The 115,343-nt window shown below is 55.0% G+C and carries 101 protein-coding genes, 2 tRNA genes and 2 pseudogenes (2 of these 105 cut by a window edge); 46 read left to right on the top strand and 59 right to left on the bottom strand.

The window, feature by feature from the left end:
- Positions 1 to 766, bottom strand: the 5' portion of a protein-coding gene (locus H7A51_08170; protein MCP5536194.1) for a hypothetical protein. Its footprint begins 8 nt before the window's first position; 766 of the gene's 774 nt are visible here — the first part of the coding sequence; its start codon is at positions 764 to 766; the stop codon falls past the left edge of the window.
- A gap of 162 nt (positions 767 to 928) precedes the next feature.
- On the opposite strand from H7A51_08170, the gene H7A51_08175 reads away from it, so the two are divergent.
- Positions 929 to 1,399, top strand: coding sequence for a 50S ribosomal protein L9 (locus tag H7A51_08175; protein MCP5536195.1), 471 nt, complete (start codon positions 929 to 931; stop codon positions 1,397 to 1,399).
- 78 nt (positions 1,400 to 1,477) lie between these two features.
- On the opposite strand, the gene H7A51_08180 is transcribed toward H7A51_08175, so the two are convergent.
- The 7 genes from H7A51_08180 to H7A51_08210 all read right to left on the bottom strand — a co-directional run bounded on the left by H7A51_08180 (position 1,478) and on the right by H7A51_08210 (position 9,945).
- The gene (locus H7A51_08180; GenBank protein MCP5536196.1) at positions 1,478 to 2,377 is read right to left on the bottom strand and encodes an alpha/beta fold hydrolase; all 900 of its coding nucleotides are present in this window, start codon (positions 2,375 to 2,377) and stop codon (positions 1,478 to 1,480) included.
- A complete protein-coding gene (locus H7A51_08185) occupies positions 2,374 to 3,249 on the bottom strand; it encodes a hypothetical protein (GenBank protein MCP5536197.1) in 876 nt (291 codons plus the stop codon). Before H7A51_08185 ends, H7A51_08180 begins: the two co-directional genes overlap by 4 nt.
- A 113-nt stretch (positions 3,250 to 3,362) precedes the next feature.
- On the bottom strand, positions 3,363 to 4,373 hold the full coding sequence (locus H7A51_08190; protein ID MCP5536198.1) for a PDZ domain-containing protein: 1,011 nt from the start codon (positions 4,371 to 4,373) through the stop codon (positions 3,363 to 3,365).
- Between the two features lie 190 nt (positions 4,374 to 4,563).
- Complete coding sequence (locus H7A51_08195; GenBank protein ID MCP5536199.1) at positions 4,564 to 5,274, bottom strand: hypothetical protein; 711 nt, start codon at positions 5,272 to 5,274, stop codon at positions 4,564 to 4,566.
- A gap of 70 nt (positions 5,275 to 5,344) precedes the next feature.
- Positions 5,345 to 5,926: a sigma-70 family RNA polymerase sigma factor gene (locus H7A51_08200; GenBank protein MCP5536200.1), complete on the bottom strand. Its 582-nt coding sequence runs from the start codon at positions 5,924 to 5,926 to the stop codon at positions 5,345 to 5,347.
- 423 nt (positions 5,927 to 6,349) lie between these two features.
- On the bottom strand, positions 6,350 to 6,667 hold the full coding sequence (locus H7A51_08205) for a hypothetical protein (protein MCP5536201.1): 318 nt from the start codon (positions 6,665 to 6,667) through the stop codon (positions 6,350 to 6,352).
- A gap of 581 nt (positions 6,668 to 7,248) precedes the next feature.
- Positions 7,249 to 9,945 carry a glycoside hydrolase family 92 protein gene (locus H7A51_08210; GenBank protein MCP5536202.1) on the bottom strand — a complete coding sequence of 899 codons (2,697 nt, stop codon included), beginning with the start codon at positions 9,943 to 9,945 and terminating at the stop codon, positions 7,249 to 7,251.
- Positions 9,946 to 10,149: 204 nt separating this feature from the next.
- Here H7A51_08210 and H7A51_08215 point away from each other — a divergent pair, with 204 nt between their 5' ends.
- Entirely contained in the window at positions 10,150 to 10,878 is a 729-nt protein-coding gene (locus H7A51_08215) for a PEP-CTERM sorting domain-containing protein (GenBank protein MCP5536203.1), read from the top strand.
- Positions 10,879 to 11,041: 163 nt separating this feature from the next.
- On the opposite strand, the gene H7A51_08220 is transcribed toward H7A51_08215, so the two are convergent.
- The 5 genes from H7A51_08220 to uvrA form a co-directional block, all read right to left on the bottom strand.
- Positions 11,042 to 11,413 (bottom strand): hypothetical protein, encoded by a 372-nt coding sequence (locus tag H7A51_08220; protein ID MCP5536204.1) that lies wholly within the window; start codon positions 11,411 to 11,413, stop codon positions 11,042 to 11,044.
- Between the two features lie 5 nt (positions 11,414 to 11,418).
- Complete coding sequence (locus tag H7A51_08225) at positions 11,419 to 11,919, bottom strand: RNA polymerase sigma factor (GenBank protein MCP5536205.1); 501 nt, start codon at positions 11,917 to 11,919, stop codon at positions 11,419 to 11,421.
- Between the two features lie 78 nt (positions 11,920 to 11,997).
- Complete coding sequence (locus H7A51_08230; protein ID MCP5536206.1) at positions 11,998 to 12,672, bottom strand: hypothetical protein; 675 nt, start codon at positions 12,670 to 12,672, stop codon at positions 11,998 to 12,000.
- 7 nt (positions 12,673 to 12,679) lie between these two features.
- Positions 12,680 to 14,185 (bottom strand): metallophosphoesterase family protein, encoded by a 1,506-nt coding sequence (locus H7A51_08235; GenBank protein MCP5536207.1) that lies wholly within the window; start codon positions 14,183 to 14,185, stop codon positions 12,680 to 12,682.
- Positions 14,186 to 14,389: 204 nt separating this feature from the next.
- Complete coding sequence (gene uvrA / locus H7A51_08240) at positions 14,390 to 17,290, bottom strand: excinuclease ABC subunit UvrA (GenBank protein MCP5536208.1); 2,901 nt, start codon at positions 17,288 to 17,290, stop codon at positions 14,390 to 14,392.
- 45 nt (positions 17,291 to 17,335) lie between these two features.
- Here uvrA and H7A51_08245 point away from each other — a divergent pair, with 45 nt between their 5' ends.
- From H7A51_08245 to H7A51_08275, 7 genes are all read left to right on the top strand, one after another.
- Positions 17,336 to 18,616 (top strand): cardiolipin synthase B, encoded by a 1,281-nt coding sequence (locus H7A51_08245; GenBank protein MCP5536209.1) that lies wholly within the window; start codon positions 17,336 to 17,338, stop codon positions 18,614 to 18,616.
- A gap of 78 nt (positions 18,617 to 18,694) precedes the next feature.
- The gene (locus H7A51_08250; protein ID MCP5536210.1) at positions 18,695 to 19,381 is read left to right on the top strand and encodes a peptidoglycan peptidase; all 687 of its coding nucleotides are present in this window, start codon (positions 18,695 to 18,697) and stop codon (positions 19,379 to 19,381) included.
- Between the two features lie 57 nt (positions 19,382 to 19,438).
- Complete coding sequence (locus tag H7A51_08255) at positions 19,439 to 20,782, top strand: AI-2E family transporter (GenBank protein MCP5536211.1); 1,344 nt, start codon at positions 19,439 to 19,441, stop codon at positions 20,780 to 20,782.
- 73 nt (positions 20,783 to 20,855) lie between these two features.
- Positions 20,856 to 22,985, top strand: a complete 2,130-nt coding sequence (locus H7A51_08260) for a thioredoxin family protein (GenBank protein ID MCP5536212.1) — start codon at positions 20,856 to 20,858, stop codon at positions 22,983 to 22,985.
- A gap of 138 nt (positions 22,986 to 23,123) precedes the next feature.
- Positions 23,124 to 23,200 (top strand) — tRNA-Met (locus tag H7A51_08265).
- Positions 23,201 to 23,345: 145 nt separating this feature from the next.
- A complete protein-coding gene (locus H7A51_08270; protein MCP5536213.1) occupies positions 23,346 to 24,344 on the top strand; it encodes a discoidin domain-containing protein in 999 nt (332 codons plus the stop codon).
- Positions 24,345 to 24,658: 314 nt separating this feature from the next.
- On the top strand, positions 24,659 to 25,066 hold the full coding sequence (locus tag H7A51_08275; protein ID MCP5536214.1) for a hypothetical protein: 408 nt from the start codon (positions 24,659 to 24,661) through the stop codon (positions 25,064 to 25,066).
- Between the two features lie 317 nt (positions 25,067 to 25,383).
- Here the strand turns inward: H7A51_08275 and H7A51_08280 are convergent, their stop codons facing one another.
- Entirely contained in the window at positions 25,384 to 29,940 is a 4,557-nt protein-coding gene (locus tag H7A51_08280; protein ID MCP5536215.1) for a right-handed parallel beta-helix repeat-containing protein, read from the bottom strand.
- 371 nt (positions 29,941 to 30,311) lie between these two features.
- Between H7A51_08280 and H7A51_08285 the strand changes: the two genes are divergently transcribed.
- Genes H7A51_08285 through H7A51_08295 form a run of 3 tightly spaced genes read left to right on the top strand, consistent with a single transcriptional unit; the run spans position 30,312 to position 32,929 of the window.
- Positions 30,312 to 31,157 (top strand): hypothetical protein, encoded by an 846-nt coding sequence (locus H7A51_08285; protein ID MCP5536216.1) that lies wholly within the window; start codon positions 30,312 to 30,314, stop codon positions 31,155 to 31,157.
- Positions 31,144 to 32,232, top strand: coding sequence for a hypothetical protein (locus H7A51_08290; GenBank protein ID MCP5536217.1), 1,089 nt, complete (start codon positions 31,144 to 31,146; stop codon positions 32,230 to 32,232). Before H7A51_08285 ends, H7A51_08290 begins: the two co-directional genes overlap by 14 nt.
- Positions 32,233 to 32,257: 25 nt before the next feature.
- Entirely contained in the window at positions 32,258 to 32,929 is a 672-nt protein-coding gene (locus H7A51_08295; GenBank protein ID MCP5536218.1) for a response regulator transcription factor, read from the top strand.
- An 18-nt stretch (positions 32,930 to 32,947) separates the two neighbouring features.
- Here H7A51_08295 and H7A51_08300 read toward each other — a convergent pair whose 3' ends face one another.
- The 17 genes and pseudogenes from H7A51_08300 to H7A51_08380 form a co-directional block, all read right to left on the bottom strand.
- On the bottom strand, positions 32,948 to 34,477 hold the full coding sequence (locus H7A51_08300; protein ID MCP5536219.1) for an arylsulfatase: 1,530 nt from the start codon (positions 34,475 to 34,477) through the stop codon (positions 32,948 to 32,950).
- Positions 34,478 to 34,499: 22 nt separating this feature from the next.
- Positions 34,500 to 36,362: a sulfatase gene (locus tag H7A51_08305; GenBank protein MCP5536220.1), complete on the bottom strand. Its 1,863-nt coding sequence runs from the start codon at positions 36,360 to 36,362 to the stop codon at positions 34,500 to 34,502.
- Positions 36,363 to 36,599: 237 nt separating this feature from the next.
- Positions 36,600 to 36,683: pseudogene (locus H7A51_08310) on the bottom strand (PEP-CTERM sorting domain-containing protein).
- Positions 36,682 to 37,215 (bottom strand): hypothetical protein, encoded by a 534-nt coding sequence (locus tag H7A51_08315; protein ID MCP5536221.1) that lies wholly within the window; start codon positions 37,213 to 37,215, stop codon positions 36,682 to 36,684. The pseudogene H7A51_08310 and the gene H7A51_08315 overlap by 2 nt, the downstream one beginning before the upstream one ends.
- A 194-nt stretch (positions 37,216 to 37,409) precedes the next feature.
- Positions 37,410 to 38,102, bottom strand: a complete 693-nt coding sequence (locus H7A51_08320; GenBank protein MCP5536222.1) for a prepilin-type N-terminal cleavage/methylation domain-containing protein — start codon at positions 38,100 to 38,102, stop codon at positions 37,410 to 37,412.
- 149 nt (positions 38,103 to 38,251) lie between these two features.
- The gene (locus H7A51_08325; GenBank protein ID MCP5536223.1) at positions 38,252 to 39,298 is read right to left on the bottom strand and encodes a hypothetical protein; all 1,047 of its coding nucleotides are present in this window, start codon (positions 39,296 to 39,298) and stop codon (positions 38,252 to 38,254) included.
- 279 nt (positions 39,299 to 39,577) lie between these two features.
- The gene (gene groL, locus H7A51_08330) at positions 39,578 to 41,224 is read right to left on the bottom strand and encodes a chaperonin GroEL (protein ID MCP5536224.1); all 1,647 of its coding nucleotides are present in this window, start codon (positions 41,222 to 41,224) and stop codon (positions 39,578 to 39,580) included.
- 125 nt (positions 41,225 to 41,349) lie between these two features.
- The gene (locus H7A51_08335; GenBank protein ID MCP5536225.1) at positions 41,350 to 41,640 is read right to left on the bottom strand and encodes a co-chaperone GroES; all 291 of its coding nucleotides are present in this window, start codon (positions 41,638 to 41,640) and stop codon (positions 41,350 to 41,352) included.
- Between the two features lie 89 nt (positions 41,641 to 41,729).
- A complete protein-coding gene (gene dnaK / locus H7A51_08340) occupies positions 41,730 to 43,667 on the bottom strand; it encodes a molecular chaperone DnaK (protein MCP5536226.1) in 1,938 nt (645 codons plus the stop codon).
- 365 nt (positions 43,668 to 44,032) lie between these two features.
- Positions 44,033 to 44,254, bottom strand: coding sequence for a hypothetical protein (locus tag H7A51_08345; GenBank protein MCP5536227.1), 222 nt, complete (start codon positions 44,252 to 44,254; stop codon positions 44,033 to 44,035).
- Positions 44,255 to 44,514: 260 nt separating this feature from the next.
- Positions 44,515 to 44,673, bottom strand: a complete 159-nt coding sequence (locus H7A51_08350) for a hypothetical protein (protein ID MCP5536228.1) — start codon at positions 44,671 to 44,673, stop codon at positions 44,515 to 44,517.
- 535 nt (positions 44,674 to 45,208) lie between these two features.
- Entirely contained in the window at positions 45,209 to 46,651 is a 1,443-nt protein-coding gene (locus tag H7A51_08355; protein MCP5536229.1) for a SpoIIE family protein phosphatase, read from the bottom strand.
- 60 nt (positions 46,652 to 46,711) lie between these two features.
- The gene (locus H7A51_08360) at positions 46,712 to 47,149 is read right to left on the bottom strand and encodes an STAS domain-containing protein (GenBank protein ID MCP5536230.1); all 438 of its coding nucleotides are present in this window, start codon (positions 47,147 to 47,149) and stop codon (positions 46,712 to 46,714) included.
- A gap of 215 nt (positions 47,150 to 47,364) precedes the next feature.
- The gene (gene proB / locus H7A51_08365) at positions 47,365 to 48,120 is read right to left on the bottom strand and encodes a glutamate 5-kinase (protein MCP5536231.1); all 756 of its coding nucleotides are present in this window, start codon (positions 48,118 to 48,120) and stop codon (positions 47,365 to 47,367) included.
- A gap of 24 nt (positions 48,121 to 48,144) precedes the next feature.
- Complete coding sequence (locus tag H7A51_08370; GenBank protein MCP5536232.1) at positions 48,145 to 49,833, bottom strand: putative manganese-dependent inorganic diphosphatase; 1,689 nt, start codon at positions 49,831 to 49,833, stop codon at positions 48,145 to 48,147.
- Positions 49,834 to 49,928: 95 nt separating this feature from the next.
- Complete coding sequence (locus H7A51_08375) at positions 49,929 to 50,291, bottom strand: YraN family protein (GenBank protein MCP5536233.1); 363 nt, start codon at positions 50,289 to 50,291, stop codon at positions 49,929 to 49,931.
- A gap of 133 nt (positions 50,292 to 50,424) precedes the next feature.
- Entirely contained in the window at positions 50,425 to 50,865 is a 441-nt protein-coding gene (locus H7A51_08380) for a hypothetical protein (protein ID MCP5536234.1), read from the bottom strand.
- A 168-nt stretch (positions 50,866 to 51,033) separates the two neighbouring features.
- On the opposite strand from H7A51_08380, the gene mutS reads away from it, so the two are divergent.
- The 6 genes and pseudogenes from mutS (at position 51,034) to H7A51_08410 (ending at position 58,108) form a co-directional block, all read left to right on the top strand.
- Complete coding sequence (gene mutS / locus H7A51_08385; protein MCP5536235.1) at positions 51,034 to 53,508, top strand: DNA mismatch repair protein MutS; 2,475 nt, start codon at positions 51,034 to 51,036, stop codon at positions 53,506 to 53,508.
- 124 nt (positions 53,509 to 53,632) lie between these two features.
- Positions 53,633 to 54,085 (top strand): IS200/IS605 family transposase, encoded by a 453-nt coding sequence (gene tnpA, locus H7A51_08390; GenBank protein MCP5536236.1) that lies wholly within the window; start codon positions 53,633 to 53,635, stop codon positions 54,083 to 54,085.
- A 299-nt stretch (positions 54,086 to 54,384) separates the two neighbouring features.
- A complete protein-coding gene (locus tag H7A51_08395) occupies positions 54,385 to 55,458 on the top strand; it encodes a Fic family protein (GenBank protein MCP5536237.1) in 1,074 nt (357 codons plus the stop codon).
- Positions 55,455 to 56,410 (top strand): annotated as a pseudogene (locus H7A51_08400) (type I restriction-modification system subunit M N-terminal domain-containing protein). Before H7A51_08395 ends, H7A51_08400 begins: the two are co-directional and overlap by 4 nt.
- Before the next feature lie 35 nt (positions 56,411 to 56,445).
- Positions 56,446 to 57,225 (top strand): glutamate racemase, encoded by a 780-nt coding sequence (murI, locus tag H7A51_08405; protein ID MCP5536238.1) that lies wholly within the window; start codon positions 56,446 to 56,448, stop codon positions 57,223 to 57,225.
- A complete protein-coding gene (locus H7A51_08410) occupies positions 57,212 to 58,108 on the top strand; it encodes a 3-methyladenine DNA glycosylase (GenBank protein MCP5536239.1) in 897 nt (298 codons plus the stop codon). The genes murI and H7A51_08410 overlap by 14 nt, the downstream gene beginning before the upstream one ends.
- On the opposite strand, the gene H7A51_08415 is transcribed toward H7A51_08410, so the two are convergent.
- Positions 58,105 to 59,496, bottom strand: a complete 1,392-nt coding sequence (locus tag H7A51_08415; protein MCP5536240.1) for a hypothetical protein — start codon at positions 59,494 to 59,496, stop codon at positions 58,105 to 58,107. The genes H7A51_08410 and H7A51_08415 overlap by 4 nt on opposite strands.
- Positions 59,497 to 59,561: 65 nt before the next feature.
- A complete protein-coding gene (locus H7A51_08420) occupies positions 59,562 to 61,094 on the bottom strand; it encodes a mechanosensitive ion channel family protein (GenBank protein ID MCP5536241.1) in 1,533 nt (510 codons plus the stop codon).
- Positions 61,095 to 61,257: 163 nt separating this feature from the next.
- Between H7A51_08420 and H7A51_08425 the strand changes: the two genes are divergently transcribed.
- Complete coding sequence (locus tag H7A51_08425) at positions 61,258 to 61,968, top strand: NYN domain-containing protein (GenBank protein ID MCP5536242.1); 711 nt, start codon at positions 61,258 to 61,260, stop codon at positions 61,966 to 61,968.
- Between the two features lie 107 nt (positions 61,969 to 62,075).
- On the opposite strand, the gene H7A51_08430 is transcribed toward H7A51_08425, so the two are convergent.
- The 12 genes from H7A51_08430 to ndhC form a co-directional block, all read right to left on the bottom strand.
- Entirely contained in the window at positions 62,076 to 63,575 is a 1,500-nt protein-coding gene (locus H7A51_08430; protein ID MCP5536243.1) for an NADH-quinone oxidoreductase subunit N, read from the bottom strand.
- Positions 63,572 to 65,053, bottom strand: a complete 1,482-nt coding sequence (locus H7A51_08435; GenBank protein MCP5536244.1) for an NADH-quinone oxidoreductase subunit M — start codon at positions 65,051 to 65,053, stop codon at positions 63,572 to 63,574. The genes H7A51_08430 and H7A51_08435 overlap by 4 nt, the downstream gene beginning before the upstream one ends.
- A gap of 2 nt (positions 65,054 to 65,055) precedes the next feature.
- Complete coding sequence (locus H7A51_08440; protein MCP5536245.1) at positions 65,056 to 66,600, bottom strand: NADH-quinone oxidoreductase subunit M; 1,545 nt, start codon at positions 66,598 to 66,600, stop codon at positions 65,056 to 65,058.
- A gap of 7 nt (positions 66,601 to 66,607) precedes the next feature.
- On the bottom strand, positions 66,608 to 68,641 hold the full coding sequence (gene nuoL / locus H7A51_08445) for an NADH-quinone oxidoreductase subunit L (GenBank protein MCP5536246.1): 2,034 nt from the start codon (positions 68,639 to 68,641) through the stop codon (positions 66,608 to 66,610).
- Entirely contained in the window at positions 68,634 to 68,954 is a 321-nt protein-coding gene (gene nuoK, locus H7A51_08450; GenBank protein ID MCP5536247.1) for an NADH-quinone oxidoreductase subunit NuoK, read from the bottom strand. The genes nuoL and nuoK overlap by 8 nt, the downstream gene beginning before the upstream one ends.
- Complete coding sequence (locus H7A51_08455; protein MCP5536248.1) at positions 68,951 to 69,475, bottom strand: NADH-quinone oxidoreductase subunit J; 525 nt, start codon at positions 69,473 to 69,475, stop codon at positions 68,951 to 68,953. Before H7A51_08455 ends, nuoK begins: the two co-directional genes overlap by 4 nt.
- Positions 69,472 to 70,686, bottom strand: coding sequence for an NADH-quinone oxidoreductase subunit NuoH (gene nuoH / locus H7A51_08460; protein ID MCP5536249.1), 1,215 nt, complete (start codon positions 70,684 to 70,686; stop codon positions 69,472 to 69,474). The genes H7A51_08455 and nuoH overlap by 4 nt, the downstream gene beginning before the upstream one ends.
- Complete coding sequence (locus H7A51_08465) at positions 70,683 to 71,375, bottom strand: NADH-quinone oxidoreductase subunit I (GenBank protein MCP5536250.1); 693 nt, start codon at positions 71,373 to 71,375, stop codon at positions 70,683 to 70,685. Before H7A51_08465 ends, nuoH begins: the two co-directional genes overlap by 4 nt.
- 75 nt (positions 71,376 to 71,450) lie before the next feature.
- The gene (locus H7A51_08470; protein ID MCP5536251.1) at positions 71,451 to 72,608 is read right to left on the bottom strand and encodes an NADH-quinone oxidoreductase subunit D; all 1,158 of its coding nucleotides are present in this window, start codon (positions 72,606 to 72,608) and stop codon (positions 71,451 to 71,453) included.
- A complete protein-coding gene (locus H7A51_08475; protein MCP5536252.1) occupies positions 72,605 to 73,216 on the bottom strand; it encodes an NADH-quinone oxidoreductase subunit C in 612 nt (203 codons plus the stop codon). The genes H7A51_08470 and H7A51_08475 overlap by 4 nt, the downstream gene beginning before the upstream one ends.
- A gap of 2 nt (positions 73,217 to 73,218) precedes the next feature.
- Positions 73,219 to 73,848, bottom strand: a complete 630-nt coding sequence (locus H7A51_08480) for an NADH-quinone oxidoreductase subunit B (protein MCP5536253.1) — start codon at positions 73,846 to 73,848, stop codon at positions 73,219 to 73,221.
- Positions 73,838 to 74,254, bottom strand: coding sequence for an NADH-quinone oxidoreductase subunit A (ndhC, locus tag H7A51_08485; GenBank protein MCP5536254.1), 417 nt, complete (start codon positions 74,252 to 74,254; stop codon positions 73,838 to 73,840). Before ndhC ends, H7A51_08480 begins: the two co-directional genes overlap by 11 nt.
- Positions 74,255 to 74,786: 532 nt before the next feature.
- Between ndhC and H7A51_08490 the strand changes: the two genes are divergently transcribed.
- The 6 genes from H7A51_08490 to H7A51_08515 all read left to right on the top strand — a co-directional run bounded on the left by H7A51_08490 (position 74,787) and on the right by H7A51_08515 (position 81,756).
- The gene (locus H7A51_08490) at positions 74,787 to 75,548 is read left to right on the top strand and encodes a PEP-CTERM sorting domain-containing protein (GenBank protein ID MCP5536255.1); all 762 of its coding nucleotides are present in this window, start codon (positions 74,787 to 74,789) and stop codon (positions 75,546 to 75,548) included.
- A gap of 789 nt (positions 75,549 to 76,337) precedes the next feature.
- Positions 76,338 to 77,756: an adenylosuccinate lyase gene (locus tag H7A51_08495; GenBank protein ID MCP5536256.1), complete on the top strand. Its 1,419-nt coding sequence runs from the start codon at positions 76,338 to 76,340 to the stop codon at positions 77,754 to 77,756.
- A gap of 395 nt (positions 77,757 to 78,151) precedes the next feature.
- Positions 78,152 to 79,393, top strand: coding sequence for an ATP-dependent Clp protease proteolytic subunit (locus H7A51_08500; GenBank protein ID MCP5536257.1), 1,242 nt, complete (start codon positions 78,152 to 78,154; stop codon positions 79,391 to 79,393).
- 21 nt (positions 79,394 to 79,414) lie between these two features.
- Entirely contained in the window at positions 79,415 to 80,311 is an 897-nt protein-coding gene (locus tag H7A51_08505) for a TIM barrel protein (protein ID MCP5536258.1), read from the top strand.
- Between the two features lie 18 nt (positions 80,312 to 80,329).
- Entirely contained in the window at positions 80,330 to 81,502 is a 1,173-nt protein-coding gene (locus tag H7A51_08510) for a redoxin domain-containing protein (GenBank protein ID MCP5536259.1), read from the top strand.
- 23 nt (positions 81,503 to 81,525) lie between these two features.
- Positions 81,526 to 81,756 (top strand): matrixin family metalloprotease, encoded by a 231-nt coding sequence (locus H7A51_08515; GenBank protein ID MCP5536260.1) that lies wholly within the window; start codon positions 81,526 to 81,528, stop codon positions 81,754 to 81,756.
- Between the two features lie 27 nt (positions 81,757 to 81,783).
- On the opposite strand, the gene H7A51_08520 is transcribed toward H7A51_08515, so the two are convergent.
- Complete coding sequence (locus H7A51_08520) at positions 81,784 to 82,110, bottom strand: DUF3820 family protein (protein ID MCP5536261.1); 327 nt, start codon at positions 82,108 to 82,110, stop codon at positions 81,784 to 81,786.
- A gap of 219 nt (positions 82,111 to 82,329) precedes the next feature.
- On the opposite strand from H7A51_08520, the gene H7A51_08525 reads away from it, so the two are divergent.
- From H7A51_08525 to ispD, 10 genes are all read left to right on the top strand, one after another.
- Entirely contained in the window at positions 82,330 to 82,554 is a 225-nt protein-coding gene (locus tag H7A51_08525; protein ID MCP5536262.1) for a PEP-CTERM sorting domain-containing protein, read from the top strand.
- A 177-nt stretch (positions 82,555 to 82,731) separates the two neighbouring features.
- Positions 82,732 to 82,980, top strand: coding sequence for a hypothetical protein (locus tag H7A51_08530; protein MCP5536263.1), 249 nt, complete (start codon positions 82,732 to 82,734; stop codon positions 82,978 to 82,980).
- Positions 82,981 to 83,275: 295 nt separating this feature from the next.
- A complete protein-coding gene (locus tag H7A51_08535; GenBank protein MCP5536264.1) occupies positions 83,276 to 84,787 on the top strand; it encodes a glycosyltransferase in 1,512 nt (503 codons plus the stop codon).
- A gap of 55 nt (positions 84,788 to 84,842) precedes the next feature.
- Positions 84,843 to 85,463 (top strand): L,D-transpeptidase, encoded by a 621-nt coding sequence (locus tag H7A51_08540; protein ID MCP5536265.1) that lies wholly within the window; start codon positions 84,843 to 84,845, stop codon positions 85,461 to 85,463.
- 160 nt (positions 85,464 to 85,623) lie between these two features.
- Complete coding sequence (gene rpsT / locus H7A51_08545) at positions 85,624 to 85,881, top strand: 30S ribosomal protein S20 (GenBank protein MCP5536266.1); 258 nt, start codon at positions 85,624 to 85,626, stop codon at positions 85,879 to 85,881.
- A gap of 188 nt (positions 85,882 to 86,069) precedes the next feature.
- Positions 86,070 to 86,303 carry a hypothetical protein gene (locus H7A51_08550; protein ID MCP5536267.1) on the top strand — a complete coding sequence of 78 codons (234 nt, stop codon included), beginning with the start codon at positions 86,070 to 86,072 and terminating at the stop codon, positions 86,301 to 86,303.
- Between the two features lie 33 nt (positions 86,304 to 86,336).
- A complete protein-coding gene (locus H7A51_08555) occupies positions 86,337 to 86,798 on the top strand; it encodes a hypothetical protein (protein ID MCP5536268.1) in 462 nt (153 codons plus the stop codon).
- 59 nt (positions 86,799 to 86,857) lie between these two features.
- Complete coding sequence (locus H7A51_08560) at positions 86,858 to 87,976, top strand: hypothetical protein (protein ID MCP5536269.1); 1,119 nt, start codon at positions 86,858 to 86,860, stop codon at positions 87,974 to 87,976.
- A 24-nt stretch (positions 87,977 to 88,000) separates the two neighbouring features.
- The gene (locus H7A51_08565; GenBank protein ID MCP5536270.1) at positions 88,001 to 88,456 is read left to right on the top strand and encodes a GatB/YqeY domain-containing protein; all 456 of its coding nucleotides are present in this window, start codon (positions 88,001 to 88,003) and stop codon (positions 88,454 to 88,456) included.
- Between the two features lie 175 nt (positions 88,457 to 88,631).
- A complete protein-coding gene (ispD, locus tag H7A51_08570; GenBank protein ID MCP5536271.1) occupies positions 88,632 to 89,288 on the top strand; it encodes a 2-C-methyl-D-erythritol 4-phosphate cytidylyltransferase in 657 nt (218 codons plus the stop codon).
- 17 nt (positions 89,289 to 89,305) lie between these two features.
- Here ispD and H7A51_08575 read toward each other — a convergent pair whose 3' ends face one another.
- The 5 genes from H7A51_08575 to H7A51_08595 all read right to left on the bottom strand — a co-directional run bounded on the left by H7A51_08575 (position 89,306) and on the right by H7A51_08595 (position 92,751).
- Positions 89,306 to 89,632, bottom strand: coding sequence for an ApaG domain-containing protein (locus H7A51_08575; protein ID MCP5536272.1), 327 nt, complete (start codon positions 89,630 to 89,632; stop codon positions 89,306 to 89,308).
- 110 nt (positions 89,633 to 89,742) lie between these two features.
- The gene (gene def, locus H7A51_08580) at positions 89,743 to 90,288 is read right to left on the bottom strand and encodes a peptide deformylase (protein MCP5536273.1); all 546 of its coding nucleotides are present in this window, start codon (positions 90,286 to 90,288) and stop codon (positions 89,743 to 89,745) included.
- Between the two features lie 14 nt (positions 90,289 to 90,302).
- Entirely contained in the window at positions 90,303 to 90,740 is a 438-nt protein-coding gene (locus H7A51_08585) for a biopolymer transporter ExbD (protein MCP5536274.1), read from the bottom strand.
- Positions 90,741 to 90,768: 28 nt separating this feature from the next.
- The gene (locus H7A51_08590; protein ID MCP5536275.1) at positions 90,769 to 91,428 is read right to left on the bottom strand and encodes a MotA/TolQ/ExbB proton channel family protein; all 660 of its coding nucleotides are present in this window, start codon (positions 91,426 to 91,428) and stop codon (positions 90,769 to 90,771) included.
- 93 nt (positions 91,429 to 91,521) lie between these two features.
- Positions 91,522 to 92,751, bottom strand: coding sequence for a hypothetical protein (locus H7A51_08595; protein MCP5536276.1), 1,230 nt, complete (start codon positions 92,749 to 92,751; stop codon positions 91,522 to 91,524).
- Positions 92,752 to 92,941: 190 nt separating this feature from the next.
- Between H7A51_08595 and H7A51_08600 the strand changes: the two genes are divergently transcribed.
- Together H7A51_08600 and H7A51_08605 are read left to right on the top strand one after the other, a co-directional pair.
- The gene (locus tag H7A51_08600; protein ID MCP5536277.1) at positions 92,942 to 93,874 is read left to right on the top strand and encodes an RluA family pseudouridine synthase; all 933 of its coding nucleotides are present in this window, start codon (positions 92,942 to 92,944) and stop codon (positions 93,872 to 93,874) included.
- Positions 93,875 to 93,925: 51 nt separating this feature from the next.
- On the top strand, positions 93,926 to 94,186 hold the full coding sequence (locus tag H7A51_08605; protein MCP5536278.1) for a hypothetical protein: 261 nt from the start codon (positions 93,926 to 93,928) through the stop codon (positions 94,184 to 94,186).
- Positions 94,187 to 94,225: 39 nt separating this feature from the next.
- Here the strand turns inward: H7A51_08605 and rbfA are convergent, their stop codons facing one another.
- The 3 genes from rbfA to nusA form a co-directional block, all read right to left on the bottom strand.
- Positions 94,226 to 94,591, bottom strand: a complete 366-nt coding sequence (gene rbfA / locus H7A51_08610) for a 30S ribosome-binding factor RbfA (GenBank protein MCP5536279.1) — start codon at positions 94,589 to 94,591, stop codon at positions 94,226 to 94,228.
- A gap of 36 nt (positions 94,592 to 94,627) precedes the next feature.
- On the bottom strand, positions 94,628 to 96,769 hold the full coding sequence (infB, locus tag H7A51_08615; GenBank protein MCP5536280.1) for a translation initiation factor IF-2: 2,142 nt from the start codon (positions 96,767 to 96,769) through the stop codon (positions 94,628 to 94,630).
- A gap of 79 nt (positions 96,770 to 96,848) precedes the next feature.
- Positions 96,849 to 98,192, bottom strand: coding sequence for a transcription termination/antitermination protein NusA (gene nusA, locus H7A51_08620; GenBank protein ID MCP5536281.1), 1,344 nt, complete (start codon positions 98,190 to 98,192; stop codon positions 96,849 to 96,851).
- Between the two features lie 380 nt (positions 98,193 to 98,572).
- On the opposite strand from nusA, the gene H7A51_08625 reads away from it, so the two are divergent.
- Positions 98,573 to 98,648 (top strand) — tRNA-Lys (locus tag H7A51_08625).
- A 43-nt stretch (positions 98,649 to 98,691) separates the two neighbouring features.
- Here H7A51_08625 and H7A51_08630 read toward each other — a convergent pair.
- Positions 98,692 to 100,116, bottom strand: a complete 1,425-nt coding sequence (locus H7A51_08630; protein ID MCP5536282.1) for an L-fucose/L-arabinose isomerase family protein — start codon at positions 100,114 to 100,116, stop codon at positions 98,692 to 98,694.
- A 270-nt stretch (positions 100,117 to 100,386) separates the two neighbouring features.
- Between H7A51_08630 and H7A51_08635 the strand changes: the two genes are divergently transcribed.
- Complete coding sequence (locus H7A51_08635; protein MCP5536283.1) at positions 100,387 to 101,289, top strand: AraC family transcriptional regulator; 903 nt, start codon at positions 100,387 to 100,389, stop codon at positions 101,287 to 101,289.
- 25 nt (positions 101,290 to 101,314) lie between these two features.
- On the opposite strand, the gene H7A51_08640 is transcribed toward H7A51_08635, so the two are convergent.
- Positions 101,315 to 104,395, bottom strand: coding sequence for a LamG domain-containing protein (locus H7A51_08640; protein ID MCP5536284.1), 3,081 nt, complete (start codon positions 104,393 to 104,395; stop codon positions 101,315 to 101,317).
- Positions 104,396 to 104,628: 233 nt separating this feature from the next.
- Between H7A51_08640 and H7A51_08645 the strand changes: the two genes are divergently transcribed.
- The 4 genes from H7A51_08645 (at position 104,629) to clpX (ending at position 110,080) form a co-directional block, all read left to right on the top strand.
- Positions 104,629 to 106,443 (top strand): hypothetical protein, encoded by a 1,815-nt coding sequence (locus H7A51_08645; GenBank protein ID MCP5536285.1) that lies wholly within the window; start codon positions 104,629 to 104,631, stop codon positions 106,441 to 106,443.
- A 206-nt stretch (positions 106,444 to 106,649) separates the two neighbouring features.
- Positions 106,650 to 107,990, top strand: coding sequence for a trigger factor (gene tig, locus H7A51_08650; GenBank protein ID MCP5536286.1), 1,341 nt, complete (start codon positions 106,650 to 106,652; stop codon positions 107,988 to 107,990).
- A 42-nt stretch (positions 107,991 to 108,032) separates the two neighbouring features.
- A complete protein-coding gene (locus tag H7A51_08655; GenBank protein ID MCP5536287.1) occupies positions 108,033 to 108,686 on the top strand; it encodes an ATP-dependent Clp protease proteolytic subunit in 654 nt (217 codons plus the stop codon).
- Between the two features lie 119 nt (positions 108,687 to 108,805).
- A complete protein-coding gene (gene clpX, locus H7A51_08660; protein MCP5536288.1) occupies positions 108,806 to 110,080 on the top strand; it encodes an ATP-dependent Clp protease ATP-binding subunit ClpX in 1,275 nt (424 codons plus the stop codon).
- Positions 110,081 to 110,186: 106 nt separating this feature from the next.
- Here the strand turns inward: clpX and H7A51_08665 are convergent, their stop codons facing one another.
- Positions 110,187 to 110,351 (bottom strand): hypothetical protein, encoded by a 165-nt coding sequence (locus tag H7A51_08665; protein ID MCP5536289.1) that lies wholly within the window; start codon positions 110,349 to 110,351, stop codon positions 110,187 to 110,189.
- 48 nt (positions 110,352 to 110,399) lie between these two features.
- Positions 110,400 to 111,008, bottom strand: coding sequence for a hypothetical protein (locus tag H7A51_08670; protein ID MCP5536290.1), 609 nt, complete (start codon positions 111,006 to 111,008; stop codon positions 110,400 to 110,402).
- Between the two features lie 328 nt (positions 111,009 to 111,336).
- Here H7A51_08670 and tal point away from each other — a divergent pair, with 328 nt between their 5' ends.
- The 3 genes from tal to ilvN all read left to right on the top strand — a co-directional run bounded on the left by tal (position 111,337) and on the right by ilvN (position 114,772).
- Positions 111,337 to 112,308 carry a transaldolase gene (gene tal, locus H7A51_08675; GenBank protein ID MCP5536291.1) on the top strand — a complete coding sequence of 324 codons (972 nt, stop codon included), beginning with the start codon at positions 111,337 to 111,339 and terminating at the stop codon, positions 112,306 to 112,308.
- Positions 112,309 to 112,450: 142 nt separating this feature from the next.
- A complete protein-coding gene (gene ilvB / locus H7A51_08680) occupies positions 112,451 to 114,178 on the top strand; it encodes a biosynthetic-type acetolactate synthase large subunit (protein ID MCP5536292.1) in 1,728 nt (575 codons plus the stop codon).
- Between the two features lie 54 nt (positions 114,179 to 114,232).
- The gene (gene ilvN, locus H7A51_08685; protein MCP5536293.1) at positions 114,233 to 114,772 is read left to right on the top strand and encodes an acetolactate synthase small subunit; all 540 of its coding nucleotides are present in this window, start codon (positions 114,233 to 114,235) and stop codon (positions 114,770 to 114,772) included.
- Positions 114,773 to 114,847: 75 nt separating this feature from the next.
- On the opposite strand, the gene H7A51_08690 is transcribed toward ilvN, so the two are convergent.
- Positions 114,848 to 115,343 carry the end of a type IIA DNA topoisomerase subunit B gene (locus tag H7A51_08690; protein MCP5536294.1) on the bottom strand. 1,346 nt of this gene lie beyond the right edge of the window, so 496 of the gene's 1,842 nt are visible here — the last part of the coding sequence; its start codon lies beyond the right edge, outside the window; the stop codon is at positions 114,848 to 114,850.

Consider the following 115,343-nt stretch of genomic DNA (forward strand, 5'->3'; position numbering starts at 1 on the left):
TGCCTCCGGCACCCATGGTTAGGTCGACGGGAACAGTGACCGTCTCGGCATCCGACCAGAGATCCATCTCGATTTTCAAGACGTCCGACTTCTTTTTGAGTTTGTATGACCTGGTCACGGTGTATTTGCCGAGCATGCCCATGCTGGACGAACCGCCGTCGGAGGATTCGATCAGCTTCCCGTCCCCATCATAGAACCGGACGGCTGCCAGCTCCGGGATCTTGCGCTTCCATTTGAAAGTGACCTCCAGTGGCTCGTCACCCCATTTGGGTTTGCCGATGGATTCGACTTCAAACTTGAACATCTCGGTCAGCTCAATGTTGTCTCCCTTTTTAAAGGTCCGGGATTCACTGGCTTTGGTTTCTGTTTTGGATGCCATCACCATCGACAGCTCCCCTTTCAGAGTGAATTTGGAAGTATCCGGTGAGGGCAGGTTGTCGGAGGACACCTCGACGCGCATCGTTTTGCCGTCCTTGCTGATTTTATTCCACATACCGAACTTACCACCAAGATCCTTGGTACCGTCGGACAGTGAAATACTGGACTGCTTGTCATCAAAGCTAATGATATCCTTGTCCCCTCCTGTCACAGCAAGGGTGATGTAGGTTCCTTCCGGCGAATTATAGGTTTGGAAGCCATCAAATTCATCCTTGAGGGATTTCCAGACGATTTTCATACCTGCCGGCTCCACGGAAACGTCAGCATTGCTCATTGTCGGCAACACCACCGAGGTGGCTAGAATCATGGGGAAAAGTAGTTTTTTCATCGTTATCAGCCTAGACTGGACAGGCTTCGGGGGCAATCTTGAAATGACATCTTGGCAATGTTGATAAAACTATGGGAAATCCTGCTTGACTCACCGCCTCTGCGGCACTATTCCCTGCCCTCCGCAACACCCCCTGCAACCCAAAAAGTAAACCTTTTTCCCATGGCCACTACAGAAGTTATTCTCCGCGAAAAAATCGAAAACCTCGGCTCCGAGGCTGACGTCGTCACCGTTAAGGCTGGCTACGCCCGCAACTACCTCGTCCCCGAAGGCAAAGCCTACGAAGCTAACAAAGCGAACCTCAAGCACCTTGAGTCCCTCAACGCCCTGCGCATCAAACGCGAAGCCGAGGAACACCAGACAGCCCAGGACCTCGCAGCCAAGATCAACAAGCTCAAACTCGACTTTACCCTCGAGACGGGCCAGGGCGGCAAGGCATTCGGCTCCATCACCACCATTGATATTCACAAGGAACTCGCCGATAAAGGCATTGAGGTGGACCGTCATGCCATCCAGCTTGACTCCCCCATCAAGACATCCGGCAAGCAAAACCTAGAGATCAAGCTGCACTCCGATGTGACAGCGACCTTGAAGATCAACGTCAAGGCTGAAGGCGACGACACAGCTGAATAACAGCCGTAACATTTAACTCGAGACCCCTCTTCGACGCCCAATGGCGGGATACGGAGAGGGGTCTTTTGCGTATGATGATCACGCTTCCGGCCTCGTGGGGCAAAGTCTGGGATTGAGGCTCAGGGATTCCAGCCAAGCGCCGAGGACGGCAAAGAATGACTCGCTACCATCGCCTCTGAACGGCTCATGAAGCAAACCTTTCATTTCATCATACCGTTTTGAGCGATTGGGGAATTGCGCATACATTTCGCGCGCCAACTCCGGTCGACATACGGGGTCATCACCACCCTGCGTGTAGAGCAAGGGGATGTCCTGGGGAATGTCCTTGAGTCCATCGTAGACCAGCTTTTCAATATCCAGTAATGCAGCTCCCCAACCGAGGGAGATCCGGCTGTGCCATAGCTGGTGGCGCGCACGCGCCTGCTGGTCGCCAGGTTCCGGATCGGTCACAGCTTGTTCTGGTTTTATCCGGCACATCTCTGGTTTCACACCGGTGGACACGGTCAGGGAGGGTACCAGCGGGGCCAGCAAGCGGAGTATCCGGATAAAAAGCGCCGACCTGTTGAGGCTGGGTTTGAACAAGGGTGAGGAAAGCCAGGCAAAGGCCGGAGCAGGCAAGCCACCTCGTCCCGAAAGCACCAGATGCCGGGCTGCCAGCAGCCCTCCCATGGAATGTCCCATCACCCCATAGGGAAGCCCAGCGAAGGAGCTGAGCGTATCTTGAATCACAGCATCCAAAAGTGGCGTATCTCCGCAGTGCCCGCGCCTCCCCGGGCTATAGCCATGTCCGGGCAGTTCCGTGATGGTACAACGGATACCGTGTTCTGTGAACGGATACAGCACCTCGAGGTAGCGTTCTGCGTAATCCCCCTGTCCGTGGTAAAAAACAGCCTCTGCCCTTACCTCGCCGTCGGGGTGCATGACCATGCGATTCAGAAGGTGTCCTTCCACACATACCCGCAGTTGCTCTCCGGTCATGATTCCAATGTTTTGGCCAGAGACTTGAACAGCTCGGCATCCTCCTTACGCCCCACTTTAATAAGCGTGTAATGAAGCTCGGTAACGTAGCGACGTAAAATAACACCGAGGTGACAGTTGTCGTTGACTGCTGCTCGGGCCTGCCCGGATAGCTCGGGATGCGCCTCAAGCAGGGCCTCAATATTAAAATGACGTCCCGCATGGTAACAATCAATCAAATGAGGGGAACCATCGATCTGAATACGGGCAAGGAAATGTCCGGGATAGTTACAGCCATCGACCTGTACACCCACCCGACGGCCTATGAGGATAAACAAAAACGCCAGGCTGGTGGGATTGCCCTGACGGCTGTCCATGACGTGGCACAGGTCAAAATTGCTTAACGCATCGGCTCGCTTGGCCACGCCGCTGAACCGGCCTTCAACAAAAAGCCATTGCCGCAGCTCCTCGGCTGTGGGGACTGGTATCTCCTCCGTGATTTCATCAACCAGCAAGTCGAGACTATCAGACAGCGAAGGTCGTAACGTAATCCCGTCATGGAGGAAATCAGATATCTGCCTGAGAATGTTCTCGAAGTTTTCCCAGTCGTCTTCCAAGGCCATCAATCCCCCCGATGGCACTAACCATTCGTTTCTCAGCGTCTCCCGTCTCCCCGGTGCCAGCAGTCGGGTGAGCTGCTTTTTTCCCTTGGTGTTAATCTCTATTCCCAAGGCGGCCAGGTCGTGGCTGATATCACCTCCCATTTCCGAAATACGTTCACGGACAATAGGTCGCACAGCAGGATCCTTATCATCGAGAAGCCGGATGAGAAAAGGCAGCTCGCTTGCTGTATCGCTGACAAGATCGTCTGGGTTCTTTGGTGCGCTGGCCATACGGAAACCTACCTCAAGTGAGTTCTATCAACAAACGATATTCGCATGAAAAAACCTCCACAGGTTTCTGTGGAGGCTAACATGATAATGGGATTGGCTTGAATTGGCCGGACTTATTCAGCCGCCCCGTTCTCGTCCGGTTGTACTGGTGGAGGCACCATACCGCCAGGGAGGATTTGAAGACGGAATCCATTTTTACCATCTTCACCAAAGTTGAGCCGGTCAAGGCGGTCACGCACGTCGTCAGGCACGGCGGCTTTATCCTGTTCCGTCTCGTAGGGGCCTTCAAACTGAATATTGCCAGCTTTATCCTTCACAATAACCTCGCGTTTGCCATCAATGGTCTTCATGGTGACGGACCCATCGTTGTCCATCATGGTGATGGATGCGGCCGCATTGAAGTTGAACTTCTTTAACTGCTTGCCGGCTTTAGGCTTATCTCCTCCATTGGGAGCGGCCTTACCAGGAACGGCACCATCAAGGAGTCCACCGAGGTCAAATTGCATCCCCCCGTTTTTCTCTAACTGCTTACGCATTTCCTCGATGTGCTTTTGCATTTGTTCCTGCATCCGCTTGCGGTCGGCTTCTGGGATATCTCCCATTCCTTGCAGCCAGGGGTTGCCGGCACCGGGAATCATTTGTGGCATGTCGGTACGTTCACCGAGAGCTACTTTTTTCTCCTCGGCTTTGCCTTTGTGAATGTATTTGAGGGTGACCTCATCACCAGGCTGCCTGGCGGAAACGGCATCACGCAGGTCCTGCTGTGAGCCAATTTTTTTTCCGTCAAACTCGGTTAGAACATCGTGCGATTCGATGCCGGCCTTTGCCGCAGCCGAACCCGGGACAACATGATAAATGGTCAGGCCATTTCCTTCCTCAAGACCGAGGTGAAGCGACAGTGTCTCCGAAGCCGGGGCACCGCCGAGTCCAATCATAGCGAGTTTCTTCGCTGCTTTTTTGTTTTCCTTGGGCGCTTCTTCGGCAGCCGCTTCCGGGTTGCCTTTTGCCTTGGGCGCTTCTTCGGGCGCAGGGTTCTCAATCGCAGCAACTGGGAGTGCCAGTGCGACGAACGCAATACCTGCGAGCCCTTTCACGCAAGTGATCAAGTTAGTGGTGGTTTTCATATTGATTGATTGTGTTAGTTGTATTTGTTTGTAAATCGATCAGTGGTCCTCAGAGATTCATTTTGCGAAAATCAATTCTTCAAACAACTGGTTCCGATCCATTCATCGTAAGCCTGTTAGCTCGTAAATTCACCAACTGTGCAGACTCTGGTGATGGAGCGATCAAGTGAAGAATTTTTGTCTTAAAAAATTAATTCGTTTCGACCGGAAGCAGCATGTACCTGACACCAGGGCGCTTGATTTCGAATTCACGTCCCTGGTCATCCTGCACTTTTACGCGATCAATATAATCAACCCGGATGCAGCGATGCGGAGTATTGTCACCGGCGATGATCACGCCGTTGTCGCTTGTGTTGGTCACATTGTGACTCAGCGAGTCAGGTATGAGCCAGGCATCATGCGGCTCCACATGCCCCACCATGGATAGCGCCGAATTGTCAGGCCGGTTAACCCCGGCAACTGGCGTGGACTCCTGGGAGGATGAGTCGTTGAGGAAGTGGGGTGACACAAGAGCCATGGCCGCACCCAGCATGGCAACCGCAGCGGCAGCGGCTAACATTCCTCCACTGGATTTTTTCCCGGCCGATGTCCGGTCGCCGCCACTTTCGCCGAAGGGAACGACTTTTTCTTCCACGGGTACCTGTTCATGCCACCGGTCCATCGCCCGGACCATGCGGTTGAGCATATCCGTCGGCATGGTCGCCGGTGCCATGTGCCCTAGGTGGACTTCCAACTCATCAAAGCCGTGTGAAGCTGAAGAAGCGTTGGTATCTGTCACAGACATGGATTGCTCCATGCTGCCTAGCAGGCTCTGTGGTACGGAGCTAGGCACAAGGCTGGACAGCTGTTGCTCAAGCTCACGCAATTCAGGGGTGAGTTCATGTTCTGGTGTTATTGACATGACAGTTTAATGGTTGGTTGACTGACTGATTGGAAATGGGAAATGGGAAATGGGATAATCTTGGTCGGGCTTAGATGTCATCTTGACAGCGGGAGGGCTCGAGGCTTTTTCTAAGGCGTTCAAGCCCATAGCGATACCGGGACGCCACCGTGTTTAGGGAAACCCCTAAAATTTCGCCGATTTCGGCAAAGGTACGCTCCCCCCATATTTTCATCACGATGACTTCGGAGAATTTATCGGGTAGCTTTTTGAGACCGTTTTCGAGAAGGTTGCGCATTTCATCGCTGGATGCCCCGCTTTCAAACCAGGGGTCGGACAGGCCTCCGGTTTCGCCCCTGCGATCGGCTTCTGCTTTTTCTTCGCGCTTGGAGCGGCGGTCGTTTTTTCGGCCAAGATCAATGGCCAATCTCCGGATGGCTGTGTAGAGGTAGGGTTTCCATGATTCCTGGCCACCGTCGAAGGTTCCCTCATCGACTTTGCGGGCCAGCTTGACGAGGGCGTCCTGCAGGACATCCTCGGCATCTTCTGCGGTCCGCGTTTGCTGTCGTGCGAAAAGCAGCATCCGTGAACCGTTCTCGGCAAGCCATTGCCCCCATGCATAGCCAGATGAAGCTGCGGGGTTTGATGCCGTCCCCCTCCCGCTGGCTTGCATGCTGATCGTATTTTCCGACTCGGTATCGGACTCCACATTCTTCATCGTGTGGGCGAGACTTGCTTGGGCACTGTTCACAGGGTTCTTGATTTCATTATCCATAGCGTCGCATCGATCCGGTTTTGTGCAAGTGGACCAATGAAAATTTACCACCAATCCCCTGTTTGTAACGCCGATTTTTAAACTTCTCTTCTCAACCACAGGCCTGTGGGGAAGGCTGGCGATCGTGAAACAGCAGCAGTATCCCCATCAGCAACTCCTTTACCGCCGCGCATCAGCCCGTCGCAAGCACCACTCGGTAATCAGCACCGGACTCAACCGCAGCAGGATAAAAAATTGACCTCAGAAGATCAGGCCTTCTGAGGTCTTGTTATGTCGTAGCTACTCGGCTACGACATGTTTATAGGATTGGTCGGGGTTGGTTTACTTGTTTTTTTTCTTTGGCTTTTTAGGAGCCTTTTTGGCTTTGCCCTTACCTTTGCCGTTCGCTGCGAACTCCTCCTGACTGAGGAATCCATCGCTGTTCTTGTCTTTTTTCTCAAACTGCTTTTTGGCTTTGGCTTCGTCTTTGGCTCCTACGGAGAATTCGGCCAGGCTGATTTTACCGTCTTTGTCGGTGTCAACTGTGGCGAATGTCTTCTTAGGCTTAGCTCCTTTGTTCCCTTTTTCTTTGGCAGCAGATGCTACTGAACAGAAAAGGAGACTGCAGAGACCGATACTGATGAGTTGGTTGATTTTCATGCAAGCACGTATACCCCGGAAAATTGCAAAAGTTGCGAAAATAATTTGAGGACAGAAATTTATTTTGGGGACAGGGGGGGGCCAGAGCGCCAGTCCATGAATGTGACCGCCACTGGGACGGGGAATTGAGCACCGTGTCGGTCGCCCGACAGGAGAATGGCCAAGGTGTCTTTCCTTGCGTCGAGCCACTTTCACCCTTTCCCAAGACTATGATGCCACGGCAAGCACGCGGTTCATACATCTCGCCGTTCCCCGCACTGACTGGTGCCAAGCCTGAAAACTGCCCCCGTAATCCGCATTTGTGCAGAATGGGAGAAGGCCTCTGTTCGGCAGTTGCTGCGGTTGTGTTGCTGCCCTTGGTGTGGATCGGGATGTCGTAGTGGAAAAATACCCACCTCCAAGTCCTGCCAGACCTATCAGCCAGCCTGCGCGGTGGCAATAACAAGGGACGACAACAAGGTGCGTATTTTCAGGAACTGCATGCACCACCTCATACGCCACCGGCATTATTCTTCTTTCAGACAGGTATCTACAATCAGCCCAGCCCCCACAACAGGTGGTTTTTTTCTCGGAGTCGTTCTTCAGTCACTTTCGTCGGGACCCGTCCCCCAGTCTTTATTGGGCTCGGGGCCCAGCCAAATTTCGAGCACGCCGCCCTTGGCGAAGTCCTTGTGATGGAACCAGCAATTGAGCAGCGGCTTGCCATTGAGTTTGGCTTTCTGGATGTAGCAGTTTGCCCCGCTGTTGTTGTAGGTCTTGATTTGAAACTGCTTGCCGGCATAGTACCGGGGGTCGAGGGTGATGGTGACCTCACCAAACTCCGGCGCGGTGATCTCATAGACGGGTTCCTTTGAGCAGGTGCCCCTGAGACTGAACAGCCCGAGTTTCATCAAGGCGCTCACCCCGCCCATCTGGCCCTGGTCCTCATCGTGACCGCCGTAGCCGACATTCGGGTTGGTGCCGCCGTAGGCCTGCCGACTCACACGCCGAACCCAGTACTGGCTCAGCCAGGGGTGGCCGGCGTAGTTGAAAACGTGGGCGTTCGAGCAGCCCGGCTGGTTGGCGTAGCTGATCTTCCCGTGTTTGTAAGTGTAGACAAAATGAGAGTCCGCCCCCTCCTCAAAAGCCAGGTTGAGCATTTCGGCGAGCTTGTCGTTTCCGCCCATCAGGTGACTGAGTCCCTTGATGTCATGGGAGACGCCGAAGGTGCCCTGCCAGTCGTTTGCCTCGATCCATTTTCCACTGAGCAAATGGGTCCTGGGATTGTAGAATCGCTTCCATTCGTTGATCACGGGTTGAAAAGACTTCGCCACCTGGCCATGGCCCATTTCCTCGGCCATGTTCGCCAGCGCCCAGTATTCAAAGCCACTTTGGACGGCGCGCCCGGTGTGTCCGGACAGGCGCACCGGGTGGTCGCGCATCATCGTTTGATAGGCCTTGTCTGCATCGACCTTGGTTAGAAGCCCCTTCTGCCAGGTCGCGGTGATCAGGCTCGTCGCCGGATTCCCGCCCATGATCCCCGTGTATCCCCCGGCACTCGGCCCGTTAGGCAGGCGACCACCGACATCCGCATACTGAACCATGGATGCGGAAAACTCATCGAGAACCTCCGGCCAGCCCAATCCCCACAAGGTGTTGAGGTTCCACATGGTCAGCCACAGGGCATCGGAGTTGTACATGTGAAACCTCGGCTTCCCGTCCTTGTCCCTGGGCACACTCTGCACGACCAAAGGCACCAGGCCATCCTTCCCCGCCCTGCCCATGTAGGACGGAAAATCCCCGCTGAAGTCATCAATTTTATGACGACCTAACAGGACGTGCCAAAGATCGGTGTAGAATTTAACCCTCAGCTCATCCTTGCCCCCCTTGACGGCGATCTTGCCAAGCCATTCATTCCAAACCCTGCGCGAGTCATTCCTCACCTGGTCAAAATCCCAGTGCGGGCACTCGGCAGCCAGGTTGCGGCGCGCATTCTCAATACTGGTGTAGGAGATGCCTATTTTCACCTTCACCTCATCGCCGGCAGCCACCCCGTAAGCGAGGGAAACCCCGGCCTGCTCTTCGGGCAGGTTCTTGAAGAGATACTTGCGTTTGTCCTGATTGAGCCGTTGGTCTTGGACCGGGTTGGCAAACTCCCGGATGTTGATGAACTTCTCCGCCGCCCCTCTCCAGCCGTCCATGCGCTGTATCGGCCGGTCGAATTCCATCACGTAGTACACGTGCGAGAGCTTCGGCCCGCCCCACAACCGGTCGGTCATGCCGTGCGAGCCCTCGATGCGGGTGGGGCCGACCAGTTTGGCCCTACCGTCGACATAACTGGTGGCACCGACAAAACCACCCAGCTGAAGGAGCAGCCGGGCCTTGGCCGCCTCACGGTATTTCAAGCGGTAAAATGCCGTGCGTTCGGTCGATGTATACTCCACCTGTGTCTTGTAGCGGTCGAGAAAGAGTTTGTGATACCCGGGTTCGATGACCTCGGTGTCGTGTGAAAATGACGACTTCCACGCCTTCTCGCCGAGGTTCGCATGCACCTCGCCGACGACAGGCATGATGTTGACGCCCGACATTATCCAGGCGTGGATCTGGGCGAAGCCGAGGATTTCCGTGCTGTTGTAATTGTAGCCACCGCCCCCCTGGTTTTTGTTGCGCGTGTAGGCCGAGGCGCAAACCATGCCGAACGGGCGGCTTCCGGGTGTGCAGAAAAACCAGCGTCCGCGCCCGGTTTCAATCGTCGGATCAACATAGGAAACAAAGTCGGTGAATGCCTTCGGTTTCGCCGCCGGGCGGGCATCCGGATCATAGTATGCCTCCAACTCGGAGAGGCCGATGTGCGAGCCAACACCATCCACGACCGACAACGTCATGCCGCTCACCGTGCGTGGCTCAAAGACGATCGTCGCCGGTGAGCCGTCGTTAGGGACGGCAAAGGCATGTTCCTCGGAGCCATCGGAAAACTTCAGCACGCAGGCCGCCATGTGCTCGTCCTGGGTCGGGCGGTCATAGATCACCACCTTGTTGATTTTTTGTGGCGTCTTCCATTTCAACTTCAGTTCCGGGTAGTCAATCCATCCGAACCAGGCGTTCGGGCTGACGCCGATCCATTCACCGCTGCCGGGTTGTTGTTTGACCCCATCGGCAACCGCCGACGGGTTTTTACCAGGCCCCTGGATCGAAGCCAGCGGCACGACGTTCTTCATCCCCTCACCCAGTGCCGAGGCGGAGCACAGCAACAGGAGTGTGAAGGACAGAAAATGGAGACTTCTTATTTTGTTTTCCATAGACATTCTACTGTCGCCAATGACTACTTCATTTCAAAGCATTATTACTAATTTCCAGTGGCAACCCTTGCGTTTATGAACATCACTAAAAACATCCCGAGCAGTCAGGGGGCAACACCTCAACGGGAAATACAGACACATTTCACCTTGACTCCGATCAATGGTTAAGTAGGGTTCGCACACCGCATTCAAACGTTTCTTCTCATGAAAACCCTCAGCTTACTTCTCCTCTCATCCGCTCTTGTCGCACTGCCTGCCCACGCCGTCACCGTCGCCAGCTGGGATTTCACCGCCGCCAGCGGCCAGCTCAACGACACCTCCGGCAATGGTCACAATCTTACCAACGGAGGAAATGTGACATTCAGCACATCCACGGGCGCTGACTTCGACGGAACGAATGCTGGAGACCTTCAAGGGGCCTACAATGCCAGCATCGAACCCGGATCCATCGGAGCTGGCCAGGTATGGTCGATCGAGGTCACAGGGGTTGTGCTGGATGCTACCAACAGTTTCCGCACCGTCTACAGCAGCCGTAGTGCTAATGGATATGGAACGGTCATCTATCGTTACAATTCAGCATGGCAATTCTGGACGGGTAAGGGTGTTACTCCTGATACTGATAAATGGAATGTTGTTAGTGTAGCTGCACCATCAGGCGAACAAACCCTGACCGCCTCCTGGGACGGAACCACAATGAGTCTCACTGCGGATAACGGCACCACCTCGGTGTCGAACTCGGGCACACCGACAACCGTCGGCTTCAACGACGGCTCAAAAAATTTCGCCTTTGGCAACGGAGGAAATAGTATTTCCGAATTTTTCCTGGACGGACGCATCAAGACGGCGACCATCGCCGTGGTTCCGGAGCCGTCCACCACCGGTTTGCTCGCCTTTGCCGGGCTGGCCCTCGCTTTCAAACGGCGCAGGCTGTAAGGCTGCTTTCAAATACCCGCCCATCCCCTTTGGTGCTGCGGCTTCTTGTGCACAGACGGCCATCATGCCCGGAGGGGCGACATACGTATCGGCAGCATGGACTATTCCACGGTTTCATGACCTTACTGTGCTTGTTCCCGGGCCTTCAGGAGAATGAAGCGGCTCAGTATTCGTTCAGGCGGATCAGGCGTTGGTTTCCTGGCTCCCCCACTAGGGCCACCGGCTCGTTGCCAAAGCTTTCCAGCAAGGCGGCGTCTGTGAGCACTTTCTCGTCGGGTTTGTTTTGTTTCCCCCTCTCTTCCGTGGCGTCCGCGAGACCTGGGCCACTAGGGGAATCGGGGTTCTGGTGGTAAATACCGAGACCTGCCACGAGGGCCAATGCCGCCGCCACGGCACCGGCGTTCCGCGCCCGCCGCTTGTGCTTGTGAGTTCGCGCCGCGCCCAACATGACGTTGAGGGCTTCCTCCTTGAAATGACCGTCCGCAGGTGCATCCAGCACCTCGAGAATGTTGTCTCTGTGATCGTTTTCGTTCATGTCTGTTAGAGTTGTTTGGTTTCTATTTCGTTTTTGATCTTGCCTCTGATTCGGCCCAACCGTGACTCCACCGCCTTTTCTGTTAGTCCCTTCTCTTGTGCGAGATCACGCACACTGCGTCCTTCAAAATATTTTCCTTCGATCAGTTTGCGGTCGTCCTCGCGCAGTTCACCCAGCCCCCGTTCCAGGGCCGCGAGCAGACCGTCCTCATCCGGCACATCCGGTGTGGTGTCGCGTGCCAGCAAGCGGCTCCGCAGTCTCTGAAAACGCCCCTGCTGCCGGCATTGATCAGCGATCGAAGACTTCGCCAGTCGGGTGAGCCAGCACCAGAAAACGGTTTCATCTTTGAACACTTTGACATAGCGCACCACCCTGAGAAGGGTCTCCTGCATCGCGTCTTTCGCCATCGTCTCGTTGCCGCTGGCAAGCGCCATGTGATAACGGAAAAGCCGATCGAACCAAGCCTGATGAAAGGAGGCAAACGCCCGCTCGTCGCCCCTTTTCATCTGTCTTGTCAGTTGCTCTAACATCATCCCTGAGGTGGTCGTTCAATCACTGAGGCCATGGCCAGGTTTCAAGCGCGGCTACTGATCTTTTGCGGCGGTAAGCTTCTCGAAACTTTGGCGGGCCACCTCAACGACCGTGCGGCCACCCTTGGCGACAACCAGACCGGTGCCTGGGTGGTATTTGAGATCCAAGGCGTCCTTGGGACAGGCCAATTTGCAAACGCTGCTGATCTTCTCCAGCAAGGCCTCGGCTTTTTGGGCGTCCCACTTGTTAGATCCATTCGCGCCACCCAGTTCGAGCACGGCGATTTCGGTCGTATTTGCGTTGGCGGCATTTTGGGGGCAGCCCGCAGGCGCAGGCGGGGCGACTACTGGATTAATTTTCAGGCAAAACACCGTGGGCGAAATGGTCTCAAGTTTGAGAGTTCTCATTTCGTCGGAAAGCACCACCGCGATCAGCTTGAGCACATCTGACACCTTGGCGTTTTTCAACCGGATCGTGGGCAGCCTTTCCTCCTCAAGGGACTTGGGCGAACAGACGACCGAAAATTTCTTCTCCGTTCTAAGAGACAGGAACATCAGTGCATCGCCCACTGTGGCGTCATCAAAATTGACAGTATCGATGGCCTGATCCAGTTCCGCCAATGCCTTTTCTGTTACTGGTGGTTTGGCTGGGGCAGCCGGAGTAGCGGGCTCGGCGCTGCACAGGCCGATGGTGGCTGTAAAACCGGATGCAATCGATCCGGGGGGCATGGGAGAATTAGCGCTGTGTTTTCCCCCTCCAGGGTCGGGAATCCAGCGTGATTGTTTCCATCTCATGGCCACGCTCATTCACCAGCTTAAACTCAACCTGAAGCTTGTTGTCCATTTTACGGAATGCCAGTTCCCCGAAGGCCCATGTGCCGCCGGGATAGCCGAAGAGTTGGTATTTACGCCCCTTGCCATGGGCACCCGGTCCCGGAACACCCCCCATTCCGGCAACTTCCAGTTCATGGATGTGACCGCCATTGGGGCGGGGAATCGCAAAACCGCGTGCACCGTGTCGGTCGCCTGACAGGAGAATGACCAAGCTGTCCTTCCTGGCGTCGATCCACTGGAAAATTTGCTCGCGCCCTTCGGTATCCCAAGTGCCCCAGCTGTCTTTGCCACTGGAAATATAGTCGCTCCACATGGTGCCGCCGCTGATCAGGATGCACGGTGCATCGGAGGACTCGAGCTGCTGCTTGAGCCAGTCCATCTGCTCCTTACCGAGGAAACTATTGAGTTTACCGCGTTGTTGATTCACCCGGCAGGACCGGGTATCGAGAGCAATGTGCTGTATGGGGCCGATTTGGGTCGAGAAATAGATCCCCTCGCGCTCCACTTCGCGTTCCGGGTTGTTCCAGTTGGCTTTCCACGCCTTGCGCAGGCCGCGCACATCGATCGGTTTGTTGCTGTTGGTGAGTGTTCCAGAAATATCGTCACCCCAGTAGTCGTGATCGTCCCAGGTAGCCGACACCGGTACATGGGCAGAGAGTTGTTGCCACGGCTGTGATAGATTGCGCAGCAAGTAATCGGCGTTGATCAGGCCGTAGTTGTCCTTGCGCCCATCAACCGCTGAATCCCCGAGAACCAGCATCGCCCGGTTGTCACGCTCGCGGATCAACTGCATCAGTTCTGGTCGGTACATGCCGACCTTGTGATAACAGGTGCCAAATGCGATGCGGAAAGGTTTTTCAGAAAGCTCTGCCGGCGCTGTCATAAATCGACCTACCCCCAAGGATATGTTAGAAGAGCCCGTGACCTCATAGGAATACGCCGTATCCGGCGCTAGCCCGTTGCATGCGATGCTGTGAATGCGTTCCTTCTTCGTGGATTGATAGGTGCGTGACTTCCCGCCCTTCACTGGGATCACACGAACTTGAACCTGCCCCGGGTCTGGAAGATTGAGCCAGACAGCAACACCTGTTGCCGTGGGATCGCCGAGCATAGGGCCGCCGAGTTTGGACCGGTTGAACCTCCGGCAGACCGCGGACAGCGCCTTCCCGGGTTTTTCTCCAGTCAAGGCCTCGCGACAAGCGGTGTAAAAGTCCAGCACCTCCTGAGCTTGATCCCCATACTGGTTCATGATCCGCAGATCGATTTCCAGAGTGCCAATGTGTGCGTCTCTCAGGGAGACAAGCTTCGGGTCGCTGGACTTGGCTGCGGTCGATGTCAGCACCCCACCAGCAGCAGCCGAAGTCAACACGACAAACCGCCTTCTCGTTAGATTCCGCTCATGCTTCATAGGTATGGCATTTCAATGCATATTCGGGGAAATGTAAACCAGCTACTCACAGAGCGACATCAAAAGTGAAGTTTCCCCCCACACTAGAATGCTCAATGACGCGCCCCAGGGGAATGGGTGGTCAATCGCACCATTTTTCCAACAGACACGATGTATAACCTTGGACGGTTGCGAAGCGGAAACGCCCCCCGTTTTCTGGCAGGGTTATTTTGCCAGCCAGAGGCCTGTCAGGCTTGCGGGGTTTGTGGCTATGGCTTCGGGATTACCAGCGGCTACGATCTGGCCGCCGTGTTTGCCGCCACCGGGACCGAGGTCGATGATCCAGTCGGATGCCCGGATCACATCCAGATTGTGCTCGACGATGACCAGTGAGTTTCCGGCATCGCGGAGTCGGCGCAAAACACCCAGCAGCACCTGGACATCGTTGTAGTGCAGACCCGTGGTCGGTTCATCGAGCAGGTAGAGGCAGTGGCCGGAGTTGGGGCGCGACAGCTCATCGGCGAGCTTGACACGCTGGGCCTCACCGCCGGAAAGCGTGTTGGCAGGCTGTCCTAGATGAATGTAGCCAAGCCCCACATCGCAGAGGGCATCGAGGATACGGCTGAGTTTGGGTACGTTTTGAAAAAACCTGGCGGCATCCTCGGCGGTCATTTCCAGCACTTCGGAGATATTGAGCCCTTTGTAAGTGACTTCGAGCGTCTCCCGATTATAGCGATGCCCGGCACAGGAATCACAGGTGATGTAGGCATCGTTGAGGAAATGCATGTCGATGCGGATGGCACCGTCGCCCTGGCATTTTTCGCAACGCCCCCCTTTGACATTAAAACTGAACCTTCCGGCATTGTAACCACGTTGACGCGACAGCGGCAGCTTCGCAAACAAAGCACGGATGAGGTCGAGGGCACCGGTGTAGGTGGCGGGGTTCGAGCGCGGGCTGCGACCGAGCGGTTTCTGGTCGACTACCACCACTTTATCGATCAGTTCGATGCCGTCGATGCGGTCGTGCGCACCCGGACTGGCGCTAGAGCGGTAAAAGTGGCGCGCGAGAGCCCGGCGGAGGATCGCATCGACCAAAGTGGATTTGCCGCTGCCACTGGGGCCGGTGACCGACACCATGAGACCGAGCGGGATGGCTACATCGATGCCTTGCAGGTTGTGTTCGCGGGCGTTGCGGATGACGAGTTCGCCGGATTTTGTTCCGTGGGTGATCTCGCCGTCGTCCGTCACATCACCAGCGAGCCATCTTCCGGTGATCGAGTTGTTGTTTTTTGCGACGGCACCGGGTGTTCCGGCAGCCAGGAGCTCGCCGCCACGGCTACCGGCTCCCGGGCCAATATCGATCACCCAGTCGGCGGCGCGGATGGTGTCCTCATCGTGTTCAACCACGACCACCGTGTTGCCGAGGTCACGGAGTCGTTTCAGGGCCTCGATGAGTCGGGCATTATCCGCGGAATGGAGACCGATGCTAGGCTCGTCCAAGACGTAGATCACACCGGACAAACCCGCCCCGATCTGGGTGGCCAGCCGAATCCGTTGCGCCTCCCCCCCCGAGAGCGTATTGCTGGCACGGTTGAGGGTAAGGTAGGAAAGACCGACGTCATCAAGGAAGCTGAGCCGACGTGTGATCTCGCCGACAACACCCCGTAGAGCATCACTGCGGTCTTCGGGAATACGGACATTTTTCAACCAGGCCAGGGCGTCTTCCACGGGCAAGGCCGAGAGTGCATCGATACCCAACAACTGGCCATGATCATCTTCCAACATCACCGCGAGGATCTCGGGTTTGAGTCGCCTGCCTTCGCAACGGGCGCAGCGGCTCGAAGTCATGAACCTGGCCATGCTGCGGCGCACCGCGTTGCTTTTGCTTTCCCGCGAAAACCGCTCGACGGTGCGGCACAGGCCTTCGAACTCCTGGACAAATGGCCGCTGGAAGCCGTCTTTTTCCCAGATGACCTCGATTTCCTTGCCATGGGTGCCGTAGAACAGCGCTTTTTTGAAAACCTCTGGCAGACTCTCGAAGGGCGCGTCAGGATCGGCACCGAATGCAGCCGCGAGCGCGTCCACCTTTTTTCCCTGCCAGCTCTTTTTACGTTTGTTGCTCTTCCAGATAATCACGGCGTTATCGTTGAGCGACTTGCTCTGGTCCGGCACGATCAGGTTGGGATCACAGGCCAGCTCGGTGCCCAGGCCGTGGCAGAGGGGGCAGGCACCATGGTTGGAATTGAAGGAAAAATGCTTGGGGGTCAACGCTGGCAACTCAAATCCCGTGGCCGGATTCCGATAGCTCGTCAGGAAGGAGATTTCACGAAAATCATCATCCCCCGGCTCCATCACCAGTGCCAGCGACTGGCTGCCACAGATACGAAGCGCCGCCTCCACCGAGTCGGCCAGCCGGCTCATCACCCCATCGCGGATGACCAACCGGTCCACGACCACTTCGATATGTTTGACCCTTTTCGGCCAGTGCCCGGAAGCCTGGTCGAGCTCCAGCATCTCACCGTTCACCCGAATGCGTACAAACCCCTGTCGTTGGAGGTTTTCCAGAAGGGTCTCCGCGTCTGCCGCCTCCTCCCTGGGGATGGGGGCAAGCAGAACCACCTTGCTGTTTTCAGGACGACTGGCCAGGGCGTCGATAATGTCTTTGGTCGTCATTTTCTCCAACCTCTCCCCCGTTTCCGGATCGTGGGGAATCCCAATGGCCGCGTAGAGAATACGCAGGTAATCGTAAATTTCAGTGGCCGTCGCAATGGTCGACCTCGGGTTCATGCCCCCGGTCCGCTGTTCGATGGCAATGGCGGGACTCAGCCCCTCGATGGAATCAACATCAGGTTTGTCAAACTGGTCGAGAAACTGCCTGGCATAGGTACTGAGGCTTTCGACATAACGCCTCTGCCCTTCGGCGTAGAGAGTGTGGAATGCGAGCGACGACTTGCCGCTGCCGCTCGGGCCAGTGATCACAACGAGCTTTCCCCGCGGGATTATCACGTCGATACCGCGCAGGTTATGCTGCCGGGCTCCTTTGATTACAATTGCGTCCACGCCGATGTCTGTAAACCATGCGTCGGAGGAAATCCATTGTTCATTCACGGTACTTGCAATCTTCATCCCGCCTTTTAGGATCGCGCGTAACCCCAGAGCTTCTGAACAGCCATGTCCCGTCGTATTTTTTACTCATATTTCCAGTTTCTCGCCACAGGCTGCATTATCCTGGCAACATCCTGCACCCCGAGTGTTCCCGGTGCCCGGATCGCTAAAAGCCAGCCCATCAAGCCCTCTGCCGAGGTGGCTAGCAAGGAGTTCGAGCTGGCCACTACATCGGCGGTCAAGATGCCGTGGGTGGACGGCAACCACATTGAAACCCTCGTCAACGGCCATCAGATATACCCCGCGATGCTGGACGCGATCCGCTCCGCAAAAAAAACTGTCACCTTCGAAACCTACGCCTTTGTAAACGGCACGGTCGCTTACAATTTTGTCAATGCCTTCTGTGAACGCGCCCGCGCGGGAGTCAAAGTCCACGTCATTCTGGATGTCATCGGGGGCAAAGACATGGGTAAGGAAAATGTCAAACGGATGCACGCTGCCGGTGTTGACGTCAAGCTCTACCACCCGTTCCGAATCAGCAACCCACTGCAATTCAATATCCGCGATCATCGGAAAATCATGGTGGTCGATGGCAAAGTAGGCTTTTCCGGTGGGTGTGGCATCGGGGACGACTGGAAAGGCAATGCCCATACTTCGGACAATTGGCGTGAAAACCACTACCGGATCACCGGCCCCGTGGTGGCACAGCTCCAGCAGGGGTTCAATGACAACTGGGTCAAGTGTGGCGGCAGACAGCTGGCTGGCCCCGATTATTTTCCACCACTCAGGAGAACCGGCGACATCAGGGCCCAGGCCTTCAACTCGGCTCCGGAGGACCAGCTTTTCACCATCCCCCACCTCTACCGTCAAGCCTTTGCCTCGGCACGAAAAAGCATCATTATCGAGAACTCCTACGTCTACCTGGACCAGCCGATGATGGATGCTATTCTGGACGCCCGCCAACGCGGTGTGCACGTCGAGCTCATCCTGGCGTGGGAACATACGGACTCGTGGCCGGTCCGTTATCTTTCCATCTACCAGTATCACAAGCTGCTCAAGGCCGGTGTGCATATTTACGAATACAAAACGTCGATGATTCACTGCAAGGTCATGGTGATCGACGGGCTCTTCACAGCCATTGGCTCGGCCAACATCGATCCTCGCTCACTCTACATCAATGACGAGTCCAACGTGAATGTCATCAGCAGAAAATTCGCCCGCGAACAGTTGCGTATCATCGAGAGGGACAAATTGCGTTGCCAGCGCATCACCGAGGCGCGCAACCCCTGGAACCCGCTTTCGTTTGTCCCCCGGGCTGCCATCGGGCTCATTGGCCCGCAGATCTGACAGCATCAGCCTGATTGATCTTTTCATTGGAAAATTCGATGGCACATGGCGCCGGCCTTGTGATAGAGTGGGACGCGTATGAAAAATCCCCGGTTTACCATCAACAAGAGCGCCCTGATTGTCATGCTGTTCGTATTTACAGGAGTCCTGATGACCGCCGCCTTCGCACGCTATCAGAAATCGCGCACGCATAACCCATACGCATTACAAAACGGCGATATCGTTTTCCAGGAAACCGGCAGCCAGCAGGCCAAGGCCATCAAAGCCGCCACCAACTCCCGCTGGACCCACGTCGGGCTTGTCTTTTTCCGGGACGGCCAGCCAATGGTTATCGAGGCAGTGCAGCCGGTCCGTATCACCCCTCTCAGCAACTTCATCGCCCGTAATCCCGAGTCGTTTTATGCCATGCGGCTAAAAACAGCGCACCAGCACATCACTCCCGAGGCCATCCGCAAGGCAGAGCATTATTGCAATCAACAACTGGGAAAGAACTACGACAGCTTGTTCCGCTGGTCGGACGAGAAGATCTATTGCTCGGAGCTTGTCTGGAAGGCCTACAAGGAGGCAGCCGGCATCGAGCTTTGCCAGCCGCGCGCATTCCGGTCATACAACCTCAAGCACCCCACGGTGCAGCGTATCGTCAATCAACGTTATGGATCGATGCAGAAGCTTCCGATGGACGAGCTCTGCGTCGCACCATCAGATCTCGCGCAATCCGGTCTGCTCACCGAGGTGCCCAAGCTGGACAGCAAGAAAAGCCGGTAGAATTTCAGCTCGATTTTACCATCGCAATCTGAGCGGATTTCGCTAGTTTCAGCACCTGTGACACCCAGATACCCATCACGATTCCAAAGTAGAACCATTTGGCGAGCGATCACCGGCATCGCTATTCTCATCATCGGCTTGCTCATCGTTGGTCTGATCTGGCTGTGTGGTAATGTTTTCAGCTACTTGCAACCGGTGCTGGTCCCGCTCGCCTTTGCAGGTATCACCGCCTATCTGCTCGATCCCATTGTCAGCTGGCTTCAGAAAAAAGGTCTGTCCCGGCTGAAGGCCGTCATCACCGTCTTTGCCTCCTTCGTGGTATTCCTCACCCTGTTGGGTCTGATCATCATCCCCCCGATCGCCAACCAGATTTCCGATGCCTTCCAGGACAAGGAACAGATCGCCAGCAAGGCGACCTCGGCGATGGAAAACATCAAGGATGCGCCATGGCTTAAACCGGTGGTGGACTACGCCTCGGAAAAGGTAAATCCCGAGACCGGGGCTTCAGTCGTTGTCAAGGACGCCCCCACCCCGCCACCCACCCAACAGGATGAAAACATCGACAAACTGGGCGGCATCGTTTCCGGGGAGCCCGAGTTCCAGTACCGATGGCAATTCATGCTTTCCAAGTACGCAGGCAAGATCATCGGCACCACGACCAGCTGGCTCAGTGAAGGCTCATCAAAAATCCTCAGTATCTTCGGCCTGGTGCTGGGCTTCGCGATGACACCGATCTACCTCTACTATTTCCTCAAGGAAAGCTCGGGAATCAAGGCCCACTGGCATGAGTATGTGCCCCTGAAAGCGTCCCGCTTCAAAAGCGAGGTCGTCGACACCCTTCAGGAAATCAACGGCTACCTGATCTCCTTTTTCCGTGGCCAGATGCTGGTCGCCTTCATCGATGGCATGCTGGTGGGAATCGCCCTGTGGATTTTCCAACTGCCATACGGTCTGTTGATTGGCCTGATCCTCGCCATCCTCGGCGTCATTCCGTTTATCGGCAACATCCTCTGCATGATCCCCGCCTGTATCATCGCCTATGTTCACTTTGGTTATGCCGACAACCAGAATTTCCTCGGCTCCAACCCATGGAGCTACGTCGCAGCCGTGGTTGTTATTTTCTTTGTCGTGCAACAAATCAACTCCCTGGTTACGGCACCCAAGATTGTTGGCGACTCCGTAGGCCTGCACCCGATGACGGTGATCTTCTCCATGCTGTTCTGGTCACTGCTACTTGGCGGCTTCATCGGAGCCCTACTTGCCGTGCCCCTCACCGCTGCCGTCAAGGTTCTTTTCCGGCGTTATGTCTGGGAAAGAAAACTCAACGAGTCCGAGGCCGATGAATCGACGCCATCAGCCGATGATGAGGCTCTTGATGACAAACAAATCGAGTTAGCTTGATATTTTTTTTGGGAACATTGCCGTCACATGACGCTCTCATGGTAACCCAGCGTCCTCCTATTCTATTTTTCCCATGAAATTCCTCATCACCCTCCTTTTTTCCGCAGCTCTTGCTAGCTACACACATGCCCAGTTCGACCCCTTTGCGGGGGACCCGGCAGAAAAAAAAACCGAGGCATCACTCACTTCTGAAGTCAGTGCCACCGCCCCCGGGGAAACGTTCACGGTGGCCATCAGGCTCAAGCATGCTGCGGGCTGGCATGCCTATTACAAAAACCCCGGGGGACCGGGCCTTTCGCTGTCGTTCGACTGGGACCTTCCTGCCGGCTACGAGTTAAAAGCTCTTCACTGGCCTACCCCCCACCTCTACGAGTCGGAGGGCACCCAGTTTTACGTGTACGAAAACGAGTATTTCCTGCTCGCCGATATCACTACCCCCGTCGACGCCAAAACCGGCGACAAGGTCGCGATCAGCGTCACCCCCACATGGCAGCTCTGCAATGATGTCGGCTGTGACCAGCCGCAATCCAAGGAGCTCAGCATCACACTTCCCGTCGGCCAGGAAGCGTCGCTCGATGCCCGACAAAAAGAACTGTTTGCCAAAGCCCGGCAGAGCATGCCGCTCACCCAGTCCCCGTGGGCCATCAAAGTGTTCAAACAAGGAGGGAAATTCATCATCGACCTCACCCCGGACGCAGCGGATGCACCTGAACTCAAGGATGCCGTGTTTATCAGCTCTGACAACCAGACTAACGGAATCAAGCCTCAGCAGTTTGAAAAAACCGACACCGGTTATCAAATCAGTGTCCCCGCCGCCAAGGAAACCGGAAATGGCGACAAGGTTGAATCATTCGACCACCTCTCCGGCATTCTGCACTCCAACACCGGCTGGATCAAGGGCGACCCAGGCAAGGGGCTGGAGTTCCACCAACTCCCGATCGAGAAAAAACCGCTCGAGTCCGCCAGCGCCGGCGCTCTGTTAGGAATCATCGGAGGCATGCTGATAGGAGGATTGATCCTCAATCTGATGCCCTGTGTGTTTCCCGTGATTGGTCTCAAGATCATGGGTTTTGCCCAACAAGCGGGGGAGGACAAAAAAAAGGTAGTGCTGCACGGCATCACCTTCGCCGCCGGGGTCCTGGTCTCATTCTGGGTTCTCGCGGGTTTCCTGCTGTCCCTCAGAAACAAAGCGCTTGAAGGCGCCGGCGAGGACGTGGGCTGGGGCTATCAGCTCCAGAACCCTTACACCGTATTAACCATCCTCATGTTGATGTTCGTGCTCGCACTTAACATGTTCGGGGTCTTTGAAATTGGCACCAGTGCCACAGGTATCGGTGGCAAACTACAGAGCAAACAAGGCCTGCAAGGCTCATTTTTCAGTGGTGTGCTCGCCACCGTGGTCGCCACCCCATGCTCCGCCCCATTCCTGGGCGCCGCCATCGGCGCCGCCTTTGTACTGCCTAACATACAGTTTATGCTGGCATTCACCGCCATGGCACTGGGGCTGGCGTTGCCTTACCTGATCCTTTCCATTTTTCCAAACCTGATCGACAAACTCCCCCGCCCCGGTCCATGGATGGAGAGCTTCAAACAGGGTATGTCTTTCCTCCTGTTCGCCACTGCCGGGTATCTGCTCTGGATTTATGTCGCACAGACCGGACTGGACTTCATGTTCAACATCATCCTGGGACTGAGCCTTGTCGCCATCGCTCTCTGGATATACGGACGATGGAATATGCCGCACCGATCGCAGAAGGTCCGAGGCATCGCCAAGGTAATCGCTGTACTCACCCTTGCGGGAGGACTTTTTATCACTCTGCCACCGGACAAATCCAATCAGCTGCATTGGGAAAAGTGGAGCGCGGCCAAGGTCGAGGAACTCCAGGAAAGCGGCACCCCTGTTTTTGTCGATTTCACAGCCACCTGGTGCGCCACTTGTCAGGTGAATAAAAAGAACGCCTACCCGCCGGAAATCGTGGAGCTGTTCAAGGAATACGGCATCGTGGCACTGAAAGGTGACAAAACAAATCCCAGCCCGGACATTGAAAAAAAACTTCAGGAGCTCGGACGCACCGCCATTCCTGTGAACGTGCTCTATGTCCCCGGCAAGGACGAGCCGATCATCACACCGGAGCTGCTCACGGCAGACTACATCAGGGAACTCATCACCAGCAACTTGGAAAAACCCGTCAAGGAGGAATAAAACCATCACCGCTCACAGCCTCGTCGTTGTCAGCACGCGTTTTTCACCCACGGCCAAAAAACCATCAAAATAAGACTTGCATTAGAACCCGAGTGCCACTAGCTTCCGCCCGCACCCGAAAGGGTAAACCACTTTAATCGCGGGGTGGAGCAGCCAGGTAGCTCGTCAGGCTCATAACCTGAAGGTCGTAGGTTCAAATCCTACCCCCGTAACCAATTTAAAGCCCTGTAAGTCAATGACTTGCGGGGCTTTTTTGTATACGAGGATACACCCCTTCGCCCGAGCACGTTGAGGAAATTAAAAATTGACACTAGGTATCCCCTTAATTAGACTCGTTACTATCTAGTTATGATGACATCTATGAAAAAAATAATGTGGAACGGCGTTGTATGTTTTGGGGTGATGCAAATCGGTTTGCAGGCGGCGATCGTAAGCAATCCAACGGTTACTGGTAGCGCGACAGCCTATAACGGAAGTTACGCAGTGGGTAACTTGTTCGATAATTCGTTTAATGGTGAGTATGCTACCCAGGGAGGTGGAGCGGGCGATGCTTTTAGCACAAATCCATCGAATGGAACCTGGGTGGAGATGAATTTTGGAGGAACGGTGTCGGCTGACCGCTTTGCCTTGGTGACGCGTAAAAACACAAATGATGTTATTGGAGAATCACGGTTAATATTGAGTAACGATAATGTATTTGACGGCACGGATACGATTATAACGATTAATCCGACAGGGAATAATGCATCCGGACCTGAGACAGCGTTTACACAGACGACGTTTCAGTTTGCTCGCTGGGAGGTTACCACCTCCGTTGGGGGATCACAGAATCTTGGTGGGACTGAGATGATCTTTTTGACAACGCCAGCGGGGTCGCAATTAATCAGTACGGTAAACGTGCAGGGAGGCTATGCGGCATATAATGGCAATTATGCTTTGGCAAATGCAGCGAATGGGAATTATGGATATGAATCGATCGGACATGAATATGCCAGTGCTGGTGCGGGAAATAATATGTATGTGGAATTTGATCTTGGCGAACTAACGAAGGTGACAGGGTTTGATCTTTTCCAGCGTGGGAAGAGTGCGGATCAATACACGAGTTTTGATTTGGTATTCAGTGACACGAGTGATTTCAGCAACGAGTTGGAGAGGAAGTCATATACAATTAATGGGCTATCGACGGATGATATGTTTGCGGGAATCGACGCGCAGTATGTGCGATTGGAAGTAACGGGCGGAACTGCGACCAATACGGGAATTGTGGAGATGAATTTTTATAAAGCAGTGCCTGAGGTATCATCGTCTACTTTGTTCGGGTTGGGAGTATTAACGCTGTTGATAAGGCGTTGGAAATGATACGGGAGAGTATTTGTAGTCATAGCAATAGCCTGACACTTGATTGGCATATTGGCCGTCTACAACTATAGTTACATGAATGTACCTCTGCGATGGTTTCATACATTTCCACCTCAAGCTCGCTCAGGTAATCGGTTTCAGCCTCTGTGTAAAGGCTCCGGTCCTCAAGCCGGGTTTCACAGGCTAAAGGGAAGCAACTGGCAAGGCAATGAACTGCATTGTGGGGGGGCACCGCATTGACGTTATCGGGTACCATTCCCCATGGGCGTCTTGCTACCTGGAATAATTGGCATGCCTTGTGCTGAAAAAATAGTATGGAAGAGCATAAAGTTACGCAAATTCGAAATCTGTATGGTAATGATTATCCCGTAAAAGAACCGGGAATGGGTGCGCTTGCGAGCCTACGCAAACTCTGTAAACCGCTGTTCAATTGGCGGTTCAAGTTAGTTACTAAGGAAAAGCAACACGCAGCCCCCCACCACGCGATGGGCCTATACACCTATAAATACGTTAGATTTCATAACGGTGTCATTGTGTTCCCGCCCAACCTGCAACACCGCGACATGAGTGAACTGTGCCCGAGCCTTGGCCGGCCAATATCAGGTGGGTTTGTCTCAAAAAACGAACAAGGCCTGATCGAGTGCCACGGAAGATCAATTTCACTTCGCCTAGGTGCTCAGCCTGACGATACCGAGGTCTTGAACCAACACCTCAGCCGTTAATGCCTTTTTGCATTCATCACATTGATCACTCTTGGCTTGTTTCAATGGGACAGCTTGAAGGATTGTAATATGTTAGTCACGAATGTGTTCCTGGCCAATCGGTCTAGGTTCGACGTTTGGGTTGCGGAATGCCCTGTCAGGCCAAGCGAATCGAACCGCTGTGCGTCCGAGAGGATGGAGACCACATTCGGTTGGTTGGCTCAGCGGCAAAGGAAGAAGTGGCAGGTGTGATGCAGGCAAGGAAACCAGTTGTGCCGACTAAAAAGGAGAGGATTTGCGTTTTTTCCTGGAAAGATCAGTCTGTATTCTCACCAAAGTTATTTGCCGGGAATCCGGTGGCTGGCCGCTTTTAGCTCTTTCAATAAGGCATAGGATGCCGGCGACACGGAGCCATCCTCATACATCTCCAAATTGATTGAGACCGGATAGCGCCCGTGCTTAGCTCTGGTCACAAACTCCATGAGCTGCTCCAAGTTGAATTTGGGTTTGGGGATCGGTGTATTGAGATCGATGTGCCCCCATCTTTTTTCCAGGATAAAACAACCATGGGCCTGCAGTCCTTGCTGAAGCCCTGTGTTAAAAACACCCTCCGTTAGTTGGGTTGGATTAAAACTTTTTTTGCCCTCACCGCCGTAATAATCCTGGTAGTCGGTAATGAGAGGTTTGATCCAGGAATTGTAAGCTACCATCCGTTTGGAATTCCCCGCTCTGGCTGCGGCGGTAATCTCTTTGAATGGAGCCGTTAGAATTCCATCCGCCCCCGAGGTTCCATCGAAATGACAGTTCAGGTATCTGGCACCGCCATCAAACCACCAGCCGTCGAGTTTTTCGCCATAACGTGTTCCTACCTCAGAAAGGATACTCATCACGTTCTTATAGAGTCTGGTCTTATCCGCATCCTGTCCACCGGCAGCTTTGAGCCAATCGGTATCCTGCGAGTGATAACATTCATAGCCGTAATGGTAATAGAAAATCACCTTGATGCCTTTTTCATGGAGACGGTTTGTCATTTCCCCGAGTAAGTCCCGCTTGGTGGTGCGTCCGGCAATGATGGCATCCAACGACTTGACTGGTGCAGAAATATACTGGTTCCCCCAGGTCATCGACCAGATCACATAAGCCGCTCCAGAGTCATCAACGAGTTTGATAAAGCCATCGAGGTCAAAGTCATTGACCTTCGACTCCCAGTCCTTGGTCGGTCCCTTCGGCGGCGTGGCGCGGTTGGTCCATTGGAACATCAGGCCATAGCCAGCGTCCTTGAACCAGTCAGGCTGCTTCCTCATCGCCAGTGCCTCCTTGCGAATGGCCTCCCTGACCGCTGGTTGCGCCAGTTCAATCGCACTCAACAAAAGTCCTTGACTGCGCTTCCCGAATTTATTTTTAGATGCGTCAATCTCCAGCAGGATTTTGTTTTCCCCGGCGACGAGCGGAAGATTACCGAGTTCGAGACGGTGCCACCCTGTTGCCGTCACACTTCCCTTCTGTATCTGACCGTTGCCACTAACCGTTAAGCTCGAACCTTTTCCTTCAACCGAGGCAATCACTCCATACACGCCGTCAGCAGGAGCGTCCACCGTCCATTCCACTCGACTATCCCCCGGCGTTGCCGAGCACCACAAAACCATGTAATTCCTCACCTCCGGCCGGATTCCAGCACTGAGCTTTCCGAGATTGGGCGACAACACCGTGATCCCTGCGGGATCGATTTTCAACGTGGCGGGTTTGGCCAGAGTCACCTTGTTAGCGGTAACCGCGTATGGGTTGACCTCCTTTGTCGCCTCTGATTTAGACATGCTTCTTGTGGCATTCTCCGTTATGCCATCAACCACGGACATCGGGTCTTGCGAACCGCGGGCACATTCTTTGCCTTCGGATTTTTCTCCGGGGAACACACTTGCTTGAGCCGATACACGCGCTTTCTGGACAGGCAAGGCGGAGCTCTTCTTATCACTAACAAGCTCAACAGCAAGCTCCTGAAAAGCGGTGTTCTCGCCGCCGCCGACTGAACTAACAGGTGCAACACTCCATACAACCCATCGGAACGTGCCGAGTGATTTACCTTGGGCGGCGCGAAGTGAGGCCGCAGTAAACGACTTGGAAACAACACCCGAGGTGTCAATGCTGCCGAGTGGTTGGAAACGTGAGCGGTCGTCCAGGTTCCAGCCTGGATCGGTGGTGCAGTTACTCCCATAGAAAGTCACTTTTTGCACACCGCGATTGCCCATTTTATACGACCAGCCAGTGATCGCCACCACAGGCTTGGCTGAGCCAAGGTCCATCCTATAAGCTCCGTTTTTAATACCGTTGGCAAAAACCGTTCCATAATTCTTAGCCAATTTCCCGTCTGTTAACATCGAAGCAGGTTCGTTGCCTGTCTTTTGGTTAGTCGTAATTTGATGGCCTGTCGATGAGGGCAGTGTGAGGTTTTTGAACCCATTCGCTGTATCGGAAGTTTCCACCGCCATGTAGGAATTCCCTGAGACAGGCATCACTTCACTTTTTTGATTTCGAACGGTTTTCACCTTCAATGCGTCTGGTCCTACCTTCGCCAGAGCAGCAAACCATTGACGTAAATTTGTCACCTTGTGTTGGTTTACTCCCTGAATCAGATCATTTTCCTCAAAGCCTAGATGTCTCGCTTCGGAGTCTTCCGGCACCTCTACCAGAGCGATGCCTCCGTCTTCTTTTGACACACCGAAAGCCGAATACTCGCCCCCCTTCAATTCTTGGAGTTTGGCTCCGAGCCAATAGGATTTCATGGGAGCTTTAGCAACAGGTGGTTTCGTTCCGTGGCCCTTACTTTTTTTCGCTGCAAGCACCGGAATTTCCGGCGTTCTGGCAATCGCTTTGAGCGAAGACTTTTTCACGCCAAACTGATCCATCGGAAAATTCTTGAATCCCGTTTTCAACGCGGGCGAGTCTTCTTTCACGCGAAAGTCACCCTTGGTGGGGTTGATAAACATCGGGTCGCCACCAATCGAGTTTTTATCCCAACCCAGCTTTGCAGACGACTTGATGGTCTTCTCATGGTCATGGATGAAAAAATTCCGATCCACCATCGTGCCATCGACGTAGGGTCTCGACATGCGGGCTGGCCGGTGGCCGGTGGCAAAGATATTCGCGTAAACCTGATCTTTGCTGCCATGATACCAGACATGCGGATGCAGACTGCCGAAAGGAGCGACGTTATTCCATGCATGACGACGAAACCCCTCACGCAGTTTTAGACCGGTATTCAGCATCAGGTTGTTGTAGAGATCGTAGTTACTCGACCCGTCATCCAGGTCGATGTCCCAGCCGTGATCACAACGCCAGCGGCTGTCGCGGATCGTCGTGGTCTTGACCGCATCGAGGAACGGAAGTGTTGGATCGGCATCTACCGCTTCCTGGGTAGGCTTGACATCGCTACGCCAATAGCGATCACGCCCCCATGAGTTAAATGAGCCGTGGTCGTGGGTTTCCAAGACGGTATCAAACACATCGCAGCGCTCGATTAGGTGGCCACCCCAGGCACCGTCACCGATGTTGATACCAGCTCGGGCTGTGTCGTAGATCGAGCAGTCACGCACGGTAATTTCCGCAGCCATTTCTATCTGAACGCCCGCCGGCTGGCGCTCTACCCGGCCAATTCCATGAATCAGACAATCTTCAACGATCCCGTGAGACGGATAGTTCTTGGTTTTCGGGCCAGGTGTGCGGTCGATTTTCGAAAGGTCGTTTTTCTGGTCATACTCAAAAAGCGGATTACGTACCGCATTCGGGTCGCCGACAAAGCAGACACCACTGGCTCCCGCATCGTGAATATGGCATCCTTTAACCAAGGTGCGGCGGTTGTAGTTGTTGACAAAAATAGCATTGCCCCCGAGCTGATCAAACTCACAGTCGAGAATGCGAACGTCTTCCGTCCCAGTCAACATGAATGCGCCGCCTCGATAAATGGCCCAATCCGAGCGCAGCAACTGCTCTTTGCAATCCATGAAGGTGCGTGCTGCGTGGCGAACCTTGAACCCCTGGAACACGATATGTTTGACCGCTGCGTTTTCCGAGCCCTGGAACTCGACCAAATGTCTCAGCCGCACCACTTCAACGGTCGCTTTTGAAATATCGGTCCCAGCCTCAGGATTGAAGTAAATCGTCGAGGTCTTTGCGTTATGAAACCACTCTCCGGGGGCATCGAGTTCCTCGAAAATATTTTCCACCATACGGAATTCCTTGTGCATACCCATTTGGCGGTTATTTTGCCAGCCCCCCTCGTAGGTCACATCGCCTTTGGCATCTTTACCCGTGATCCGGTAATGATATCCGCCCCAGCGTGCGCGATGCATCGCGTGAATGTAGCCGCCAGTGGGATCAGACCAGCCTGCTGCGCGCTGTTTGGAAAAAGCGTCTGCAGCATACCCCTGATAGGCCACTGCTTTCTTACTGGCATCGTAGTTCGGGTAACGTGCCATGCGCTGGCTCTTGCCATTGATAAAAAGCTGGTCGATATCCAGACCTTTTGGCGTTGTTGCTTGAAAAATGCCGTCCTTGTATGCCTGCCACTGGAGGTCTAAGCTCGAGCCGCCGCTCAAGACAGCACCACCTTCATTTTCTGCCTTGTAAATAACAGGGTTCGCAGCGCTACCTGAATCCGCTGGAATAAACACCAGGGTTTCCGGCAAATAATAAATCCCATCCGCGATGTGCACGGTGACCGGCTCCTTGCCCACGGATGCCCGGGCCTTGTCGCGCGCCGCAGCAAGCGTGGCTAACGGCTTCGCCGCAGTCCCGGCATTGGCATCGTTTCCCCCCGGATGCACATGAATCTCCATGCCGTGGGTAAAACTTGAAGCAGCTATGAAGCCGCACATCATCGTCACTATCTTGCCTGTCATATTCATGTTGTTTGCCTGGAAATTTTCGAACCAGGATTGGTGTCCGGCATTCTAGCCATCAGACAGCTTTTGTATATCACGTATTCACCTGATACCCCCGGATCGATCATCGCCTTGAGCCCGACATCGGGCAGGCGTCATCCATATCGATGGTAAAGGCAGAGTCATTGTTGTCACAGGGAACTTGTTTTTAGTTTTCTTTGTAAACGGTGACCATGGACTGAAGCATGGAAGTCAAGACCACCTCAAGTGGTGCAACTAATATAATTGCTCAACCGATAATTAAGCCGGTAGTTGAGCGGATACCGCAAAAAAAATCCATCGCCAGAACGCTGGATTAGCTACTTCTTTCTGATATAGATCATCGTGTCATGCGCAACAGGCCACTACTTGCGATTTTAGCCCTGCTGGTGGGGGTTCTCCCTGCACAGTCCGAGGCTGAGGCCCCCTCGCTCGGTGATCTAAAGCTCTCCCAGCTCGAACAGAGGCTGGAGGAAATTGATGCCGAGCTTGGCCGGTTGGCTACAATCAGCCTGCGTAGTGGCATCGGCTCCATCGGCCATCGCTCGCGCAATCACACATCAAATGATCACGTTGAATGGGTTGAGATTGAATTCGACAAGGAGTATCAGCTTGATGAAATCGTTCTCGTGCCGACGCTTTGGCGCGATTCAGAAAAGGGGTTTCAGGCGGATGGATTCCCCGACAAGTTCCGAATCATCGTCGGCAAGTCGAACGACAAAACCGGCACCGTGCTGGGTGAATATGGCTCTACGCCTGATTCATTCCAAAGCATAGCACCTTACACCATCGCGGGGCAAGGTGTTCATGCCTCATGGATCAGGGTCGAAGCAACCCATCTTTCCCAACGGGCATTTGACAAAAGGCATGTCTTCCAGCTAGCTGAAGTGTTCATTTTCAGTGGCGAAAAAAATATTGCACTGCGCCAGCCGGTCAAGGTCTCTTCGACGCACCCTGAACCCGATGGCAGTGCATGGAATCCCCGCTTTCTGGTGGATGGCCACACCCCTTACCTGATGAACGCCGCTCAAGGACTGCAAAGCCTGGCCTACATCAGCCGGCATGGCCAGTCTCCGGTCCTGACGTTCGACTTGGAAGCCGAAGTCACGCTCTCCCGGCTCCATCTGCACGCGCTGGAGCAGAGTGATACGGTTCCCCAGGCTGCCCGATTTTTCCGATGCCGTGGTACTGCTTGAAACGCAAACCGAAAACATCAACGGCACCGGGCCGATCATGATGTGGAATATCCCTGAGACCACCTGCCGCTACATCCGGCTGTTCGAAGTGAACCCCTCAGACACCTTCCGGATAGGATTCGCCGAGATCGAACTTTTTTCAAACGATCACAATATCGCACTCGGAAAACTTGCAGGCAGTACCGGCAACCCGTCCCCACGCCGCCCCCTTGGTTCATTGACCGATGGTCGCAATCTTTATGGAGAAATCCTGCCGATCAGATCATGGCTGAACCAGCTCGCCCGCCGCCAAACTTTGGAAGCCGAACGTCCCTTGGTGATGCAGGAACTGACGCATCGCTATACCAGACAAAAAACCAATCTCCGGCGGATCAGCTGGCTCGCCGGCATATCGCTTATTGGTACTGTGGTCGTTATCTGGCTCGAACACATCGCCCGTCAGCGAGCGATTTCCAGAACACGCGAGCGTATCGCCGCCAACCTTCATGACGAGCTGGGCGCCAACCTACACGCCATCGGATTACTCGGTGACTTTGCCAAAAAAATCGTGCTGCGTGAAAACACCGGCAACGAGTGGGCAGAGCTGAACGAAGTGATCGATGAAATCCGCACACTGACCGAGGAATCAGGCGCGACCTCACGCTACTGTACCAACATGCTGGAAACCAAGGAAATCCATGCCCATCTGGTCGAAGAAATGAAGCACACGACCAGTCGACTGCTTGCCGACCTGGAACATGAAACCACGTTTCCCCCTGAGGAAAACAGCCTGCACCAGCTCAAGCCGCGCCGACGCATCGATCTCTACCTGTTTTACAAGGAATGCCTCATCAACATCCTCCGTCATTCCGGTGCCACCCATGTTTCGGCTGCACTCACCGCCAATGAAGATGCCATCACTCTCATCATCTGTGATAACGGCCAAGGCCTCAAAGAAAATAAAGTGCCTGAGTCACTGCGTCGACGTGCGCGCATGCTGGGGGCGAGCGTTTCCGCAGAAACCCTTGCCCCAGGGGGAACAAGGGTTACCCTCAGTCTCAGCCCCCGCAGACGATTACCATTCGGTCGAAACTGACCACCGGTAGCCAACAGCCCATATCATGAACGGTCCCATCAATATCATGTTGATCGAAGACAACCCTGCTTACCGCAAGGTGATCAGCCGAACGCTCGGCTGTGAGACCGACATCACGCTAGGCAGCCAATTCGGCACGGCGGAAATTGCATTGCGCTTCCTCCAGAGGGCCAGGCCCCATGAGACCCCCGCACTCGTTCTACTCGATTTGAACCTCCCCGGCATGAGCGGTCTGGATGCCCTGCCGTGGATCCAGGAATATGCGCCGAAAGCAAAAGTCATCATCCTCACCCAATCCAATCAGGAGGCTGATATCATCACGGCGATTACGCTGGGTGCGGACGGCTACCTACTTAAAAGCAACACCCTGGATCAACTTACGCATGGAATCCACAACGTGATGAATGGCGGGGCATCGCTCGACCCCACTGTCGCCAAATTTCTTGTGGCCACCTTACAAAAGAACACACCGACAACGATTGGGAAAAACCCACTCAGTCAAAGAGAAATGGAAGTGCTGCTCCTGATCAGCCAAGGGCTGCAGAAAAAGGAAATAGGAGATCGACTCGATATCAGCCACCGGACGGTTGCGGCCCACGTCGAAAAAATATATGAGAAACTCAAGGTGAAGAATGCACCCTCAGCGGTGAACAAGGCTCATCAACTCGGGATTTTCCCACCCGATCGTCAGACTTGAAACAAGCGCCTAACCACTTCACTTGTTGCCGTTTCTTTTTCCCTTCTTCACTTTTCCTTTTTGGTTTCCTTTTTCATTCTTCCAGAGACGGATCTCATCGATATCATTCCTGGATTTCTCACCTTGGACGCCTTTGGTGCTTCGACCGCTGAACACATCGGCTTCGAGCTGCGCTAACAAGCGGGCCGCGACTTCTGGGTTCGTCTCGTAGAGATTCTTGGTTTCCCCCGGATCCTTCTCCATGTCATAGAGCTGTGCCTTGGGAGCATCTTCGGGAAGTTGGTTTTCTTTGGGTCCCGTCCACCCGGCTGAACCTCTGGCCAGGAGCAGTTTCCATTTTCCCTGGCGGTAGGCAAAGTGACCTGAGATCGAGTGGTGAATGACACCTGCACGGGTCGACACTATCGGTTTTCCAGACAAGGCAGGCAGGAAACTGACGCTGTCTTCCGCACTGTTTGCCGGCAATGCCATACCGGTGATATCGGCAGCCGTGGCAAAGAAATCTGTTAGGCAAATCAACTGGTCGCTGGTCGAGCCGGCTGCGACATGCTCAGGCCAACGTACGATGAAAGGCACGCGGTGCCCACCATCCCACAAGTCCGCCTTCGAACCACGAAAACCAGCGCTCACCCGATGCCCTTGTTTCTTCAGACTGGGTATATCCGCTGCTTTGGAACAGCCGTTGTCGCTGCTAAAAATGACCAGGGTATTTGCCGCCAAACCATGTTTGTCCAATGCCGCCATGATCTGCCCGACACCATCATCGGTTTGCATCACGAAATCGCCGTAGAGCCCGAGACCGCTTTTACCGACCCATTCAGGTGAAGGCACAATCGGCATATGCGGTGAGCCGAAAGGCACATAGAGGAAAAACGGTGTCTCCTTTTGGCTCGCCCGTGTTTCGATGTACTCAACCGCTTTACGGGTAATCCGTGGCAGCATGTTAACTTCCTCCTCGTGCGCGATCACGGTATCGTTCTCGATCACCCCCTTCATGTCACCGGCATGGTGGAAGCCGTGGAAATAATCAAAACCACGGGCAATCGGGCCATCCGGAATCTTACTGCCAACCGGAGCGAGCGACTTGCCTCCTTTGCGTTGCAGCACTGCGCCAGTGGCCGCATCGGTATACTGGAAGTTCAGATGCCATTTGCCAATGATACCCGTGTGGTATCCCTGTGCTTTGAGGAAACCCGCCACCGTTGGGCGGCCCTCAGCGATAAGATTCGGCTTAAAGCCCTGCACGACACCGCGCTGGAGCGTTGTCCTCCAGCTGTAACGCCCGGTCATCAACCCGTAACGCGTAGGCGTGCAAACCGCGGAGCCGGAGTGCGCATCCTTGAAAACCATCCCTTGCGCAGCCAGCTTGTCGACCGAGGGGGTTTTGATTTTGCCATGCTCGGGATTGAGCGCCTGAATATCCCCGTAACCGAGATCATCACACAGGATGAACACGATGTTGGGTTGCTCACCGCCAAACGATGACAGGGGAAGAAACACAGCCAGGGCGTATGTCAAGATGCTGGGGGGGAGGTTTCGCTTTTTCATCGGTTGAACGGTTAGAGTGTCACTACTTTGCTGCTGCCACATCGGTGTATTGCATGAAACCATTTGCATCGACCAGCATAAAACAGTAGCCAGCGATATTGGCTGGGATCACCGCGCTCACACTGGAACCATCTTCGCTCACCGTGGCGGGAAAGCGCATTCCGGGGATAAACTCCGCCGTGACCGCATCTTTGCTACCGCGCCTTTTTTTCTTTTTGTCAGCTGATGGAGCCTCGCAGTAAATCACATAGGCTTGACGAATCATCGGACCGTCCGGTTTGATCGCGAGTTCCGCCTTGCGCGTTGATACCTTGAACGATTGCTCGCTAAGCGTCGCAGCAGGTTTTTTGTTTTTTTCATAGTTTGGGTTCAGGTAGGGAAGCTCCGCATGATTGGCGACCAGTTCGGCCTCGAGGGTCTTGCTAAGACGTGCTACCACAGCGGCGAATTCCGGTTTTTTGGACAGCTCATTCACCTCTTCGAAGTCGAGCCGTTTGCCGTCCTGATAGAGGCGATAAAGCTCGTATTCGCCGGACTCGTAACGTTTGTAGAGCTTGAAGTCTCCACTACGGATCGCGGATGTCATGATCGGTTTGTGCGGGTAGTGCCAGAAAAGGTATTCCCGCTCTTTGCCCTTGTTATCAAGCACCTGGGTGCTCTTGCCGCGTAATACGGGTGAGATGTCCAGGCCACTGAGTTTTGCCGCGTCCTCGGCGGCGATTTTGGCACCGGTCAATGACAGGAATGTCGGGAAGAAATCGAGCTGGTTGATCATGCCGTCAAACTGGCTACCGGCAGCAATGCCCGGACCTGCGATCACGAGAGGAACCCGAATACCGCCGTCTTCGGCATAGGTTTTGCCATATTTCAGCGGCGCATTGTCCGAGATCACTTCTTTACCATGCTTCTCGGCACCGCCGTTGTCGGAGCTAAAGAAATTATAGGTCGTTTCGATCAGCTTCTTACCAGGGCTGCGTGGGTCATCGGTTTTCTTCAGGAAATCGACCACGCGTCCGAGGCTCCAGTCGACGCTGGTCACCATCGCGGCGAAGTAGGGGTTCTGCTGGCCCGGCAGGCTCATATCGCCCGGCTTCGGCGGGAAAGGCTGTGCGAATTTATCGCAGTAATACTCAAGCAGCTCACCATTACGCGTCAGCACCGGCCAGTGGACCATCCAGTGGCAGAGATCGAGGAAAAACGGCTTGTCGTTGCTTTCCGCCATGAACTTGATGGCGGATTCCGTGACCTCGTCATACGGATAGGAAATACCCTCCGGCTTTTTCTCGCTGAATGGAGCATACTTTTCCTTGCTGAGGGGATACTTGGGATCTTTCGCGGTCGCAAAACCCTTGGTGCGATCCGGCATGCCGCGGTGCATTCCCCGGTCCTCGTTGACAACCTCAAAGCCATAACTCGCCGATGAAAGTCCGGCGTGCCATTTACCGCAGTGCCCGGTGCGGTAGCCATTCGCCTTCAGAGCATCGGCACTGGTCAGCAAATGACGATCCAGCTGTGCCTCCAGGTAAGGCGCAATCAGACGCTCGGTTTTCCTGGCATCTTTCCTGTCGTCCAGCGTGACATGGGTGAACCGTGTTTTAGCGGGGTGCTGTCCGCAATTAATCGCCGCACGTGATGGCGAACAGGTAGGTGCCGGTGAATAAGCCTGGGTGAAATTCATTCCGGATGCGGCGAGCTTGATGATGTTAGGTGTCTCGTAAGGACATGGCTTGTCCACGTCATTAAGCTGCACGTCCTGCCAACCGAGGTCATCGACATAAAAAATGATGATGTTTGGTGGCTGGTTTTTAGCGAAGACTGGCTGAGCGACAAGCAGACAAACGGCCAGACCAAGGAGGGAGGGCCATGTGGCGCGTTGTGATAACATGACGTGTAAAACAAGTTGGATAAGTGATTGTTGCATAAAATATATTGTTTGTTGGGTTTGTTGGATCCAGGTATGTGAGTGCAATCATGATCGTATCCTGACCACCTGATAAGGCCATGGGAATACTACACCCTTGGTAGGAAGATGCCCATCGGTCGTACAACCGATCCAAGGACGAAAAACCTCTTTCCGGAAGAATCCAGAGAGAGGTTTGAAAAAGTTCGAGTGATGCCCGGTTTACTTGCGGCGACGCAGGATAAGAGCAAGACCTCCCAGTCCGAGGAGCGCCGTTGAGGATGGCTCGGGGACAGGCACCGTGTTAAACTGCGGGGACAGGCACCGTGTTAAACCGCATGTCCAAATCGCGAAGGCGGATGGTGTTTCCATTGCCTGTGCCACCGGATGTAAAGTATAGCTGCGCACTGCTACCGAGAGCAGAGATGTCAAGCTCACCAGCTCCAGTACTTGAAACCGTCGACTGACCTGTCAATGCTCCTCCAACATAGGTGTCAAAGGTGGTGCTATCGACATCAACTCTGCGAAGACCTGTAAAACCGGCAAACGCCACTGTGGTTCCATCCGCTTCGCCAGACGTATAGCTTATGTTTTGCACCAAAAGAGAGAGTGTGTCGCCAGAGTCAAAAGTATTGTCTCCCCAGTTTAGGCCCCCGCTTTGCGGAGTCGCAGCTGTCCCCAGAGTCAAAGTGCCTGCAGAAAAGGTTGAACCTGTATAATAATCATAAACGACGTCGAAAGTCAGTGTGTCATCCGTGCCACCACCATCAAAATCGGTAGTCGTTGCGTATACTGTGTTTATATGTCTACTATCAAAGCCTGTATACCCGTCGTTCAACCAATGGTCTTGTGAACAGCCTCCTGCGTGAAGACAGACTCGAGTTGAGTCGTTTATACCAGGGCGATGTTTGAACGAGTTTCATGGTCTTGGATATTCCCGTAGCAAAGGGGGTGTACCCTGTTCGTGGAGTAAAAGGCTATCATTGTCGTTTTTCCCGCTTCCGCCTAGCCCGTCAATGAGCCAGCAAATCCCTATTGCTGCAGGGACGGATCGACCTTGGCGGGATCGATGGGGAATTTTTCCAGAACCACCCGGCCGTCCAAATAGAGGCAAGGCAGTTGTTTATCCTTGGTGAAATAAGGGCCCGTTCTGGGCGCATCCGGTAGTTCCAGATAGGCAGAGTCGCCGACCTGGGCGCTATTAAATTTGCTGAAACCAGACACGCAGTAAATGGTATTGGCTGCATCATACTGATTCATCCGGGGGAATTTGCCATCTACGATTTTAAACTCTTCATTGACAGCAACTGTCCAGCGGGTGCTGTCTGGCTTGTCGCTCAGCTCCTTCGGGAGATGAGGATGGTGAAGGGGATAAATGACAGCTGCGACATCGTCGAATACAAGCCGCTTTCTAGCTTCTGCAAGAGTGGCGGCCGAGTAGGCTGCGACTCGCCAGACATGATTTTTATCTTCGACCCCAAATTCCGGCATGTCCTGGTTGCCCAAGCCATTCACCCGATGATGGTTTTCCACGGCGTAATTTTCGTTGGCAATACCTACCTGCCGCATGTTTGCGACTGTTTGCGTAACTCCTGCTTTGTAGCGCATCGACATAAGCGCAGGAAAACCCAAGGCAGCAAGAGCCGCGATGATGGCGATGACGACCAGCAACTCGACGAGGGTGAACCCCGTGGACGAACATCTAACAGCATTACTTTTTCTCATATTGAAAAAAGGGTAGCCTGATTGCCACTGGCTGCCTATTGGTCATTTAACCGATACCCGTATCAAGCCAGGCAAATCCAGCCAGTATCCGGGGACCATCAAATCCCGCAGCAGAAAATCAGCTGCGGGAAATGGGATGCATCGATGCGTTAACGCTGGTCGCGGTGATAGACGGGGACCCAGGGGCGCAACGGGCGCGCCACAGCACTGTTGTTCGTCTCGTGGCTCTCGGTGATCTCGTTGCGCAGGTCGGCGATGGCTGTGATGACTCCCCCACCCTGCGGGGTTATATGGAGACGCCCACCGTCACGCTTCGGAATGGAGACGCCCTCTCCCGCCCTCCACCAGAGCCAGCTTCCCTGGGCGGGAGAGGTGCTGCGCCCACGAATGTCCGGGGTCAGCTCGATCGACTCACCGGCAGCTAGGGCGCGTACCGGCAGGTCGATTCTTCCGCAATGCTGTCGGGCAGAGCCAGTTGAAAGCTCCGATTCGATCAGCACACGCAGCATACTGGCGGCGGCACGGGTGGTGCCCCTGTTTGCCACACGGACACGCACCCTGCCCGGGCCGGGTTGTGACAAGCCGTCGAGTCGCAAATAGTCGATTCGAACATACTCGACCACAAGGTCAGGCAAGCCGGAGGCAGCCCGCTCGTCCCGTCGTCTCTGCTCTGCATCCCTCTGCTGGCGCAGGCGGGCGTCCGGTGTGGCCGGGTTGCCGGTACCTCCCGGTGCCGCGCGACGTACGGCGAAGGAAACGGTTTTCAGGTGGTTGGCAGGATTGGAATCGTGCCAGAAGACATCTGTGAAAAGGCGGCCACGACGGGCGGGGTCTGTCAGGAACACACGGGTCGAGAAAATCGTGCCGCCGTTGCTTGTATTCCCCGCTGTGGCCCGGAGCGTAATGCGCAGGTTGGCGCTCTGCCCGGGCCGGATCGTCACAGCTGGCCCCGGAACCACGGCACCCCCTACTTGAGACTCGTATGCCGCCGCCACGGAAGCAGCTTCAAGCCCCCGGTTTTTCACCGCGACATTGACGACAAACGGAGTGTCGAGCGTCATAATCGCAGGTGCCCTGAGCGCACGGACGCTCTCAATAGCGAGGTCGGGTGCCGACCAGGCGGATAATGCCGTCAACCCGGCAATCGCCATCATGGCGATGCCGCGGGTGTGTGTGTGGATGTATGGTGTCTTCATTTTCCTGGGTTGTTTGTTGTTGTGGGTTGCGGGAAAAACAAGCTTCCCGGCACCCCTATGACGACTGCCCGGGCGGATTATGCACTCACATTCACCCCGCCCTGGTACGATAGCCCTGACCTGGTCGGGCCGACAGGCTTGGGTTGTCGGCAAGTTGAAAACTCGTCCTACCATGCAAAAAGCCCCGGTCGCTGTGAGGCAACCGGGGCTTTGAATTTTTTTAGTATCGTGCTGGCACTGATCACTGATCACCGCCAACTGATCACTGGAGCGCAGCGACTACATCATGCCGCCCATGCCACCCATTCCGCCCATGCCGTGGTCGTGGCCACCGCCATCAGAGGAATTTTTTTCCGGGAGGTCGGTGATGACACACTCGGTGGTGAGAAGCAGTCCGGAAATGGAGGCTGCGTTCTGCAGGGCCGAGCGGGTCACCTTGGTTGGGTCGACTACGCCGTCCTTGATCAGGTCGGTGTATTTGCCGGTGGCGACGTTGTAACCTTCGTTGCCGGAGGCGTTTTTGACGTGCTCGACGATGAGGGCGCCTTCGATACCTGCGTTTTCAGCGAGCTGGCGAAGTGGTGCTTCGACGGCGCGGGCAACGATGCCTGCACCTGTCAGCTCATCACCTTCGAGACCGAGGTCGCCGATGTTCGCCTGGGCGCGGATGAGAGCGGTTCCACCACCGGGGACGATACCTTCCTCAACCGCAGCGCGGGTGGCGTGGAGGGCGTCTTCGACGCGGGCCTTCTTCTCTTTCATCTCGGTTTCGGTGGCAGCGCCGACGTTGATGACGGCAACACCACCGGCGAGCTTGGCGAGGCGCTCCTGGAGCTTCTCACGATCGTAGTCGGACGAGGTGTCCTCGATCTGCTTGCGGATCTGGTTGACGCGGCCGGTGATGGCCTCGCTGGTGCCTTCACCTTCGACGATGGTAGTGGTGTCCTTGGTGATGGTGATCCGCTTGGCGGAGCCGAGGTCTTCGAGATCAACGTTCTCGAGTTTGATGCCGAGGTCTTCGGTGATGACTTTACCACCGGTGAGGATGGCGAGGTCTTCGAGCATCGCTTTACGGCGATCGCCAAAGCCCGGGGCCTTAACGGCGGCGACGTTCAGCGTGCCACGGAGCTTGTTGACCACGAGGGCGGCAAGAGCCTCGCCGTCGACGTCCTCAGCAATGATGAGCAGTGGCTTGCCGGTCTTGGCTGCCTTTTCCAGGAGTGGCAGAAGGTCCTTGAGCGAGCTGATCTTCTTCTCGTTGATGAGAATCAGGGCATCGTCGAGGGAGGCCTCCATGGACTCGGGGTCAGTGACGAAGTAGGGGCTGAGGTAGCCTTTGTCGAACTGCATACCTTCGACCACGTCGAGGGTGGTTTCGATGCCTTTGGCTTCTTCCACAGTGATGGTGCCGTCCTTGCCGACCTTGTCCATGGCCTCAGCGATGATGCCGCCGATTTCCTTGTCCCAGTTTGCAGAAACAGTAGCCACCTGGGCGATCTCGGAAGTGTCGGACACCTCCTTGGAGATCTTGTGCAGCTCGGCCACGATGGCTTCGGAAGCCTTCATGATACCGCGCTGCAGCGAGATGGGATTGGCACCGGCTGTGACGTTGCGGAGGCCTTCTTTGTAGATGGCTTCGGCAAGCACGGTAGCGGTGGTGGTTCCGTCACCGGCGATGTCGGATGTCTTGCTGGAAACCTCACGGATGAGCTGTGCGCCCATGTTCTCGTAGGGATCGTCCAGTTCGATTTCCTTGGCCACGGAAACGCCGTCCTTGGTGATGGTTGGGGAGCCGAATTTTTTGTCGATGATGACGTTACGGCCTGCGGGCCCGAGGGTTGCCTTGACGGCACGTGCAAGCTTCTCCACACCGCGGAGGAGTGCGTGGCGGGCTGCTTCGTCGAATTGTAATTGTTTAGCCATGATTTTACTTGGTAAAATTGTTATTAGTTATTGGTTGTTTGTTATTAGGATTTTTTTGCATCAGTTCTCGGTGGTATCAGCAGGCTTTGACCTGCTAACGGATAACCGATCACTGATAACTTCCGTCGTTAGCTGATGATGCCGAGGATGTCGGACTCGGAGATGATAAGCATGTCTTCACCGTCGACTTTGACATCGGTGCCGCCATACTTGGAGATAAGGACGGTATCGCCTACCTTGACGGAGAACTCGATGACTTTGCCATCATCGTCCTTGCCGCCGGTTCCGAGGGAAACGACTTCAGCCTCCTGGGGTTTCTCTTTTGCGGTGTCTGGAAGGACGATGCCTCCAGCGCTGACTTCTTCGGCTTCGAGGCGCTTCACGAGGACGCGCTGTCCGATGGGTGTTATGGTTGCCATAGTATTATGTTAGTTGGGTTGGTTAGTTGGTTGTTTGGTTCTTAGAGATCCGTCTGGTCGGTCAGACCCGGCGGATCTGAGATGTATTGTTAGTCTTCGACGACTTCGGCGTCTACGACCTTGCCTTTGGCTTGTTTGGGTTCTGAGGATTTTTTCTCAGCTGGATCGGAGGCGGCTCCGCCCATGTCGGGCATGGGGCCATCGGCTCCGGCGGCCGCCCCGGCGGCTTGTGCGGCCTGGGCGAGTTCCTGCAGTGAGGATTCAAGCTCAGCGGTGGCGGACTTGATACCGTCCAGATCGTCGGCTGTGAGAGCGGCCTTGACGGCTTCGACCTTGGTTTCGATACCCGATTTGATTTCGGCGGGCAGTTTCTCGCCAAGTTCGCCGATTTGTTTCTCGACCTGGTGGACGAGGTTTTCGGCGTTGTTCTTGGTTTCCACAGACTCGGCACGTTTCTTGTCCTCTTCGGCGTGGGCCTCGGCGTCGCGCTTGGCTTTTTCGATTTCCTCCTCGGAGAGTCCGCTGGAGCCTTCGATGGAGATTTTCTGTTCCTTGCCAGAGTTCTTGTCCTTGGCGGAAACGTGGAGGATACCATTGGCGTCGATGTCAAAGGTGACTTCGATCTGAGGCATACCCCGGGGTGCCGGATCAATACCGTCGAGACGGAAGTTTCCGAGCAGTTTGTTATCCTCGAACATCTTGCGTTCCCCCTGACAGATGCGGATATCCACGGCGGGCTGGTTGTCGGCAGCGGTCGAGAAAGTCTGCGACTTCTTGGCTGGCACGGTGGTATTCCGCTCGATCATGGGGGTGGCAATGCTGCCCATGGTTTCGATGGAGAGGCTGAGAGGCGTTACGTCAAGGAGCAGAACGTCGGTGACGTCCCCCTGAAGCACACCGCCCTGGATGGAGGCACCGATGGCGACCACTTCGTCCGGGTTGACACCTTTGTGGGGCTGCTTACCGGCGAGCTCGGCAGCGATTTCCTGAACGCGGGGCATACGGGTCATGCCACCAACGAGAACGAGTTCGTCGATGTCACTGGCGGAAACACCGGCTTCCTTCAGGCAGTCGAGCACCGGCTTCTTGGTGCGATCAAAGAGTTGGTCTGTGATCTGCTCGAGTTTGGGGCGCGAAAGCGTGGTTTGGATATGTTTGGGGCCCGTCTGGTCGGCGGTGATGAACGGCAGGTTGATATCGTAGCTCTGGGAGGAGCTGAGCGCGATCTTCGCCTTTTCAGCTTCCTCACGGATACGCTGCAGCGCGTCCGGCTGACCTGAAAGATCAATGCCTTCGGCTGTCTTAAATTCTGAGACAATCCAGTTGATGATCGCCTTGTCCCAGTCGTCACCACCCAGCTGGGTGTCGCCGTCCGTGGCAAGCACCTCGAAGACGCCGTCGCCGATTTCCAGCACGGAGATATCAAAGGTTCCGCCACCGAGATCATAGACGGCTATTTTTTCATCTGATTTTTTATCGAGACCGTAGGCAAGTGATGCCGCGGTTGGCTCGTTGATGATGCGGCGCACCTTGAGGCCTGCGATTTCACCGGCCGCCTTGGTGGCGTTACGCTGGGAATCGTTAAAGTAGGCAGGCACCGTGATGACGGCCTCCGTGATGGTTTCGCCGAGTTTCGCCTCGGCATCGCTTTTCAGCTTGCCGAGGATCATGGCGGAGATTTCCTGGGGTGAATAGACCTTGGTCTCGCCGCCGACTTCAACCTGGATGTGGGCATCGCCGTTCTCCGCCGCAACTACCTTGTAGGGAAGTTGCTTGTCCTCCTCGCTGAGTTCCGAGAATTTGCGTCCGATCAGGCGCTTGGCGGAGAAAATGGTGTTCTTCGCGTTGGTGACGGCCTGGCGTTTAGCGGCCTGGCCGACGAGTCGCTCGCCACTTTTGGTGAATGCGACAACGGATGGGGTGGTACGTGCGCCTTCGGAGTTCTCGAGCACGTGTGGCTCGCCCCCCTCCATGACAGCCATGCAGGAGTTGGTGGTTCCGAGGTCGATTCCGAGTATTTTAGCCATAATAATTGGTGGTTGGGGTTGCTTCTTTGAGTTGGTGAGTTGGATTTCGTGGCTACTTCCCGAAGTCATACCACTGAAATAGATTGATACCCGAAGGTAGTCACCGTTTTGGTTTGCACATAGCATGCCAACCCTGTCAATTAATACGCTTCAATACTCCCAATGAACAGATTGTGTCTATATTTACTTGATTTCTGTAAACAACAACAAATGCAATGCGTCAAAAAGACACCCCTCTATTGCCACCTTGGAGTGCCAATTTGGCGCAGTGAGACAAAGGTGCACTGCGAAAAAAATCCCAATTGGCGGCCGATTGCTCCAGGCTATAAAAAAACGGGATATCCATGTGGAGTCTACGCTCCGGGTCAGCTTGTCGATTCCGGTGATTTCGCATCCCCCGACAATCTTTTGCCGAGATCCACCCGGACATGGCTGTCAGCTACAGAGGCATCTCCGAGCTCCGCTGGGGAAACGTCCTCCCAGCGTTTTTGCTTTCTGGAATAAAGAGCAGGTGATGCCGTCCGATGATAGTGCCTCAACTTGGCCTTGAATGGCGCCAGCGGCTCCGGTTTTGAGTTCTTGTGCATTGTTGTGTGTGTTTGTGAGGCCTCCGTGTGTCTGTGAAGTCTCCTGGTTTACACATGGCCATTGGACACAGCCCTATAAAACCTGTGTCTAGTTACTTGGAACCGGGGAAAATAGCAACTGCAAAAAAGTGCAGTGGAGTCCGGCGCTGAAGGAACTCGGGACCGTTACACAAAAAGGCCATGGGATGGAACCCATGGCCTTGGTTGATGTTGATTACAGCTGAAGCTATCGAGCTAGAGTCAATGAACAGCGGGAAATTTTATTTGGCGTCGTCTACCGTTGGGGCAGGCACGTCATTGAACTGGGGAAGCGGGCGAAGCTTGGGAGGACGCTCTTCACCGGTGCAGCAACCGCAGGAAGAAAGGGCAACACCACCTGCGACGGTGGCCAACATGACAAGAATTTTAAGTGCTTTCATAATGTAATTAGTACGGATCGTGTGTGTGTCTATGACTTGGTTTTCCTGCCATGGCAAGAAAAAAGAGGTATAAAAAGGGTGGGTCAGATCTAACTGACCCACCCTTGAGATGCGTTAATGTCGCATGGGAGCCTTACTTGACAGGGACGTCCACCACTGGTGCTGGAGGAACGACTGGATCAGGCTTGGAGCCACAGGATGCGCTGAGAGCGATACCGGCGGCGGCGGCAAGAATGATAGCGATTTTCATAGTATTAATTGCTTGGTTATTGGTTTGGGTTCTAGGGACTAGTGATTCCAAAATTACTTGGTCACTTCAACGGGAGGAGCTGGCTCAGGTGTTTTTGAGCAGCAGGATGCGCTGACCATAACTCCACAAGCGGCGGCGGCGATAGCGATAATTTGAACGAGTTTCATATTTTAGTTTGGGTTGTTATTTTTAGGATGGTTCATCAAGATGGATCGATTCCTTCTCGACGGGGCGGATGTTATGAAATCATACGATCCTTGCAAGATGTAAAATAAATAAAATGATCTATCTTTTTTCGATCGCGATCAGAGTGATGTCATCCATTTGGGGCTGGTCACCTGCGAAGTTAGATACAGCTTGCCGAATGGAGTCGACCACAGCCTCCGCGCCCATAGGTGCAGACTGCAAGAATACGGTTTTGAGCCGACCGGCACCAAACTCGTTATCGTCCTTGTCGACGGCTTCGCATACGCCGTCTGTGTAAAGCAGCAGGCAGTCGCCGGACTCCATCACGATATCGAGGTCCTTGGTGACCCGGTCAAACACATCCCCCTCGTCGATTCCCAGGGCCAGGCCGGGAGGTTTGATCGTCTCGATCTTCCCAGCGCCTCCACGAAACATCAAGGGCGCATCATGCCCAGCCCGGCAGAGGCGTAAATTACCAGTGCCGTTATCAAGCACCACGTAAACAAGACTGACAAACATATCTTCCCTAACATCGGGAAAAAGATGCCTGTTGACCAGGCCGAGGACTGCGGACGGGCTGGCGGTTACCTTCGCGATGAGGCGTAAAACGCTTCGACACATTGCCATCAGCAAGCCAGCGGGGACACCTTTGCCGGTGACATCGGCGATCACTACGCCCGAACGGTTTTCAGGCAGTTTGATATAATCGAAATAATCCCCACTGATCATCCTGGCCGGTGTGTTACTGCCACTGACGCGATAGCCTGGCATGATCGGCTCAGTCGATGGCAAGAGGACGTTCTGAACCTCGCGTGCCGTGCGGATCTCATCGTCCAACTTGCGTTTTTCGGTCAATTCCTGATGGATCACTGCATTGCCCATCGCAAAAGCAGACTGCTCGGAAACTGATCGAAACACATCAAAATCGTTCGAGGAAAAGGTGCCGTTTTCATGTCTGCGAATCACAGCCACGACACCAAGATCCCGACCGCCGTAATTGAGTGTGGCAATCATCGCGGAAATGTTTTCTTCATAACTGATAAACGCATCACGAAACGACTCGTGGTTTTTGACATTGGGAATGTGGAGGCAGCCGCCGGTTGCCAAAGCGGCTCCGAGCACCCCTTCATCGACAGACACTTTTGACAGAAGCACATGGCTACTCAGGACGCGGGGGTCTTTTTTAGCCCGGTTACTGATCTCAACCGGCACCCCGACCAGAAGCGGGCAACCGGATGAAATATATTTGGGCACCAGGTACAGCCGGTCGTCACTCAGCAAATAGAGCGCCCCACCGTCCGCGCTCAACACATCGCTGAACCCGTCCACGATTTCCTTGTAGAGCTGTGCCGGGGTGATGTCTTTTTCGATGGCCTGGCCAAGGTGGTGCAGGAAGTCGAACATTCTCTGCTCCTCACCAATGATATCCTCTTTTTCCTTTTCAAGCTGAATGAGACGCTGCCCCCTCGTGCGCAATGCCATCAAACAAACAACAAAGAGGATGGCCGTGATGGCGATGATCGCATAGACAGGAATTGTCATCGTGAATGTAAAGGGGGAATATGCGACAGTCTGAAAATCAATCGGATGGTGGAACCAGGTTCATCGTTTGGCGGCTTCCTTGGCCTTGACCTCAGCCTCTAGAAAATCAAGCACCGTTCCGAACTTCTGGGTATTGCTTGAATCAGCTTCGCATAACTGCTGATGAGCCTCGAGGACATGTGGTGCGTGGTCGATTTTCTCCTGGAGCATTTCACAGGTTTCAAGCTTAGCCCTAACATCCTCCATCTTCCCGCGCCAGCTTGCGTCGATAGGATCAATCTGCATCAGGACATCAAGCCCCAGGTCCTCGAGGGACTTGCGATTCCTTTCTCCCGGCTCGGCGACTTGAAGCCTGCCGTCCGGTATTTTCATCAAGCGCATGGCCAGCCCAGCCATCGTTCCCATGAATGTGGAGTCCATTCCCTTGCAAGCCGCGAGATCAACAACAATGCAGATTGCCCCATTATTGATCTCACGCTCGCACCATTCCTTAAGCATAGGACTGTTAAGAAATGATCCTTTACCGTCACAACGGATCCAGGAGAATTCGTTTTCGTGACGGGCTGAAATTGAGTTGTCTATACTCACTCTGATCTAGAGAGGTTTAATAAGGTCGATGCGTTAAAGCATATACCGCACTATCACTCCGGTCAATCATAAGAGGACCTTATTTTCACCTTTCGCCATTGGCGGCATGCATAGTAACGACATCCTCAGAGCGAGAAGCGGGTCCCTCCCTCCCCCCCGGCAACAATGGCAGCCAGGGCAGATGGTTTCCTGCCACTGGCGATCACCGTTTCCACGCCAGCATCGAGGGCGAATTTGACGGCCTTGAGTTTGGATGCCATGCCGCCGATTGAAAACTTCCCGTGGTCTGATCTAACGTGATCTGCAACGGCATCGACATCCTCAACCAGCTCCACCACAGTTCCATCTGCCCGCTGCAGGCCATCGACCGTGCTCAGCATGATGAGTAAGCGGGCACCGAGCATGCGGGCCACCTTCGCCGACAGCATATCGTTGTCCCCCACCCTCAGCTCCTGGATCGCCACCGAGTCGTTTTCATTGATGATCGGCACGATGTTTTTCTCTTTCAGCAAGCGGTGCAGGGTGTTCATCACATGATCACTCGGATTGACATTGTCGAGGTCGGCTGCGGTAAGGAGAATTTGCGCAACATTCAGTCTGAACTTCTGAAAAAGGTTCTCATACGCATGCATCAACCGGGTCTGGCCGACAGCGGCACAGGCTTGACGGGAGGGCGTGTCGTCAGGATAGCCTTTTAAGTTCAGAGCCGATACCCCTGCACCCACGGCACCGCTGGAAACCATCACACACGGAATCCCTGCGGATACCAGCTCTGCGACCGAGGTGACTAACCGGACGAGAGAAGCCTCGTCCAAAGTCCCGTCCTGCTCACGGGTCAATACACCCGTTCCAATTTTAATGACTACGATATCTTGTGGCATTGTCTTAAAGAAGGGAGGTGTTGCTTATCGGTGTGAGGCCACGCGGATCGCCTGGCAGACGGCTGGGAATACCTGTTTTTTACGGCTCACCACACCGGGGGCTTGAAACACCCCCTCTGAGTCCCGCTCGAATGGCAAGGCTGAGATGATTTTATCATTGCCGCTCGAGAGCAACAAGCTGTGATGGCTGGTAATATCAGTGATGATGAGAAGGGCCAAATCATAGCCTTTTACCGCAATCAGCGCATCAAGGGTCTGGGTCAATTCGTCCTTGCGGCTCGAAAAAAGGTCGAGGTCCGACTCCTCGACATGGGATATACTCACCCGGGCACCGTTTTCCTCGAAAACCTTGCGGTCGGCATTGATCACTTCCTCGGCGGTGTTGTGCGCCAGCAATGATCCGGATGCAAAAAAATCGTTGGTAAACTGCACGGCATCCACATCGGCGATTTCGCAGAGCCATAGCAGGATTTCCCGGTCAAGGTCCGTCGTGGTCGGCGATGTGAGGTTGAGGGTGTCCGATACCATACCGGCTATCAGGCATAGGGCGATTCCCCTCGGCATGTCGATACCGGCATAGCGATACTCACGCGCGACCAGGGTGCACGAGGACCCCACGGGTTCGTTGAGGTATCTGATAGGCTCCCTTGAGACCAGGTCTCCTGCAAGGCGATGGTGGTCGATGACTTCGATCACCTCGGCATGTTCAACACCGGCCACGGCTTGGGAATACTCGTTGTGATCGACCAGTACCAGGCGAATACGAGGCGGGTCGATAAGATCTGATTTGGAAATCACCCCCATCAGGCTGTTGTCACCGGGGTCGATGACGGGAAACAGATCCTGTTTCTGTCCGGCCAGGTTGTCACGCAGGTCCCTCACTGAGTCATCGGCCATGACCCGGGTAATGCGGTCGTCCAAAGCATGGCTTACCATCCTCGAGCAACGGATGAGCTTGGATACCGTGGCCGTGTCCTGTTCGCAATGCAGGATAACAACCCCTTTTTCATGGGCTGCCTCAATCAGGTCGTCAGAGACAGTATAACCTCCGGTCACGACCAGCATGCATACTCCATGATCGATGGCTGTCCGTTGCACAATGGGCCGGTCACCGCAAATCACAACGTAGGATGCGATATCGCCAACCTCGGTCGCATGGTTCAAGCGCGTTTGCACCGCCTCAACGCTGGATGCGCCCACAAGCTGCACGATCTCACGCTCCTCCGGTGTGAGGGGCGCCCCCAGGGCGTCGGCACCCAGAGTGATGGCGATTTTCTGAGGGCTGGCGATCATCCTCCGCACCGACTCAGCTGTGGTATCCATCGGCATCAGGAGCTGAAGGAGATCGAGGTACTTCAGTAAACCACAGAGCTGGCCGTCATTATTGACCACTGGTATGCTGCGCACGCCGTTAGACACCATGACATGGTATGCTGTTAGGAAAGTAGCGTCATCGTTGACCTTGACCACATCTTTGCGACAGATCATTTCGGCCGTAGCGCTGACATCATCGAGCAACAGGGGTTTTTCCATCCCGGCCTGTTCCAGCACCCATGCGGTGCGAGCCGGAACCGCACCACAGCGTGCGGCGACGGCTTCCGTGACTCCCTTTTTCTGAAGAAGGTCGGCGTAGCCTAGTGCAGCACATATGGCGTCGGTGTCGGGGTTTTGGTGCCCGACCACGTAAAGTGGCATAGAAGAGGGTGTATACATGATTCAGGGGAGCTGGAACAATCACTTAAGTTGCCGCGTTTGGCAATGCTTGGCAGTGTCCTATTTGACATACCTGCCAAAAACAGGCCTCCGGCTCAAAACACATCCTTCACGACGGTCACCTCCGGCCGTTTTCCATCGCTCAGAATGACCTCTACCACATCAAACCTCCATGGAATGCTCCGTGTTCCAAGCAGGTGCAACCAGGAGTTGGCACCACGCTCGATCAGTTCCTGCTTGGCCACATTGACCGCATCAAGAGGCCGTCCATACCCCGTGCGGGTGCGGGTTTTCACCTCGACAAAGCTCAAGGTGTCACCATCCCGGGCGACGATGTCAACCTCGCCCCCCTTGGGCCCCCGGTAGTTACGGAACAGGATCTTCCGCCCCTCGGCGCGAAGCTGGGCGGCGGCTATTTTCTCCCCCAAATCACCAATCTGGATGTGGGATAACTTCACGCCATCCTTCCCCGTGATCGAACACGGGGAATTAATCAGCGGGTTCAGCCGTCGATGAAGGAATGAGATAATAGACGGCACTCGAGGTATCCTGGAAGGGCTATGGCTGACAGGGAATTAGCGGACAATCGGCTTAGTCGTCCTCGTATTTTTTGTGGCCTTCTTTTTTGGTGGCTTTGATCTTCTTCATAGCCGCATCGACTTTACCCTGATCCTCCTCGAGGTAGGCTAATTCAAGCTCACAAAGATCGGCGTATGAAAGTCCCAGCAGACGGCGGTAATCAGCGATCGCCTTGGTCTTTTCCTTGCCATCCTTCATATCCTTCACGAGCGCTGGAATATACTCCATCCCCTTGCGGATTCCATCGGCAGCCTTGCGGGCGGCCTCGGCACCTGCTGCCCAGTCGTTTTTATCAATTTTGCGAAGGCTTTTCAGCGCATCGCTCGCCTCTTCCATGGACTTTCCAAGCGGGGTGTCTTTCTTATCATCATCAGCTATCGCTGGCTGGCTCATGATAAGGCCCAGGGTAAACACAGGAAGAATCAGTCGGGTAAATAACATGTTTTTATTCATCGCGGCTAAATACAGCCTCGCAAATATGATCTGTCAACTGCCCACCCAAAAATAATCTTACAATATTCCTTCATTCTAAATTCGACAGCCCCCCTGCCCGCCGTTAAAAAACACCCCGACATGGCAGGCCCCAACAAAAAAGGAACTACGGAGAAAAAACTGACACCGATGATGGCTCAGTACCAGGCCATGCGCCGATCCCTGCCCGAGGATATTCTGCTGTTTTACCGATTGGGGGATTTCTATGAAATGTTCTTCGAAGACGCCAAAACGGCCGCATCCCTGCTCAATGTCGCACTGACCAAGCGTAATGACATCCCCATGTGCGGCGTTCCGCACCACGCCGCCCAAGGCTACATCGCCAAGCTCATCCAAGCCGGTAAACGGGTTGCCATCGCCGAACAGACCACCGCGCCCGAACCGGGAAAAATCGTCGAGCGGGAGATCGCCCAGATTATTTCAGCGGGTACGGTCAACGACATCACTCTGCTGGACGATTCACGGCACAACTACATCGCCGCTGTCTATCAGGCGGGGAAAAAAAACGGGCTCGCCTGCGCCGACCACTCAACCGGTGAGTTCACCGTTGCCGAGTTTGCCAGCAAGGATGCCCTTCAGGACGCATTGCAAAGACTGTCTCCCAAAGAACTCATCATCGCTGACGACCAGATGGACCACTTCGGCCAGCTGCGTGGCTGCCTGCCCTACGATGGCTATGCATTCCTGGCCGACCAGGCACGCTACGCACTCTGCGATCATTTTAAAGTCCAGTCCCTCCGTGGCTTTGGCTGTAACGAGATGTCCGCCGCCATTTCCGCCGCAGGCGCCATCCTCCACTACCTGTCCTACCAGCTCCGCAGATCCTGCGACCACCTTCGCCACATCCGTGTCCGCAGTGAGGGTGACCATGTCATCATCGATGCCTCGTCGCAAAGGAATTTGGATCTCGTCGATTCCCCGACAGGCCGACCGCACTCACTGTTAGGTGCGCTCGACCGCACCGCCACCCCCATGGGGTCACGCAAGTTGCGCGACTGGATTCTGCACCCACTCCGCGACCTTACAGCATTAACATCCCGGCAGGATCTCATCGAGTCCTTTCTCGCCGAGCCATTCCTGCTCGGACAATGCCGCGAACAGCTCAAGGGCATCCGCGACATCGAACGGACAACGTCCCGACTTTCCCAAAATGCAGGTAACGCGCGTGACCTGATGTCGTTACTCACTTCCCTGCAAAAAATCCCCGATCTCAAAAGCCACCTGGAGGCTCTTTCCAACGAGGCATCTCCCGTCACAAATCTCCAATCACAAATTCTCCAACAAATGCACGAGTTCAAGGGGCTCGTGCAATTGCTGGAGACGGCCCTCACCGATGAACCACCTGCCGGCACCAGAGACGGCGGTATCATCCGCGATGGTTACCTCGCCGAACTCGATGAACTCCGATCCGCCTCCCGCAGTGGTAAACAATGGCTCGCCGAACTCCAGGAAAGTGAACGTAACCGCACCGGCATCGATACCCTCAAGATCAAGTTCAACAACGTCTTCGGTTACTTCCTTGAGGTCACCAAAGCCAAGGTCGACATGGTTCCCGACGACTACATCCGCAAACAAACCATGGCCAACGCCGAGCGCTACATCACGCCTGCGCTCAAGGAGATGGAAAACAAAATCCTCGGTGCCGATGAACGTGCCAAACAGCTGGAATACGAGGAGTTTGTCAAACTCCGCCAAGCGGTCGCCGACGAACTCGACGACCTCCAGCAGTGCGCCGATGCGCTCGCCACTCTCGACGTCCTGTTAGGACTCGCCGAACTCGCCCAACTGCACCAGCATACCCGCCCCGCTCTTGAAGAATCCTGCGACCTGCACATCACCAACGGTCGCCACCCGGTGTTGGAGCAAACGCTTGTCGACGAGAAATTCGTCCCCAATGACACGCTGATGGAGTTCGACAACTCCCGCCTCATCCTGCTCACCGGTCCTAACATGGCGGGAAAATCCACCTACATCCGACAAGTCGCCCTGATCACGCTGATGGCTCAGATCGGTGCCTTCGTGCCTGCGGAAAAGGCACGCATCGGTCTGGTCGACCGCATTTTCTGCCGGGTCGGGGCGTCCGATGACCTGACAAGCGGCCAGTCCACCTTCATGGTCGAGATGAATGAAACTTCCCTCATCATCAACAACGCCACAGCAAACTCCCTGGTCATCCTCGATGAGATCGGCCGTGGCACCGCCACCTTCGACGGCCTCTCCATCGCCTGGTCCGTCGCCGAGCACCTCCACGATCAAATCAAGGCCCGCACCCTCTTTGCCACCCACTATCACGAGCTCACCGATCTTTCCCGCAGTCGTGAAGCGGTGGAAAACTACAACGTAGCGGTCCGCGAGTGGAACGACGACATCATTTTCCTACGCAAGATCCTCCCCGGCACCGCCGACAAGTCCTACGGTATCCAGGTCGCCCGCCTCGCCGGCCTTCCCCCCGCCATCATCGACCGCGCCAAGGACATTCTCTCCCACCTGGAAATGAACTCCACCCGGCCCGAGGCCAAAGGCAAACCCAAGGCGAAAAACACCCGCAACCAACCCAATGACATGCCCGACGCCGACTCCCCGCAAATGGACTTGTTTTCCTAACGGTGGCGGCGATCTCCGCTCGCCCAGTCCACCCCAGCCCCAACGGGGCACCCCATGCCAGCCCAGGGCAACGCCCTGGGTATCAATCCACCCACTAGCGAGCCCTGAAAGGGCGCCCCAAGCCATGCCGCAATCCCTCGCGAAAAACCTCATCCACCTCGTTTTCTCGACCAAAAACCGCGTGCCCCAACTCACCGAGAATATCCGCCCCAATCTGCACGCCTACATCACAACCGTTTTCAAGAACATCGAGTGCCCCGTCATCATCATCGACTCCGTTGAAGACCATCTCCACGTGCTCTTTCACCTTCACCGCACCGTCGCCCTGGCCAAAGCGGTCGAGGAGATCAAAAAATCATCATCCAAATGGCTCAAGACCCAATCCGGGGACCTTACCGACTTTGCCTGGCAAGCGGGCTACGGCGCATTCTCGGTCAGCGAATCCGTGGTTCCAGCCGTTAAAAAATACATACTCCACCAAGCCGAACATCACCGCAAACTCAGCTTCCAGGATGAACTGCGTGGCATTCTCACAAAACACGGCCTTGATTACGATGAACGCTACCTCTGGGACTAGAGCGCCCTTTCAGGGCTCAAAATGCTCATTGTCGTCCATTCCCAGGGCGCTGCCCTGGGCTGAACGTAGATCGCACCGTTGGTGCTAAGTTTTCGTTCCCAACACACCTGATTCTCATGATCACAAAACCAAATCGCGAAAGATCGATATTTGTGTAGCTCTCACCAAAACCACAAGATCTTGCCTGCACAAATCTCCCAGTTTTCTTTACATATCGCCCACATCATGTAAAGAATTTCGCGATTTCTATACACATCGCATCGAATCTGTAAAGAAATCGCCACTTTCCATTCACCTCCATGCTCTCGCTCCGACAACTTGATTTCACCCGCTTTGAGACCGTACCCATTCTCAAACGGCTGAACTCCGCCACGCGCCAGCTTGCGGAGCTGAAGGGCAAGGCGGCCAGCATCCCCAATCAAGCCATTCTGATCAATACCCTCGCCATTCAGGATGCCAAGGACAGCTCGGAAATCGAGAACATCATCACCACTCACGATGAACTATTCCAGGAAGATCTCAGTGCAAAAAGCAGCCTCAAGCCCGCCGCCAAGGAAGTGCTCCGCTACCGGGAGGCACTCTGGCAAGGATTTCACGCCATCCAGCATGACGAACTGCTGACCAATCAAACCATTCTGCGCATTCAGGGCATCCTGGAGCAGAACAATGCAGGATTCCGCCGGGTTCCCGGCACTGCACTGAAGAATGACCAAACCGGGGAAACCATCTACTCCCCACCTCAAGACAAGCAGGAGATCGAAAGCCTCATGCATGACCTGGAGGCATTCATCAATGACCCCGGGCTCTCCAGCATCGATCCACTCATCAAGATGGCACTGATCCATCATCGCTTCGAGTCGATCCACCCGTTCTACGATGGCAACGGCCGCAGCGGACGGATCATCAATGTCCTCTACCTCGTCAAAGAAGGATTGCTGGATATTCCCACGCTCTACCTCAGCCGTTACATTCTACAGACCAAGCACGACTACTACCGCCTACTGCAAGAGGTCCGCACGGATGATGCATGGGAAGAGTGGATCACCTACATCCTCACCGCCATCGAGAAGACCTCCGTTCACACCATTGATACCATCAGCCGCATCAAGGCTGCCTTTCAGGACTACAAACAGCGCATCCGCAAAGAACACCGCTTCTACAGCCAGGATCTGATCAACAACCTCTTCACTCACCCCTACACCAAGATCGAGTTCGTGCAGCAGGACCTGAAGGTCTCCCGCGTCACCGCCACCCGCTACCTCGATGAATTGTGCTCTACTGGTTTCTTGGTCAAACACAAGATCGGTCGCACCAATTACTACGTGAACCCGCCACTTGCGGACATCCTATCCAATCCACCGAATTTTCCATGACCCAACAAGACCAAGCCCAACTCGGCAAAACCCTCTGGAACATCGCCGATCAATTGCGCGGTGCCATGAGCGCGGACGATTTCCGCGACTACATGCTTTCCTTCCTCTTCCTCCGCTATCTCTCCGACAACTACGTCGAGGCAGTGAAAAAAGAACTCGGCCGCGATTACCCAAAACCAAAGAACGAGGACGAGCTGCGCTTCACCCCGCTGAAAACCTGGTATGAGGAAAACCCCAAGGACATCGTCGAGTTCGAGAAACTGATGCGCCGCAAGGTGCACTACGTCATCAAGCCCGACCACCTCTGGAGCCACATCGCCGAGCTGGCACGCACCCAGGACGAGGAACTGCTCAACACCCTGCAAGCCGGATTCAAATACATCGAAAACGAATCCTTCGAGCGCACCTTCGGCGGCCCCTTCTCCGAGATCAATCTCGGCTCGGAAAAGCTCGGCAAAAACTACAGCGCCCGGAACAAAAAGCTCACCAACATCATCACCGAGATCGCCAAGGGGCTGGAGTCCTCTCCACCGACCGCGACACCCTCGGCGACGCCTACGAATACCTCATCGGCCAGTTCGCCGCCGGCTCAGGCAAGAAGGCGGGCGAATTCTGCACACCGCAGGAAATTTCCGACATCCTCTCCGCCATCGTCACCCTCGACAGCCAGGAACCGAAAACTGGCAAACGCGAGAAGCTCGACAAGGTGCTCGACTTCGCCTGCGGCTCCCTCCTGCTCAACATCCGCCGCCGCATGGGATCACGCGGCATCGGCACAATCTACGGCCAAGAAAAAAACATCACCCGCTACGTCAGCACCGCTGAGCCCGAGCCCATCATCGACCTCGCGAAGACCCACGACGCCATTACCAAAGCCGACTTGGCGATCAGCGCCGCGAGCCAAAAGCACAACGCCTTTCTCAAAGAACTCGGCTTGCCACCTCTGCCCTAGCAAAATTCTGAAATTCTGTTAATCCTGTCTAAAAAATGAACTCCCCCATCGGCATTCTCGACTCCGGCCTCGGCGGGCTTTCCGTGCTCAATGAAATCAGAAAAGTCCTGCCCAGCGAGTCACTTGTTTATTTCGGCGACAGCGCGTGGTGTCCCTACGGGGCGCGCGATGCGGATGAGATTCAGCGGCGGGTTTTCACCGTGACCGATTTCCTGATTGAGCAAGGCTGTAAAATGATTGTGGTTGCCTGTAATTCCGCGACCATTGCCGCTGTGGAAGCATTACGCGCCACCTATCCCATCCCCTTTGTCGGTATGGAGCCCGGGGTTAAACCAGCGGCAGCTTTGACCAGAACAGGGACGGTCGGGGTGCTTGCCACAGAGGCCTCGCTGGCCGGGGAAAAATTCCACCGACTCGTCTCCAACCACGCCAATGGCATCAAGGTCATCACCCGCCCCTGCCCAAACTTCGTAGACCTTGTCGAGGCTGGCGAACTGACGGGAAACCGGGCCCGTGGCATTGTCGAAGAGGAAATCGTGCCATTGATCGAATCTGGCGCAGATGTGCTTGTGCTCGGCTGCACCCACTATCCGTTTCTCCGGCCACTGATTGAATCGGTCGCGGGGCCCACCGTGCGCGTCATCGATACCGGAGCCGCTGTCGCCCAGCGGACAGCCAGCCTGCTGGCCAATGACAGTGGCAGTGCCTCACCAAGGTGTGAGATCTACACCAGCGGCCGGCTCGATCATTTAAAAAACGTCCTTCCCAGCCTCTGCCCGGATCTTGATGCCTCGCTTAGCCATGCTGAAATCTAAGAGTCAACGTCTGTCACTCAACGATTGGCAATCCCTGGCCAAAAAACACCGCGACGAAGTCAGGCAATGGACAGAACCCACCCGATGTCGCCGTGCCTCCCATCAGAAACATCCCGTTATTGATTTCCTGTTTACCTACTACCCCTTTTCGCTCGGCAAACTGGAGCAGTGGCATCCGGGCTTTGGCGTCACCATGGAATGTGGAAACGAACCACCCGACAGATTCCTGGGCAGGCACTACCGGCACCATGATGGCACGGTTTCACTCGATGCCCTGTCTTTGACAGCCAAACAAATCAAACGGCTGAAATGGATACACAACCTGTTAGTCATCACCCAACGACGCACGCCAGGCTTTGCCTGTTATGGCATGCACGAGTGGGCAATGGTCTATCAGGGTGACCGGCAAGGCGATATCCGTCATCGCGAATCCGCCCCCCTCAGGTTGTCACAAGAAGAAACCGACCACATCGTCGAGACCCGCCCTATTTGCTGTAGTCACTTTGACGCCTACCGGTTCTTTGCTCCAGCCGCATTAGGGTTCAACAAACTCAGGCCAACTCTGGATAATCGACCAGACCATGAGCAGTCCGGCTGCCTTCATACCAACATGGATCTCTATAAATGGGCGTCCAAGTGTATGCCCTGGGTCGGAAGTGCGCTTCTTTGGCAGTGCTTCCAGCTCGCCCTCCAGGCACGGGAACTCGACATGTGCGCGAGCCCCTACGACCTAACACAATACGGCTATAATCCGATTAAAATAGAAACCGCCGAGGGGCGCGATCAATACGAAACCGGACAACGCGCCATCAGTGCGCAAGCACACCCTCTACGCCAACAAATAATCGATTCACTGGCTGAAGTGATTGGCCAGACGGTTTAAGCGATGCGGGTATCGCGACTTTGCCGTTTTTCCAGGATGCCCTGGACACCTAACCACAGCACCCAGCCGACTCCCCCTACCAGACAAAGCCATGGAAACAACCACCCCGCCCGGGTGTAAATCGTTTGGCGGTTACTTTTGGCTATCTCTGTGGTTAGAACACCTTCTTCGATCATCGGAATCGACTGCACACGGTTACCATTCGGATCGATCACTTGTGTCATGCCGGAAGTTGCCGCGACAACGGCCCAACGACCATTTTCGGCAGCACGGTGTCGGAATAGCTCGGCATGCTGATCGTGCTGTTTCTCCCCCCAATGAATCGCATCCATGCTGGGAATAATAAGAAACTCGGCACCATCGGCGACCATCCGGCGGATGACATCCTGATAATCACAGTCGAAACAAATCGGGGTGCCGATTTTCCATCTCGGGGCAGCCACCGCATTGGCCTCCTTTCCAGCGATGCCGTCCTCAAAAAAATGCACCGTGTGGTTTTTATAATGCTCGCCAAGAACGCCGTCTCTGGAAAAAGTAAGTGCCGTGTTGTACCAGCCATCAGCCGTGGATGTCTGGGTGCCGACGACGAGAATTGAACTTGTCTCTTCCGCTAAGTCATTGAGTTGTCTCCACTGTCGATGATTGCGTCTTACATCTAATGGCAGTGCGTATTCGGGCCAAAGGATGATATCGAAGGATTTCGTATCCTCCGATGTCACCGACCGTGTTAGCTGGATATAATGATCAATATCCGCAACCTCGCTCTGAACGGCTGCGACTGTGACCGAGGTATTCATCGGCGACTCCCTCGTTTTCTGTAGCATCACTGAAACAACCATCACCAGCAGGATGACCGAACCTAACAATCGGTGCAGTCGCCTCTGGCAGACCATGGCAGCACCAAGGATGATGAGAAAACTCACTCCATACACCCCAAGTATGGGCGACATCCATGTCGGGTCCAAACCGACTCCCGGTGTCATCCATGGAAATTTGAGATGGAAAACCTCAGATCGATAGAACTCCACCGCGACCCACCAGACAGCTGCGAATAAGGCTGTCGTCCATCCCATGCGGTACCGAATGGAGGCTACTGCGTAACCACGCGCAAAAAAGCCTGTAAACAGCGCCATGATCAAAACCAATGGTATGAATACATAACGGGACTCCTGGAAAACATCGAGTAACCACGACATCGTCACCCCATAGAAGAGAGCACCATGGACCAAGCCAAGATAGAGTGCTTGGGGTGGTTTTACTCCGCCCAGGGCGAACAGCAATGGCGCCCATGCAAGCACCGCCATCGTCGACCATCCTATCGGAGGAAAGACAAGGATGCCGAGTCCGGCACTCAACAACACGCAAAACACACGGGCACCCGTATTCATGCTGTCACCCTAACGTTTAGCCTGAAAAACAACAGTCTAATTTTTCAATGGAATCATTGATCTACTCAATGTCCAAAAAACGACTTGATCCTTCCTAACAGCCTCGCGGACGACACGACCTTCGAGGTCGCAGCCACATCCCCGTCTTGTGCCTGTTGGTTATATTGATCACGTAATGCAGCCAACTCCTCTTGCCGCCTGGCTAACAGCACTCCCAGCGATTCCAGTAGCCCGGGACTTTCCTTCAGCAAGGGAGCCAGCTGGGCTTTCTCGATCTCCATGACCAGCACATCGCCTGCCGCCCTCACTGTCGCGGTCCGTGGCTCACCCGTCAGCAGGGACATTTCGCCAAAGTAATCCCCGTTTCCAAGCACTGCTATTTTTTCGGCCCCACCCTTCGTTGTTTTGAGAAAAACACCCACTTCCCCTTCCAGAACCACATACATCGATTTGCCTTCCTCCCCTTCCCTTACCAGCACTTCACCGTTGGCATACAGTCGGCGCGAGGCCTGGGCGGCAAGTTGCCCGGCCTGTTCATCGCTCAGGCAACTCATGCAGGTATGATCCCGGAGAATGGCAACAGCCTGCTCATCAGCCGACACAAACCGTTTGGGTGCGTTCGGTGTCCGCATTTCCAATGTCCTGATAGGAAAAGGAATCCTGATCCCCCGGCGTTGCAGTTCATACCAAAGCTTGGTGCGGATTTCATCACATGTCTGGTTATAGAGCCGGGCCGACCGCATCCAGAAACGCATTTCATAAACCACTGAAGAGTCCCCAAAATCAACAAGAAACACCTGCGGTGCAGGAGACTCAAGAACCCCTTGGCAACCCGTTATCGCCATCATAAAGACCTCTTTGACATCGTTGGGCGGCTGATCGTAATCGATGCCCACCCGAAGCCTGACGCCGTGCTCACGGGTAGGGTAGTTCAAGTTGATGATCCTCGATTTAACCACTTCACTGTTAGGAAGCTCATAGGAAACGCCATCGGTGTCGAGCAGGCGCGTGGCCCTCCAGTTCACCTCCTTGACCTCGGCCCTGTGTCGTGTGTCGGGCAGCAACAGCCAATCGCCCACCTTGTAGGCCTTGGTCATGTGGATACTGAATCCTGAAATCACATTGGATAGCAGGTCCTGCATGGCAAAACCAAGGATCAATGCCGCTACCCCTGAGGTCGCTAACAGACCGGTGATCTTCACATCGTAACCATAGCTCAATACCAAGGCCACCGTGGTCATCACGGCCAGGGCGGCCATGATCTGGCGCAGTATATTGGGTATCCATACCTTTTTCCTTCGGGCCAGATACAGGGTGAAAAAAATCCGGTCGAACAACACCCATAACAAGATCGTTCCCAGGATCGCCATGGCGGCCACCACCTCGGTGATCCATTTTTTCTCAGGATAAAACAGCAAGGCGGTTACCAGCACCGAAAAGGACATCAACGCAAGGTGCAGGAGCACCCGCGATTTCAGGAACAATTTCTTTAACAGATAGGCAAGCGTCAGCCAGGTGATAAAATACACCGCCAAACCGAAACCAATCGCAAGAAATGGTCTCCAGCCCTCACCCAAGCCATATGGGAGTGTATCCATCACCACCAGTTAAGCACAAACACGAAGCATCGTCACGAACGTTTCTCTCCCCGGCCCTTCATCGTTCCAGGGCCGGATTGAGACCATTTTGCCTCCATGGGATTGTTCTGTTAATTGTGATATTATTGCCTAGAATGCGTTTCCAGTGAATACCCATTCAAAAATCAACGGCAGCATCGCCCTCCTGATCGATGCCGATAATGCCCCTGCCTCGAAAATCGATTTCATCATTTCTGAACTGGCCACACATGGAGTGGTCAATATCCGTCGGGCCTATGGAAACTGGAAAAAGCCTTCGCTCCGCAGCTGGGAAATGGTGCTGCACGAATACGCCATCCAGCCGGTCCAGCATTTTGATATCGTCAAAGGAAAAAATGCCACCGACATGGCACTGCTGATCGAGGCCATGGATATTCTCTACACCAAAGACGTCGAGACATTCTGCCTGGTGTCGTCCGACAGCGACTTCACGCCACTCTGCCTGCGTTTGCGGGCCGATGGCAAACAAGTGATCGGATTCGGCCGACAGAATACCCCGGACCCCTTTGTCAACGCCTGTAGCAAGTTCCTTTTCCTCGAGGATGAGGACACAGAGAAAACACCGCAGAAGAAAAAGGAAACATCGGTAAGTCAGCTGAAACAAAACACCAAACTGATGAACACCCTGCGCAACGCCGTCAAGGAATCCGCCGACGACGACGGCTGGGCGTCACTCGGGCCGGTGGGATCGCGCATCAGCAACCAAGGCCCGTTCGACCACCGGACCTACGGTTTTCAAAAACTCAGCGATATGTTTGATGCCATCGATCTGTTTGACCTGCAAAAAAACAAAAGCGCGAACGGCACCAAGATCCGGGTGCGACTGAAGAAGTGACCGGCTTTGTATTTCGCTATGCTATCCGCTTCCGCTCTACCCGCTCGTCGTTTTCCTCCCGCAGGAGAGGCATAAGGAGAATGCACAAGGGGCTTTCTCATGTGAGCTTAATGCATTCCCAGAGTGCAAAGCACCGCCGCCTTGATCGGTTCAAGAAGCAGGGCGGGAAACAACCCTAGCGCCACGACAGCCACGGCTGGAATAGTTACGGCAAGCACATGTCCCAAGGTCAGTTTGGATGTTTTTCCAAGGTCATTTTCGTCACCCAGGACAAAGGCTTGTTTGAGCACCGAGAGGTAGTAGTAAAGTGAAATGGCACTCATCACCACAGCCAGGCCGACCAGCCAGGTAAGGCCGGGCTCACCACCGCTGGCCGAGTCCGACATGGCCGAGCCAAACAGGATGAATTTTCCTGCGAACCCAGCTAGTGGCGGAATTCCGGCTAGCGAGGTCATAAAGATCAATAGGCTCACAGCCAACAGGGGTGAACGATGAACCAGTCCGGCAAAGGCACTTACCGAGTCGTCTCCCTGGTCGCGTTCTACCACTGCGGTAACAGCCAAGGCCCCCAGGGTTGATAGGGCGTAGACCACCACATAAAACAATGCCGCGCCAGACGACGCCGCGCCATGGGCACTCAGACCGACCAGCAAATATCCCGTATTGGCCACGGCTGAGTAGGCCAGCAATCGGCGCACGCTCTTCTGGGCGAGTGCCAGGATGTTTCCGAAGACCATCGAGACGGCGGCAAGGATCGCAATCCACACCGACCAACCGGGAACCATGCCCCCCATACTTGCCGCTCCAGCTGCGGCGGGAAAACCGATCATCAGAAAACGAACCAGCAACACCATACCCACGATTTTCGAGGCACCAGCGATTAATACCACACTCGTTTGGGGCGCGCCCTGGTAGACGTCGGGTGCCCAGTAATGGAATGGAGCGGCCGCCATTTTAAACCCGAGACCAACGACCACCATCAGCAGACCGACCATGCCCAAGGTGGATGTTGGATTTGCCGCCACCGCTGAGGCGACACCTTGCAGTGTGTCCGAATGGGAGAAGCCGTAGAGAAAACTCAAGCCAAACAAGGTGAAGGCAGCGGATACAGCACCAAACAGGAAATACTTTAAGGATGCCTCTGCGCTGCGGGCAGTGCGGGAAAATCCTGCCAGCAGGTAAAGTGAAAGACTCGCCAGTTCAAGCGCCACAAAGATAAACAGTAAGTGGTTGCTTCCCACCGTCAGCACCAGCCCGGTCAACGCAAACAGCATCAGGGCAAAAAACTCACCGGGGTTGGCAATTTCTTTTCTGGCCGGTGGCAGTAACATCGCCAGCAGTCCGAGCCCTAACACAACACCCTTGAAGATCATCGCCATGGGGTCCATCGAGATAAGGTTCGAGCCTGACTCCAAATCCCCGGGGCCACACGCAAGGGTCGCACCTGCAAGCAGCACCCCCAGCACCGCGATGGTGGCAGCCAGGCCGCAACTGACCGGTTGTCCGGTTTTCGATTCGCGAGTCACGGCCACCCCGAGAAGCACCAGTGCGGTGATCACCAGCACGGCTTCTGGAAGCAATTGATAGAATAAGGATTGGTAATTCACGGTTGGGAAAGAATCGATTGGAAAAGAGGTGAACGGAGCCCTTCATCAATCAGGATCACCCATGGCTTGGGATAGACTCCGATGGAAAGGGAAACAAGTAGCAGCAAGGCCATGGCCGTGATCTCAGGCCATGTCAGTGGTGGTAGCGAAGGCTTTGCGTCCTTCGATTGCGCTTTATCGCGCACGGGAAAAAACGCCCGGTACATCGCACGCAGGGAAAACGCTCCGGTAATGATAATCCCGAGTGCCACCAACGGTAGAAACCACGGGTAGGATTCCCACACTCCGATGACAACGGATATTTCCGCAACAAAACCACTGAATCCAGGCAGCCCCATCGATGCCGCTGTTGCCAGCGTGAATGCGAGTGCCGCACCGGGGAGCGCGCGCCACAGGTCGAATTTGCCAAGCTCGGTAAGGTCGCGGGTGTGAGTGCGCTCATACACGACCCGACCGGCAATACCAAAGAGAAGCCCGGCTATCACACCGTGGGAAATCATTTGCAACACAGCTCCACGCAGTCCCCAGTGGGTCGCGGCAGCCAGGCCTAACAAGACGAACCCCATGTGGCTGACACTGGAGTAACCGATGACAAATTTGAGGTCTTTTTGGGACAAGGCGGTAAATGCCCCGTAGATAATGCCGACAACGGCCAAACCGGCGATCACAGGCTGCCAGGTCACAAAGCCTAGTGGGAAAACCGGCATGGCCACACAGAGCGCCCCGAAGGCACCGAGTTTCATGACCACTCCGGCAAGCAACATCGAGGCTGCGGTGGGTGCTGCTACGTGACCTGTCGGTGCCCAGGTATGAAACGGCCAGATACCAGCCAGAATCGCAAAACCCAGGAAAAGGATGGGGAATGCCCAGTTCTGAAGTGTCACCGGATACTCTGCCGATGCCAGGTGGTTGATGTCAAAACTCGTTCCTCCCGCTGCCGCATAAGCCACGACCAACCCCAATAAGATCAAGGCGCTGGCACCGATGGAATACATCGTCAGCTTCATCGCACCATACTCGCGGTTGGTTGATCCCCAGATGGCAATCAGCATGTACTTCGGCAGGATCACTATTTCATAACAAACAAAGAGCAGGAAGGCGTCCCGACTCATAAACACGCCATACACGCCACCGATGATAGTCAGGAAATAGGCGAAGAACGCCCGGGGGCGCTTGGTCACATTCCAGGAAAACAGCACCCCGGCAATCGCAACAATTCCAGTCAGCAGCAGCAGTGTCAGTGCGATGCCGTCGGCTGCCAGGTGGAAACGGATACCAAAACCAGATATCCATGGCCGGTCATACGACCAAACCTCCCCCCCCGCGAGCCGGTCCAGACATGCAACAGCGGCTGCCACCGCGCCAATGATCGATGCGACCAATGCGACCACGCGTGATTGACCAGCCATACGGGCAGGCAACAACAGCACCAGCAAAGCTCCGGCGAAGGCAGATATAATGGTCCAGACGGGATTCATGATTACGGGAGAAGTAGATTAAGCATACGAAGGGTGTCATCGTTAATGCAGTGCAGGATGGCTTGCGGCCACACACCTAACAATACGATCAGGGCGATTACGGGGACAAACAGCCAACGTTCCCCGCTTGTCAGATCCGTCCACGATTCCAGACCACCCGGAAGCGGTCCATGAAACACCTTGCGGAGAAGTCGAAGCAGGAAGACGGCCGTCAGCAGCAGGCCGATCAGTGACACGGCAGCAGCCCATGGCACTAGGCCGAAGACACCATTGAAAATAAGAAACTCACCCACAAAGCCACTGAGTCCAGGAAGACCGAGCGAGGCGAACAGCGCCAGCCCCATCAGTCCGCAGAACACGGGCATCTTGGCACGCAGACCGCCAAAGTCGTTGATACTGCGCAGTCCCCCGCTCCGTTGTTCGAAAATACCGACACTGAAGAACAGGGCCGAGGCGATAATGCCGTGGTTGAAGGCTTGCAGAATCACACCAGAGATTGACGACGATACCGCCGTGCGATCCGCTTGCGAGGCTGCCACGGCTGCCACGGCGAGCACACAGTAACCGAGGTGATTGATCGAGGAATAGGCGAGGATCCGTTTCATGTCGCGCTGCGCCAAAGCAGCCACCGCTCCCAACACCACCGTGATCACCGCCAGAGTTGTTAGCCACGGGGCAAACCCCGGAAGCACCTCGGGGAAGATCATCATGAAAATGCGGAGTAACCCGTAAACACCCATTTTCGACAGCAAACCGGTCAGCAACAAGGTCACTGGAGTCGGTGCCTCGGCATAAGCGTCGGGCAACCAGGCGTGGAAGGGGAAAACCGGGATTTTTACCGCCAATCCCAGGAACACACAGACGGCAATGATGGTAAGTAGATAGTGGCCGTCTTTACCGGTCGATTCCAGCGCTGCACCAACACCAGAAGCGAGTTTCCCGTTGGATGCCATGTCACTGAGAGCCGCAAAATCCATCGTGCCCACTGAGATTTGCAGAGCGAGGAATCCAAGCAGCATACAGACACCACCGAAGAGCGTGACGATGAAAAACCGCATCGCAGCCCGTGGTGCTCCCTCCCCACCCCAGAGCCGGATCAACAGGTAAGAAGGAATCAGCGTCATTTCCCAGCAAAGGAAAAACGGAATGAAGTGCCCTGCGGTAAATACCCCGAACAGCATCGACTGCATCACCAGGATCAGGGCACTGTAACCACGGCTGTTCAGTCCGAATCGCGAAGAGATCGCCAACGCAAACAAGGTCACAAGAGACGTCAGTAAAAGGAACACCCAGGAGATGCCATCGACGCTAAACGACAGGCTTATGTCGGCACTGGGAATCCATTCCAGCGCCCATGAGGCTAACAGCCCGGTCTCCGGTGCCGGATGGGAAAATCCCATCGCTATCACCAGCACCAAGGGAATGATCGTCCATGCGATCGCAAAAAGGCCCGGCCTCTCTTTGCTGCCCCGGTGACTCGCACCTGGAAGCGCGGTGAGAATCACGGCACCTAACAAGGGAAGAAGTAATATTGAAAGTAACAACATAACAAAACTAGGCACTTAGCCAGAAATAAAGAATGAGAAGAACGGACATACCGAGACCAATGGCGCGTAGATACCCCTGGGGTCGACCCACCTGGGCATCTGAGGCAGAAGATGCGCTGCCTTTCATGCCTGAGCATGTGGCGTCGAACCCTTTGTTGATGCCTTTTTCGTCGGTGGCTCCGGTCATCCTGCCAAACAGCTTGAATCCACCCTCAAAAGCGGCCATCAGGGGAATAAAGACGTGACGTTCGATCGAGTTGACCACACAGGCGAAAGAGGCAAGTGGCTGGATGATCGCTTTTTCGTAAAGCGCATCAAAGCCCATGGCGGCAACCAGGAATCCCCAGACGCCACCGAGTTTTCCCGCGAGAGGATCAGGCGCATGGCTGTCGCTGGAAAGCTTGCGATAAATCATCCACGAGCTACCGACACCAATGATCACGATTGCCAGTGAGATGGCGACTAACCCGAGTGAATGGGACAGCCCACCGCCATCGAATTTGGCAGCCTCACCGTGCATCCACTTTTCAAACCACGGCCAGAATGGTGTGGCGATGATCGAGAGAAGAACCGCGCCCGCCGCGAGAATGTAAAGCGGCACCAGCATCACCTGGGGGCTTTCGTGTGCATGGTCGACCCCCGGTTTGCGGGCTTCACCAAAAAACACCATCAGGGCCTGGCGGGTCATGTAAAACGCAGTGAGCAATGCGGCGGCCACAGCTAACAGGAATGGGCCGATTCCTCCCTGCCAGACCTGCGCGGAGTGCAGCACCGCCTCTTTACTCCAGAAACCCGAGAATAGGAACGGGAAGCCGGCCAGTGCCATCATACCAACGGCGTAGGCGATGAAGGTCTTGGGCATCGCTTTTCTCAAGCCACCCATCTTGCGGATGTCCTGCTCGTCGTGGCAGCCATGGATCACCGAACCGGCGGAAAGGAATAACAGAGCCTTGAAAAAGGCGTGACAGATCAGGTGCAACATCGCGGCGGCGACACCACCGGTGCCGAGAGCTATCATCATGAAACCGAGCTGGGAAACCGTCGAGTAGGCGAGGATGCGTTTGATATCCGTCTGCGCCATCGCAACCAAGGCCGCATAAAGCGCGGTGATGCCACCAATCCATGCGGCGGCGGAAAGCGCGAGGTTGGCACCTTCCAAATCGATCGCAAAAATCGGATAGGTTCGTGCGACAAGAAACACACCGGCCGCCACCATGGTAGCGGCGTGGATCAGGGCCGACACAGGAGTGGGTCCCTCCATCGCATCCGGTAACCACGTGTGCAGTGGCACCTGGCCGGATTTACCCATGGCACCGACCAGTAACAGCAGTGCTGCTCCTGCGGATACAGCCATGCCGCCGCAGGTCGTCGCACCGGCCAAGGTTGTCAGGGCATTTGTTTCCAGCAGACCCGAGCCGTTATCGTGGAACAGCAGAGTGCCGGTCTGACGGTAGAGCCAGATCATGCCGATCAGAAAAGCCATGTCCCCTACCCGCGTGGTGATGAATGCCTTTTGCGCAGCTGCCGCCGCCTCGGGTTTTTTAAAATAAAACCCAATCAGCAAGTAGGAAGCCAGCCCCACCAGTTCCCAGGCCATGAAAAGCAGCAACAGGCTGTTAGCCAGCACCAGCATCAGCATCGCACCGCAGAACAGTGACAGGAAACCGAAGAACCGACCGAAGCGTTGTTCCGTTTCCATATACCCCGTGCTGTAAACAAAGATACAGAAGGCGACAAAGGACACCATCGCCGCCATCGCCGCACTCATCGGATCTAACAACATACCGACTTTGACCACTTCATCCCCGTAAGTAAACCAGGTTTGCGCCGTCGCAACCACCGGTGCGCCGGAAGGCGACAAGGCACAGATCAAGGCTCCGAGTGCGATCAAACAGGAAACCAACAGCGCCCCCAGCGCCACCTTCGAAGCCAGTTTGCCACGACCATCCGGCAACAGTGCGATAACACCCGCCGCAAGCAGCGGGAGCAGAGGAACCAACCAGAGCAGCTGGGGTAAATGGGGTGTAAGTGCTTCAGCCATGGAGTGAATCGAGGCGGTTGAGGTCAGTGGAACGGGTATGACGGAAGACCATCAGGATAATGGCCAGCCCCACAGCGGCTTCGGCAGCTGCGATGGCGATGGAAAAAAGGACAAACATCGGGCCGATCATGCCTGGGTCGGTTTCTCCCCCCAGCGGATAACGCCAGAAGGCGATGAAGTTGATGTTGGCCGCGTTCAGCATCAGCTCGACCCCGACTAGAATCAGGATCGCATTGCGCCGCGTCAGCACGGCGAACAATCCGAGCACAAACAGCACGGACGACAAGGTAAGTAATAAGGCCAGTGGGCTCATGAGTCAGACGAGGTAGGTTGTTTTTTCTGTGGCTCGCGGGCAAACAGAGCCGCTCCGATCATCACGGCGGTGAGAAGCACCGCGATGGCTATCACGGCGGGAGCGTGGGTGGTAAAGAGCACTTCACCCATTTTTTGCAGAGAAACCGCAGGCACCTCCGGCTCGGTGGACGTCGTTTCCACCTCCATGGTGCCCAGCATCACGGAGTAAACCAGCACACCTAACACAGGCAAGGTGCAGAACAGGCCCGGGATCATCGATTGCGGGCGGCGGTCGAGTTCTTCGGCCTCGTCACCAGGGCGTGTGATCAATAAAGAAAACACGATCAACACCGCAATGGCACCGACGTAGACCGCAAATTGCACAAGGCCAATAAAGTCGATTCCTATTGTGATGTAGAGCACGGCAACCAACGAAAGCGACAAGGCTAACAGCAAGGCCGCGTGCACAGGCCGCGCCTTCCAAACGGCACCCATGGCAGCAAGGAGAATCAGGGGGACGATAATACAAAGAGCAATCATTCGGCAAAGTGGTATTGACGGTTGTTAGCGGGAGCCAACCGACGGTTATAAAGCACGGTGACAACAACCCATGGAATCAGTAAAAGGGGCACGGTGTAGAGCCATCCAAGTATTCCGCCATCACTGAATTTCCAGATCGCAGCAGCAGGAATGGTGAGCAGGGCGGTGGGTATCAGGAACAGCCACCCGAAGCGCATCAGCTGGTCGATCCTGACCCGGGGGAAGGTTCCCCTGATCCACAGGAACATCATGATGACAACCGCGAGTTTGGAGAAAAACCAGATGTAGGATGGAATGAAGTCGAGGAACGGGAATGGCGCCTGCCAACCACCGAGAAAGAGCGTGATGCCCAGTCCGGAAATAGCGAACAGCCCCAGGTATTCCCCCATGAAAAACAGGGCGTATTTAAAACCGGAATATTCCGTCATGTGCCCTGCGACAATTTCTGATTCCCCTTCAGGCAGGTCAAACGGGCACCGGTTCGCCTCGGCTATACTGGCGATGAAAAACACAATACCTGCAACCAGCCCCCACGGGGTGAAGATGTTCCAGCCGAGCGCGCCCCCCTGGTTTTCGACAATGGCCGGTAACGAAAGCGTTCCCGCCATCATGATCACCCCCATGGAGGAGAGGATCAGCGAGAGTTCGTAACTGACCATCTGGGAAATGGCACGCATGGCGCCGAGCATCGGGAACTTTGATCCGCTGGCCCATCCTGCGATGAATACGGACAGCTCGGTCATGGCACCCACAGCAAAGAAAAACAGCAAACCCAACTCCAGTTCCACAGGAACCCACTCGCGGCCTAACGGGATCACCCCGAGCGCCAGGATCGCAGGAATCACAATCATGATGGGAGCCACCAAGTGCAAAAACCACTCGGCCTTGGTCGGCACAATATCCTCCTTGGTGAGCATCTTGATACCGTCAGCCATCGGCTGCAGGATGCCAAACCAACCAGCGCGGTTAGGACCCAGTCGGTTCTGGATACGGGCCAGCGTTTTCCGCTCGACCAGTGACAGGATGGCAAAACCTCCGAGAAAGACGCCCACCACCGTCGCGGCGGCCACGAGGACGCCAAGGATGGTCACCAACCAATCGGGAGTTCCCAGATCCGTCGCCCAGCCTTCGATCAAACGTTGCGGCAGACGCGGCAGCCATTCAAGTGCCCACAGCGATGCTTCTTCAGTTTGGCTAGCTAACAGATTCATTCAGTGTCTCCTTTCTTCTCAGAGGGGAGCGCGGGCGCCCCGTCCGCTTGATCACCCCCGGCATCCGCCGCCGTCTCCTCCTCTTTGGCCTCGGCAGCCGCCTTGGCCTTGGCCTTGGCCTTGGCCTTGGCTTCAGCTGCGGCCTTGGCTTTGGCTGCCTTGGCTGCTGCCGCCGCGGCCTTTTTCTCGGCGGCCGCTTTACGGCTTGCCGCGACTTCCGTCGCCTGTTCCGGACGAAGCTTCATGTGGTATTCCTCCGACTTCGCCAGCTTGTCCAATCCGAAGACCAGACCACCGAAGCGGTCGTCGGCACTCAGTTCATACTCGCCGTCCATGTAGATGGAATCGAAGGGGCAGACTTCCGAGCAGATGCCGCAGTTCATACAAACGGTGAGATCGATCTCAAAGGTCTTGGGCCGTGACTTCGCCTTGCCATTCTCATCGCGGTCCATGACGATGTAGATGCACTGTGGCGGACATGATTTCTCACAGATCGAGCAGGCAGTGCAGCGCAGTCCCTCCTCGGGTGTCTCATCATAAACGAGGAAGGGAAAGTTCCGGAAATTCGGACTGATCGGTGCGCGAGCCTCAGGATACTGCACGGTGGTCATGCGGTCCTTTTTATAATAGCTCTGGATGAAGTTCTTCCCTGTCACGGCAAGACCCTTGAACAAACCCAAACCGGGAATCGACCAGCGAACAGGTCGCTTATCGGATGGCTGGCTAGTATTGGTGGCGGATGGCTCCATGGGATAGGTTACAGATTAGCGGTCAACTTCTCCAAGCACGATATCGACGCTACCGAGGATCACGACAACATCGGCAAGGTCGAGTCCGACACACATGTCTTCGAGTAGGGTCAGGTTAATAAAACTGGGCGGGCGGACACGGTAGCGGTAGGGGTCCGTGCCGCCATCGCTGGTGAGGTAGAAACCAAGCTCCCCTTTCGGACCTTCGATCCGACTGTATGCCTCCCCGACGGGGGCCTTGAAGTTGCGGAGCTTCGCCTTCGGGTTGATGAAATCTCCTTCTGGAAGCTGGTCGAGAGCTTGTTGGAGGATCTTGATCGACTCACGCATCTCCAGGAAACGGATCATCATCCGGTCGTAGCAGTCGCCTTTTTCCCCGTAGGGCACTTTGAAATCGAAACGGTCGTAGATGCCGTAGCTATCGACTTTGCGGACGTCGTAGGGCACTCCGGAAGCACGCAGCATCGGTCCGGTGATACCACCGTTGATCATGACATCCTTCGGCAAGGCGCCGATGTTCTGTGTGCGTGAGAGCAGGATTTCATTACCGATGAGAAGCTCCTCCATCTCATCGAGGAAAGGACCGTATTCGTCGACCAGGACACGGACTTTTTCAACCCATCCTGCGGGAAGGTCGTTACGGCACCCCCCGAAACGCATGAAGTTCGACATCATCCGGGCACCGGTCAGATCCTCAAAGAGGTCGAGGATTTTCTCCCGCTCACGGAAGGCATACATCAGGGCCGATCCCCAGGCACCCATATCACCGAGGAAAAAACCGGCAAAGGCGGTGTGGTTGATCAGTCGGGTCAGCTCGGAGGTGATGATTCGGATGTATTCGGCACGTTCGGGCACTTCCACACCCGCAAGCTTTTCAACCGCTGTCGCATAGGCGAGATTGTTGGTGAGTGGGCAAATGTAATCAAGCCGGTCTGTGTAGGGCATCGAGCCGAGGTAGGGCATGCTCTCGGCAATCTTCTCGTGGTTGCGGTGCAGGTAGCCAAAGACGGGCTTGAGATGCACGACGGTCTCACCATCGAGCTCGACATTCATGCGAAACACACCGTGGGTAGACGGGTGCTGTGGTCCCAGTGATACACGCAGCAACTGGTCGTCATCAGACCCCGCTTCCAGGGTAGGATTGGAAAGTGTGTTGGATGTATCCAGGCTCATGATGCAGGGTAGTGACGTTTGGCTTTCTCCAACACGGCATTGTGCGGAGTGGGTTCGTATTCGTAGTCGTCCGGCTCGACATAATCCTTGCGCATCGGATGATCCTCGAACTCGTCCCACATCAGGATGCGGCGCAAGTCGGGGTGCCCGGTAAAGGTAACACCAAAGAGATCGTAGATCTCACGCTCCTGAAACTCGGCACTACGGAAAACGGATACCACCGAGGCAAGCTTCGCGTTTTCGACCCGGTCCCGGGTCCGGGCACGGAGCACAAGCGGGCCGGTTTGGTGACGGGTCGAATACAGGTGATAGAGAACCTCGAGAAAACCATCCTTTGGTGCGGCATCCTCATTTTCTTCTTCACCGGCAGCCTCAGCAAGAGCCACCTTGTCCGCCAAGGAGGCATCCGGCCAGTCGATACCCGTCACATTGGACAGGAAGTCAAAGGCGAGGTCATCGGTGTCGCGTAAAAACCGGCAGACAGCACACAAGCTGTCGGATTCCACCAGGATGGAATCCTGCCCGGAGGCACCCGGGTTTTTACGGAATGCAACGGCCGCACCGGGAAGAGCTTCACGGAGTCGGTTACAAATGGCTTCAGCATCCAGACTCATTGACCCTCTCCTCCCTTCTCGACCGTTGGTGGTGACCACACATCGGGGTTGCATTTTGGTTCAAGATCATGGGCACCATACTCGGGAACCGGAAGTTCGGCGTAGCCTTTGGGGTCGGCATGACGGGCGCGGTCCTTACCGAGCAGTTTTTCCTTTTTGATAATGTCCTGCAAGGTCATCAGTCCTTCTAACAACGCCTCCGGGCGCGGTGGACATCCGGGGATGAAGACGTCCACGGGAATATAGCGGTCGATCCCCTTAAGCACATTGTATCCTTCCTTGAAGGGGCCGCCGGAAATGGCGCAGGCACCCATGGCGATGACATACTTCGGCTCGGCCATCTGGTTATAGAGCCGGACAACCTGCGGCGCCATTTTCTTGGTCACCGTGCCGGCAATCAGCATCAGATCCGCCTGCCGGGGGGATGGCCGGAACACCTCCGCTCCAAAACGCGCCATATCATATTTCGCCATGGTGGCGGAAATCATCTCAATAGCGCAGCAGGCCAAGCCAAACTGCAGCGGCCAAAGAGAACTCGACCGCCCCCAGTTGATCAGCTGTTCAAAGGAAGTGACGTGCACCCCTTGTGACTTGAGCTCTTCGGCTAAATTCTCATCATTCTCCATAGATCGTAAATTTCTTCAGTTGATCGGATTGACCAGCCCCGCGCCAGTTCAGCATCCCCTTGCTCCACGCCCATAATAAACCCTCCGCCAAAAGCAGGAGGAACACCATCGCCACCAGGAACGAACCGACGGACAGCTTGAGAAACGCCACCGCAAACGGCAGCAGGAATACCGTCTCGACATCAAAGAGCAAAAACAGCAGGCCAAAGAGATAATACTGCGAATGGAAGCGCGTTTGGCGTTCCGATAGCGGGTTTACCCCGCACTCATACAATGAGTTTTTTTCCTTACCCCTCTTGATCGGAGTGAAGAAATTCATCCATACCCGAGCTAAAACCAGAGCCCCGATGGGAACGGCCAGGGCAACGCCGAAGAAAACAAGGACAGGAAGATAGGGGTGATTCATATAACTGAGGATCGGATATTCGGGCTATGCTTGACTTCTGTCGTGGATCTTATGAATTTCCTTGGAAATCACTATCTATGGAATGCATTCTCGGGGCGTGGTCGGTCAAGGAGTTTCTCCGGATTTGTTTGCGCGGATTGCTCGCAAGTTGACACTTAAAAACATCAATCATTCCTCCAGGTCGACTACTTGTCACAATACGACCGTTTAATGGCAATAATCGCATAGTGATGTCTTATAGTGGCTGACCTCTCACTACCTGACTATGTTGTCGGCGCATGAAGGCTGGTTCTCAAATCACTGCCGGGGGCGATCCGCCATGACAACTTCAAATCCTTCGTATCAACTGGATTTTGAGTTTGACATCCCTGCGGCGGACAGGCGATTATTCACTCTGGTATGGCGCACGATAGTTACCTATCCAATCGCCTACCTCAACCTGAAATCATCCTATCCCCCCGGCAGCAGTCCTGGACTGACCGCCGGACAAACAAACATAAACAACAACTGAACAACAAAGCAGCCAACCAAAATGAAAATGAAAACAACCCTGATGCTCACTTTCGCAGCATCTGCCATGACAGCGTCCGCCACACTCCTCGCCGTCGATGACTTCTCAAGCCTTGACGGCTCGGGCGGCACCGGTTTCGCAGGAACCTGGTCGGCGGGCACCTACGCTAACACCACTCCCTTCAGTGATGCCGTCAGCCCCGAGTATATGATCGGCGCCTATTCCACCCGCAGTCTGACCACTCCGCTCCTGGCCACCACCACGGCAGAGGTCTGGGTGGCCGGCTATATCCGCCCCCAGTCCAATGCCGGCTGGCAGTTCGGCTTTGAAGTCGGCCAGGACATGGGTCTCGGCACCGCCGCCGGTGCCCAGATCGGGCGCTTGACAGGTAACGGCCAGTACGGCGGTGCCCGCACCAACGCCGAGGACATCACCCGCATCTCGGACACCTTCGTCGACGGCCAGGCCACGCTGCTGCTGGTCCGCCTCTACAAGGCTAACCCAGGTGATACGGAATACAACCGCGCCGACTTCTTTGCTGACCTGAACGGCACCGACGGACGGGCCAACAACCTGGTGACCATCACCACTGGCAAGGACCTGAGTAACCGCTCCACCGCGAGTGTTTCCGAGATCAGGCTGCTGGTCGACGGTAACACCACCGACTTCGACTATATCGCGGTCGGCACCGATCAGGCGAGTGTCCTGATTGTTCCCGAGCCGTCATCCGCAGCCCTGCTCGGCCTCGGCGGACTCGCCCTGATCCTCCGTCGGCGCAAGTAATGCCCGCTGCCGGGTCCAGCCCATTACCAGAACCCCTCCGCCAGGCCGGAGGGGTCAGAATGTCGATAAACCCCGTCAATTCGGCGGGGTTTATACGTTCATACTAGACTTGGCTCATCATCATGCGTTCTCACCGGCTTGTCGTGGCATAACCTAACACGTCACCTTCAGGACAAAGCCAGCAGTCGTAATACCCGTCGTATACGAACTGCGCTTTCCTCACCATGCCCTTCTGTCCCCCCGGCCTGGTGTAGGAAGAGACAGCCGAGGAAGAGCATTTTGAAAAAGACCACCGGGTCGATCGATGGCCGTCCGTTGTCCATGCAATAAAACCTCTCGACTTTTTCGTAGCTGAAACTGAAGTCGATCTGCTGCTCAATCTTTCGGAGAAGATGATCTTAGGACACCGGAGCGTCGATGCTGACAAGCTCCATCTCACCCCGAATTTCCAAGTTCTTACTGAGCATGAACCAATATACCAAAAACCCCCACCTTGCGGCGTGGACTTTATCCAGCTCCGATTGGTGGCACGAGCAGGACTGACATTCCACTCGTCGGGGCATCGTGGTCGGCGTTGTTCGCGCGATTGAAGGTGTCGACGTAAAGGTCGTAGGGGAGTGTTGATGGGTTGAATTGAGCTGGCAGAGGGAGGATGAGCCGGTATTTGAGTGACCTTGAAACCACGCATCAAACAACTTTTTTTACCATTGCCACCCACCCCATTTCCCTATTCATTCCCAGCGCCCCCCATCCATTGTTCATTCTGAAATCCTTCATCTATTCATTCCCATGATTCCCAACGTCCTTGCCGAACGCTACGCCTCCCCTGCCATCACTGAAATCTGGTCCGCCGAAGGCCGCATCGTGCTCGAGCGTGAGTTCTGGATCGCGGTGATGAAGGCCCAGAAAGAACTCGGGCTGGATATCCCGCAAGAGGCCATTGAGTCATATGAATCGGTCAAGGACCAGGTTAACCTCCGGTCGATCATGGACCGTGAGCGCATCACGCGCCACGATGTCAAAGCCCGCATCGAGGAGTTCTGCGACCTGGCGGGCCACCAGCACATCCACAAGGGCATGACCTCGCGCGACCTCACGGAAAACGTCGAGCAGCTCCAGGTTTACCGTTCACTGCTGGTCATTCGGGATAAAACCATCGCGACCCTCGCGCAGATGAAGGCGCGCTCAGTCCAGTGGCGCGATCTCGTCATCACCGCCCGCACCCATAACGTGGCGGCCCAGCCTACTACCTTTGGAAAGCGGATCGCGATGAACGGCGAGGAGCTGCTCGGGGCTCTTGGTATGCTCAACCACCTGATCGACAGCTACCCGGTCCGTGGGCTCAAGGGGGCTGTCGGCACCCAGATGGACCAGCTTTCATTGTTTGACGGCGATGCCGGAAAAGCAGCTCGGCTTGAGCAAAAGGTGTGTAGCCACCTCGGCATCCCCGAGGTATTTACCAACGTCGGCCAGGTTTATCCCCGCTCGCTCGATATGCGCACGGTTTCCATTCTGGCTGACATCGCCTCCGGGCCGTCCTCGCTTTGCCGCACACTCCGGCTGATGGCGGGGCACGAGACCGCCAGCGAGGGATTCGCCAAGGGCCAGACTGGCTCGAGTGCCATGCCCCATAAAATGAACTCCCGCTCGTGCGAGCGCGTCAATGGTTTCCATGTGATCCTCAAGGGGCATGTCACCATGGCGGGCGGACTTGCGGGCGACCAGTGGAACGAGGGTGATGTTTCCTGCTCTGTGGTACGCCGACTGATGCTCCCTGATGCTTTTTACGCCCTAGACGGGCTTTTCGAGACCTTCCTCACCGTACTGGGACAGATGGACGCCTACCCCGCCGTGATTGCAGCGGAAAACGAGCACTACCTCCCTTTCCTAATGACCACCACCATTATGATGGAAGCGGTCAAGGCCGGTGTCGGACGCGAGGCCGCCCATGCGGCGATCAAGGAACATGCCGTCGCCACGGTCAACGACCTCCGCGCTGGACTGATCCGGTCAAACAACCTCCTGGAACGCCTTGCCGGCGACGACCGTATCCCCCTCACGCAGGAACAGCTCAGTGTTTTGGTCGCGGCGGGAGGCGAAAATGCCGGGTCCGCCCAGAGCCAGGTCGATTTCTTTGCCAACGAGGTTGGAAAGCTGGAGAAAAAATTCCCGGATGCCGCCAATTATCAGCCAGGATCGATCCTCTAAGCGTCTACCTCCAACTTTTCAACCACCCTAACCCCTTCTTGCTGTATGGGTTATGCCGTCCTATTAGGGGATGCAAATTTTTTCACATTTTTTTTGAACGTTTTCTGAACACAGGGGTCTATGGGTAATGAGAACGGCGTGCAAGTCGCGTAGTTCTTATTCATGTAAGGGTGAATTGCAGATGTCAGCTTTGATTTCGTTATCAGCGTGTTGAAGTTGTAATCTCGGAAAAGCCGTGGGAAGGGGTCCCCCCCAACCTGCGGCTTTTTTTGTACGTTTTTTATCGGCGGAAGTTACTGCCGGGCTTCCGATTGAGTTTTCTGCATAAGTTGGAAAATCCTCATTGTGTTCTGCGTATCAGCCCATAGTCTCGGAAAATCATTGTCCAACCTACCATGAACCACAGAAACCTTACCACCATCGCCCTTGTCTCCCTCAGCCTGGCCTCCCTCAGTGGGGGCGTTCACGCGCAGGACGCCGCCGCTCCAGCCCATCCCTCCTCCCCCCCGGCCGCCGAAACCCAGGAACAAAAAGAACAGGCTAAACTAGCTGCCGAAAACGCGTTGTATGCCGAGAAGGTAAAAAAGGATCTCGCCGAACTCCGCACCCGGGTGGCCCGGTTAAAACTGGAAAAAGAAGCACTCGCCGAGGAGCTGGCACTGGCCGAACTCAGGCGCAGCCAGGCGAGCCAGGAGGCGGATGTCAAATTTGCCGCAGAGCTCAAGGAAATGACGCGTGCCGCCGAACTGGCTAAGGTCAAAGCGCTTCAAGTCGCCAGCGAGCTGAAAATCAAGCAAGCCGAGTGGTCGGCAAAGTCGGCCGAGCTCGAAGCCCAGATCACGACACTTGAAACCCAGCAGAAACGTGACGCTTACGCCAATGCCAAGCCGGTCTACTTGGAGAACCCGCTCAAGGATGACGGCACACTCGTTATTTCCGACCGCCGGATCAGCCTGAACGGGCCCGTCACCATGACCACGGCCGACCACGTCACCACCCGCATCAACTACTATAACAACAAGGACTCCAAACAACCGATTTTCCTCGTGATCGACGCCTCGCCGGGCGGCTCTGTCATGGCTGGTTACCGGATCCTGAAAGCGATGGAAGGAAGCACATGCCCGGTGTACGTCGTCGTCAAATCCTTTGCCGCCTCAATGGCCGCCACCATCTGCACATTGGCTGAGAAATCCTTTGCCTACCCCAATGCGGTCATCCTCCACCACCAGATCAGCTCGACCATTGCATTCGCCAACATGAACCTGACCGAGCAAAAGGAGTTTTACCAAGAGTCACAGAAATGGTGGCAACGACTCGCCACCCCGATCGCCCGGAAAATGGGTATCACAACCGAGGAAATGATCAAAAGAATGTATGCGCGGAGTTCCTCCGGGGATTGGACGGAATTCGGCACCGAGGCTCAGAAGCTCAAGTGGGTCGACCACATCGTCGAGCGCATCCATGAGACCTCCTTACTGAAAAACCCGGATGCCGCGGCACCAGCTGTCGCAAAAGCCTACCACGGGCTCAAGGAAACAGTGGATGAAAAAGGCCACCCCTGCATGTATCTCCCGCGCCTAACCCCCAAGGACTGTTACTTCCTCTACAACAAGGACGGATACTATCGCCTCAAATAACCCCCCAACCAACCGATGATCATGAACCGCAGAAACTTCACCAAACTTGCCGTGGCAGGCGCACTGGGCAGCGTGTCCGGCGTCGCTACCGCGGCTGAAGAAAAACCACCGGCATTCAAAGCCCGCTTCGGCCCTACCTTCAACCAGCTCCCGACCGCGCCCAAAGGCTACCTTGACCAGCTGAAGTTCGCCCACGACCTTGGCTTCCGTGGTTGGGAGGACAACTGGTTGACCCGCCGCGACCGGAAGCTTTGGCCGCAGATTGCTGAATTCTGTAGAGACCATGATATTTCCCTCGGCATCTCAGTGATCAGTACCGGCCATGGTGTGGACTTTTCCAACCCAAGTGAAGGCGACCTCGCCAAGCTCAAGGCCGACATGGCAAAAGGCATCACTCTGGCCAAGGCAACCGGCCAGACATGCATGACCTTCATCCCCGGTGGCCGCAATGACATGCCGCGCGACGAGCAGATTGTCAAATCGGTCGATACCATGAACCGGCTCTGTGATCTCATCGAGGACAGCGGCATCATCCTTGTGCTGGAGCCGGTGTCCCACCCCATGGCCAAAAAAGAACCCCTGATCCGGGCGTTTGCCGATGGCCATCTACTGTGCAAAACCGTGAACCGGAAATCCTGCAAGCTGTTAGCCGATTTTTACCATGAGGGCCAGATCGGCAATGGCGACAAACTGATTGAAAACGCAGAAGCCGTCTGGGATCAGGTAGGCTACATCCAATACGGCGACAGCCCTGGCAGAAAAGAGCCAGGCACCGGCAAGCTCGACCTGGGCGCCGTAACCAAGTGGCTTCGCCAAAAAAATTACACCGGTGTCATCGGCTTGGAACACGGCGTCAAAGGCAAGGGCAAGGCCGGTCTGGATGCATTTATTGCCGCCTACCGGAAAATTGATGCTTAACCGCCCCATCAAACCCCCATGTCACGCACACTCAACATCCTAACAGCAACCGCATTGTTGATGGGTTCCCCATGCCTAACTGCCGAACCAGAACCCGTCAAAACAATTCCCCTCGGCTCCCAGGCACCGGATTTCTCCCTGCCTGGAGTCGATGGAAAAACCTACACCCTCAAGGATTTCTCTAAGTCCAGGGTGCTGGTTGTCGTTTTCACCTGCAACCACTGCCCGGATGCCCGGGCGGCACGGGGCAAGGTGATTGCACTTCATGCCGACTATAAAGACAAGGGCGTTGCGGTTGTCGCGATTTCTGGAAACGACGACAAAGCGCTCCGACTTGATGAGATCGGTTACTCCGTTTATGGCGATTCGTTAGAGGATATGAAAAACGTCGCCAGGGAGGAAAAATACACCTTCCCCTACCTCTACGATGGCAGCACCCAAAAAGCGACCAAGGCTTACGGAGCGGTGGCAACACCCCATGTCTTTGTTTTCGATGCAGATCGGAAGCTTCGCTACACCGGAAGAATCGATGACGCTCGCAGAAACAGGAAAGATATGGGCAAACAATACGTCCGTGTTGCGATCAACACCATCCTTGCGGGCGAGGAAATCGAAACGCCAACCACACGCCCCTTCGGTTGCTCCACCAAGTGGGCGTGGAAACGCGACAGTGTCGCCGAGGACAACGCCAAATGGAAAGCCCTCCCCGTTACCCTTGCGGACCTTGATACCGGGTCCGCCAGGACGCTCGCAGCCAACAAGTCAGGCAAACTCCGTCTGATCAATTTCTGGTCGACGACTTGCGGCCCCTGCGTGGCCGAATTCCCGGATCTTGTTGACACCTACCGTCGCTTCCAAAACCGACCCGTAGAGCTTGTCACCATCAGCACCGATCCCGTCAAGTCGCGTGACGAGGTGAAGACTTTCCTCACCGACCGCGAGGTGGCGCTTTCCCCCCGCACCGCCGGCTCCGTCAAAAAAGAGAAGCGCCCGTCCAACAACTACCTCTACACGGGAACCAATCTCGACCACCTGGCAGAAGCCATTGACCCGAAGTGGAATGGCGCCCTCCCCCACTCCGTCCTGGTCGCACCGGGAGGGAAAATCATCTGGCGTCATACGGGCCGCATCCATGCTGTCGAACTACGCCGCGCCATCGTCACCTACCTCGATCAAAACCATGGTGAGTAACCGGCCTGTTTTTCTACCGTCTGATGAACCGCAACCTAACATCCACTTTCCGACTCAGGGCGCGGGGTGCTGACGAAAAACTCTTCCTCCAGCGACTCGTCCGTGTCGCCACCCACGAGATCGGGCACACTCTCGGTCTTGGGCACTGCCCGGATGACCAATGTAATATGGTGGATGCCAGGGGATCGATCCTGTCCGTCGACCAGGGTTCCGGAAAACTTTGCAAGACCTGTCAAAAGCGTATGCAGCAGTAGTTGACTCAGCAGCCGTTGGGCAACCAACTAGTCATTAAACCCCTCCGACTGTCCCCGCCGGTTTTTCTTTTTCCTGACACTTCTTCTGCCTCCCCGCGCCCGTCGCATGGGATCGAAGACACTGTCCATGCCAACCTCCTTGATCTCACCAACGATAGCCATCAGCTCTCCGAGCCGGCCTTTGGGATAGCCCTGCGCGGCAAACCACTGAAGATACTCCGGCGGCAAATCAAAGATGGGTATCCCATGTGGAGGAAATTCCTTGGGTCCATACCGACCGAACGGCATGAAGGTGTTGCCAATTTCCCCGAGCAACTCGCGAAACTCTTCTCTGTCGTGTTCAGGGATTTCCATGGCCAGAGGCTATGTGGCAATGACGGTTTACAAAAGTTCAATTAGCCGGTGGCGGCCCGATTTTAAACAGGGTTTGCGTTTTGTGACATTTTTATAAAAAATACTTTTTTCTGAACAAAAAGCCAGCCAAGCCTGTTAAACAGGTCAACGGAAAACACCGTTTATCATCGAAACAGCATAGCACTGTTCAATGATGACTCACTATGGTATAATAATACCGTGCAATCCCTCCTTACTTTATTGTCCTGCGTGTTAGTTCTCGCCTGCTCTCCGGCCCTCTGCGCCCGGGGTCAGCAGGATACCGCGGTGGATGGCCCCCACCCCGTGTTGACCCCTGCATCGGAGGTCGCGCCCAGACAGAGCGTGCCGGAGCCCAATGGCCTCCTTGCGCTTGCATTCGCTGGCGTGGTGATCCTCGCACGCCATCGATTTCGTCCAAACTAAGCCCTTGATCCCCCCCCGTGCATAGCGAGGCCCCGGGAATCCTGCTTATTTTAAACATTGATTGAATATTGCTTGAGATCACGCGTCTATGGGGTAGATTGACGCGACATGGATAAATCCGGGTCCCTGGCTCCAATCCCTGGTCGCCTCAATCGCTTTATCCTCAAAAAAACAACTATGAAAAAACAAATCATCACACTCGTCCTTGCCTCCGCATCCGCGTTCACTCTTTCCAACTGTAGCACAGGCATGAGGCCTGCCCATCAGGACGCGGCCGTTGGTGCCGGTATCGGTGCCGCTGCCGGCGCCATCATCGGCCACCAGTCTGGCCACGGGGCGGAAGGTGCCCTCATCGGCGCCGCTGCCGGGGGAGGAACCGGCTACGCTGTCGGTCGTTCCAAAGAACGCGCCGCAGGATACAGATAAGCCTGCGAAAACCGCGCTGTATTTCAAGGGAGACTGTGTTTCGGCGCCGTCTCCCTTTTTTCACCACCCACATCTCGGGGCAAGCACTGGATTCGCCGGTTGACAGCTGGTTCTTAACCGTGATCATGCCAAGATCAATCCTTGACAAGCGATAATAAATCTGGCAACTACCGCGCCCCACCCAACAAGGGTGCATGAAGCGACCACTGGCAGCACACCGGCTGGAACGGCTGGATCCTCCCCGCTTCAAGCATTTTTTACCCCCCCTCTCTCAAACACCACACACCTCAATACCATGGATTGGCTCTGGATCATACTCTACTTTCTCGTTCTGATTTGTCTCTCAGGCTATGGCTTCCACCGCCTGATGATCCTGACCCTCTATCTCAAGCACTCACGTAAACGCCCTGAGCCCAAGTCACGCTTTGAGGAACTGCCACTGGTCACCGTCCAGCTCCCCTGCTTCAACGAAATGCACGTGATGGAGCGCCTGCTCGACTCCGTTTCAGCCCTCGACTACCCGAAGGACAAACTCCAGATCCAGGTGCTGGATGACTCCACTGACGAGACAACCGAGATCTGCAAAGTGGAAGTGGCCAAGCTCATTGAGCGTGGATTTGACGCTGAACATGTGCACCGCACCGACCGCACCGGCTACAAGGCAGGGGCCCTCGAAAACGGCACTGAGACCGCCAAAGGCGAGTATCTCTTCATTCTGGACTCTGACTTCGTCCCGAACCCAGATGTCCTTCATAAGACCATCCACTACTTCACCGACGACAAAATCGGTATGATCCAGACCCGCTGGGAACACATCAACCGCACCTACAACGCCCTCACCCGGGTCCAGGCAATGTTCCTCGACGGCCACCTTGAGCTGGAGCAGACCGCGCGTAACCGCAGCGGACGCTTCTTCACCTTCAACGGCACCGCCGGTATCTGGCGCAAGTCCTGTATCGAGGACGCCGGCGGCTGGGAACACGACACCCTCACCGAGGACATGGACCTCAGTTACCGCGCCCAGTTGAAGGGCTGGAGGTTTATTTTCCTCAATGATGTCACTACCCCTGCCGAACTCCCTGTCGATATGGAAGGCTTCAAAAGCCAACAGCACCGCTGGACCAAGGGATCGATCCAGGTTTGCAAAAAATGCCTTGTCGACATCTGGAGGAGCAAAGCGCCGTTTTACTGTAAAATGGAAGCCACGGCACACCTGACATCCAACTTTGCCTACCTGGCACTCTTTGCCCTGCTGTTCCTGATCTGGCCCAAGCAGCACAGCAACATGACCTGGTTCGAGGAGAATGGCATTTCCGAGCACCTGCTTAATTTCCCGATCTTCTTTTTCGGCAGTGTCTCCGTCGCCATGTTCTACATCATGAGCCAGAAAGCGCTTCGACCCGGCACCTGGCTGAAGGACATCCTCTATCTGCCACTGCTGCTCGCCCTGGGTATCGGCATGTCGGTCAATAATGCCAAGGCCGTGCTGGAAGCCATTTTCAACCACGAAACCAGTTTTGTCCGCACTCCGAAACACGGCATCAACAGCAGTGAGACCAAGGAAAAAGCGGCCTTCAAGAAAAGCAAGTACAAGGCGATGAAGTCGTTGACTCCCTTTGTGGAACTCGCTTTCGGCCTGTTTTTCACCGTGGTCGTGGTGGACAATGCCATGAACAGCAACTGGGTTGCCGCAGTACTCCTGATGCCGTTCCCCGTTGGTTTCTTCTACACTTCCCTCAGTTCGCTCAGCCAGCAGCTTCCTTCGCTGTTTGCTTCCCGCGCTGCTGAAAAAGTAGAGAAAAAGTAGAGGGAATAAGTAGCTTCTTGCCTAGTCCACTGCATTTTGGTAACATCCCGCGATGATGCGTCGCCTACCTTACTTTGCCGTCCTATTGTCTGCGTCTGCAGCCGCCTTGGCTTGTCTGTTTCTAAACAGCTGTGGCTCGGGGAACCCGCGTAACAGCGTGATCATCAGCGTCAAAGACCAACGCATGCTTCTTCTGCGCAGTGGCGAGCCGGTCAAGACCTACCCTGTTTCCACCTCCAAATTCGGCGTTGGAAGCCGTCGCGGCAGCAAATACACCCCTCTCGGGGGTATGGAGGTGGCGCGGAAATTCGGTGGCGGCGCCCCATCGGGTGCTGTTTTCAAAAGCCGTAAACGCACCGGTGAAGTTCTCCGCCCCGATGCCCCGGGCCGCGACCCCATTGTCAGCCGGATTCTCTGGCTGCGCGGCACCGAGATCGGCAACCGGAATACCTACGCCCGCTACATCTACATTCACGGCACACCGGAAGAACGCAACATTGGCCACAAAGCCAGCTACGGCTGTATCCGCATGAAGTCACGTGATGTGATCCAGCTCTACCGCCAACTCGCTGTCGGCTCCAAAGTCCACATCATCGCGGGATCACTCCAAGACACCCGTGCCGGACAGGCATACGCTGTGCGACATGAGGGGTATCGCCCTGCCGCAGGCAACTGATTTCAAGCCAACGCACTGCAAAACCTCCCTATTTTGGAAAAACGTAACATTTTCCTGTCCATCAAGCTTGACAGCCCAGCTTAAACGAGTAGTTTCGCCGCCCCGAAGCAGAAATTCACAACTTCCCCCATTTCAACACAGCTCTAACTCAGTCACCACTATGGCCAACTCAAAATCAGCTCTCAAGCGCGTCCGTCAGAACGAGACTCGCTCCGCACGCAACAAGACGCTTACCAGCCGCATGAAGACCCTTCGCAAGAAGACTCTGGAAGCCGCTGAGGCTGGCGATAAGGATGCTGCCCGCAAGTCCTACTCCGAGTTCACCTCTGCTGTCGACCTCTGCGCAAAAAACAACGTCATCCATGCCAACAAGGCCGCCAACCTCAAAAGCAAGACCAACAAACGCATCAAAGGCTAGTTGCCCGGAAAACGAACCACCCATCACGATCTGGTTCGTCCAGTTTTCAAAAAGCGGCACTGGTCACCCAGCGTCGCTTTTTTGCGCCCGGACATTCCCCGCAGACAATCATTCCAGCTTCCGCTGACAAATTTACCAGACATTTTTGTAGACAAGGCCGCATACCGATTTATCTATTCTTACAGCCAATGACATCTTCCCCACAACACAAGTCCCGACTCGACAAGGCCAAGGAAATTGCCAACAACCCCGGCAATTACAAGGTTTGCGAGGGGTGTGACTCGATTGTCGGCTCAGGGACAATTCTCTGCCCGAACTGCCATAGCTATCGTTTTGACGGCAAGGCTTCACGTGTCGTGGATCAGGCTGTATGGCTCGGGTGCCGTGAGCAGACGACCGTAACTGCGGATGATCTCTTCTAACGCTAACAAGCCCCCACTTCCGGCAACCCCCGTATGACAAAACAGGAAATTGTCAGGCAGCTCACCGCGCACCTACGGCAGCAAGTCAATACCATGCGGGATGCTGCCAAGCTTGCACATGAAGCCTCCATAGGGGACGAGGCCAAGGCGGAGGGTAAATACGACACACGCGGACTCGAGGCATCCTATCTCGCCCAGGCCCAGGCTGAACAGTATCGGAAGTTTGCCGATTCACTGCGCATTTTTGAGTCCCTTACGCTTGCAGAGCTACCAGCCGGCTCAGTGGTCGAGGCCGGGGCACTGGTAGAAACCGAGCTCGATGGCGTCCTTTCCTACTTTCTTCTTACCCCCTGTGCAGGCGGCATGACCATCGACTACCACGGCTGTGACCTGACCAGCCTTTCCCCTGATTCCCCCCTTTATCAAAGCCTGCTCGGTACGCAGGCGGGCGACATTCTCGAACCCTCCGGCATGATGGTTCTCGATGTCAATTAGCTGTGATAAATTTAGCATTCTTTCCTTGCCCCTTCGGCTCAACGGGGAATGATACCAGCATGACAAAAATCCTGACTACATTCACTGCAGCCGCATTGATGCTTACTTCTGTGCAGGCTGCCCGACAGAACGCCTTGGAAAAGGAAATGGAAGGTTATGCCCGTGACCTGTTCCGCGCCCACCCGGAAGCCGCGGGGGATGACAAGCCCAGGGATGCCGCTGAGAAAATGTACAAAGAAGCCCAACAGGAAAAGTTGCTCGAACTCACCAAAGCGGACGAGAAAAAACTGCGCAAACGCGAGGAGATGGTGGGCGGCGGCATGTACACCACCGCTCTCAATGAGCTCAAATCCCTGAACAGCAAAGATCCCAAGATCACTTTCCTGATCAAATATGCCGAGAATCCAAAAATCAAAGCTGACGAAAAGCTGCTAGCCTATCGCCTGATGCAGCATCATTATAAAACTGGCGCGGAACAGGCAGCCAGGGACCGGAGTAAACGGCTCGCCACCATCCTCACCAATTACACCGCCTACAAAAAAGACCATGGCGGCAAAGCTCCCGCCAGCCTGGCTGACCTCAACCTTCCAAAGGATTGTCAAAAATTCACCAACTCCAAAGGCGAGGAGGTCGACTGGATTTACATCGGACACCTGGGCCCCGCGCTCAAGACCAACAACACCCACGTTGTCCTGGCCGAACCGGAGCCGCTGGGAGATGGCCGGGTCTGTGGCCTCGACGACGGCAACATCGTCACCTTTAAAAACAGTCAGATCCAACCGCATCTCGAAAAACTCGCCCACGCCAAGAGTGGTCAGAACGGAGGCACTAACGAAAATGGCGGCAACGCCAATGGTGGCCAGCCCGTCGCTGAAGGAGCCCTCGCCGGGTTCATGAAAAAATACAAGATATTCAAAGAACTCAATAATAACAAAGAACCCACGTCGATCGATGATCTCAACCTTGCGGAAGAGGATAAAAAATACACCGACCCCGCCAGCGGTAAAAAGATCGACTGGATTTTTCTCGGCCAGAGTTCCCGTATCAGCGCCGGTGGTGACATTAAGGTCATCGTCGTCGCGCCTATGGCTCACAATGGTGGTCGGCTCGCCGGCCTGTCCGACGGCAAAGTCGTTAGAATCGAGGAGTCCCAAATAGCCCCCTTACTCAACCAATAACCCATCACCTCCCCTACCATCTAGATGAGCAATCTCCTCGATACGATCACCGCCGATATGAAGACCGCCATGCGCGATCGGAATAAAGTGGCTCTCAACACCCTCCGCGCCCTCAAGTCAGCGGTCACCAATGCCGCCATCGACAAGGCGGGCGCTGGCACCGAGTTACCTGAAAACGAAATCGTCAACATCATCCGCAAACAGATCAAACAACGCCAGGACTCGATCTCACAATTTGAAAATGCTGGTCGGACAGAACTTGCCGAGAATGAAAAAAACGAGATCGCCATTCTTGAGAACTACCTGCCCACTCCCCTAACGGACGATGAAATCGTTGCCGCCGTGGAGGCATCGATTGCAGAAACTGGAGCTGAATCCAAAAAAGACATGGGTCAGGTGATGAAACTCCTACAGGAAAAAACAGGAGGTCGCGCCGATGGCAAAAAACTCTCGCAGGAAGTCATGAAAAGGCTTTCGTAGCCCGGAAAAATACAACATCAGCGCGAGCGGATACCCGTGAATCTGTGCCCATCCGTGGAATCTGTGTTTAACAAAGGCCTGGCACAGATGACTCGGATCGACGCAGATCACAAGCGATGTTTCCGTGCCCTGTCGTCCATCGTCTGGATACGCCGCCCCACCTAACACATCCCACATGAAACTTACCGCCATCATTGTAGCCGCCGGCTCGAGCCAACGCATGGGTTTTGACAAGCTCCTGGCGCCCCTCGGAGGGAAACCCGTGCTCCAACACAGCATCGAGGCCTTTGTCGACTGCCAGGAGGTCTCCGGGATTATCGTCGTTTGCCCGAAGGGGAGGTTCGAAGCTCTGGACCTTGAGTTTTCCCACAAGGTCATCACCCGCGTCGATGGTGGTGCCGACCGGCATGACTCGGTGGCCGCAGGCCTCGCCATACTCCCGGAGGGGACCGATTATGTGGCCGTCCATGATGGAGCGCGACCGCTGGTTTCCTGCGCACAAATCCGGGACGTTCTTCAGTCGGCCACCGAACACCGCTGCGCCACCTCGGCTCGCCCCGTCACAGAAACCGTCAAACGAGCCGATGCCCGTGGGCGTGTGTGTGAGTCAGTTTGTCGTGACAATCTCTGGCTGATGGAGACCCCCCAGATTTTCCAGGCCAAGCTGTTAGCAGATGCCTACAGCGTTGTTCAACTCAAGGGAGAACGGGTCACCGATGAAGTTTCGGCCATGGAGCTGATTGGCCACCACACCTATCTGGTAAGCAACTCCAGTCCCAACCCCAAGATCACCTACCCCCAGGACATCGCACTGGCCGAACGATTTTTGTAGAAGAGGCAATTCTACCCTCACGCCCAATCGGGAAGCACCAAGGGAAAGTCGGGCATCCTCACCCGCACTTTCTGTCCCGCAGCGGTCATACCAAAAAACGCTCCGCTGACGAGGGCAGCTTTGGCCGTCACGTGATAGCTGTTATAGGAAAAGTCTTCACCGGGGTCGAGTGCCGGCGTCTGCCCCACCACCCCATCACCCTCCACGACGGTAACCTCGCCATCCTCTTCACGGATCACCCATTTTCTCCCAATGATCCTCACCCGCTCCGTGGAATCGTTGGTGATCGTGATGAAGTAGACAAACGGATGCGGCTTATCCGGCGGCGCATCAAGCGTCGGCATATAGATCACGTCGTCAACACTGACGCTAAGCCCATCTAGCTCATGGTAATTACCCTGGTGTTTGTCTGGCACGGTTTGCGGTGGAAAATTGATCAATGGATGATAAAAAATCAGCGCGCCGCAAGTCTGCGGAGCTTGCGCTTGATACTCACTTTAGCAGCGGGGCTGATGCGGTCGACAAAAAGTATCCCATTCAGGTGGTCCACCTCATGCTGGATCGCCCGGGAAAGCAGCCCGTCGGTCTCAAGCTCGATGACTGACCCATCCAGTTGTGGCAGCCTGGCCTTTACGATTCCGGGCCGGCGGACATTGGCGCGGATACCATCGATACTCAAGCACCCCTCCATGTCCGTTTCACGTGGCCCCTCAAGCTCCAACTCCGGATTGATAAACACAAGCGGCATCACATCCTCCATACTGGCATCCTCACCGTTGACCTTGAGATAGGTGATACACTCGGGGTCATGTGATACATCAATCACGGCCATGCGGATGTCTTTGCCAATCTGGGGAGCCGCCAACCCAACACCATGGGCCGCAATCATCGTCTCTAACATATCTTCGGCAAGTTGTAAGATGGATTCATCAACCACTTCGATTTTCTGACATTTCTTACGGAGAACAGGATCACCGTATTGGGTAATTTCTAAGACCATGGGATAAAAACAGGTTAGTTGTCTGACTTGGATGATGGCTCGGGAATCCGGACACGCGTGGGCACATCCTTGGGGTCAAATCCGGCATCAATCAAGGCTTTTTGGATTTTTATAAATACCCCGAGTGGCAGATTTTTATCCGGCTCAAGCTCCAGTTTCCGGTCAGGGAATTTCTCGCGAAACACTTTCAGGTAGTCGACCAGCATCTCATCGTGAATGCGTGTGGCATCCAGCTGCACACTGCCATCGGCCGCCACCGCCAATACCGACGACGAGCCGACCACTTTGATAACGATCGAATCCTGGGCCAGTGCCAGTTCAATTGGCAACACCGGGCGCTCAATCTTAGGGTCATAGGCAACGGCGAAATAGATCAGCAGGATCGCCAGGATATCGATCAACGGAATGATCGGCACTGGCGGCAGGTTGCGTTTGACTCGTTGGAATTCCAAAATCCTAATCGGTTATAACCCTGATCGGTTAGCTGTTCTTGAAAAAGACGTGCTGATGGCAGGCGGAGGTGACTTTTCCCAGCAGAACCTCCAGTCGTGCAGCCATCATCTCGATTTTCCGATTGAAATGGCTATGCGCGATCACGGTCGGAACCGCCACGGCGAGCCCAGCCACGGTCGTGTTCAACGCCATGGCAATCCCCTGCCCGACTTCTGCCGTATGGCCGGTGTCCTGGCCGACATTGGCAAATACGAGAACCAGGCCGCTCGCCGTTCCCAGAAGACCGAGTAGCGGGGCAATCGTGATCACGACTTCGAGTGCGGGCATCCCGGTGTTCATTTTGACGATCTCCTCACGCGCCGCCGACTGCACGGCCTCCTGCACTTCACCCTGTGTTCTGCCGGCATTACGAAACGCCACACTGCACAGACGCGCCAAAGCCGTCTCTCCGGCGACAAATTCATCCTGCAAGCCATCAAGACCTCCATCCTCGAGATGCTGTTCGATTTTTTCCACCTCCGCCACCAGTTTGTCGGGTATCACCAGTGCCTTGCTCAAGGTCATCAGTTTAAAAACAACGATCCCCACGGCAATCAACGAGCAGGCGAGGATCGGGATCATAAACCATCCGCCTTGACGGAAGAAATTCCACACAACCTCCCAGGCTGCGGGTTCATTACTGGACATAAGTAAATTCATGGATGAAATGGAAAGGTCATACGTTTGCTGCCAAGGAGATGCACTCTACACCGCCATTGATCCAGCTGGAAATGGTGATCCTTAAAAATAAAAGTTATAGATCAGCTCCAGGGGTTCGCCATCGAGTTCGCGCAGTACGGCTTGGGACATTTTAGGCAGCTCGGCCTGCCGGATCGCGCGCTGGGTAAACCCGCGTTCGATGTAATTGGCCTCGATGACCTCCTGGAACTTGATGCCGGAAACCTTGCCGTTTTTATCGACGTAGAACCTGAGCGAGATGACACCAGGCACAATGTGGTCGCGGTGCTGTTCACAGTTCCTTCGCCACTGCAATTCCACCGCCTTGCTGACCAGTGCCTGGTAGCGGCCCAAGGGTGAGTTCTTGACATTGAGGGCACTTTTACCACGGCGCGATATCGAACCGGTCACCTTGGTCTTTTCCGAGTGCCCCTGAAAACCATCCTTTTTCGGATCTTGCTCGGTTTCGTCGCCCCTGCCCTCTTTCTGCGCACCTTCGTTAGGCTTTTCCTTTGGTGCCTGCTCTGCCTTGGGGGCATCATCGATGGATTTCTTCCCCTCGCCACCATCAACCGTAGGCAGCATGCGCCCGGTAGGAAGATGTTTGTTTTTAGGGCGCGATGAGGCACTCTCGTCCGGCTTGGGCGACTCTAATTTCGGTGCCTCGTCAATGAGGGGATTATCCTTGCTGGCACTGGCTTCCTGGGGAGTTTCAGTTTGCTCGCCTGTTTTATCCATGCCGACCGAGCCATCCTGATAGGTTTTGTCCACCGTCTCCACATGCCCGGGATAGAGGGGTGCCGCGCCGTCCTGTGATGGTGTGTTAGGTTTGGCACCGGGTGTGGGCGGTAACTCCGATGCCGCGCGGGTATCCCGCTCACCGAGGATGTCGGTCGGCTCGTCGGGTTGGCCTTCCTGGTCGGCCGAGGTGCGGGCGAACTTACGTTTGGGTTCAGGCGGCTCTGGCAGGCTTTTTTTTTCTTCCGCAGGCTTCACGTCAGCTGGAGGCGGCGGCGGAGTATCTGCGACCGGGGGAGTTTCCGGCAACTCCTCAGCAGCGGGTGGCGGCACCGGAACCCCTAACGGCGGAGGCGGCGACGCCTGGTCGATCGCACGTATCACAACCACCACCTCTGGTTCTGGCGCGGGTTCTTTTTCAGGCACCGCCATCGCAAACAAAGGAAGATCCCAGATGATAAGCAGTATCCAGAAGCCAAAGACAAACACATGCACACCCACCGCCGCGAGGGCAGCAAGCATGGCTCGTTTTTGCACTAAACTGAACTGACTCACGGGGAGATTCTACACTCAAGTTTGAAAAACCAAACGCCAAATTGTAACTTTAAACACCAAAAACCAAACTCCAAACACCAAGCAAGAATCTCCCGTGCTTGTTTGAATTTCGTGGTATTTGGAGTTTGGTTTTTGAAACTTAGCCATTTTGGCATTTGAAACTTGCCACATATCCCCTCACCATCAGCCCGTGAAGATCGAGGTGGATTGCATAGAAGCACAGCGGATCGACCAGTTCCTGGTGAGCCGACTGCCAGAGCTGTCGCGCTCCCGCATTCAGGCACTGCTCAAATCAGGCGACATCCTGCTGAACAGGGCCAAGGCCAAGGCGAAACAGAACGTCTCCAGTGGTGATCTCATCACCGTGCTTATTCCGGAGCCCGAAACCGCCGGGGCCTCCCCCCAGGACATCCCACTGGAGATTCTCTACGAAGACGAGGATATCGTGGTTATCAACAAAGCCCATGGCATGGTGGTCCACCCGGCCGCCGGAAATGCCGATGGCACCTTGGTCAACGCCCTGCTCTTCCACTGTCAGGGGCAACTGGCTGGCATCGGGGGCGTGGAAAGGCCGGGCATCGTACATCGACTCGATAAGGACACCTCGGGCTGTATCATCGTGGCGAAAAACGACGCCGCCCACCAGTCGCTGACCAGCCAGTTTCATGACCGGAGCAATGAAAAACGTTATCTTGCCGTCGTCCAGAGCAAACCCAACCAAGCTGAGGGTAACATTTTCACCAACATCGGCAGGCATCCCGTCAACCGGTTGAAAATGGCGGTGGTAAACCCGGGCAGTGGCAAGTCAGCGATAACCGATTACAAAGTCCTGCACACCGCCGATGATGGCACAACCCTCGTCCTCTGTGACTTGCATACCGGCCGCACCCACCAGATCCGGGTGCACATGCTGCACATTGGCACCCCGATTCTAGCAGACCCCATTTATTCCAAACCAGCACGTCAACCGGTGCAGCCTGGCCGACTCATGCTACACGCCTGGCAACTCGTCATCAACCACCCACGCACGGGTGAACGCATGGCTTTCCAGGCACCTATCCCTGAGGAATATAAACCGTGGACAGAACATATGGAGGGTGGACACTCCTGTCCACTTGCTTAATGATATGCGGGCAGGATGCCCACGCTCCCCTCCCACGCTCCCCTCTTTCCCATGAACGACGAAAACCTCATCGAATCATTACTCCCTGCTGTGGAACAGCAGTTAGAGTCGCCACAAACCCCCTACGTCAAAACCACGTTCGTCCGGCTTGTGGAAAAAGAAAACATCAGTCCGGACGAGGCCAGGGAACTGATCGCCCTGTGTCTGGCCGATGAATCCAACCGCATGTATATCGACAAGCGGGATTTCGCCGTAGCACGATACCAAGAACTACTGGAAGGCCTGCCGGGCGAGCCTGAAGAAGGTGGGTAAGTGATTATGTGATTTCGTAATGACTGAATCACCTACTTACTAATCCACGTCTTCACTTTCCTCCACGGGTGCCTTGGGGAGTTTATCCACCTCTTCGAGGACGTTGACCATATCGACGCCACGGGCTGCGGAGGTATCGAGTCGGAAATCCAGTCTCGGCGTACAGCGGAGGACAACGCGCTTCGCCACCTTCCCCTGGATGAGCTTACGCTTCTGGCCGAGCTGCTCCAACACCTTGGCTCCATAGCCACCGAGCACCCCGACAAATACTTTGGCTTCACGCAAATCCTGGGTAATTTCAACCGCACTGATGGTAACCAGTGCCCCATCAAACTCAAAATCACGTATCACCGTGCTGATTTCACGGCGTAGCAGTTCGTTGATCCTGTCAAGGCGCTGGCTCACGGGTTTATCACAAATTACAAATTACAAATCACAAATTTACAAAGTCTGTTCAATGTTCTCGAGGATGTAGCATTCGATGACATCGTTCTCTTCGTATTCGTCAAAATCACCAAGTCGGATACCGCAATCGATCCCCTGCTTCACCTCCTCCACCTCGTCGGCAACGCGGCGAAGTGTCGACATCTTGCCATCGTAAACGGGAACGCCACCACGAAGCACACGGGCGTGGGCTGTGCGGGTGACTTTTCCGTCCTTGACGATACAACCCGCGGCACGACCGCGGCGCACTTTGAACACCTGCTTGACTTCTGCGTGACCAATGATGGTCTCGCGTGTCAGCGGATCGAGGAGTCCGAGCATGGATTCGGTAACGGTATCGATCAGTTCGTAAACGATGGAGAATAATTTGATCTGCACCCCCTCGCGTTTCGCTGCACGCACCGCATTGCTTTCAACCTTGGTGTTAAAGCCGAGTACGACGGCATCGGACGAGCTTGCCATCAGGATATCGTTTTCCGTGATGGAGCCGGCGGCCGACTTGATGAAGCGTGGCTCCACCTTGTCGCTCTTGATATCATTGATCGCGTTTTCAATCGCCTGGACCGATCCCTGGACATCCCCCTTGAGAATGAGATTGAGCTGGATCTTGTTATCCCCCTGAACCATGGAGAGCAGGTCCTCCATACGGCTCTTCTTGGGACGGACGAGACGCTTGTTGCGTCTCTCTTCAAGCCGCTCTTCAGATAGTTTTTTGGCAGCACGCTCGTTTTTCATCTGCACAAGCTCGTCCCCGACATGGGGCAGCTCTGCAAAACCGATGATTTCAACCGGAGTAGCGGGACCGGCTTGCTTTACCTGTTCGCCAAGATCGTTGAGCATGGTCTTTACCTTGCCTGCATATGGGCCACAGATAAAGGGCACACCTACTTTGAGCGTGCCCGCCTGGACCATGACGGTGGCGGTGGGTCCTTTGCCAGGCTGGATGCTGGCCTCGATGACAGATCCACGTGCATTCGCACGCGGGTTGGCCTTGAGTTCCAGGACTTCAGCTTGAAGCGCCATCAGCTCGATGAGCTCCTCCATTCCCTGTCCTGTGATGGCAGATACCTCCACACACTCAACATCACCCCCAAAATCAACCGGCTGAAGACCGTGTTCCATAAGCTGGGTCTTGACACGTGTAGGATCAGCCCCTTTCGTATCACATTTATTGATGGCTACGATGATGGTCTTCTTGGCCTTCTGGGCGTGCTGGATGGCTTCCTTGGTTTGTGGCATGATACCATCGTCAGCGGCAACAACCAGAACAACGATATCAGTGACATCAGCGCCTCGGGCACGCATTTCCGTGAAAATCGAGTGACCGGGAGTGTCGATGAAACTGATCGGGTGCCCGTTGTGTTCCACACGGTATGCTCCAATGTGCTGGGTGATTCCACCGGCTTCACCCGAGGTGACGCGGCTTTTGCGCACATAGTCGAGCAAGGATGTTTTGCCGTGGTCAACGTGCCCCATGAAGGTGATGATCGGCGCGCGGTACTCGAGGGTTTCCTGGTCCTCTTCCTCCAGCTTCTTCGCCTTGGGCTCCTTGATCTTTTTCTTCTCCTTGTGAACGCCGCCCCCTTTCTCGCGCTTCTCACGCTCAAAGGTAAAGCCGTGCATTTTACAGAGCTTTTCCGCGATGTCCGGTTCAATCGCCTGGTGAGGTGCTACAAACACCTCGAGTTTAATCAGGTCGGCCATCAGTTGAAATGGCTTCAGCGCCATCAATTCCGCCAGGTCACTCACGATGATCGGCGGCTTGATCGTAATCACGTTACCGTCCTTCAATAACTTACCCGCATCAGCGGAGTCCCCAGCCTTGTCTTCCGGAGTGGGCATCGACAAGGAACCGGCGGATACCTTGTTCAGTGAAAACTCATCGTCCTTTTTATCAAGAAGCTTGGAAATGGTTGGCATCTCCTTTTTCAACCCGGCTTTCTTATGGACAACGGAAGTCTTTTTCTTGCCATCCCCGTCTTCAAAAATATCCAGCGCTGCTTTCTTCTGATCGTCTACAGTCTGCACCTTGGTGGCTTCGATGCGTTGTCGCTCACGACGCGACAACTTCTGTGCGGAGTCATCGAGAAGATCGAGGACTTCCTTGTCTTTTTGGGGTTTATCGCTGGAGTCTGCCATGCTGGATGTTAAGTGGTATTAGGAAATTTAAGGAGTTGAAAATGGAATATGTGGAAATAAATGTGTGCTGACAAGTCGATCAGACTTCGCTGCCTTCAGAGGTTGCCTCGGATACCGTGGCATCGTCACCCGATATTTCAGAAACAGCTTCTGCTGAACCGGCTTCCTCGGCAGGTGCCGCCACCTTGTCCAGAATGGCCAAAGCTTCCTCCTGCGATATCTCGAGTGCCTGCGCAATGTATTCGGCCGGCATCTGCGACACGAGTTCAGCGGTTGCACCACCGGCACGGAACAACTTGTCCGCCATCTCGTCGTCAAGGCCAAGCTGCCCACCCAGTGAGTGCGCGGCATCGGTGACGCGCTCTTCAAACTGCTCGTGCTGCGTCTCGTCCTTACTGACTTGTACATCCCACCCCATCAGCTTGGCCGTGAGACGGGCATTCTGGCCACGACGGCCAATCGCCTTGCTCAGCTCCTCTTCATCGACGGTGACCGAAACGATCTTGTTTTCTTTATCCAGACTGATGGTGCGGATATTAGCGGGCTTAAGGGCATCCACCACAAAAGTGGCTGGGTCGTCACTCCAACGGATGATATCGACTTTCTCGTTGTTAAGTTCGCGCACGATGTTTTTGACCCGGGCACCACGGAGACCGACGCAGGCGCCGACCGGATCCACTTTGTCATCGTTGCTGGAGACCGCCACCTTGGTGCGATACCCGGCCTCGCGGGCAATGCCGCGTAGCTCCACGGTATTATCGGCGATTTCGGCTACTTCGGATTCAAATAATCGACGGACAAAATTCGGGTGGCTACGCGACAGGATGATCTCGGGTCCACGCGACTCGTTTTCAACCGCCACGACGTAGACGCGGATACGGTCGCCAATGTTGTAGTCTTCTGTCACTACCCGCTCACGCGACGGGATACGACCTTCAAATTTGCCAAGGTCGATCATGACATCGCTTTTCTCAAAGCGGCGCACCGTTCCGCTGACAATGTCACCGGCGCGGTCCTTGAACTCGTCATAGATCATTTCTTTTTCCGCCATACGCAGACGCTGCATCATGGTTTGTTTCGCCGTCTGGGTGGCGATACGACCGAAGTTCTGTGGTGTGACATTGAAATCCAGACTATCCTCCAGCTCGGCGTCCGGCTTGCTCTTACGGGCCAGTGAAATCGGCACTTCATTGAATTTGTCCACATAATCATCGTCTGCCACAACCGTCAGCGATGCGTGTATCGTGGTATCACCCTTGCGAGTATCGACCTCGGCACGGAGGGTCTCGATAGCGTCAGCACCGGGAACCATTTTCCGGTAGGCTGAAATAAAGGCAAACTCGAGCGCAGCAAGGACCTTCTCACGGTCGATGCCTTTTTCTTTCTCGTAGTAGTCAATGAGAGCGACGATGTCGTTGGTCATGGCTTTTCTTGAGTGATTAAGTGGTTAAGAGTGATAAAGTGTGGATGTGGAGAGATTTTTGATACCCCGAGACACAAAAGAGTGGGTCCTATGACCCACCCCCGAGTTATTCGCAGAGCTGATGCGCAGTCCCCATAGGGCTGAATCGCTTGCCTGACAAGCACAAACTCTCTCTTTCTTGTTTATTCGGGGAACGGGAAAGCCTGTCGACGACAATCCCCCTGCCAGCCGCCGGATGTGGCAATTTCACCCGAAAATCCACCGGTCTGGAAAAATTGTGTCAAAAAGGTTAAATTAAATCTTGCGAAATAGCCGCGGATCAGTATTTTGCGCCCGCCCAGCAGCCCGTCAGGGAAGCAAAGCAAAAAATCCAACCTAACGCGCAGATAGCTCAGTTGGTAGAGCAGTTGGCTTTTAACCAATTGGTCCTGGGTTCGAGTCCCAGTCTGCGTACCATTTTCATAACCCGCTGAAGACTAGTGCTTTAGCGGGTTTTTTGTTAGCACACTTGGGTGCAGTTGATGCCAAGCAGAGAGCTGAGTTTTTCTATCTTTGCCGCAACATGCCCCACGCCGATCGCGCAGTGGTGTGCCGGACCAACTTCATTCCAGCGATTGATAAACTCCTTGACCGGAAGAGGAAATTTGTAGCGACTGTTCGTGTTGCCTATTTGTAGTATCGGGCCGGTGACGGATTCACCTTCGGCCACCAGAAGCGACACCTCTCCGTTACGGCTCTGCACCACCGAGAGCAAGGTCACCGGGCCATTCTGCACGGTCATCTGGATCGACAAGCCCTTGCCTGGCTTACCGTGGTAGAGGGGTAAGGGAACGAGGCCCACTTTACCGTCTGCAATTGTAAAGTGAGCTGGGCCGTCATGTCCGAAATACACCACATCATCGATAAAGTCAGCCAGGTAATACTCGGAAAACGAGCCGCCGGCACCAAGCAGATCCATGATTTTCATCGCCTGCACGTTTTTGATTTCACACTCACCCGCCACCGGGATGTTCCGTCCGGTGAGCAGCGTGTTTCCCGCTATCACGGAAGTCACGATGTTTTCATAATCACTGCCCGGCTGGCCTTCATAGTAGTAAGCCATCGAACCCAGCTGGTGATTCGCAACCAAGGCATCGAGCGCGACTGAAGTCCGCGCCGCGCGCTCAAGCTCGGTGCGCTCACACTCGGCAGACACCTCGAACGTCTGGTTAAATTCGTGCACCTTGGACACGATTTGCTCGTCCGTGACAGCTTCGCGAAGCGCATGGAGCTCACACATTTCCAGAATTTCAAAGTGATTGCCAAATACGGCTGATTGCTGTGTCATGTCGCTATAAACATCCAGCATGCCACCGTAGTAATGCCCGAGCACCCCGACCCGGTTTGCACGCATCCCTGCAACGACTTTGGCGGCCTCCACCCAATCCTGGATTTCTTGCCACGCGGCCTCATCCTGCAAGTAGCCTGTGACAACATGAAAATCAATGCCCGCCCGGTTAAACACACAGGCCAGCTCCGGCATCGAACAAGCCTGGCAATGCTCAAGCCATAGGCCGGTCATCGCCCCCCGGTCACCCACCGCGTTGAATTTTTGATAATCAAGCTGTGCCACCGGCTGCATGTTGAGCAGGACCACCGGCACTTTGGCTTTCTGCACGACAGGTAATACCGTTGACGACAGTGCATAGGTGGAAACAAACAGGAAGATCATCTCCACATCCTCTTGTTTGAACCGAAGCCCTGCTTCGGGAGCCTTCCCCGGGTTGTCAATCAAGCCGATATCGATGACTTCAGATCCACATAACTCCAATCGCTCCTTGATCGTGGCCTGATACCCGAGCAAACGCTCCTTCAAGCCATCAAACTGCTCCCAATACGTATCGAGCCCGATACCAAACAACCCTAATTTCATTGATTTGTTCATCTGTCGTTTTTCCAGTTGGTTTTCTAACAATTCACCATAAAAGCAGTGCTCATCCAGCGACCCTCCATGAGTGCCTTGGCTTGCCGACAGGTGTTTGGGAAACGGGCTGCCGCAAGCCTTCCAGGCCACGCATCATATGACTCTGCAGAATGACTGCATCTCCATGTTCTCACGAGGTGGATTGTCGCTGCCATTGTCATGATAATAAGCGACATCCATCGTTGTTTCAATGGACATACTGATCTATGATTTGCACGAATTGATTACAAAATGGACACTTTGCAACCCTACTCCCACTATCTACCGGTCGAACCGGACGCCATAGCTTGGGGGCTACATGTCTTGAATTCAGGTTTCTCTGAAATCGGGGCAAACATGCCCTACCCGCCACGCCAACACCCTGGTAAGTATGACTTGTCGTGGAGCAACGGGCGCGTTCTCGATGAATACCAGCTGGTCTATATCACCCGCGGACGGGGAATTTTCGAATCCTCGGAAACCCGAAAAATGCGGATATCAGCAGGACAGGTGTTTCTCCTGTTTCCCGGGGTTTGGCATCGATACCACCCCACAAAAAAAGACGGTTGGGACGAAAGCTGGATCGGTTTTCATGGAGACATTGCAGAACGGCTCATGGATGGGTTCTTCTCCCCTAACAAGGCCGTGGTCCCAATTGGCTACGATCAGGAATTACTCCAACTGATTCGCTCCGTGGCCGGTCTCATGCGACGGTCAATGCCGGGATACCAGCAAATCATCGCAGCCCGCACCATGGAAGCTCTCGCTCGCGTTCGCTCACACTCGATCAACCATCACGCAGGCGGACGTGAAATCTCACAAAAGGTTCACGAGGCCCGCCAGTATCTACTGAAACACAGCGCCGAAACAATTGACATGGAGGGACTGGCAAAAACCCTGGGCTTGAGTTACTCACGTTTTCGAGCCGTGTTCAAGGAGCACACTGGCAAAGCTCCCAACCAATACCAGATCGACATCCGTATGAATAAGGCACGGGAGCTGTTACGCCACACCAAGCTGCCGGTCAGTGGGATCGCAGAACATACCGGCATCTCCTGTGTCTACTACTTCTCCCGCTTGTTTAAAAATCGAGAGGGCTGTTCACCCAGTGCCTATCGTGAACGGTATAACCGGCTCACCCAAACAAAGACCTGAGGCCTTGCAGCTTACCTGGGAGTGCTTACTTGGGCGCATCGGCGCGGAGGATCCATTTTGATTTTTCCAGCCCATCCAGAGGAAGGTTGAAGGTCATCTTGAAGGTGTTTGTTTTCACATGGTAGTCGGTCTGCCAGAAGTCGTTGCCGTGGACCGACTGGTCGAGTTTGACCTCTTTCCCATCGACGACCTGATAGAGAGCATAGCCCTTGGCCTGCTTGAGTCCTTCGAAGCGGATGGGGACCATTCCCAGACCTCCCTCGATATCCACGGTCACCTCATCCTGACCGGCCTGAATGATGACCGGGTAATTATTTAGCAAGGTGCCGCCACCGACCGCAATTTTCAGGTTATTCCCGACGGCCTCGCGATAGGTTGTTTGCCATGATGAGGGGTTCTCCATGACATGTTTTCTGAAGGTTTCGTTCGGGCCATAGTAGTCGTCGGCGACGCGGGGCAAGGTGATCCACTCCACATCAAACTCGATCGTGTCACCGGGTTTGAAACCGGTCACCCCCTCGGGAGCGGTCATCAGGAAATCGATGTTAGGCCTGCCCTCACCTGCCGACTGGTAGGCTGGAAACTCTACCGTTGGGTTGGTGTATACTTTCCCACCGATGTTCGCTTTGTAGGCCCGGATGACCATGGCCCGGTAGCCTGTGCCCCAGTCCTTGCCCCGGTCAGAGTATGCGCCGGGGAAAGAAACCCACCATGGCCCCGAGCCTGTTAGGGTGGTCTTCGGGATGAATGTTGTCTCTTTTTTGAGACCGTTGGGAACCTGGTGTTCCTTGATCAGGCCTGCGCTGTTTCCGTAGGCAATCCTTGGTGTCACGTAGCCGCCGGTGCGGCCCATTTTAAACAGCCAGCCCCCAGCCTTGACCGGTTTATCAAAAACATACTTGATGGTGGTAAACGTCCGGGCGTGGTCATCGGTTCGCAACGTCCTCACCGTCGAGGTAAAACCAATCTCACGCCCGGCTCCGTAAAAACCATCGTATTTTACTTCCGTCAAACAAGGACCATGTGACAGGTAGGCCGTTTTCACGCCGTTGAACAAATACTTCTCTCCCATGGTGTCATTGAGCCCCAACCAGTCGCCTCCCCAGCCGGCATCGGTCCAGCTCCATTGTTTACCTTGGACTCCATTACGGGCCATCAGCATTCTAACATCGGTGACGGCGACATCCACGCAACTCATATCCATGTCCATGCAGTAGGTTTCCCCCCATGAACCAATGGCGAGCTGGTCCCAGCGACCATTGCCACCGTATCCCACCAGCGACAACTGGGCGTGGCTGGCAGAGGGAACCTTGCCGTAGAAACCGTAGACAATCCTCAGCTTGTATTTCTTCTGCCCCTTGATGGTGGGAAGCAAGGCATAGGCTCGCAGATAGGCCCCCGTTTTCTGGTAATGCCAGTTCTTGCTCAACTGGACAGGGACACCGGTCGGCTCGCCATGTTCATCACAGAGAACCGGGCAAAGACCCGTGATACTCGCCGGATGAAACATCTCTAGCAGAAATGGAATGGTTTTTTCGTGTTGCGAATCGATGGTGATGTCAATGTCATCGTAATTCCGGTTCTCGTTGTATCCGCCTTGCCAGTCTCGCTTGGGTCGGCTCACCCGGGCCACATAGCAGTTGAACTGCTTGTCGTAGACAACCGGTGGCAACTCGTTGAGTTTCATATCGACTGTTAGCCGGGTATCTTTTTCAAATTGGCTCACCAGATTGCAGTTCACGGTCACTTTTTTGTGATTACCAACACCCCACTTTTCCGGGACAAGCTGCGCGGCATACCAGTCATGATGTGGCCCCTTGAACCGGATACTCATCCTGGTATTTTCCCACACCGGATGATTCACGGGTTCTCCCGATTCACAATTATCTTCGAAGGCAAGGCCATTGCGATTTTTGAGTTCCGCAGGTTTTCTGCTGTGTTGAATGAGTTCATTCCGATCCAATGCGCGGCTCCATACGCGTATTTGATCGATGATCACGGGAGTCATGCCGCCATGACCATCCGCCCGTTGGCCGAGACTCAACGGCCCGTTGCCAAGGATGCGTTGTTTGCCGATTTCCATCGACTCCTTGAGATTCCCATCCATGTATAAGGACAGGGTTTTGCCATCATACGTCATCGCCAGGTGATGCCACTTATCAGCAATCAAGCTGTGATGATCTGACTTCACGGTGTAAATGTTCCGGCGCCCTCGACCGCCGATATTCATGGTCGCCCTGACCTGCCCGCCAACGACGAGCAAGCCATAATTGCCCTCCGTGATCTCGTTTTGATTTTTACACAAGATCCAGCCACGGCCTTTCTGGAAAAAGACCTCGGGAACCTTGATCCAGCTTTCCAGGGTGAACTGCCCGTGCTCAAGCCCGGGTTGGTGGGCAATGCGATGAGGGGTCTCGACCAGACAGATCCCCTGGCCGTTGACACCAAGCTCGGGGCCGGTTTTATAGGTCACAGCAGGCGCAACCTCCGCTGTCAAACTCAATGAGTTCGGCCAGGCCACCACGTTGAGCCGGGAATCCGTTACCAGCGTTTCTCCGTCGTCGGCTTGAAACTCCAACCCTTGGATCTCATAATTCTGAACATAGCGGGCCGACTCCCATAAACGGGTGCCTTGAAAACGGCTCCCCTCCAGTCGCTCCTTGGCCGCGCGACAGCTCACAGCGCGGAAGACCTTGCCATCTTTCTCCAACTCGATGTTCAGCCCGGCGTTTTCGAGTTTGCTCATGCGACTGCCATCGGCTGCCAAGGCACCGGTGTAATCCAGTTCGTCATTGATCTGGCCAAACTTCGCCTGGTCGAGCCGGGCCATGTCCATCGCCAGACCGAAGTAGCCGGTTTCCAGGCACAGAATATCTTTCGATGTATCGGACTTGTGTTTGCGGTATCCATTTAACCAATATCCGAATGAGTAATCCCGATGGTTGAGAGGCAAGGCTTTGTTGTGCTCATGGACAAGCTCACTGGGTTCACCGGAACCGGGTGCTGAGGCGGCATGCACCATAGGCAAAAATGCTCCCGGGAAAAAGCCACTGCCCAGCCCGCAAGCGATGCTGAGGAGACACATCCTGAAGTTGATTGATTTCATACGTTGGCGCTGCCGGCAAGCTAACACAGCATACCCCGTTACGACATCCTTTGTTTTGGGGGCCTTGCATCATTCTCGCCACTTTTTTCAAAAGGTAATCTCACACGATCTTAACGAAGGTTTTACAAAACTCCTGCCCGACTGACACAGACACTTAACGGAAATGTCGCACACTGTGGTATCGCTTGGAAAAAGTTAGAGTTTCCAACATCAACCCCACACCCCACAGAACCATGACACGATCCAAACAAATCATCACCCGCATAGGCGTTGTGATAGAAATGATGGCTATGGCCGGGACTTCGGTGGTCGTTGCCCAAGAACCAGACGATGGCAACCATGAAGCACGCCACGGACACGGCCCGGGAATACCCAGACTACGTCCACAACCCGAACCACGCACTGATCAAAAAACAGCCAAGCCGGCGCAACCGCCTGCCGACCGTCCATCCGTGCAAGTCGAGTTCCCCAACGAATTCCGCAACATCGATGGAACGAACAACAATCTGGAAAATACCTACTGGGGTTCCGCGGAGCAAACTTACTTGCGTAGACTCCCTGCCCGCTATGCGGATGACGCAGATTCCCCCGCCGGTTCCGAGCGCCCCAATGCCAGGGCGGTCAGTAATGCGGTGGCCATGCAGACAGGCAGTGTGGAAAACCGCCGGGGAGCAAGCGATTTCCTCTGGCAGTGGGGGCAGTTCCTGGATCACGACATCAACGAAACACCAGGCATCGATCCCGTGGAGTCATTCAACATCGAAATCCCCGCTGGCGATCCGTGGTTTGATCCCCAGGGAACTGGAGAAGCCATCATTCCGCTAAACCGGTCCCTCTACGAACACGTCAAGGACGTGCGCCAGCAGATCAATGCCATCACAGCCTATATCGATGCGTCCAACGTCTACGGCTCGGATGACACCCGGGCCTTTGCGCTGCGCAGGCTCGATGGTAGCGGCAAGCTGAAGACAAGCGACACCGACCAGGGAGAACTGCTCCCCTACAATACGACGGGCATGGATAATGCGCCGACAAGCAGTGCCGACTACTTCCTGGCAGGTGACGTCCGCGCCAACGAACAAACCGGCCTCACCGCGATGCACACATTGTTTGTCAGGGAGCACAACCACCACGCCGATGAGTATAAAAAACTCAATCCAAGCTCGAGTGACGAGGAAACCTACCAGTATGCCCGGATGATTGTAGTCGCTGAGATGCAGGCGATCACGTACCGTGAATTCCTCCCCATCCTCATAGGCCGTGACGCGATCCGCCCGTACGACGGCTACAAACCACAGGTCAACGCAGGTATTTCAAACGTCTTCGCCTGCGCTGCCTATCGCTTTGGGCATAGTTTGATTCCATCGACCTTGCTCCGCCTTGATGAAAATGGTGCAGAAGTGGCAGCCGGGAATTTGTCGCTTGCTGATGCCTTTTTCAATCCGGGGCATATAGAAAACGAAGGAATCGATTCGATAATACGCGGACTGGCCGGGCAACGTTGCCAGGAACTCGACTCCCAAATAGTCGATGACCTGCGCAATTTCCTTTTCGGTCCTCCCGGAGCGGGTGGGCTCGATCTGGCCGCGCTTAACATCCAGCGTGGTCGCGACCATGGCCTGCCCAGCTACAATGAAACCCGCAAGGCGCTCGGACTCAGACCAGCCCGCGACTTCATGGAAATCACCCGTGACCCGGTGACCGCCCGGCGGCTCGCCGAGGCCTATGGCAACGTCAATGAGATCGACCTCTGGGTCGGCGCACTCTGCGAGCCTCATCTGCCCGGTACCATGGTCGGTGAAATGCTCCACCACCTGTTGCGCGACCAGTTCATGCGCCTACGTGACGGCGACCGGTTCTGGTACCAGGGGTATTTACCGGAGGTAATGAGACGTATGGTCGAGCAGCAGACCCTGGCCACCATCATTAGGAGGAACACAGACATTGGTGACGAACTACCCGACAACGTCTTCCTCGCCGCTGATGCCCCCGCTGAACCACCTGCTCCACCCAGGCCCGGCGAACGGCCACCGAGGCGCGGAAGGTAGCACCAGACCGTAAAGATTCTTCATAACAGGAAAAACCGCCCCATCCCAGGCCTGCGTGCCGGGGGTGGGGCTTTGCCTTACAGCTTCATTTCCTGTCACATAACCGCGTCATGGTTCTTGACTCGCTGCGCTGTGGCTACTAGCTTGCCGCCCCTTCGCGGCCACAATTCCGCCAACTCACGCTTTTTAATACTACCATTGACACCATGAACATCACTGTCGACAAACTACCCGAGTGCACCGCAACCCTGCGTGCTGAAATCCCTGCCGATAAGGTCCAGAGCGAGCGCAAGAACATCGTTAAAGCCTACGGTTCACAAGCCAAGATCCCGGGTTTCCGCCCAGGAAAGACCCCTGTTTCGGTCATCGAGAAGCGTTTTGCCGCCGACATCAAGGAGGAGCTTGAGCAGCGCCTCATCAGCGCCGCCTGCGGGGAAGCGATGAAAAAAGACGAAGACCTCCGCGTACTCAACTTCAAGGCACCTGAAACAATGACCCACGCAGACGACGGCTCGTTCAGCTTTGTCATGCCGCTGATCCTCGCACCCACCTTCGAGCTCCCCGAATACAAGGAAATCACCGTCAAGATCCCCTCCGCAGAGGCCACGGACGAGGAAGTCCAAAAAGAACTCGACGGCGTGGTTGAGCGATATGCCGATTTTATCGATATCGACGACCGCCCGCTGCAAGCGGATGATATCGCCATCATCGACTTTACCTCAACCCTCGACGGCAAGCCGCTTGAGGAAGCCCTTGGCAAACCGGCCGGTATCCTCGGTGGTAAGGAAGACTACTGGGTGCAGATCAAAGAGGACGCATTCCTCCCCGGCTTCGGCAAACAACTCGAAGGCGCCGCCACCGGCGACAAGCGTGAAGTCACCTGCACGGTCGCTGACGACTTCCCCGTCATCGACCTGCGCGGCAGGGACCTCGTGTTCGATGTTACCGTCAAGGGAATCAAGGAGCAGCAACTCCCAGAGCTTGACGATGCCTTTGTCGCCGAAACCCTCCAGTTTGGCGAAGGTAAAACCGTGGCCGACCTCAAGGAACTGATCGCTGAGCAGATCACCCAACAAAAAAACCGGCAAATCGACGAGGACAAGGTGAATCAGATCGTCGAGAACCTGCTCGGCAAGGTCGACTTCGAACTCCCTGAGGAATTGGTCACCGCTGAAGCCCAAGGCAGTGCCGATGACATGGTCGCCCGGGGTGCCCAGGCCGGCCTCAGCGACGAGGAAATCGCCTCCCAGCAGGCGGAGATCATTGCTACCGCCCAAATCCAGGCACGCAACAACCTGAAAACCAACTTTATCCTCCAGGAAATCGCCCATGCTGAAAAGATCGCGGTCACCGACAACGAAGTCGCCCAGCGTATCGCCAGTATCGCCCGCCAACAGAAAAAGGCACCCAAGGCCGTGATGAAGGAAATGCAGCGCTCCGGCCGTATCTCCAGCCTGAGAAACTCCATTCTCATCGGCAAGGCGATTGACTTCCTGGTAGACAACGCGAAAGTGGAGGAAATTGAAGCGGAAGTCACCGAGGCCTAGAGAAACCCGGATCATTCAACATTCACTACTCACTATTTAACAATGGATTCCACACCCAAGAACAACTACTACATCCCCACCGTCATCGAGTCCGATGGCCGTGGTGAACGCGCCTTTGACATCTACTCCCGCCTTCTCAAGGACCGTATCATTTTTATCGGCTGCGGCATCGACGACGGTGTGGCCAACTCGGTGATTGCCCAGATGCTTTTCCTCCAGATGCAGGACCCCAAGAAGGACATCCACATCTACATCAACTCCCCCGGCGGGTCCGTCACCGCAGGTCTCGCGATTTATGACACCATGCAGTTTCTCACCTGTGACGTAAACACCTACTGCATCGGTATCGCCGCCTCCATGGGAGCCGTGCTGCTCACTGCGGGAACCGAGGGCAAACGTTTCTGCCTGCCTAACTCCCACGTGATGATCCACCAGGTTTCCGGTGGTGCCCAGGGCACCGCCGCTGACGTCGAGCGCACCATCGGGTTTATGTTTGAACTGAAAAAGCGCCTCAACTCGATCCTTGCCAAGCACACTGGAAAAACCGAGAAGCAGATTGAAAAGGATGCCGACCGCGACAACTACATGTCAGCCGAGGACTCCGCCGCCTATGGCCTGGTCGACAAAGTCCTCCAAAGCCGCAAGGAGTTACCGGAAAACGGTGCCGGCAATAACGGCGATGACGCAAAAAAATAGGACATTTCCAGCATTATAGGCTATTGTCAGGGCGTTCGGGTGACGTTATTATTACCCACGCCCTTTTATTTTTCACTCTTGTATTCACTCCTTCACTTCCACATTCCTTCATTTACCCAATGGCCCGCACTTCCAACCTCACCATGTGTTCCTTCTGTGGCAAAAGCCACTCGGAGGTCAAGAAACTCATCGCCGGCCCGGCTGTCTATATTTGCAACGAATGCATCGAGGTCTGCTCCTCCATCATGGAGAAAGAACTCGGCCACGGCAAACCAACAGTCGCCGAAACCCATATCTCCAAGGGGGATGTCCCCACCCCTGCCCAGCTTTCCGAGCGACTCGATGAGTTTGTCATCGGTCAGGAGCGCGCCAAGAAGGTTCTCTCGGTCGCGGTTTACAACCACTACATGCGTTTGCGCCAGGATCACATCAACCCCTCACCGGAGTTTACCGATGTCGATATTGAAAAATCTAACATCCTGATGCTCGGACCCACAGGCTCAGGCAAGACCTTGCTGGCCCGCACCCTGGCCAACGTGCTCGATGTCCCGTTTACCATCGTGGATGCCACCACCCTGACGGAAGCCGGTTACGTGGGTGACGATGTTGAAAACATCATCCTCCGCTTGCTGCAGGCAGCCGACTTCGATGTCGAACGCGCCGAGCGCGGCATCATCTACGTCGATGAAATCGATAAAATCGGTCGCACCACCCAGAATGTCTCCATCACCCGCGACGTTTCCGGTGAGGGTGTCCAGCAGGCGCTGCTCAAGATCCTTGAAGGCACCGTCTGCAACGTCCCGCCCCAGGGAGGCCGCAAACACCCGCAGCAGGAATACATCCAGGTCAACACCGAGCGTATCCTGTTTGTCTGCGGGGGAGCCTTCGTCGGCATCGGCGATATCATCAGTCGACGCCTCGGCAAACACGTTCTCGGTTTCCACGAAGGTGAGGAAAGCGAGAAGGATAAAAACCTGGCGGCTGAAGACCTCTTTCAGAAAGCAGAGCCGGAGGACCTGCTGCACTTCGGGTTGATCCCCGAGTTCATTGGCCGACTTCCCATCATTTCATCCCTCCGTGAGTTAACCACGGATGAGCTGATCGAAGTCCTGACCCAGCCGAAAAACGCCTTGATCAAGCAGTATTCGAAGCTGCTTGCCATGAATGGCGTCAAACTCAAGGTGACCAAGGACGGCCTCGCCGCACTCGCCGAGGAGGCGGTTCTCCGGGGCACCGGCGCCCGCGCGCTACGCTCGATTTTCGAGAAAATCATGCTTGATGTCATGTATGAAGTGCCGGGCCGGGATGATGTCGAATCCGTCTCAATCACCCGCGCGGTGGTTGAAGGCAAAAAACCACCCATTCTGCGCAAAAAACGGGCTGACGCAGCATAACGCCCAGCCTTGGGCCCATACTCTATAAAAAACCGCACCTCCATGGAGGCGCGGATTTTTTGTAGAAAGAAGTTGGCCGATCACCAGGTGACAGCCTACTTGCAGACTACTTGATCAATCCCTCCTTGTGCTTCTTCAGCACCAGCGGGCTACTGGCCACCGTCTTTATGACTTTGCCATCAAGCACGACATCCGCGACAATGCCGATGATGTGGTCAATCCTGCGATATCCTGGCTCCACACCGGGGGGCAGGCTTTCGCCGTCACACATGATCGCGTCCTTGTTCTCCTGACGACCGCCAGGATAGTCATATTGACATCATCCGCCACCGCCGCCGCTGGGTACCGGGGGAGCCACACCTTTTTTGGACTCACGGATCAGCACCACCTCAGAGGTGGCACGGGTCTCGTTGTATTTGCCAAAAAGTTTCGGGTAAATCAATGAGCCCTTGAGCACTTGGGGGGTGTGGCTGGGGCCCGTTGCGCTGCTGCTGCCGACACAATAATAGAGGCTGTAACGGATCTCGAGGTCTTCGATCACTTTGTCTGAACGGTTGTACACCTGGATTTCGTAGCTGGTGGGGGTCGACCTTGTCCTAACCAGACCAGACTTGGTCCGGGTCGTCTCCCCCTTGACTTCCTTGAATGAAACACTGACGGACCGACTGACAGCCAGCTCGTCCGCGCTATCGATCACGTATTTTTGATCCTCTTCAGAGAGTAACGACAGGTCGAAGCTCTTAACGATGCCGTTTTTCAAGGTTACAGTCGCCGTTTTCCTCGCTGCATTGTAATCCGTCAGCGTCGCGGTAAACGACTTACTCTCATCTGAACTCTTAAACTCCCTCTCCTCAAGCGCCGCAGCCGGGAGGGAAAAAGAAAGCATGGCCACGAGTGAAAGCCATTTCATGTGTTTGGTGTTTTTCATAGACAGGTATCCAATAAGCCCATTTGCCTCACAAGTCAATGAGTTAGACTACGTAATGGTTTACTCCGTTTAACAGATAACGCATCACAAGGCAAAGAGCTAATTTTCAATGGGTTGTAATTTGATCCAGACAAGGCAAGCGGGCAACAGCAAGCCGCCTGCCCGACTAGCGGTTCCACCAGGAACGAGACCGCATCAAGGTGCGATATGCAGGGCGATCATCTTTGAGCCATCATATCCCCCGCAGCCCCACTTTCCTGATATTTCAGCGGTATTTGCGAACATCCTCCTTGCATGCTGCTCTGCAAAGTTTATGTAACCACCCATCATGAGCTCTACCAGTGACAGCAACCATCTCGACCAACTCAAGCAATATACCACCGTCGTCGCCGATACAGGTGATTTTGCCTCCATGGAGGAATACAAACCCCAGGACGCCACCACCAACCCATCCCTGATCCTGCAGGCCGCTTCCAAACCCGAATACAAACCCCTGGTCGACCAGGCCATCAGCGAGCATGCCCATTCTGACCTTAGCGGCGAGGCTCTCATCGAAAGTATCATCGACCGCATCCTGATCCTGTTTGGTGTCGAAATCCTCAAAATCGTGCCCGGCCGCGTATCGACGGAAGTCGACGCGCGCCTGTCGTTCGACACTGCCGGCACGGTGGCCAAGGCACGCCATCTCATCGATCTCTATGAAAAAGAAGGCATCAGCCGCGACCGCATCCTGATCAAGATCGCCTCCACATGGGAAGGCATCCGTGCCGCCGAGGAGCTGGAAAAGGACGGCATCCACTGTAACCTGACACTCTTGTTCGCCTTTGCCCAGGCCGTCGCGTGCGCCGAGGCGGGCGTGCAGCTGATCTCCCCCTTCGTCGGCCGTATTTACGACTGGTACAAAAAAGAAACGGGTATCGACTACCAAGGTGCCGAGGACCCCGGGGTGCTCTCAGTCCAGCAAATCTACAACTACTACAAAAAATTCGGCTACAAAACCGAAGTCATGGGTGCCTCCTTCCGCAACACCGGCCAGATCACCCACCTCACCGGCTGCGATCTGCTGACCATCAGCCCGGGACTGCTCGAGGAGCTCAAGAACACAGCAGGTGAGCTCGATTGCAAGCTCTCGCCTGAACGCGCTGCGCAATCAGACCTTGAAAAAATCTCCCTGGATGAAAAAGGCTTCCGTTTCATGTTCAATGAAGACGCCATGGCCACTGAAAAAACAGCCCAGGGCATCCGTAGTTTTTCAGCTGATATCGTGAAGTTAGAGAAACTCATTGCATCCATGATCTGAAAACAGGATAAATTCAACCCCTAAAGTCGTTTTTTGACACGCCAATCACAATAAAACAGGCCGTTTTCCACAAAAACGGCCTGTTTTCGTTTTACAAATATTCATTTTCATACTATTTCACCCCCGAAACACCAATTTTCGCATGAGCACACAGCAAATCGACGGAGCACAAGCTCTCATCAAGACACTCGACGACCTCGGCGTCGAATACATCTTCGGATACTCCGGAGGCGCGGCCATCCCCATTTTTGATGCCCTGATAACGGTCAAGAACAACATCAAGTTTGTCCTCGCCCGTCACGAGCAAGGCTGCTGCCACATGGCCGACGGCTACGCGCGTGCCACAGGTAAACCCGCCGTGGTACTTGTGACCTCCGGCCCTGGCGCTGGCAATACCATTACCGGGATCATGACCGCGCAGATGGACTCGGTGCCCATGATCATCCTCTCCGGCCAGCAAGTCACCTGGATGCTGGGCAAGGACGCTTTCCAAGAGGCCGACATCTTCGGTATCACCATGCCGGTGGTGAAACACAACTACCTGGTCAAGGATACCAATGACATCCCGCGTATCACCCGTGAAGCGTATCACATTGCCACCACCGGACGTCCCGGGCCGGTCCTGATTGACCTGCCCAAAGACATCAGCTCAGCTGATTTCACCGGTGACCTGGACCCTGAACTCGACCTGCCGGGATATAAACCCAATACAGCGTTCAAGCTGGACTCCAATAAAATTGATGAAGCTCTCCAACTGATCCACAAAGCCCAGAAGCCACTGATTTTAGCAGGACACGGAGCGATGATATCCGGTGCCGCCGCCGAACTCAGGGAACTGGCGGAAACCCTGCGGTGCCCGGTGACCAGCACTTTGTTAGGCAAGGGGATTTTCCCCGAGGAACACGAGTTGTCCCTGGGCATGCTGGGGATGCACGGCACCGCCTATGCAAACAAAGCGGTGTGCGGCTGCGATCTGATTATCAACATCGGTTCCCGCTTCGACGACCGCATTATCGGCCAGGCCGACAAATTCTGTAAGGACGCCAAGATCATCCACATCGATATCGACCCTGCGGAGATGAACAAGATGATCTGCCCGGATGTCGAGATCGTAGGTGATGCCAAGACGGCTCTGATCGAGATCAACAAGCGTATCTCGGGACTCGACACCGACCCCTGGCTCGAAGAGATCAATGGGTGGAAAAAGAAATACCCCCTCTCCTACCGCAAGCAGGGAGGCCTCAGGATGCAGCAGGTCATCGATGAACTCTATCAGATTGCAGGCGGTGATGCCATCGTCTCCACCGATGTGGGCCAGCACCAGATGTGGGCCGCCCAGTTTTACAAGACCAATGCCTCCTGGAAATGGATTTCCTCGGGAGGTGCCGGCACGATGGGCTTCGGTTTCCCGGCCGCGATCGGCGCAGCCTTCGCCTGCCCCGACCAGACCATCATCTCCATCTCCGGTGATGGAGGTTTCCAGATGACCTTGTTCGAGCTCGCCACCGTAGCCCTGCACAAGCTGCCGGTGAAAATCGTCATCCTCAACAACCACTACCTCGGTATGGTCCGCCAATGGCAGGAGCTGTTTTTTGACGACCGCAAATCGGGGGTCGACCTCGAAGGCAACCCGGACTTCTGCAAGCTCGCGGCTGCCTATGGTATCCCGTCATTCAACATCAAACGGCCTGCCGATGTCAAACGACAGCTGGAGAAGGCCTTCGCCATCAAGGACGGCCCGGTGCTGATCCACGCCGAGTGTGTCAAGACCGACAACGTTTTCCCGATGATCCCGGCTGGCGCAGCCTTGGAGGACATGCTCACCGAGCCACCCAAGGGACAGTTAGCCAAACCCACGGGGTCGACCTAGGCGCCGGTCAAACTCCGGGTCTCACATTCCAATTACCTATTTTCCAGCACAACCATGAAAACAATCACTACCACCGACAGCTCTCCCAGCATAGACGCTGATACCACACCTGTGCACACCCTCTCGGTTTTCGTAAACAACAAAGCAGGCGTCCTGATGCGCATCTGCCAGGTCTTCGCGCGACGCGGCTACAACATCGATTCCCTGGTCGTCTCCCAGGGGCGCGACCGGCATTTCTCCCGCATGACCATCGGTATCAGCGGCGATCCCGCCGGCCTTGAGCAAATCATTCTACAGGTAAGCAAACTCATCGATGTCATCCACTGCGTGGAACACACCAGCTCGGACTCTGTGAACAAGGAGCTGTTGCTGGTGAAATTCCTGGCCGACAAAAAGGATCGCACCGAGGCTCTGCAAATCATCGATCACTACGGCGGCAAAACCGTCGACCTAACACCTACGTCAATGATCGCCATGCTCAACGGCGACACCTCCAAGATCGACGCCGCCCTGACCATGTTCTCCCAGTTCGAGGTCATTGAGACCGTCCGCACCGGCAAGGTCGTCATGGCCCGCGGTGAGAAAGTCACCTAGGGAGTGGGGACACTCTTGTCCCCATCTTTTTCTTGGGCTGATGGCGACAAGAGTGTCGCCCCTCCCTATTGGTTCCTACGCGGCATCGATGTCGTAGCGGAGGTTCTTGATGATGAACTCCTGCCGGTCCGGGGTGTTTTTACCCATGTAGAAGGCGAGCATCTCCTTGATGCCCTTGCCTTCCTCCATACGGACGGGGTCAAGTCGCATATCGGGGCCGATCATAAAGGTGAACTCATCAGGTGAAATCTCGCCAAGCCCCTTGAAGCGGGTGATCTCGGCGGCCTTGCCCAGTTTGCTCATGGCTTTCACACGTTCATCCTCGTCGTAGCAATAAATGGTTTCTTTTTTATTCCTAACACGAAACAGGGGTGTCTGGAGAATGTAGAGGTGACCTTCCCTGACAAGCTCGGGGAAGAATTGCAGGAAGAAGGTCAGCAGCAGCAGCCGGATATGCATTCCATCGACATCCGCATCGGTGGCGATGACCACCTTGTTGTAGCGGAGTGTCTCCAGGCTCTCTTCAATATCGAGCGCGTGCTGAAGCAAATTGAATTCCTCGTTTTCGTAG

Source organism: Akkermansiaceae bacterium, from assembly GCA_024233115.1.
Lineage (GTDB): Bacteria > Verrucomicrobiota > Verrucomicrobiia > Verrucomicrobiales > Akkermansiaceae > Oceaniferula.

What these genes read in the sequence shown, in the direction of transcription:
- H7A51_08350 (MCP5536228.1), bottom strand. Translation starts at nt 44,673, where the DNA reads ATGAAAGCACTTAAAATTCTTGTCATGTTGGCCACCGTCGCAGGTGGT.
- H7A51_08640 (MCP5536284.1), bottom strand. Translation starts at nt 104,395, where the DNA reads ATGAAATCAATCAACTTCAGGATGTGTCTCCTCAGCATCGCTTGCGGG.
- H7A51_08655 (MCP5536287.1), top strand. Translation starts at nt 108,033, where the DNA reads ATGGATTCCACACCCAAGAACAACTACTACATCCCCACCGTCATCGAG.
- H7A51_08500 (MCP5536257.1), top strand. Translation starts at nt 78,152, where the DNA reads ATGAACCACAGAAACCTTACCACCATCGCCCTTGTCTCCCTCAGCCTG.
- H7A51_08200 (MCP5536200.1), bottom strand. Translation starts at nt 5,926, where the DNA reads ATGCAAGCCAGCGGGAGGGGGACGGCATCAAACCCCGCAGCTTCATCT.
- H7A51_08230 (MCP5536206.1), bottom strand. Translation starts at nt 12,672, where the DNA reads ATGCCCCCCGGATCGATTGCATCCGGTTTTACAGCCACCATCGGCCTG.
- H7A51_08190 (MCP5536198.1), bottom strand. Translation starts at nt 4,373, where the DNA reads ATGAAAACCACCACTAACTTGATCACTTGCGTGAAAGGGCTCGCAGGT.
- nuoK (MCP5536247.1), bottom strand. Translation starts at nt 68,954, where the DNA reads ATGAGCCCACTGGCCTTATTACTTACCTTGTCGTCCGTGCTGTTTGTG.
- H7A51_08320 (MCP5536222.1), bottom strand. Translation starts at nt 38,102, where the DNA reads ATGAGAAAAAGTAATGCTGTTAGATGTTCGTCCACGGGGTTCACCCTC.
- H7A51_08220 (MCP5536204.1), bottom strand. Translation starts at nt 11,413, where the DNA reads ATGAACGAAAACGATCACAGAGACAACATTCTCGAGGTGCTGGATGCA.
- H7A51_08490 (MCP5536255.1), top strand. Translation starts at nt 74,787, where the DNA reads ATGAAAATGAAAACAACCCTGATGCTCACTTTCGCAGCATCTGCCATG.
- H7A51_08295 (MCP5536218.1), top strand. Translation starts at nt 32,258, where the DNA reads ATGAACGGTCCCATCAATATCATGTTGATCGAAGACAACCCTGCTTAC.
- H7A51_08180 (MCP5536196.1), bottom strand. Translation starts at nt 2,377, where the DNA reads ATGACCGGAGAGCAACTGCGGGTATGTGTGGAAGGACACCTTCTGAAT.
- H7A51_08415 (MCP5536240.1), bottom strand. Translation starts at nt 59,496, where the DNA reads ATGAATACGGGTGCCCGTGTGTTTTGCGTGTTGTTGAGTGCCGGACTC.
- mutS (MCP5536235.1), top strand. Translation starts at nt 51,034, where the DNA reads ATGATGGCTCAGTACCAGGCCATGCGCCGATCCCTGCCCGAGGATATT.
- H7A51_08185 (MCP5536197.1), bottom strand. Translation starts at nt 3,249, where the DNA reads ATGGCCAGCGCACCAAAGAACCCAGACGATCTTGTCAGCGATACAGCA.
- H7A51_08235 (MCP5536207.1), bottom strand. Translation starts at nt 14,185, where the DNA reads ATGAAGCATGAGCGGAATCTAACGAGAAGGCGGTTTGTCGTGTTGACT.
- H7A51_08535 (MCP5536264.1), top strand. Translation starts at nt 83,276, where the DNA reads ATGGATTGGCTCTGGATCATACTCTACTTTCTCGTTCTGATTTGTCTC.
- uvrA (MCP5536208.1), bottom strand. Translation starts at nt 17,290, where the DNA reads ATGAAGATTGCAAGTACCGTGAATGAACAATGGATTTCCTCCGACGCA.
- H7A51_08345 (MCP5536227.1), bottom strand. Translation starts at nt 44,254, where the DNA reads ATGCACAAGAACTCAAAACCGGAGCCGCTGGCGCCATTCAAGGCCAAG.
- H7A51_08245 (MCP5536209.1), top strand. Translation starts at nt 17,336, where the DNA reads ATGTCCCGTCGTATTTTTTACTCATATTTCCAGTTTCTCGCCACAGGC.
- nuoH (MCP5536249.1), bottom strand. Translation starts at nt 70,686, where the DNA reads ATGAATCTGTTAGCTAGCCAAACTGAAGAAGCATCGCTGTGGGCACTT.
- H7A51_08175 (MCP5536195.1), top strand. Translation starts at nt 929, where the DNA reads ATGGCCACTACAGAAGTTATTCTCCGCGAAAAAATCGAAAACCTCGGC.
- H7A51_08575 (MCP5536272.1), bottom strand. Translation starts at nt 89,632, where the DNA reads ATGCCGACGCTTGATGCGCCGCCGGATAAGCCGCATCCGTTTGTCTAC.
- H7A51_08670 (MCP5536290.1), bottom strand. Translation starts at nt 111,008, where the DNA reads ATGAAAAACACCAAACACATGAAATGGCTTTCACTCGTGGCCATGCTT.
- ilvN (MCP5536293.1), top strand. Translation starts at nt 114,233, where the DNA reads ATGAAAACAATCACTACCACCGACAGCTCTCCCAGCATAGACGCTGAT.
- H7A51_08530 (MCP5536263.1), top strand. Translation starts at nt 82,732, where the DNA reads ATGAAAAAACAAATCATCACACTCGTCCTTGCCTCCGCATCCGCGTTC.
- dnaK (MCP5536226.1), bottom strand. Translation starts at nt 43,667, where the DNA reads ATGGCTAAAATACTCGGAATCGACCTCGGAACCACCAACTCCTGCATG.
- H7A51_08455 (MCP5536248.1), bottom strand. Translation starts at nt 69,475, where the DNA reads ATGATTGCTCTTTGTATTATCGTCCCCCTGATTCTCCTTGCTGCCATG.
- rpsT (MCP5536266.1), top strand. Translation starts at nt 85,624, where the DNA reads ATGGCCAACTCAAAATCAGCTCTCAAGCGCGTCCGTCAGAACGAGACT.
- H7A51_08510 (MCP5536259.1), top strand. Translation starts at nt 80,330, where the DNA reads ATGTCACGCACACTCAACATCCTAACAGCAACCGCATTGTTGATGGGT.
- nusA (MCP5536281.1), bottom strand. Translation starts at nt 98,192, where the DNA reads ATGACCAACGACATCGTCGCTCTCATTGACTACTACGAGAAAGAAAAA.
- H7A51_08565 (MCP5536270.1), top strand. Translation starts at nt 88,001, where the DNA reads ATGAGCAATCTCCTCGATACGATCACCGCCGATATGAAGACCGCCATG.
- H7A51_08665 (MCP5536289.1), bottom strand. Translation starts at nt 110,351, where the DNA reads ATGTGTGACGGCGAAAGCCTGCCCCCCGGTGTGGAGCCAGGATATCGC.
- H7A51_08215 (MCP5536203.1), top strand. Translation starts at nt 10,150, where the DNA reads ATGAAAACCCTCAGCTTACTTCTCCTCTCATCCGCTCTTGTCGCACTG.
- H7A51_08360 (MCP5536230.1), bottom strand. Translation starts at nt 47,149, where the DNA reads ATGCTTAAGGAATGGTGCGAGCGTGAGATCAATAATGGGGCAATCTGC.
- H7A51_08550 (MCP5536267.1), top strand. Translation starts at nt 86,070, where the DNA reads ATGACATCTTCCCCACAACACAAGTCCCGACTCGACAAGGCCAAGGAA.
- H7A51_08560 (MCP5536269.1), top strand. Translation starts at nt 86,858, where the DNA reads ATGACAAAAATCCTGACTACATTCACTGCAGCCGCATTGATGCTTACT.
- H7A51_08515 (MCP5536260.1), top strand. Translation starts at nt 81,526, where the DNA reads ATGAACCGCAACCTAACATCCACTTTCCGACTCAGGGCGCGGGGTGCT.
- H7A51_08225 (MCP5536205.1), bottom strand. Translation starts at nt 11,919, where the DNA reads ATGAAAAGGGGCGACGAGCGGGCGTTTGCCTCCTTTCATCAGGCTTGG.
- H7A51_08260 (MCP5536212.1), top strand. Translation starts at nt 20,856, where the DNA reads ATGAAATTCCTCATCACCCTCCTTTTTTCCGCAGCTCTTGCTAGCTAC.
- H7A51_08520 (MCP5536261.1), bottom strand. Translation starts at nt 82,110, where the DNA reads ATGGAAATCCCTGAACACGACAGAGAAGAGTTTCGCGAGTTGCTCGGG.
- H7A51_08300 (MCP5536219.1), bottom strand. Translation starts at nt 34,477, where the DNA reads ATGAAAAAGCGAAACCTCCCCCCCAGCATCTTGACATACGCCCTGGCT.
- tnpA (MCP5536236.1), top strand. Translation starts at nt 53,633, where the DNA reads ATGCCGCAATCCCTCGCGAAAAACCTCATCCACCTCGTTTTCTCGACC.
- H7A51_08325 (MCP5536223.1), bottom strand. Translation starts at nt 39,298, where the DNA reads ATGAAGACACCATACATCCACACACACACCCGCGGCATCGCCATGATG.
- H7A51_08305 (MCP5536220.1), bottom strand. Translation starts at nt 36,362, where the DNA reads ATGTTATCACAACGCGCCACATGGCCCTCCCTCCTTGGTCTGGCCGTT.
- ispD (MCP5536271.1), top strand. Translation starts at nt 88,632, where the DNA reads ATGAAACTTACCGCCATCATTGTAGCCGCCGGCTCGAGCCAACGCATG.
- H7A51_08210 (MCP5536202.1), bottom strand. Translation starts at nt 9,945, where the DNA reads ATGGAAAACAAAATAAGAAGTCTCCATTTTCTGTCCTTCACACTCCTG.
- H7A51_08380 (MCP5536234.1), bottom strand. Translation starts at nt 50,865, where the DNA reads ATGAATAAAAACATGTTATTTACCCGACTGATTCTTCCTGTGTTTACC.
- H7A51_08505 (MCP5536258.1), top strand. Translation starts at nt 79,415, where the DNA reads ATGAACCGCAGAAACTTCACCAAACTTGCCGTGGCAGGCGCACTGGGC.
- H7A51_08440 (MCP5536245.1), bottom strand. Translation starts at nt 66,600, where the DNA reads ATGTTGTTACTTTCAATATTACTTCTTCCCTTGTTAGGTGCCGTGATT.
- H7A51_08270 (MCP5536213.1), top strand. Translation starts at nt 23,346, where the DNA reads ATGAAAAAAATAATGTGGAACGGCGTTGTATGTTTTGGGGTGATGCAA.
- H7A51_08250 (MCP5536210.1), top strand. Translation starts at nt 18,695, where the DNA reads ATGAAAAATCCCCGGTTTACCATCAACAAGAGCGCCCTGATTGTCATG.
- H7A51_08495 (MCP5536256.1), top strand. Translation starts at nt 76,338, where the DNA reads ATGATTCCCAACGTCCTTGCCGAACGCTACGCCTCCCCTGCCATCACT.
- ndhC (MCP5536254.1), bottom strand. Translation starts at nt 74,254, where the DNA reads ATGAATCACCCCTATCTTCCTGTCCTTGTTTTCTTCGGCGTTGCCCTG.
- H7A51_08435 (MCP5536244.1), bottom strand. Translation starts at nt 65,053, where the DNA reads ATGAATCCCGTCTGGACCATTATATCTGCCTTCGCCGGAGCTTTGCTG.
- H7A51_08635 (MCP5536283.1), top strand. Translation starts at nt 100,387, where the DNA reads ATGGACACTTTGCAACCCTACTCCCACTATCTACCGGTCGAACCGGAC.
- tig (MCP5536286.1), top strand. Translation starts at nt 106,650, where the DNA reads ATGAACATCACTGTCGACAAACTACCCGAGTGCACCGCAACCCTGCGT.
- H7A51_08335 (MCP5536225.1), bottom strand. Translation starts at nt 41,640, where the DNA reads ATGGCAACCATAACACCCATCGGACAGCGCGTCCTCGTGAAGCGCCTC.
- H7A51_08630 (MCP5536282.1), bottom strand. Translation starts at nt 100,116, where the DNA reads ATGAACAAATCAATGAAATTAGGGTTGTTTGGTATCGGGCTCGATACG.
- H7A51_08605 (MCP5536278.1), top strand. Translation starts at nt 93,926, where the DNA reads ATGAACGACGAAAACCTCATCGAATCATTACTCCCTGCTGTGGAACAG.
- H7A51_08205 (MCP5536201.1), bottom strand. Translation starts at nt 6,667, where the DNA reads ATGAAAATCAACCAACTCATCAGTATCGGTCTCTGCAGTCTCCTTTTC.
- tal (MCP5536291.1), top strand. Translation starts at nt 111,337, where the DNA reads ATGAGCTCTACCAGTGACAGCAACCATCTCGACCAACTCAAGCAATAT.
- ilvB (MCP5536292.1), top strand. Translation starts at nt 112,451, where the DNA reads ATGAGCACACAGCAAATCGACGGAGCACAAGCTCTCATCAAGACACTC.
- H7A51_08280 (MCP5536215.1), bottom strand. Translation starts at nt 29,940, where the DNA reads ATGACAGGCAAGATAGTGACGATGATGTGCGGCTTCATAGCTGCTTCA.
- H7A51_08420 (MCP5536241.1), bottom strand. Translation starts at nt 61,094, where the DNA reads ATGGATACACTCCCATATGGCTTGGGTGAGGGCTGGAGACCATTTCTT.
- H7A51_08355 (MCP5536229.1), bottom strand. Translation starts at nt 46,651, where the DNA reads ATGACAATTCCTGTCTATGCGATCATCGCCATCACGGCCATCCTCTTT.
- H7A51_08395 (MCP5536237.1), top strand. Translation starts at nt 54,385, where the DNA reads ATGCTCTCGCTCCGACAACTTGATTTCACCCGCTTTGAGACCGTACCC.
- H7A51_08480 (MCP5536253.1), bottom strand. Translation starts at nt 73,848, where the DNA reads ATGGAGAATGATGAGAATTTAGCCGAAGAGCTCAAGTCACAAGGGGTG.
- murI (MCP5536238.1), top strand. Translation starts at nt 56,446, where the DNA reads ATGAACTCCCCCATCGGCATTCTCGACTCCGGCCTCGGCGGGCTTTCC.
- H7A51_08285 (MCP5536216.1), top strand. Translation starts at nt 30,312, where the DNA reads ATGCGCAACAGGCCACTACTTGCGATTTTAGCCCTGCTGGTGGGGGTT.
- def (MCP5536273.1), bottom strand. Translation starts at nt 90,288, where the DNA reads ATGGTCTTAGAAATTACCCAATACGGTGATCCTGTTCTCCGTAAGAAA.
- nuoL (MCP5536246.1), bottom strand. Translation starts at nt 68,641, where the DNA reads ATGGCTGAAGCACTTACACCCCATTTACCCCAGCTGCTCTGGTTGGTT.
- H7A51_08275 (MCP5536214.1), top strand. Translation starts at nt 24,659, where the DNA reads ATGGAAGAGCATAAAGTTACGCAAATTCGAAATCTGTATGGTAATGAT.
- H7A51_08410 (MCP5536239.1), top strand. Translation starts at nt 57,212, where the DNA reads ATGCTGAAATCTAAGAGTCAACGTCTGTCACTCAACGATTGGCAATCC.
- infB (MCP5536280.1), bottom strand. Translation starts at nt 96,769, where the DNA reads ATGGCAGACTCCAGCGATAAACCCCAAAAAGACAAGGAAGTCCTCGAT.
- proB (MCP5536231.1), bottom strand. Translation starts at nt 48,120, where the DNA reads ATGCCACAAGATATCGTAGTCATTAAAATTGGAACGGGTGTATTGACC.
- H7A51_08370 (MCP5536232.1), bottom strand. Translation starts at nt 49,833, where the DNA reads ATGTATACACCCTCTTCTATGCCACTTTACGTGGTCGGGCACCAAAAC.
- H7A51_08645 (MCP5536285.1), top strand. Translation starts at nt 104,629, where the DNA reads ATGACACGATCCAAACAAATCATCACCCGCATAGGCGTTGTGATAGAA.
- clpX (MCP5536288.1), top strand. Translation starts at nt 108,806, where the DNA reads ATGGCCCGCACTTCCAACCTCACCATGTGTTCCTTCTGTGGCAAAAGC.
- H7A51_08195 (MCP5536199.1), bottom strand. Translation starts at nt 5,274, where the DNA reads ATGTCAATAACACCAGAACATGAACTCACCCCTGAATTGCGTGAGCTT.
- H7A51_08555 (MCP5536268.1), top strand. Translation starts at nt 86,337, where the DNA reads ATGACAAAACAGGAAATTGTCAGGCAGCTCACCGCGCACCTACGGCAG.
- H7A51_08470 (MCP5536251.1), bottom strand. Translation starts at nt 72,608, where the DNA reads ATGAGCCTGGATACATCCAACACACTTTCCAATCCTACCCTGGAAGCG.
- H7A51_08590 (MCP5536275.1), bottom strand. Translation starts at nt 91,428, where the DNA reads ATGTCCAGTAATGAACCCGCAGCCTGGGAGGTTGTGTGGAATTTCTTC.
- H7A51_08540 (MCP5536265.1), top strand. Translation starts at nt 84,843, where the DNA reads ATGCGTCGCCTACCTTACTTTGCCGTCCTATTGTCTGCGTCTGCAGCC.